Source organism: Kibdelosporangium banguiense (assembly GCF_017876405.1).
Taxonomy (GTDB): domain Bacteria; phylum Actinomycetota; class Actinomycetes; order Mycobacteriales; family Pseudonocardiaceae; genus Kibdelosporangium; species Kibdelosporangium banguiense.
This window is the reverse complement of sequence record NZ_JAGINW010000001.1, coordinates 6880739-6994275: the sequence shown is the minus strand read 5'-3', so window position 1 is coordinate 6994275 and position 113537 is coordinate 6880739. Positions and strand designations below refer to the sequence as shown.

General features: G+C 66.8%; 106 protein-coding genes, 1 tRNA gene and 4 pseudogenes (2 of these 111 running past the window's edge). 48 read left to right on the top strand and 63 right to left on the bottom strand.

Annotated features, from left to right (window positions below):
• The 5 genes in view from JOF56_RS32465 to JOF56_RS32445 are tightly spaced (at most 26 nt apart) and all read right to left on the bottom strand, a layout consistent with a single transcriptional unit that may run on beyond the window.
• A protein-coding gene (locus JOF56_RS32465; protein ID WP_209643259.1) for a lysylphosphatidylglycerol synthase transmembrane domain-containing protein crosses the window boundary here: on the bottom strand, positions 1–151 show its start. Its footprint begins 827 nt before the window's first position; the window shows 151 of its 978 coding nt (coding positions 1–151); its start codon is at positions 149–151; its stop codon lies beyond the left edge, outside the window.
• A gap of 8 nt (positions 152–159) precedes the next feature.
• The gene (locus JOF56_RS32460; protein WP_209643258.1) at positions 160–966 is read right to left on the bottom strand and encodes a class I SAM-dependent methyltransferase; all 807 of its coding nucleotides are present in this window, start codon (positions 964–966) and stop codon (positions 160–162) included.
• Positions 957–2021: a glycosyltransferase family 4 protein gene (locus JOF56_RS32455; protein ID WP_443667650.1), complete on the bottom strand. Its 1065-nt coding sequence runs from the start codon at positions 2019–2021 to the stop codon at positions 957–959. Before JOF56_RS32455 ends, JOF56_RS32460 begins: the two co-directional genes overlap by 10 nt.
• Positions 2012–2410 carry a 6-pyruvoyl trahydropterin synthase family protein gene (locus JOF56_RS32450; RefSeq protein ID WP_209643257.1) on the bottom strand — a complete coding sequence of 133 codons (399 nt, stop codon included), beginning with the start codon at positions 2408–2410 and terminating at the stop codon, positions 2012–2014. The genes JOF56_RS32455 and JOF56_RS32450 overlap by 10 nt, the downstream gene beginning before the upstream one ends.
• Positions 2411–2436: 26 nt before the next feature.
• Positions 2437–3411 carry a zinc-dependent alcohol dehydrogenase gene (locus JOF56_RS32445; protein WP_209643256.1) on the bottom strand — a complete coding sequence of 325 codons (975 nt, stop codon included), beginning with the start codon at positions 3409–3411 and terminating at the stop codon, positions 2437–2439.
• A gap of 105 nt (positions 3412–3516) precedes the next feature.
• On the opposite strand from JOF56_RS32445, the gene JOF56_RS32440 reads away from it, so the two are divergent.
• Complete coding sequence (locus JOF56_RS32440; RefSeq protein WP_209648619.1) at positions 3517–4161, top strand: CDP-alcohol phosphatidyltransferase family protein; 645 nt, start codon at positions 3517–3519, stop codon at positions 4159–4161.
• A gap of 133 nt (positions 4162–4294) precedes the next feature.
• Positions 4295–4501 (top strand): hypothetical protein, encoded by a 207-nt coding sequence (locus JOF56_RS32435; protein WP_209643255.1) that lies wholly within the window; start codon positions 4295–4297, stop codon positions 4499–4501.
• Between the two features lie 104 nt (positions 4502–4605).
• On the opposite strand, the gene JOF56_RS32430 is transcribed toward JOF56_RS32435, so the two are convergent.
• From JOF56_RS32430 to JOF56_RS32415, 4 genes and pseudogenes are all read right to left on the bottom strand, one after another.
• The gene (locus JOF56_RS32430; RefSeq protein ID WP_209643254.1) at positions 4606–4887 is read right to left on the bottom strand and encodes an acyl carrier protein; all 282 of its coding nucleotides are present in this window, start codon (positions 4885–4887) and stop codon (positions 4606–4608) included.
• A gap of 77 nt (positions 4888–4964) precedes the next feature.
• Positions 4965–5099 (bottom strand): annotated as a pseudogene (locus JOF56_RS32425) (winged helix-turn-helix domain-containing protein); the annotation flags it as partial.
• 148 nt (positions 5100–5247) lie between these two features.
• The gene (locus JOF56_RS32420) at positions 5248–5442 is read right to left on the bottom strand and encodes a hypothetical protein (protein ID WP_209643253.1); all 195 of its coding nucleotides are present in this window, start codon (positions 5440–5442) and stop codon (positions 5248–5250) included.
• Positions 5443–5466: 24 nt separating this feature from the next.
• Complete coding sequence (locus tag JOF56_RS32415; protein WP_209643252.1) at positions 5467–6000, bottom strand: dihydrofolate reductase family protein; 534 nt, start codon at positions 5998–6000, stop codon at positions 5467–5469.
• Positions 6001–6114: 114 nt separating this feature from the next.
• On the opposite strand from JOF56_RS32415, the gene JOF56_RS32410 reads away from it, so the two are divergent.
• The gene (locus tag JOF56_RS32410; RefSeq protein ID WP_209643251.1) at positions 6115–7185 is read left to right on the top strand and encodes a damage-control phosphatase ARMT1 family protein; all 1071 of its coding nucleotides are present in this window, start codon (positions 6115–6117) and stop codon (positions 7183–7185) included.
• Here JOF56_RS32410 and JOF56_RS32405 read toward each other — a convergent pair.
• From JOF56_RS32405 to JOF56_RS32395, 3 genes are read right to left on the bottom strand one after another with little or no spacing between them, the layout of a single operon-like run.
• The gene (locus JOF56_RS32405) at positions 7163–7915 is read right to left on the bottom strand and encodes an SIR2 family NAD-dependent protein deacylase (RefSeq protein ID WP_209643250.1); all 753 of its coding nucleotides are present in this window, start codon (positions 7913–7915) and stop codon (positions 7163–7165) included. The two genes, JOF56_RS32410 and JOF56_RS32405, sit on opposite strands and share 23 nt — an antisense overlap.
• Before the next feature lie 27 nt (positions 7916–7942).
• Positions 7943–8560, bottom strand: a complete 618-nt coding sequence (locus JOF56_RS32400) for a methyltransferase family protein (RefSeq protein WP_209643249.1) — start codon at positions 8558–8560, stop codon at positions 7943–7945.
• Positions 8560–8934, bottom strand: a complete 375-nt coding sequence (locus JOF56_RS32395) for a DUF427 domain-containing protein (RefSeq protein WP_307855356.1) — start codon at positions 8932–8934, stop codon at positions 8560–8562. The genes JOF56_RS32400 and JOF56_RS32395 overlap by 1 nt, the downstream gene beginning before the upstream one ends.
• A 128-nt stretch (positions 8935–9062) precedes the next feature.
• Between JOF56_RS32395 and JOF56_RS32390 the strand changes: the two genes are divergently transcribed.
• From JOF56_RS32390 to JOF56_RS32375, 4 genes are all read left to right on the top strand, one after another.
• Positions 9063–9911 (top strand): hypothetical protein, encoded by an 849-nt coding sequence (locus JOF56_RS32390; RefSeq protein WP_209643248.1) that lies wholly within the window; start codon positions 9063–9065, stop codon positions 9909–9911.
• A complete protein-coding gene (locus JOF56_RS32385; RefSeq protein WP_209643247.1) occupies positions 9908–10273 on the top strand; it encodes a GntR family transcriptional regulator in 366 nt (121 codons plus the stop codon). Before JOF56_RS32390 ends, JOF56_RS32385 begins: the two co-directional genes overlap by 4 nt.
• Before the next feature lie 81 nt (positions 10274–10354).
• On the top strand, positions 10355–12334 hold the full coding sequence (locus JOF56_RS32380) for an APC family permease (RefSeq protein WP_209643246.1): 1980 nt from the start codon (positions 10355–10357) through the stop codon (positions 12332–12334).
• 56 nt (positions 12335–12390) lie between these two features.
• Entirely contained in the window at positions 12391–13011 is a 621-nt protein-coding gene (locus JOF56_RS32375; RefSeq protein WP_209643245.1) for a hypothetical protein, read from the top strand.
• Between the two features lie 48 nt (positions 13012–13059).
• Here the strand turns inward: JOF56_RS32375 and JOF56_RS32370 are convergent, their stop codons facing one another.
• Positions 13060–13254, bottom strand: coding sequence for a hypothetical protein (locus tag JOF56_RS32370; RefSeq protein ID WP_209643244.1), 195 nt, complete (start codon positions 13252–13254; stop codon positions 13060–13062).
• A gap of 78 nt (positions 13255–13332) precedes the next feature.
• Between JOF56_RS32370 and JOF56_RS32365 the strand changes: the two genes are divergently transcribed.
• Positions 13333–13674, top strand: a complete 342-nt coding sequence (locus tag JOF56_RS32365) for a plasmid stabilization protein (RefSeq protein ID WP_209643243.1) — start codon at positions 13333–13335, stop codon at positions 13672–13674.
• A gap of 56 nt (positions 13675–13730) precedes the next feature.
• The gene (locus JOF56_RS32360; RefSeq protein WP_209643242.1) at positions 13731–15140 is read left to right on the top strand and encodes a DUF6298 domain-containing protein; all 1410 of its coding nucleotides are present in this window, start codon (positions 13731–13733) and stop codon (positions 15138–15140) included.
• A gap of 57 nt (positions 15141–15197) precedes the next feature.
• On the opposite strand, the gene JOF56_RS32355 is transcribed toward JOF56_RS32360, so the two are convergent.
• Entirely contained in the window at positions 15198–15749 is a 552-nt protein-coding gene (locus JOF56_RS32355; protein ID WP_209643241.1) for an LppU/SCO3897 family protein, read from the bottom strand.
• Positions 15750–15924: 175 nt separating this feature from the next.
• Positions 15925–16335 (bottom strand): hypothetical protein, encoded by a 411-nt coding sequence (locus tag JOF56_RS32350; protein ID WP_209643240.1) that lies wholly within the window; start codon positions 16333–16335, stop codon positions 15925–15927.
• A 117-nt stretch (positions 16336–16452) separates the two neighbouring features.
• Here JOF56_RS32350 and JOF56_RS32345 point away from each other — a divergent pair, with 117 nt between their 5' ends.
• The 3 genes from JOF56_RS32345 to JOF56_RS32335 are packed head-to-tail and all read left to right on the top strand — an operon-like array spanning position 16453 to position 18723.
• The gene (locus tag JOF56_RS32345; protein ID WP_209648617.1) at positions 16453–17538 is read left to right on the top strand and encodes a metallophosphoesterase; all 1086 of its coding nucleotides are present in this window, start codon (positions 16453–16455) and stop codon (positions 17536–17538) included.
• The gene (locus JOF56_RS32340) at positions 17535–18230 is read left to right on the top strand and encodes an aspartate/glutamate racemase family protein (protein WP_209643239.1); all 696 of its coding nucleotides are present in this window, start codon (positions 17535–17537) and stop codon (positions 18228–18230) included. Before JOF56_RS32345 ends, JOF56_RS32340 begins: the two co-directional genes overlap by 4 nt.
• A 52-nt stretch (positions 18231–18282) precedes the next feature.
• Positions 18283–18723, top strand: a complete 441-nt coding sequence (locus JOF56_RS32335) for a hypothetical protein (RefSeq protein WP_209643238.1) — start codon at positions 18283–18285, stop codon at positions 18721–18723.
• Here the strand turns inward: JOF56_RS32335 and JOF56_RS32330 are convergent.
• Positions 18720–21704 (bottom strand): AfsR/SARP family transcriptional regulator, encoded by a 2985-nt coding sequence (locus JOF56_RS32330; protein WP_209643237.1) that lies wholly within the window; start codon positions 21702–21704, stop codon positions 18720–18722. The two genes, JOF56_RS32335 and JOF56_RS32330, sit on opposite strands and share 4 nt — an antisense overlap.
• Positions 21705–21969: 265 nt before the next feature.
• Between JOF56_RS32330 and JOF56_RS32325 the strand changes: the two genes are divergently transcribed.
• The 6 genes from JOF56_RS32325 to JOF56_RS32300 are packed head-to-tail and all read left to right on the top strand — an operon-like array spanning position 21970 to position 31265.
• The gene (locus JOF56_RS32325) at positions 21970–23430 is read left to right on the top strand and encodes a sugar ABC transporter ATP-binding protein (protein WP_209643236.1); all 1461 of its coding nucleotides are present in this window, start codon (positions 21970–21972) and stop codon (positions 23428–23430) included.
• 8 nt (positions 23431–23438) lie between these two features.
• Positions 23439–24422 (top strand): ABC transporter permease, encoded by a 984-nt coding sequence (locus JOF56_RS32320; protein ID WP_209648616.1) that lies wholly within the window; start codon positions 23439–23441, stop codon positions 24420–24422.
• Complete coding sequence (locus JOF56_RS32315; RefSeq protein WP_209643235.1) at positions 24419–25399, top strand: ABC transporter permease; 981 nt, start codon at positions 24419–24421, stop codon at positions 25397–25399. The genes JOF56_RS32320 and JOF56_RS32315 overlap by 4 nt, the downstream gene beginning before the upstream one ends.
• A complete protein-coding gene (locus JOF56_RS32310; protein ID WP_209643234.1) occupies positions 25396–26559 on the top strand; it encodes a substrate-binding domain-containing protein in 1164 nt (387 codons plus the stop codon). The genes JOF56_RS32315 and JOF56_RS32310 overlap by 4 nt, the downstream gene beginning before the upstream one ends.
• A gap of 4 nt (positions 26560–26563) precedes the next feature.
• Positions 26564–27406, top strand: coding sequence for a sugar phosphate isomerase/epimerase family protein (locus JOF56_RS32305; protein ID WP_209643233.1), 843 nt, complete (start codon positions 26564–26566; stop codon positions 27404–27406).
• Between the two features lie 28 nt (positions 27407–27434).
• Positions 27435–31265, top strand: coding sequence for a ThuA domain-containing protein (locus JOF56_RS32300; RefSeq protein ID WP_209643232.1), 3831 nt, complete (start codon positions 27435–27437; stop codon positions 31263–31265).
• Between the two features lie 135 nt (positions 31266–31400).
• On the opposite strand, the gene JOF56_RS32295 is transcribed toward JOF56_RS32300, so the two are convergent.
• From JOF56_RS32295 to JOF56_RS32270, 6 genes are all read right to left on the bottom strand, one after another.
• Positions 31401–31757, bottom strand: a complete 357-nt coding sequence (locus tag JOF56_RS32295) for a hypothetical protein (protein ID WP_209643231.1) — start codon at positions 31755–31757, stop codon at positions 31401–31403.
• 65 nt (positions 31758–31822) lie between these two features.
• Positions 31823–32773, bottom strand: a complete 951-nt coding sequence (locus tag JOF56_RS32290) for an isopenicillin N synthase family dioxygenase (protein ID WP_209643230.1) — start codon at positions 32771–32773, stop codon at positions 31823–31825.
• Positions 32770–33558, bottom strand: a complete 789-nt coding sequence (locus JOF56_RS32285; RefSeq protein WP_209648615.1) for a TetR/AcrR family transcriptional regulator — start codon at positions 33556–33558, stop codon at positions 32770–32772. Before JOF56_RS32285 ends, JOF56_RS32290 begins: the two co-directional genes overlap by 4 nt.
• 46 nt (positions 33559–33604) lie before the next feature.
• The gene (locus tag JOF56_RS32280; protein WP_209643229.1) at positions 33605–34387 is read right to left on the bottom strand and encodes a class I SAM-dependent methyltransferase; all 783 of its coding nucleotides are present in this window, start codon (positions 34385–34387) and stop codon (positions 33605–33607) included.
• Positions 34384–35511: a carboxylate-amine ligase gene (locus tag JOF56_RS32275; protein ID WP_209643228.1), complete on the bottom strand. Its 1128-nt coding sequence runs from the start codon at positions 35509–35511 to the stop codon at positions 34384–34386. The genes JOF56_RS32280 and JOF56_RS32275 overlap by 4 nt, the downstream gene beginning before the upstream one ends.
• A gap of 8 nt (positions 35512–35519) precedes the next feature.
• Positions 35520–36089 carry a helix-turn-helix domain-containing protein gene (locus JOF56_RS32270; RefSeq protein WP_209643227.1) on the bottom strand — a complete coding sequence of 190 codons (570 nt, stop codon included), beginning with the start codon at positions 36087–36089 and terminating at the stop codon, positions 35520–35522.
• Between the two features lie 67 nt (positions 36090–36156).
• Between JOF56_RS32270 and JOF56_RS32265 the strand changes: the two genes are divergently transcribed.
• From JOF56_RS32265 to JOF56_RS32250, 4 genes are all read left to right on the top strand, one after another.
• On the top strand, positions 36157–36843 hold the full coding sequence (locus JOF56_RS32265) for an AzlC family ABC transporter permease (protein WP_209643226.1): 687 nt from the start codon (positions 36157–36159) through the stop codon (positions 36841–36843).
• Complete coding sequence (locus JOF56_RS32260; RefSeq protein WP_209643225.1) at positions 36840–37163, top strand: AzlD domain-containing protein; 324 nt, start codon at positions 36840–36842, stop codon at positions 37161–37163. The genes JOF56_RS32265 and JOF56_RS32260 overlap by 4 nt, the downstream gene beginning before the upstream one ends.
• Before the next feature lie 108 nt (positions 37164–37271).
• Complete coding sequence (locus tag JOF56_RS32255) at positions 37272–37859, top strand: winged helix-turn-helix domain-containing protein (protein ID WP_209643224.1); 588 nt, start codon at positions 37272–37274, stop codon at positions 37857–37859.
• A complete protein-coding gene (locus JOF56_RS32250) occupies positions 37856–39088 on the top strand; it encodes an MFS transporter (RefSeq protein WP_209643223.1) in 1233 nt (410 codons plus the stop codon). Before JOF56_RS32255 ends, JOF56_RS32250 begins: the two co-directional genes overlap by 4 nt.
• On the opposite strand, the gene JOF56_RS32245 is transcribed toward JOF56_RS32250, so the two are convergent.
• A complete protein-coding gene (locus JOF56_RS32245) occupies positions 38970–39770 on the bottom strand; it encodes an SDR family NAD(P)-dependent oxidoreductase (protein WP_209643222.1) in 801 nt (266 codons plus the stop codon). The two genes, JOF56_RS32250 and JOF56_RS32245, sit on opposite strands and share 119 nt — an antisense overlap.
• Before the next feature lie 68 nt (positions 39771–39838).
• Between JOF56_RS32245 and JOF56_RS32240 the strand changes: the two genes are divergently transcribed.
• The gene (locus JOF56_RS32240) at positions 39839–40225 is read left to right on the top strand and encodes a winged helix-turn-helix transcriptional regulator (RefSeq protein WP_209643221.1); all 387 of its coding nucleotides are present in this window, start codon (positions 39839–39841) and stop codon (positions 40223–40225) included.
• 4 nt (positions 40226–40229) lie between these two features.
• On the opposite strand, the gene selD is transcribed toward JOF56_RS32240, so the two are convergent.
• A complete protein-coding gene (gene selD / locus JOF56_RS32235; protein WP_209643220.1) occupies positions 40230–41210 on the bottom strand; it encodes a selenide, water dikinase SelD in 981 nt (326 codons plus the stop codon).
• Between the two features lie 53 nt (positions 41211–41263).
• On the opposite strand from selD, the gene JOF56_RS32230 reads away from it, so the two are divergent.
• The 6 genes from JOF56_RS32230 to nrfD all read left to right on the top strand — a co-directional run bounded on the left by JOF56_RS32230 (position 41264) and on the right by nrfD (position 49098).
• Positions 41264–41355: transfer RNA gene (locus JOF56_RS32230), tRNA-Sec, on the top strand.
• A 12-nt stretch (positions 41356–41367) separates the two neighbouring features.
• A complete protein-coding gene (gene selA, locus JOF56_RS32225) occupies positions 41368–42627 on the top strand; it encodes an L-seryl-tRNA(Sec) selenium transferase (protein ID WP_209643219.1) in 1260 nt (419 codons plus the stop codon).
• A complete protein-coding gene (gene selB, locus JOF56_RS32220) occupies positions 42618–44342 on the top strand; it encodes a selenocysteine-specific translation elongation factor (protein ID WP_209643218.1) in 1725 nt (574 codons plus the stop codon). Before selA ends, selB begins: the two co-directional genes overlap by 10 nt.
• A 6-nt stretch (positions 44343–44348) precedes the next feature.
• The gene (gene fdh / locus JOF56_RS32215; protein ID WP_209643217.1) at positions 44349–47549 is read left to right on the top strand and encodes a formate dehydrogenase; all 3201 of its coding nucleotides are present in this window, start codon (positions 44349–44351) and stop codon (positions 47547–47549) included.
• Entirely contained in the window at positions 47546–48304 is a 759-nt protein-coding gene (locus JOF56_RS32210) for a 4Fe-4S dicluster domain-containing protein (RefSeq protein ID WP_209643216.1), read from the top strand. Before fdh ends, JOF56_RS32210 begins: the two co-directional genes overlap by 4 nt.
• Positions 48301–49098 (top strand): NrfD/PsrC family molybdoenzyme membrane anchor subunit, encoded by a 798-nt coding sequence (gene nrfD / locus JOF56_RS32205; protein WP_209643215.1) that lies wholly within the window; start codon positions 48301–48303, stop codon positions 49096–49098. The genes JOF56_RS32210 and nrfD overlap by 4 nt, the downstream gene beginning before the upstream one ends.
• On the opposite strand, the pseudogene JOF56_RS32200 reads toward nrfD, so the two are convergent.
• Positions 49095–50285: pseudogene (locus JOF56_RS32200) on the bottom strand (thiamine pyrophosphate-dependent enzyme); the annotation flags it as partial. The gene nrfD and the pseudogene JOF56_RS32200 overlap by 4 nt on opposite strands.
• On the opposite strand from JOF56_RS32200, the pseudogene JOF56_RS58410 reads away from it, so the two are divergent.
• A pseudogene (locus tag JOF56_RS58410) lies at positions 50277–50495 on the top strand (LLM class F420-dependent oxidoreductase); the annotation flags it as partial. The pseudogenes JOF56_RS32200 and JOF56_RS58410 sit on opposite strands and share 9 nt — an antisense overlap.
• Here JOF56_RS58410 and JOF56_RS32195 read toward each other — a convergent pair.
• From JOF56_RS32195 to JOF56_RS32180, 5 genes are all read right to left on the bottom strand, one after another.
• Entirely contained in the window at positions 50492–51205 is a 714-nt protein-coding gene (locus JOF56_RS32195) for a metallophosphoesterase family protein (RefSeq protein ID WP_209643214.1), read from the bottom strand. The pseudogene JOF56_RS58410 and the gene JOF56_RS32195 overlap by 4 nt on opposite strands.
• Positions 51202–51369 carry a hypothetical protein gene (locus JOF56_RS58405; protein ID WP_245378481.1) on the bottom strand — a complete coding sequence of 56 codons (168 nt, stop codon included), beginning with the start codon at positions 51367–51369 and terminating at the stop codon, positions 51202–51204. Before JOF56_RS58405 ends, JOF56_RS32195 begins: the two co-directional genes overlap by 4 nt.
• Positions 51353–51982, bottom strand: coding sequence for a nucleotidyltransferase family protein (locus tag JOF56_RS32190; RefSeq protein WP_307855354.1), 630 nt, complete (start codon positions 51980–51982; stop codon positions 51353–51355). Before JOF56_RS32190 ends, JOF56_RS58405 begins: the two co-directional genes overlap by 17 nt.
• Positions 51983–52103: 121 nt before the next feature.
• Positions 52104–53042 (bottom strand): DNA polymerase domain-containing protein, encoded by a 939-nt coding sequence (locus JOF56_RS32185; RefSeq protein WP_209643213.1) that lies wholly within the window; start codon positions 53040–53042, stop codon positions 52104–52106.
• Positions 53043–53051: 9 nt separating this feature from the next.
• The gene (locus tag JOF56_RS32180; RefSeq protein WP_209643212.1) at positions 53052–53975 is read right to left on the bottom strand and encodes a phosphotransferase; all 924 of its coding nucleotides are present in this window, start codon (positions 53973–53975) and stop codon (positions 53052–53054) included.
• A gap of 74 nt (positions 53976–54049) precedes the next feature.
• Between JOF56_RS32180 and JOF56_RS32175 the strand changes: the two genes are divergently transcribed.
• Entirely contained in the window at positions 54050–54859 is an 810-nt protein-coding gene (locus tag JOF56_RS32175; protein ID WP_209643211.1) for an SAM-dependent methyltransferase, read from the top strand.
• On the opposite strand, the gene JOF56_RS32170 is transcribed toward JOF56_RS32175, so the two are convergent.
• On the bottom strand, positions 54823–55950 hold the full coding sequence (locus JOF56_RS32170; protein WP_209643210.1) for a trans-sulfuration enzyme family protein: 1128 nt from the start codon (positions 55948–55950) through the stop codon (positions 54823–54825). The genes JOF56_RS32175 and JOF56_RS32170 overlap by 37 nt on opposite strands.
• Positions 55951–56008: 58 nt before the next feature.
• Here JOF56_RS32170 and JOF56_RS32165 point away from each other — a divergent pair, with 58 nt between their 5' ends.
• Complete coding sequence (locus JOF56_RS32165) at positions 56009–56491, top strand: Lrp/AsnC family transcriptional regulator (RefSeq protein ID WP_209643209.1); 483 nt, start codon at positions 56009–56011, stop codon at positions 56489–56491.
• Here the strand turns inward: JOF56_RS32165 and JOF56_RS32160 are convergent.
• The 4 genes from JOF56_RS32160 to JOF56_RS32145 form a co-directional block, all read right to left on the bottom strand.
• Entirely contained in the window at positions 56476–58467 is a 1992-nt protein-coding gene (locus JOF56_RS32160; protein ID WP_245380323.1) for an ABC transporter ATP-binding protein, read from the bottom strand. The genes JOF56_RS32165 and JOF56_RS32160 overlap by 16 nt on opposite strands.
• A gap of 23 nt (positions 58468–58490) precedes the next feature.
• Positions 58491–59042: a TetR/AcrR family transcriptional regulator gene (locus JOF56_RS32155; protein WP_209643208.1), complete on the bottom strand. Its 552-nt coding sequence runs from the start codon at positions 59040–59042 to the stop codon at positions 58491–58493.
• Positions 59043–59240: 198 nt separating this feature from the next.
• Positions 59241–60551 carry an RNA polymerase sigma factor gene (locus tag JOF56_RS32150; protein ID WP_307855353.1) on the bottom strand — a complete coding sequence of 437 codons (1311 nt, stop codon included), beginning with the start codon at positions 60549–60551 and terminating at the stop codon, positions 59241–59243.
• A complete protein-coding gene (locus JOF56_RS32145) occupies positions 60524–60943 on the bottom strand; it encodes a YciI family protein (protein WP_209643207.1) in 420 nt (139 codons plus the stop codon). The genes JOF56_RS32150 and JOF56_RS32145 overlap by 28 nt, the downstream gene beginning before the upstream one ends.
• Positions 60944–61090: 147 nt before the next feature.
• Between JOF56_RS32145 and JOF56_RS32140 the strand changes: the two genes are divergently transcribed.
• Both JOF56_RS32140 and JOF56_RS32135 read left to right on the top strand, forming a co-directional pair.
• Positions 61091–61420 carry a hypothetical protein gene (locus JOF56_RS32140; RefSeq protein ID WP_209643206.1) on the top strand — a complete coding sequence of 110 codons (330 nt, stop codon included), beginning with the start codon at positions 61091–61093 and terminating at the stop codon, positions 61418–61420.
• A complete protein-coding gene (locus JOF56_RS32135) occupies positions 61398–62834 on the top strand; it encodes a CATRA conflict system CASPASE/TPR repeat-associated protein (protein WP_209643205.1) in 1437 nt (478 codons plus the stop codon). Before JOF56_RS32140 ends, JOF56_RS32135 begins: the two co-directional genes overlap by 23 nt.
• Here JOF56_RS32135 and JOF56_RS32130 read toward each other — a convergent pair.
• Positions 62820–65384, bottom strand: coding sequence for a tetratricopeptide repeat protein (locus tag JOF56_RS32130; RefSeq protein ID WP_209643204.1), 2565 nt, complete (start codon positions 65382–65384; stop codon positions 62820–62822). The genes JOF56_RS32135 and JOF56_RS32130 overlap by 15 nt on opposite strands.
• A 415-nt stretch (positions 65385–65799) precedes the next feature.
• On the opposite strand from JOF56_RS32130, the gene JOF56_RS32125 reads away from it, so the two are divergent.
• Together JOF56_RS32125 and JOF56_RS32120 are read left to right on the top strand one after the other, a co-directional pair.
• Positions 65800–66174, top strand: a complete 375-nt coding sequence (locus JOF56_RS32125) for a hypothetical protein (RefSeq protein ID WP_209643203.1) — start codon at positions 65800–65802, stop codon at positions 66172–66174.
• A gap of 86 nt (positions 66175–66260) precedes the next feature.
• Entirely contained in the window at positions 66261–66653 is a 393-nt protein-coding gene (locus tag JOF56_RS32120) for a roadblock/LC7 domain-containing protein (RefSeq protein WP_209643202.1), read from the top strand.
• Between the two features lie 68 nt (positions 66654–66721).
• Here JOF56_RS32120 and JOF56_RS32115 read toward each other — a convergent pair whose 3' ends face one another.
• Complete coding sequence (locus tag JOF56_RS32115; protein WP_209643201.1) at positions 66722–68032, bottom strand: FAD-binding oxidoreductase; 1311 nt, start codon at positions 68030–68032, stop codon at positions 66722–66724.
• A gap of 112 nt (positions 68033–68144) precedes the next feature.
• Here JOF56_RS32115 and JOF56_RS32110 point away from each other — a divergent pair, with 112 nt between their 5' ends.
• The gene (locus JOF56_RS32110) at positions 68145–71351 is read left to right on the top strand and encodes an ATP-binding protein (protein ID WP_209643200.1); all 3207 of its coding nucleotides are present in this window, start codon (positions 68145–68147) and stop codon (positions 71349–71351) included.
• On the opposite strand, the gene JOF56_RS32105 is transcribed toward JOF56_RS32110, so the two are convergent.
• Positions 71335–72441, bottom strand: coding sequence for a PucR family transcriptional regulator (locus JOF56_RS32105; RefSeq protein WP_209643199.1), 1107 nt, complete (start codon positions 72439–72441; stop codon positions 71335–71337). The two genes, JOF56_RS32110 and JOF56_RS32105, sit on opposite strands and share 17 nt — an antisense overlap.
• Before the next feature lie 135 nt (positions 72442–72576).
• Here JOF56_RS32105 and JOF56_RS32100 point away from each other — a divergent pair, with 135 nt between their 5' ends.
• Genes JOF56_RS32100 through JOF56_RS32090 form a run of 3 tightly spaced genes read left to right on the top strand, consistent with a single transcriptional unit; the run spans position 72577 to position 76375 of the window.
• Positions 72577–74019 carry an AMP-binding protein gene (locus tag JOF56_RS32100; protein ID WP_209643198.1) on the top strand — a complete coding sequence of 481 codons (1443 nt, stop codon included), beginning with the start codon at positions 72577–72579 and terminating at the stop codon, positions 74017–74019.
• A complete protein-coding gene (locus JOF56_RS32095) occupies positions 74019–75197 on the top strand; it encodes an alpha/beta hydrolase (protein ID WP_209643197.1) in 1179 nt (392 codons plus the stop codon). The genes JOF56_RS32100 and JOF56_RS32095 overlap by 1 nt, the downstream gene beginning before the upstream one ends.
• Positions 75194–76375, top strand: a complete 1182-nt coding sequence (locus JOF56_RS32090; protein WP_209643196.1) for an MFS transporter — start codon at positions 75194–75196, stop codon at positions 76373–76375. The genes JOF56_RS32095 and JOF56_RS32090 overlap by 4 nt, the downstream gene beginning before the upstream one ends.
• Here the strand turns inward: JOF56_RS32090 and JOF56_RS32085 are convergent.
• The 4 genes from JOF56_RS32085 to JOF56_RS32070 all read right to left on the bottom strand — a co-directional run bounded on the left by JOF56_RS32085 (position 76372) and on the right by JOF56_RS32070 (position 86863).
• The gene (locus tag JOF56_RS32085; RefSeq protein WP_209643195.1) at positions 76372–77754 is read right to left on the bottom strand and encodes an alpha/beta hydrolase domain-containing protein; all 1383 of its coding nucleotides are present in this window, start codon (positions 77752–77754) and stop codon (positions 76372–76374) included. The genes JOF56_RS32090 and JOF56_RS32085 overlap by 4 nt on opposite strands.
• 3 nt (positions 77755–77757) lie before the next feature.
• A complete protein-coding gene (locus tag JOF56_RS32080) occupies positions 77758–84099 on the bottom strand; it encodes a type I polyketide synthase (RefSeq protein WP_245378479.1) in 6342 nt (2113 codons plus the stop codon).
• Positions 84099–85814 (bottom strand): fatty acyl-AMP ligase, encoded by a 1716-nt coding sequence (locus JOF56_RS32075; protein WP_209643194.1) that lies wholly within the window; start codon positions 85812–85814, stop codon positions 84099–84101. Before JOF56_RS32075 ends, JOF56_RS32080 begins: the two co-directional genes overlap by 1 nt.
• 170 nt (positions 85815–85984) lie before the next feature.
• Positions 85985–86863, bottom strand: coding sequence for an alpha/beta hydrolase (locus tag JOF56_RS32070; RefSeq protein WP_209643193.1), 879 nt, complete (start codon positions 86861–86863; stop codon positions 85985–85987).
• Between the two features lie 52 nt (positions 86864–86915).
• Between JOF56_RS32070 and JOF56_RS32065 the strand changes: the two genes are divergently transcribed.
• Positions 86916–88229, top strand: coding sequence for an MFS transporter (locus tag JOF56_RS32065; protein ID WP_209643192.1), 1314 nt, complete (start codon positions 86916–86918; stop codon positions 88227–88229).
• On the opposite strand, the gene JOF56_RS32060 is transcribed toward JOF56_RS32065, so the two are convergent.
• Positions 88149–90218: an MMPL family transporter gene (locus tag JOF56_RS32060; protein WP_209643191.1), complete on the bottom strand. Its 2070-nt coding sequence runs from the start codon at positions 90216–90218 to the stop codon at positions 88149–88151. The genes JOF56_RS32065 and JOF56_RS32060 overlap by 81 nt on opposite strands.
• Before the next feature lie 273 nt (positions 90219–90491).
• Here JOF56_RS32060 and JOF56_RS32055 point away from each other — a divergent pair, with 273 nt between their 5' ends.
• The 3 genes from JOF56_RS32055 to JOF56_RS32045 all read left to right on the top strand — a co-directional run bounded on the left by JOF56_RS32055 (position 90492) and on the right by JOF56_RS32045 (position 93489).
• Positions 90492–91148 (top strand): cutinase family protein, encoded by a 657-nt coding sequence (locus tag JOF56_RS32055; protein WP_209643190.1) that lies wholly within the window; start codon positions 90492–90494, stop codon positions 91146–91148.
• Positions 91149–91331: 183 nt separating this feature from the next.
• Positions 91332–92534: a PucR family transcriptional regulator gene (locus tag JOF56_RS32050; protein ID WP_209643189.1), complete on the top strand. Its 1203-nt coding sequence runs from the start codon at positions 91332–91334 to the stop codon at positions 92532–92534.
• Positions 92535–92700: 166 nt separating this feature from the next.
• The gene (locus tag JOF56_RS32045) at positions 92701–93489 is read left to right on the top strand and encodes a heparin lyase I family protein (RefSeq protein ID WP_209643188.1); all 789 of its coding nucleotides are present in this window, start codon (positions 92701–92703) and stop codon (positions 93487–93489) included.
• 12 nt (positions 93490–93501) lie between these two features.
• Here the strand turns inward: JOF56_RS32045 and JOF56_RS32040 are convergent, their stop codons facing one another.
• The 8 genes and pseudogenes from JOF56_RS32040 to JOF56_RS32010 all read right to left on the bottom strand — a co-directional run bounded on the left by JOF56_RS32040 (position 93502) and on the right by JOF56_RS32010 (position 100203).
• Positions 93502–93906, bottom strand: coding sequence for an anti-sigma factor family protein (locus JOF56_RS32040; RefSeq protein ID WP_209643187.1), 405 nt, complete (start codon positions 93904–93906; stop codon positions 93502–93504).
• Positions 93903–94544 carry a sigma-70 family RNA polymerase sigma factor gene (locus tag JOF56_RS58400; protein ID WP_281065518.1) on the bottom strand — a complete coding sequence of 214 codons (642 nt, stop codon included), beginning with the start codon at positions 94542–94544 and terminating at the stop codon, positions 93903–93905. The genes JOF56_RS32040 and JOF56_RS58400 overlap by 4 nt, the downstream gene beginning before the upstream one ends.
• Positions 94492–95265, bottom strand: a pseudogene (locus JOF56_RS32035) (enoyl-CoA hydratase/isomerase family protein); the annotation flags it as partial. The gene JOF56_RS58400 and the pseudogene JOF56_RS32035, both read right to left, overlap by 53 nt.
• Positions 95204–96415 (bottom strand): FNR domain-containing protein, encoded by a 1212-nt coding sequence (locus JOF56_RS32030; protein ID WP_307855352.1) that lies wholly within the window; start codon positions 96413–96415, stop codon positions 95204–95206. The pseudogene JOF56_RS32035 and the gene JOF56_RS32030, both read right to left, overlap by 62 nt.
• The gene (locus JOF56_RS32025; protein WP_209643185.1) at positions 96412–97953 is read right to left on the bottom strand and encodes an amino acid adenylation domain-containing protein; all 1542 of its coding nucleotides are present in this window, start codon (positions 97951–97953) and stop codon (positions 96412–96414) included. The genes JOF56_RS32030 and JOF56_RS32025 overlap by 4 nt, the downstream gene beginning before the upstream one ends.
• A 149-nt stretch (positions 97954–98102) precedes the next feature.
• A complete protein-coding gene (mmuM, locus tag JOF56_RS32020) occupies positions 98103–98987 on the bottom strand; it encodes a homocysteine S-methyltransferase (RefSeq protein WP_209643184.1) in 885 nt (294 codons plus the stop codon).
• Positions 98988–99006: 19 nt separating this feature from the next.
• Complete coding sequence (locus JOF56_RS32015; protein WP_209643183.1) at positions 99007–99561, bottom strand: hypothetical protein; 555 nt, start codon at positions 99559–99561, stop codon at positions 99007–99009.
• A gap of 66 nt (positions 99562–99627) precedes the next feature.
• On the bottom strand, positions 99628–100203 hold the full coding sequence (locus tag JOF56_RS32010; RefSeq protein WP_209643182.1) for a TetR/AcrR family transcriptional regulator: 576 nt from the start codon (positions 100201–100203) through the stop codon (positions 99628–99630).
• A gap of 81 nt (positions 100204–100284) precedes the next feature.
• Here JOF56_RS32010 and JOF56_RS32005 point away from each other — a divergent pair, with 81 nt between their 5' ends.
• Both JOF56_RS32005 and JOF56_RS32000 read left to right on the top strand, forming a co-directional pair.
• Positions 100285–100716, top strand: coding sequence for a tautomerase family protein (locus JOF56_RS32005; protein ID WP_209643181.1), 432 nt, complete (start codon positions 100285–100287; stop codon positions 100714–100716).
• 194 nt (positions 100717–100910) lie between these two features.
• Entirely contained in the window at positions 100911–101642 is a 732-nt protein-coding gene (locus JOF56_RS32000) for a dienelactone hydrolase family protein (protein WP_209643180.1), read from the top strand.
• A 55-nt stretch (positions 101643–101697) separates the two neighbouring features.
• Here the strand turns inward: JOF56_RS32000 and JOF56_RS31995 are convergent, their stop codons facing one another.
• The gene (locus JOF56_RS31995) at positions 101698–102879 is read right to left on the bottom strand and encodes an ABC transporter substrate-binding protein (protein WP_209643179.1); all 1182 of its coding nucleotides are present in this window, start codon (positions 102877–102879) and stop codon (positions 101698–101700) included.
• Between the two features lie 96 nt (positions 102880–102975).
• Between JOF56_RS31995 and JOF56_RS31990 the strand changes: the two genes are divergently transcribed.
• Together JOF56_RS31990 and JOF56_RS31985 are read left to right on the top strand one after the other, a co-directional pair.
• Positions 102976–103713, top strand: coding sequence for an SDR family NAD(P)-dependent oxidoreductase (locus tag JOF56_RS31990; protein WP_209643178.1), 738 nt, complete (start codon positions 102976–102978; stop codon positions 103711–103713).
• Positions 103710–104444, top strand: coding sequence for an SDR family NAD(P)-dependent oxidoreductase (locus JOF56_RS31985; protein ID WP_209643177.1), 735 nt, complete (start codon positions 103710–103712; stop codon positions 104442–104444). Before JOF56_RS31990 ends, JOF56_RS31985 begins: the two co-directional genes overlap by 4 nt.
• A 74-nt stretch (positions 104445–104518) precedes the next feature.
• On the opposite strand, the gene JOF56_RS31980 is transcribed toward JOF56_RS31985, so the two are convergent.
• The 11 genes from JOF56_RS31980 to JOF56_RS31930 form a co-directional block, all read right to left on the bottom strand.
• Positions 104519–105526 carry an MBL fold metallo-hydrolase gene (locus JOF56_RS31980; protein ID WP_209643176.1) on the bottom strand — a complete coding sequence of 336 codons (1008 nt, stop codon included), beginning with the start codon at positions 105524–105526 and terminating at the stop codon, positions 104519–104521.
• The gene (locus tag JOF56_RS31975; RefSeq protein ID WP_209643175.1) at positions 105516–106979 is read right to left on the bottom strand and encodes a class I adenylate-forming enzyme family protein; all 1464 of its coding nucleotides are present in this window, start codon (positions 106977–106979) and stop codon (positions 105516–105518) included. The genes JOF56_RS31980 and JOF56_RS31975 overlap by 11 nt, the downstream gene beginning before the upstream one ends.
• Positions 106976–107296 (bottom strand): EthD family reductase, encoded by a 321-nt coding sequence (locus JOF56_RS31970; protein ID WP_209643174.1) that lies wholly within the window; start codon positions 107294–107296, stop codon positions 106976–106978. The genes JOF56_RS31975 and JOF56_RS31970 overlap by 4 nt, the downstream gene beginning before the upstream one ends.
• Positions 107296–107673: a nuclear transport factor 2 family protein gene (locus JOF56_RS31965; protein ID WP_209643173.1), complete on the bottom strand. Its 378-nt coding sequence runs from the start codon at positions 107671–107673 to the stop codon at positions 107296–107298. The genes JOF56_RS31970 and JOF56_RS31965 overlap by 1 nt, the downstream gene beginning before the upstream one ends.
• 14 nt (positions 107674–107687) lie before the next feature.
• Complete coding sequence (locus JOF56_RS31960) at positions 107688–108053, bottom strand: nuclear transport factor 2 family protein (RefSeq protein WP_245378478.1); 366 nt, start codon at positions 108051–108053, stop codon at positions 107688–107690.
• Positions 108054–108076: 23 nt separating this feature from the next.
• Positions 108077–109264: an ABC transporter substrate-binding protein gene (locus tag JOF56_RS31955; RefSeq protein ID WP_209643172.1), complete on the bottom strand. Its 1188-nt coding sequence runs from the start codon at positions 109262–109264 to the stop codon at positions 108077–108079.
• A gap of 123 nt (positions 109265–109387) precedes the next feature.
• Positions 109388–110014: a TetR/AcrR family transcriptional regulator gene (locus JOF56_RS31950; RefSeq protein WP_209643171.1), complete on the bottom strand. Its 627-nt coding sequence runs from the start codon at positions 110012–110014 to the stop codon at positions 109388–109390.
• Between the two features lie 70 nt (positions 110015–110084).
• Positions 110085–110834, bottom strand: a complete 750-nt coding sequence (locus JOF56_RS31945) for an SDR family oxidoreductase (RefSeq protein WP_209643170.1) — start codon at positions 110832–110834, stop codon at positions 110085–110087.
• Positions 110834–111601, bottom strand: coding sequence for an SDR family oxidoreductase (locus JOF56_RS31940; protein ID WP_209643169.1), 768 nt, complete (start codon positions 111599–111601; stop codon positions 110834–110836). The genes JOF56_RS31945 and JOF56_RS31940 overlap by 1 nt, the downstream gene beginning before the upstream one ends.
• Complete coding sequence (locus JOF56_RS31935; RefSeq protein WP_209643168.1) at positions 111598–112812, bottom strand: acyl-CoA dehydrogenase family protein; 1215 nt, start codon at positions 112810–112812, stop codon at positions 111598–111600. The genes JOF56_RS31940 and JOF56_RS31935 overlap by 4 nt, the downstream gene beginning before the upstream one ends.
• A gap of 11 nt (positions 112813–112823) precedes the next feature.
• On the bottom strand, positions 112824–113537 hold the 3' portion of the coding sequence (locus JOF56_RS31930) for a phosphotransferase family protein (RefSeq protein WP_209643167.1). 210 nt of this gene lie beyond the right edge of the window; 714 of the gene's 924 nt are visible here — the last part of the coding sequence; its start codon lies beyond the right edge, outside the window; it ends in the stop codon at positions 112824–112826.

The following is a 113537-nucleotide window of genomic DNA, read 5'->3' as shown; positions in this document are numbered from 1 at the left end:
CAAAGCTCTGGGTACCCAATTGCCAGAAAAGAGCAACGATGATCCCGGCACCGACTGCCAGTTTCAGCCAGGCCCACAGTTTCTTCTTCTTCGCCGGTGCCGTCGCGACGGGAGCCGGCACCGGCCGGTCCAGGACGGGAGCGTCGATCATTGTTGTCATCATGCACCTGCCGGCAACGCGAGTAGGTCTTCGTGCTGGACGAGAACCCGCAGGTCAGCGTCCGTTGTCCGGCGTTCGAGGTACGCGTCGGCGTGCTCGGCCAGGTCTGGCTGGTGCTCGACGGCCGCAGCCACCCAGCCGTGCAGCCATTCAGTGATCAGTGCGCTGTCGGACGGCGCGAGGCGCCATGGACTGGCGGCCCGGCGCACGACGGCACCATGTTGTTCGAACAGAGCCACGGCTGTGTCCACAGCGTCCGGCCCAAGCAGACGGCGGCCGTCGGTGGTCCGGCGCTGGTGTGCGTTGAAGGCTTTGCCCAGTTCCGCGTCGAGCGCGTCCTCCGGTTCGAACTCCACCACGCCCACCACCGACAGTGCGAACACCGCCGGGCACTTCGCCTCGGTCAGAGCCGTGATGAGGGCGCCGAGCTCGTCCGCGGTGAGCAGGTCGAGCAATGCGGACGCCGTCACGAGCGACGTGCCGCTGAGGTCCGCCGCACGCAGCCGCGTGATGTCCTGAAGTTCGCCCGTGACGGTGACGGTGCGAGGCATCCCGGCGACGGCCCGCGAGAGCAGGCCGGGGTCACGGTCGTGCAGGATCCAGTGCTGCGGTCCGGGCAGCTGACCCGACAGCCACCGGCCCATCGAGCCGATGCCGCAGCCGAGGTCACGGATGATCAGGCCGGGCCGGCCGGCGAGATGTCCGGCCAGCGACTCGATCAGCTCAGCCGAACGCGCGGCGCCGTCGGCGACTTCCCGCAGCGCCAGCCATTCGGCTGGGTACGTGGTCCGATTGCTCAGAGGCATGCCGGCTCCTGCTGGACTTGGGCCAGCACGCCGGCCAGTTGCTGGGCGGCCTGGTCCCATGTGGTCAGCGTCTCGCGGCGGGCCTGCGCCGCGGCCCGCAACTGCTCACGCAGATCGGGCTCGGTGAGAAACCGGCGCAGTGCCCCGGCAAGCTTCCACTGGGAGGTCAGGATCCCGGGCACGGTGCCGTCCGGCGCTTGCCCGACGGTCTCCGGGATCGCGCCGGAGTCTGTTGCCAGCACAGGGATTCCCCGGGCGAGCGCCTCGGTGAGCACCATGCCGTATGTCTCGGTGTGCGACGGCAGCACAAGCAGATCCGCTGCGGCGTACGTGGCTTCCAGATCCGCGCCGATCCGCGGTCCGGTCAAGGAGATCCGGCCGGACAGGCCACGGTGCTCGATCAGCCCTCGCAGGAGATGTACGTACGCGGGGTCACGACGCAGCGAACCGACACAGTCACACGTGAACGGCAGGTCCCGGATGTCTCCGAGCGCCTCGACCAGCAGGTCCAGGCCCTTACGCCGGGTCACCGCGGCCACGCACACCAGCCGTGAACGGCCATCGCTGCCAGGCGCAAGCGGCGCAGGGTCGGTTCCCGGCGGTACGGCGTGCACCCGGTGAGCGTCCAGCGAGTGGTGCTCGATCAGGCGGCGCGCGGCCCACGGACTGGTCGCGATGACCGCGCTCGCCGCGTGCAGCGTCTCCCGCTCACGGGCATCAAGGTCGGCCGCGACGTCCCGGGCAAGACCCGTCTCGTCGGCCAGCGGCAGATGCACGAGCACAACGACTCGCAACCGGTTCGCTTCTGGCACAACGACCTCAGGAACCCCACACGCCACAAGCCCGTCGAGCAGGACGACCGACCCGTCGGCCAGACCGGCCAGCGTGGTGGCCAGCTCTCTCCGGCTGGTCTCGTCCGGCTTCGGCCAGCTGCCCGCGATGGGGATCTCGCGCACGGTGAGCGTCTGGCACATCCGCCGGTCGTAGACGTTGCCGCCACTGGGGACGGTCATGTCGTCGATGTCGCCTGGCAGCACGAAAGTGATCACAGCGATCGCCTGTAACTGGCCCAGGCCACATGGGACTCATGCAGCGTGATGGTGAGTTCGTTGAGTCCGTGCGCGCCTTCGCCGAGCTTGCCCGCCGCTATCGCGCCGGCGATCCTGTCGGCGATGACCTTGGCCAGGAACTCGGTCGAGGTGTTGATACCGGCGAACTCCTCGACGTCGTCGAGGTTGCGGTAGTTGAGCGCACCGAGCACCGCTTTGAGCTGCTCGCTGGCGAGTCCAATGTCGACGACGATGTTGTCGTCGTCGAGCTCGGCTCGCTGAAATGTCGCGTCCACGATGAACGTCGCGCCATGAAGCTGCTGCGCGGGGCCGAAGACCTCCCCGCGGAAGCTGTGAGCGACCATGACGTGATCGCGGACGGTGAGGCTGAACACCCGGGGGCCCTCCCAATCGGTTCGACTTACCTGCCGTCGTAGCTAATACGGATACAAAGGCCAGGTAGTTCACCAGTTGCCAGACCAGTCATCACCGAGGGCAGCTCATCGAACGGGAATTCCCTGGTGATCAGGGCTTCAAACCCCGGGTCGGCCAGCAGCCGCAGGGCGATAGCCATCCGATCGGCGTAGCTGCGCCGGCCTCGCCTGGCCTGGGCCACCGCACCCACCTGACTGGCGCGGATCGACAGCCTGCGCGAGTGAAACCACTCCCCTAACGGCAGGGTCACACGCCGTTCGCCGTACCAGCTGAGCTCGATGACCTCGCCGTCGTCGGCGAGCAGCTCGAGCGATCTGACCAGTCCCGCCTCCGTCGCACTGGCGTGTATGACCAGGTCACAGCCGTCAACGGCCTCGTCGGGAGTGGCGAACGGCACGCCGAGCGCCTCGGCGATGGCGGCCTTCGCCGGGTCGCTGTCGACCAGTTGGACCTCGGTCGCGGGGAACCCGGCGAGCACTTTGGCCACCGAGGCACCGACCATTCCCGCCCCGACGACAGCGATCCGGTCACCGACCATGGGTGCCGCATCCCACACCGCGTTCAACGCCGTCTCGACCGTCCCCGCGAGAATCGCCCGGCCCGCGGGCACGTCGTCGGGCACGACCGTCACGGCTGTGGCCGGGACCACGTAACGAGTCTGATGTGGATAGAGGCAGAAAACCGTCCTGCCCTTAAGGGTGATAGGTCCTTCCTCAACGAGACCGACGTTGAGGTAGCCGTACTTCACCGGGGCGGGGAAGCTACCTTCTTGGTACGGCGCCTGCATGGCGTCGTACTGGCTCTCCGGGACCTCGCCGCGGAAAACCAGCGTTTCGGTGCCACGGCTGACCCCGGAGAAAAGTGTTCGAACCAATACCTCATCCGCCGCGTGTTGTGACACATGAACAGGCTCAACCTCGCCGTGACCAGCCGACCGCACCCAGAACGCCCGTTCCGTCAATTCGCACCTCCACCTAGGCTTCCGATCACCTTAGGTATCGGGAGGGGTTCGGTGGCGCTGGAACCCGCCGCGGGAGCCGTCGCGCAGTTACTCCTGGTCACCGGGATGGCCCTGATCACACCGCTGAGCCTGGGCGGCTGGCTCACCGCGGTGGCGTACACCCTTGTCCTCACGGGAGCGCTCACCGTCGCGTTGATCAAAGCCAAGGCGCTGCGCCCAGGTCCAGCCGATCGGGTGACACTTGCCCGGGCGACCCTCGTCGGGTGTGTGACGGTGCTCGTGGTCGAGTCGTTCGCCGGGCCGCCGACACCGCTGGGGCTGCTGATCCCGCTTGCCGCGGTCGCGCTCATCGGCGACGCGATCGACGGTCAGATCGCGCGCCGGACCGGGACGGAGTCGTCGCTGGGCGCCCGGTTCGACATGGAGGTCGACGCCTTCCTGATCCTGGTTCTCAGCGTCTTCGTGTCCTCGTACCTTGGTCCGTGGGTGCTGGCGATGGGCCTGATGCGGTACGTGTTCGTGGCCGCGAGCTGGGCGATGCCGTGGCTGAAGGCACCGCTGCCGCACAGCATGGCGCGCAAGACCGTCGCCGCAGCTCAGGGAATCGTCCTGGTGCTGGCCGCCTCGGGCCTGTTGCCACACCTGATCAGCCTGCTCGTCACCGCGATCGCGCTGGGCTCGCTGGTCTGGTCGTTCGGCCGGGACGTGCTGTGGCTGTATCACCGGAGCTTCGGGCGGCAGGCCGGTTAGCCCATCCAGCAGAGCCCGGACCAGCTCTTTGGCATGAATTCACCAACCCGGCGTTTAGCCCGGGCGGCCACGGGGAAACCGTGGTGTGGTCTTCGTGCGCGGAGGCAAGATCTGGTTCTGCTGGGAGAGTTGCATGAATGAAACCAACGACGAGAACGCCGCGGCGGTCCCCGTCACCGAGACGGGCAAGGAGCTGCACCACCTGCGGACCCGCATCGACCAGCAATCGCAACAGCTCAACAGACACGCCCGCGAGCTGACCGCACTGCACAACGATTTGGAGGACCTCGACCAGCGCATCGACGCGCATCAACACAGGGACGGCCAGGCGACCGGATGAGCGGTTGCGTCGGCGGTCATGACGATTTCCCGTCTCATTCGTACGTACGTTTTACGGGAATCAAAAAAATAGGGGTCATGCCGGGTTGAGACCAGGGCCGGAATTCACACCAGAACGACGAGCATCGAGGACAGCACGCCCCACAGCACACCCGGCGTCGAGAAGGTCGCCATGGTCAGCGCCTCGTCACGGAACCGCACGTCGTAGCCGCTTTCCAGCTCCGCGAGCAGTTCGACCATGCCCATCGAGTCCAGTCCCAGATCACGGAGACCGACCTCCGGGGTGAGTGCCACGTCAGCGTCCAGGAAAGGAAGGACGTTGCGGAGGGCGGATTCGAACCGGGAGTCGAAGGCGGGAGCGGCTAGGACGCTTGTGTAAGTTGTCATGAGAGAATCATGACCGCCTTGAACGAGCGTGTCAATCGCTTGTATAAATCCGTCGAGGAATAGGGGTGAATAGCGGCCTACCCCAGCCGATAGCCCATTCCGCGCACGGTCTCGATGTGCTCCGCGCCGATCTTGCGGCGCAGGGTCCGCACGTACACGTCCACCACGTTCGACCCGGGATCGAAGTCGTAACCCCACACGTGCGACAGCATCAGCAGCACGAGCCAGCCCATCGCCGCGACGCGCTTGATCCGGACCACGCGTTCCACCCTGCCGACCGGCCGTGACGGCCGGGTGAGATGAAGATGAGGACTTCTTCATCTTCACCTGGCGTCAGCGATCACGCAGCTGAAGGGGTGGTCAGTGCGCGTTGAGCGGGCCTTCGGGGCCGAGGTCGTACGGCCGGTGGATCTTGGGCAGGTCCCATTCGACCGTATCGACGGTCTCGATCATCTCGCTCGGGTGGACACGGGGCGGGAGCTCGCCGAACTGCGCGAACCGCAGAAACGCCAACTCTTCGTCGGTGAACCGCTCGGTACGCTCGTTCTCGTCCATGAACGCCAGTATCCGCCGAATTCCTCAGCGCTGGTAGCGAAGCAGCACGACCTTCTCGTCCAGCAACCGCGTCTCGGCGAGATCCAAGTCGATGCGCGCGGCCGGGTCCTTGAAGTTCGGTTTCCCGCCGCCCAGCACGACCGGATGCACGAAGACCAGGTACTCGTCGATCATGCGGCGCGCGGTGAGGCTCGCGGCCAGGCCCGACCCGCCGAACATGATCTTGTCGCCCGGGATCGCGGCCAGTTCGTCCACATCAGTGACCACCTGGGTGTTCCATTCGGCTTTCGCAACAGTCGTCGAGACGACGATTTTCGATTTCTCCCGCCACAGTTTGGCGAACCGCACGTCGTGGGGGTGCGTCGAGACCTCGTCGGCCGTCGGCCAGTAGCCCGACATCAGCTCCCAGACGCCACGGCCGTAGAGGAAGTGCGTGGCCTTCTCGCTGGCCTCGTTGGCGTACGCGGACATCTCGGCGCCGAAGACCGGCCAGTCGAACTCACCGTTCGGGCCGCAGATGAAGCCGTCGACGGACTGGTGCACCAGGTTGGTGATCATGGCGGTTCTCCTCGCTCAAAGGGTTGTGCTCGTTTCGACCAGGCATACGCGGGATACTCACCGGCAAACTGATGTGACCCCGGCCACACCAACGCCTTGTCTACGCTCGGTCCTGTGCGTGCATCCGTTGTGACTCTTGAAAGTGCCTTCGCCCACCAGGTGTTCCACGAGCGGCACCCGGAGATGATCCGGCGACTGTTCGACGCGCACCCGTACGGGCCTGCGGAACGTACGGCGCTGGAGGCGCTCGTCGCCGAGACGCATGACGGCGTGATCACGCTGGCCGACGATGCTTTCGACCGTGACCGCTGGCTCGCCTGGGACCGCGGGTACATCGGCACACCCTGGTCGAAGGCGCCTTTCCTGTGGGCCGAAAGCTACTTCTACCGGCGATTGCTCGGTGCCGTGGGCTACTTCGACACCGGGGTCGACCCGTTCGCGCCGTTCAAGACCGCCGAACTGCTCTCCCCCAGCCTCGCCGAGGACTACGGCTGGCTCCGCGAGGACTTGGACTTCGACACGGCTTTGCTGGCGTCGCTGTACGGAAACCGCGCCGACCTTGGATTCCAGCTGATAGCCGGGTCGACAGACGTCCACGATCAACTCGTCGCCGACGACAGCGCTCATGTCCGGGAGTTCTTCGACGCGCACGGTCCCGTGCCGGTGACGTTCGTCCTGGACAACGCGGGCCGGGAACTGTTGTCCGACTTGATTTTCGCCGACCACCTGCTGACATCCGGCCGGGCCAGCGAGATCCTGCTGCACACCAAGCCGTACCCGTACTTCGTCTCCGATGCCACGCACACGGACGTCGGCGAATGCCTACGCCGGCTGCGCGATCTCCCTGGCGGCGCGGGAGACCGGCTGCACAAGGCCGCCGCGGAAGGGCGGATGCGCTTGCGCACCCACCCCTTCCACTGTGCTCCACTGTCCTTCCGGGACATGCCGGAAGACCTGGATCTCGGCCATGGGCTGACGATCTTCAAGGGCGATCTCAACTACCGGCGGCTGGTCGGCGACTGCTACTGGGAGCCCGGAACTTCCTTCCAGGACGCCGTTTCCTATCTCGCGGGGCCAGTTGTGGCACTGCGGATACTCAAGTCCGAAGTGCTCGTCGGCGCCGAAGTCGACCCGGCCGAGCGCGTGACCGGCGCACACGCGCTCATCCAGATGAACCAGCCATGATCTCGGCGCAGACCTTGGGCACGGCCGTGCCGATCGGCTCCCGGATCACCTCGGTCGCGATTCGGTCATAAGGCGTCGGATCGCGATTGATGATCACCAGGCTGGCACCCGCGGCCACGGCGACCGCGCACATCGACGCCGCGGGTTCGACCTCGAGCGAACTGCCGATCGCCAGGAACAACTGGCTCGCCGCAGCGATCTTCTCGGCCTGGCCGAGCACGTCGCCGTCCAGGTACTCACCAAAGAGGACGATGCCGAGCTTCAGCACGCCACCGCACTGCGCGCACGGCGGGTCGGGTTCGCCGGCCCGCACCCTGGCTATGACATCGGCGCTCGTCACGGTCGCTTCGCACTTCGTGCAGGCCGCCTTGTGCATGGAACCGTGCAGCTCCAGCACTTTCCGGTCGGCAAGCCCGGCGCGCTGGTGCAGGCCGTCGATGTTCTGGGTCAGGACACGCAACGCCACACCCGACTGATCCAGCTCCGCGAGCGCCCGGTGCGCCGGGTTCGGCTCAGCGACCCAGGCCGTGTGCCCGCTGTAGGTCGACCAGAACCGCTTGCGGACTTCACCGTCGGTCATGAACCGGTCGTAGGTGAATGCCTCGGCCAGGCTGGGATCCTTGGTCCACAAGCCATCCGGGCCACGGAAGTCCGGGATGCCGGAGTCCGTCGAGATCCCGGCACCGGTCAGCACGGCAACCCTCTTGACCCCACGCGCCCACTCGTTCATACCGCCGAGTCTAGGGATCAGCCGGATCTACGACGACTGGTTAACCAACCGGCCGACGCCCGGCACAAACCGGCCGACCCGACTGCCGTAGCCCACATAGGCATCGCCGTGAACCCTGCGCAGGTAAGGCTCTTCGACGACCCGGACCTGCAACTCGACCGCGATCAGCTGCAGCGCGAAACCGGCGAGCGCGACAATGTTGGGCACCAGCAACGTCAATCCGGCGAAGCAGATGACCGTGGTACTGAAAACCGGGTTACGCATCAGCGCGAACAGCCCGCCGGTGACGAGCACCGTCGTCTCATCCGGGTTCACGCCGAGCCGCCACGAGCGGCCCATCACTTGCTGGGCAACGACTGTGCCCGCAAAGCCCAGTACGGCAAGGACACCACCGATGACCTGAATCGCCGGGGCCACCAGTGCACTGACCGGGTCGAGCCCAGCCAACTGCACGATCGGACCGGCGATGCAGGTCAACGTCGCCACCGCGAGCGTCACCCCGGCCCACCACTCGGGTGTTCCGGGCTCACCCCGCAGCACACTGTTGACCCCGGACGACCCGGTCGCCCGCCTGTGGACGATCACCCGGAGCGCGAACCCTCCGAACAGGAAGACCACCAGGAGGACCAGGGCCAGGACAGTCATTAGACGATCTCGATCGAGTCCACGCGGTTGGGGTAGAAGGCGACGTGGTCCTTGATCTCGGCGACCGCGTCGTGCGGCGACTCGTACGTCCACACCGAGTTCGCCGACCGCTCGCCGCCGCTCGGGATGCTGTAGTACGCCGCGTCGCCCTTGAACGGGCAGTACGTCTGCATGTCCGTGCGCTCCAGCAGGGTGAAGTCGACGTCCTTGCGCGGGATGTACTGCACCGCCGGATAAGTGGACTCCTGCAACGTCAACGCGTCACTCGAGTCGGCGATGACCTTGCCGTCGAGCTTGACCACCACACGCCCCTGTGTGGCAGTGACCGTGATCGGGTGGTCCGGACCGGGAATCTTGACTGGCTTGTCGCTCACTCTGGCCAGGGTAGTCGCCGTCCCATCCTCCGATCGGGGCCTTCTTCGGGTGTTTTCGTCACTGACAGGAACAACTGTTGACGTAGTATCGACCACAGTTTGTATCAAGCGTGTGGTACAAAGTTGGCATGGACTGGGTAACAGCAGGTTCGTACGCGTTCGTCGGCGCTGTGATGCTTGTGCTGCTGTGGCCGACAACGTCCACAGGGCGGCGTTTCCTCAAACACTGGGGAGTTCGTGACGCGAGCGAAGAGCAGGTGGCACTGGCCGTGCGTTATCTACGCAACCGGCGGGTGCTCTACCCACCGCTGTTCCTGCTCGCGCCCCTGGTCCTGCCGACTGGATGGCGGCCGCACGTCTTCGTCGCGGCGATCGCCGCATTGCTTGTGGCAGAAGCGATCGGCTCGTTCCGGCCGACGCGTGGCCTGCGGGTCGCCGGGCTGACACCGCGCAAGTGGAGTGATCTGGTCCAGCGGTGGGCGGTCGTCGCACTGGTCCTGCTCGGTCTGCTGGCCATCGGGCTCGCGGTGGCCGGACTGGTGGCGCAGCCGTGGGCCGACCGGGTCAGCACGTCCGCCGCCTTGTCCGACCAGGCCCGTGCCGAGTTCGGCCACCCGGTCGGGTGGACCGTGATCGTGATGGTCGTGCTGGGACTGGTCGAGGTCCTGGGCATCATCGGGTTCGCGGTCAGCCGTACGTCGGTCCAGGATCCGCAGGTCGACGCCGTGCTGAGGACCCGCAGTGCGCGGGTCGGGGCCGGTATCGGCATCGCCTGGATGGCTTCCGCGGCGGCCTTGGCCCACGACCGGCTCACATTCCTGAACGAAACACACGCGCCGGAACCACCGCCGTCCTGGCTCGCGTCGGCGCCCTTCGGCAGCGGCTTCGGGGTACTCCTGGGGGTCATCGGGCTGGCCGGTTGGTACTGGGTGGCCAATCCTGGCAGCAAAATGCGGTACGCACAGTCCGCGACGTGAACCGGATCGTCGTCGATCCGGACAGCGGAATCCCGCCATGGCGGCAGATCAAGGACCAGTTCGTCCGGCTGATTCAGCTCGGCGCCCTGCCCGTCGGCGCCCAGTTGCCGTCGATCCGGCAGCTCGCCCGCGACCTCGGCCTCTCCACCGGGACAGTCGCCCGCGTCTACCGCGAGCTTGAAGCCGCGGGCGTCCTGCAGACCGCGCGGCGAGCAGGCACGGTTGTCGCCGCGATCCCCACTCAGGAAACCGATTCGGCCGCTGTGCTCGACCGCGCCGCAGCCGAATTCGTCCTGTCGGCCAAGGCACTTGGCATGACCGTCACGGACGCGCTGCACGCCGTCGAACGTGCCTGGGACTGACTCTCCACCCGGTGGCCGCACCAGGGCGGACACCAGGCATTCTTACGCTCGCCGGGCTGGGCGAGACCAGGGGAGAAACCGATGAGCAGCGAACCCGAGCTGGCCGTTCCAGCCAGTGTGCAGAGCCCACAGGCCCAGAAACCGCCTGGTAACGGGCTTGGCCGCTGGCTGCTGCAGCATCGGGTCGCCCCGGTCGGCCCGGAGAGCGCCGACGAGCACGCCACACCGCAGGCGTGGTGGAAAGTCATGTGCCTGACCGGTGTGGACTATTTCTCCACACTGTCCTATTTGCCCGCTATCGCGGCACTCGCCGCGGGCGCGCTCTCCCCCTTGGCCACATTGCTGATCGTGGCGCTCACCCTGCTGGGCATGCTGCCGATGTACCGCCGTGTGGCCAGGGAAAGCCCGCACGGACAGGGCTCGGTGGCGATGCTGGAGGATCTGCTGCCGTTCTGGCGGGGCAAGATCTTCGTGCTCGCCCTGCTCGGTTTCGTGGCCACGTCATGGATCGTGACGATCACACTGTCCTCCGCGGACGCCACCGTGCACCTGCTGGAGAACCCGATCGCGCCGGATTTCCTGCACGGCAAGGCGGTCATCGTCACCGCGGTGCTGCTGCTCATCCTGGGCGGGGTGTTCCTGCTCGGCTTCAGTGAGGCCGTCGGCGTGGCGATCCCGTTGGTCGCGATCTTCCTGGCGCTCAACGCGGTGATCGTCGGAGTGGGCCTGGCCGACGTGTTCGGCCACCCCGAACTGATGTCGCGCTGGGTGGACCGGCTGACCGAGGGTGGCAGCGGGTTCGGCGACATCGTCGGGCCGGCCGTGCTGGCGTTCCCGATGCTCGTGCTCGGCCTGTCCGGCTTCGAGACCGGTGTGAGCATGATGCCCCTGGTGGCGGCGAAGGGTTCCACGCCCGAAGAGCAGATGCGGTCGCGGGTCCGCAACACCCGCAAGCTGCTGACCGTGGCCGCGTTGATCATGTCGGTGTACCTGATCGCGACGAGCTTCATCACCACTGTGCTGATCCCGGCCGAGAAGTTCCAGCCGGGCGGCGAGGCCAACGGCCGTGCGCTGGCCTATCTGGCCCACGAACAGCTGGGCGAGGTCTTCGGAACCGCGTACGACATCAGCAGCATCCTGATCCTGTGGTTCGCCGGTGCGTCGGCGATGGCCGGGCTGATCAACATCGTGCCGCGGTATCTGCCGTCCTACGGAATGGCGCCCGAATGGGGCCGGGCCGTGCGGCCGGTGGTGATCGTCTACACCGTGATCAGCATCTTCATCACAGTGCTGTTCGGGGCGGACGTGAACGCGCAGGCCGGGGCGTATGCCACCGGGATCCTGGCGATGATGGTGTCCGGCTCGTTCGCGGTGACCGTCTCGGCGATCCGCGCCCGGCAGCGCTGGGCGATCGCCGGCTTCACCCTGCTGACCCTGGTGCTGCTGTACGCGCTGGTGGAGAACGTGATCGAGAAGCCGGACGGGATCGCCATCTCGGCGGCGTTCATCGCCGGGATCGTGATCGTCTCGCTGATCTCCCGGGTGACGCGCACGACCGAGCTGCGCGCCGACAGCATCGAGTTCGACGAGCCGGCCCGCCGGTTCATCACCGACTCCCTGGCCCACAACGGCCAGCTCGACATCATCGCCAACAAGAAACAGGCCGGCGACGACGCGGAGTACCTGGCCAAGGAACGTGAACAGCGCGGCATGAACCCGGTGCCGGGCGCCGCCGACATCCTGTTCCTCGAGATCGAGGTCACCGACCCCTCGGAGTTCAGCGGCGTCCTGCAAGTACGCGGCGTCGACATCGACGGCCACCGAGTCCTGCGCGTGCAGAGCACCGCGGTGCCCAACGCCATCGCCGCAATCCTGCTGGCCCTGCGCGACGCCACCGGCGTCCTGCCGCACTGCTACTTCGAATGGTCCGAGGGCAGCCCGCTCGGCCACCTGTTCCGCTACCTCATCCTCGGCCAGGGCGACACACCCCCGGTGGTCCGCGAGATCCTCCGTGCCAGCGAACCCGACCTCCTCCGCCGTCCCCGCGTCCACGTCGGCTGAGACGCGACAACCCAGCCACAACAAACCCACAACACAGGCGGCGTACGAAATCCGGTATGCCGAACTTCTTACGCCGGGCCGCCCTGCTGCTGGCCGCCCTGCTGACATTGACCGTGGTGGGCAGCGGCCAGGCGTCCGCCTCGCCCTACCACGGCAAGCTGTGCTGGCCGATCTGGAGCAACGGCCAGCTGAAGATCTACTGCATCGACATCCAGGTCAAGTGGCCCTGGGAGAAGTACTTCGAGTGCTGGATGTGCGGGCCGGCGTTCGACTGGTCGCACGATCCGGTGATCCGTGAGGACATCAGGGGCCGCGTCGGGGAGGAGATCGTCAGCGGGCTCAGCCTGCTCGGCCAGGCCGAGTTCACCCGGGATCCGGCCCAGCGCGCCAAACTCGAAGCCGAGGCGATGGGCGCGTTCACCACGGCCGCCCGTCTCAGCGACAAGTCGGTCATGAAGCTCGGCGCCGCGGGCGTCGCGGACCCGCAGAAGAACACCCTGCAACGACTCGACTTGGACTGGCTCAACGCCGCGGGCACGGACGTGGGCAACGGAATCTGGATGCTGCAGCGTTCGTTCGCCGACCCGGCCGCCGCGCCCCGGCTGCGTGCGATGGCCGCCGCCGAGTTCGCCGAAGCCTACGACGAACTTTCCCAGCAGGAGGTGCTCGGCGGCTGACCTCCCGGCAACCCCGCGAGTGGCAAGCCCCGCCACTCGCGGGCCTTGCTAGCTTGGTTTGACCTGCTCCTGGTCCTGCCCCTGCTCCTGGGCGGCCGGGGTCTGCTGCTCCTCGCAGGCCTCCGCGGCCTCCTGCTCAGTCATTCCCTGCGCGACCAGACGCTCGCGGCAGAGGCGCGCGAAGCTCCTGGCGTGCGCGGTCACGACGAACCTCGTTCCATGGCCGTCTCCTTCGACAATCAATAATTACCCCATCGGGCCGGAAAATCACACGAGTTATGGCCTCTCCCGCGGGGGTATCCCCTCCTCAGGAGGTGCGTGATGCCCCAGAGTTGGAGCAACAAGCGAGAACGGCAGTACGAGCACATCAAGGACTCGGCCCGCGACCGCGGCGCCGGCACCAAACGGGCCAAGGAGATCGCCGCGCGGACGGTCAACAAGAACCGCGCGCAGTCCGGTGAGTCCCGGGAGGCCAGCCGGACGTCCACTCAGGACATGTCACCCCAGCGCCGGGGCGGCCAGCGGTCCGGGACCAAGGGCCCGAAGGGTCCCACGCGCGACCAGCTGTACAACGAGGCCAAGAAGCGCAACATCAAGGGCCGCTCCAAGATGACCAAGAGCCAGCTGGCCAGCGCGCTGGGCCGCCAGACATCCCACGATTGATCATGAGGTCTGTCCTCACCCGGACATGACCTCATGATCACTAGGTTCTGCAGATCATGGTCCGGTTCGTCCCGCTGCTGCTGTGCCTGATCCTGATCGAGGTGACCATCGTGGGCGAGGCCCCGACCGTTCAGCCGACTCCTGCCACGACTTCCGTCGCCACCGGACCGTTGCGGGTCAGTAGCGCGAACAGCCGGTACTTCGCGACTCCGGACGGCAGGCCTGTGCTGCTGACCGGGTCGCACACCTGGCAGAACTTCCAGGACACCGGCTACGGCGACCCGCCGCCGGTGTTCGACTACCCGGCGTACCTGGACTTCCTGCAGCGCCACAACCACAACTTCTTCCGGCTGTGGGTGTGGGAGCAGTCCCGCTGGTCCAACGAGATCACCAGGGACGACTACTACAGCCTGCCCAGCCCGTACCTGCGGGCCGGTTCGCGGCTCGCGCTGGACGGCAAGCCGAGGTTCGACCTCGACCGGTTCGACCAGTCCTATTTCGACCGGATGCGGGAGCGGATCATGGCCGCGGGCGACCGCGGGATGTACGTCTCGGTGATGCTGTTCGACGGCTGGAGCATCGAGGCGTGCAAAGGTGAACTCTGCGACAACAATCCGTGGCAGGGTCACCCGTTCAACCGCGCCAACAACATCAACGGTGTGGACGGTGACCTGAACGGCAACGCCAGCGGCGAGGAGACGCAGACGCTGGCGTCCCCGGAGATCACCGCGCGCCAGGAGGCCTACGTCCGCAAGGTGATCGACACCGTCGGCGACCTGGACAACATCCTCTACGAGATCAGCAACGAGGGCCCGGCCGACTCGGCGCCGTGGCAGTACCACATGATCGAGTTCATCAAGGCCTACGAGGCGTCCCGCGGCAAGGTCCATCCGGTCGGGATGACCTCGAACTACCCGGGCGAGAACGCCGACCTGTACAACTCCCCCGCCGACTGGATCTCGCCCAACGGCGACGTGAACAATCCGCCACTGGCCACCGGCGCCAAAGTGATCCTGTCGGACACAGATCACCTGTGCGGACTGTGCGGTGACAGTTCGTGGCCGTGGAAATCTTTCACCCAGGGCGAGAATCCGATTTACATGGACGCCTACGACGGCGCGTACGGCATCGGCGGAAGCATGAACGATCCGAACGCAATGTCAATTCGCGACAACCTTGGATACGTCCGCCGGTACGCGTCCCTGATGGATCTGGCGACCGCCAGGCCTCGGCCGGATTTGTGCTCGACCGGTTATTGCCTGGCCAATTCCGAGGAGTACCTGGTTTTCAGCCCCGGCAAGGATTTCACCATTGGACTGAACGGAGCAACGTATTACGGGCAATGGCTGAACCCGGGCACCGGCCGGATCGTCACGGTCACCGGCGTGCGCGCCGACTCCTCGACCGATTTCCAGGCCCCGTTCAGCGGGCCCGCGGTGCTGTACCTGAAAAAACAGCCCTCGTGAGCGGCCGATGTCGGGGTCCGGCCGCGCACGAGGGCTGCGGGTTGTTCAGCGCCGGGATCAGGCTCCGGGCGCCAGGCAGTACGTGGTCGCCGGCTCCGGGATCGGCAGGCCCTTGGTGCCTTCGCCACACTGGGCCTCGTCGGCCTTGCCCGTGATCACCTTGGTGATCTTGATGTTGTCGGCGCCGCAGGCCTGCTTGGTGATGGCCACCGAGTCGCCGGCGTCCATCTTGTAGCACTGACCTTCCTCGAACTTGGGAACCAGGCACAGCTTCGTGTCCGGGCCCCGCCGAGCCGTCTGCGTGAACTCGAGGTAGGTCTCGGAGCCGCAGCTCTCCGTGGTGCTCGACAGTGCCTTGCCGACGATGACATTCGCGTCAGCGGAGTTGCACGCGACCGACGCGTACTCGGGCTTGCTCTGCGTGCCGGTCACCTTCGCGCAGTCCCCCGCCTTGGCCTGCGCGACATCGCTGGAGAAGTAGTTGAACGCGTAGACGCCACCACCGACGACGATCACCGCGATGATGCCGACCAGCCACTTGGGCAGGCCCTTCTTCTTTGCCGGCTGTGGCTCGGAAGCCTGGGGCGGAGCAGGTAGATCAGTGGACATTTTCCGGAAGTTCCCCTCTATCGGTGCCACGACCGTCTTCCTGGGTCACAATGGCGAGGGAACACTAGACCAGTCGCATTCGGCGTGCGCACGGGGGTCACTCTAGGCAAACCGCACAGACCGGGCAGGCTGAATGTCCACCTCTGCCCGGACTCGACTGTGCAACAAATCGGTGTCAGCGCACATACCAATCGCGTACGTCGTCACGCGACATATTCGCGATGATCGCCGCCGCGAGGAAGATGCCGGTCGCTGCGGCGATCGCGCCGCTGCTGAGCAGGGCGATCACCCCGCTGACGATGTTCACGACCTGGACCGTGATCACGGCAGGCCGCACCCACGACATCCGCCGGAAGGTCAGCACGACGCAGACCACCAGCAGCACGGCCACCGCGACCGACAGGTAGCCGGCGAAGTACGCCAGGCCGGCACCGCTCACACTCTGGCCGTGGCTCGCGCGGTCACTGAGGTCCTCCAGAACGAGGAATCCGACAAAGGCGTTGGCCAGGATCTGGAAGATCAGGATGCCCAGCACCAGCTTGAGCCGGCCCGGCATCCGGACTCGCTGGTTGGTCTCGTCTGTCATCCCGGCAGCGTGCCTGCCGCGCGGCCGCGCCGGGACGGCCGAAATGCCGTGTCGGATATCCTTTGTGTGGTGAGAATCCTTGTCAGGTCGCTGATACTGACCGCGATCCTGCTGGTCATGTTCGGGGTGCCGTGGTGGACCCTGCTGGGGTCCGGCGCGGACTGGCCGGCGGCCGTGTTCGTGACCGGCACGGTCGTGTTCGCGGCAGCGCTCGTGGGCTTCCCGCTGTCGATGTACCTGGGGCACCGGCGCGACGGGCGGGACTGGGCCGCGAAGATCGGCGACACCACCCTGGGCGTGATCTGGGTGCTGCTGGTCTGGTCGGTGATCGGCCAGGTGCTCGGCCTCGCCTTGTCCGGGGTGGACGATCCGCTGCGGGCCCGGCTCACCGCCGGCTTCGTCCTGCTCGCCGCCGTGGGCCTGCTGACCTGGGGTTACACCGAGGCCATGCGGACACCCCGGGTCAAGCGTGTGGACGTCACCATCGCCCGGCTGGGCAAGGATCTGGACGGCACCCGCCTGGTCGTCGTCTCCGACACGCACTACGGCCCGCTCGACCGGGCCCGGTGGTCCGCACGGCTGGCCGACGCGGTCAACTCGCTGTCGGCGGACATCGTCTGCCACGCGGGCGACATCGCCGACGGTACGGCCGAACGCCGCAAGGACCAGGCCGCTCCACTGGGGACAGTCCAAGCCGGACTGGCCAAGGTGTACGTGACCGGCAACCACGAGTACTTCAGCCAAGCCCAGGGGTGGCTCGACCACATGGCCGGCCTCGGCTGGGAACCGTTGCACAACAGGCACATCGTCGTCCAGCGCGGCGGCGCCAGGCTCGTGCTCGCGGGCGTGGACGACGCGATCGCCGAGGCCTCGGGCATCGAAGGCCACGGCGCCGACCTGGGCCAGGCACTGTCCGGCGTGGACACCGATCTGCCGGTCGTGCTGCTGGCCCACCAGCCCAAGCAGATCCGGCAGGCCATCGGCCAGGTCGACCTGCAGATCTCCGGGCACACCCACGGCGGGCAGATCTGGCCGTTCCACTACCTGGTCCGCCTCGACCAGCCTTCCGTGCACGGCCTGACCAGCCACGGCGACCGCACACAGCTCTACACCACGCGTGGCAGCGGCTTCTGGGGCCCGCCGTTCCGGATCTTCGCCCCGAGCGAGATCACCCTGATCACACTGCGCTCGGAGATGTCGTGAAGACGATCGGATTGCTCGGCGGCATGAGCTGGGTCAGCAGCGCGGAGTACTACCGGCTGCTGAACGAGGGGGTACGCGACCGGCTGGGTGAGTACCGGTCCGCGCGGATCGTGCTGTACTCGATCGACTTCGCCGACATCGAGGTCATGCAGATCGAGGACAGGTGGGCCGACGCGGCGAAGGTGCTCGGCGACGCCGGTCGCAGTGTCCAGGCCGCGGGCGCGGATCTGCTGCTGATCTGTTCGAACACCATGCACAAGGTCGCCGACGAGGTTCAGGCCGCGGTCGGCATCCCGTTGCTGCACCTGGCCGACACGACCGCGGAGGCGATTGTCCAGGCAGGCCTGACGAAGGTCGGGCTGCTGGGCACGGCGTACACCATGGAGCAGGACTATTACCGTGATCGCCTTGCGCAGCACGGGTTCGAGGTGATCGTCCCGGAGCGGGACGACCGTGCGGAAGTGCACCGTGTGATCTTCGAGGAACTGGTCCAGGGCACCATCAGCGCCCAGTCACGGCAGGTCTACCAGGGTGTGATCAAGCGGCTGGCCACGGCCGGCGCGCAGGGCGTCATCCTGGGGTGCACCGAGATCGAGCTGCTGATCAGCGCCGGGGACAGCTCGCTGCCGGTCTTCCCGACCACCCGGTTGCACGTGGACGCCGCTATCCGAGCCGCGTTGGAAGAAAACTGAAAGACCCCCGTGCCATGCTCCGGGCGTTGTCCGGAAAGTTCGGGGATGGGTAGTGAAGCGAATCATCTTCTCCAGCGTCGCGATGGTGTTCGGTGTCCTGATGATCGCCGGCGCGGTCATCAAGTTCACCAGTGATCAGGTCGAGTGCGGCGGCGAGACGATGCGGCAGGGCGACGTCTGCGTCTCCAAGACCCGGTACGGCAAGGTCATCGAGAGCACGCTGGAGGAGAGCAGGACCTCCGCCAAGGTCGGGACGATCATGGGGATGGCGATCGGTGCGGTGATCATCGTGATCGGTGCGCAGAACCTGCGCATCGGTATCCGCAACCGCAAGGCATCCCGGCAATCGCAGGACGTGTGGCCGCCCGCGCAGGCCCCGATGCAACCGTTCTTCTCCCCGCCCCAACAACAGCAGTATCCGCCGCAGCAGCAGTACTACCAGCCGCAGCAGTACTACCGACAGCCGCCGGGCCCTGGGGATGTCCGGCGTTAGGGCTGCAGCAGCGTACGAACCTGCCGGGCCTGGTGGGCACCGAGCTCGGCGAAGATCTGTAACGCCTCCGACCAGGCGGCCTCCGCGGCTGCCTGGTCGCCGGTGGCCCGCAGCAGCCGCCCATGGCTGACCAGGCTTTTCGCGTGCCACCGTGGGTCCCCCGACGACACCAGCGCGGCCATTGCCTTGTCCAGGCACACGCGAGCAGCAGGCAGGTCGCCCGATTCGAGCAGAATGTCGGCCAGGCACACGTCGGTACAGGCCGCGCCATGCGCGTCGAGGGTCTGTGCCAACAGGTCACGGCTGCGTTCGGCGCAGTACCGGGCTTCGTCGAGTGACCCCTTCTCACTATGTGTGTCAGCGAGACATCGCCAGGCCGCACCTTCCCGGCGCAGGTCACCGGCTGTGCGCAGGGCGTCCCGGCTGCGGGTCAGCAATTCCAGCGAACCGTCGAGATCGCCGACCTCGCGCCGGATGATGCCCAGCTCCCGCAGGGATGCCCCGATCCAGCGGGAATCTCCCAGGTTCTCGAACGTGCTCACCGCTGTGCGCAGGCTTTTCTCCGCACGTTCCCATTGCCCGCGATACCGGTCGAGCACACCGGACTCACGCAGGGTGTACGCACGCCACCGCGGTGCGTCCAACGCCTCCAGCACCGACAGGCACCCGGTGAAGTACCCGTCGGCCTCGACCCATCGGCCCTGAAGCCGTTTGCCCACACCGACTGACAGCAGTGTGACGACCTCGAGCAGTGGATCTCCCGCTTCCGGCAGGATCTTCAGCCCGGCCCGGAACGAGTTCTCCGCCTGCTCGAAGTCCCGGATCTCCCGTGCCGCCAGGCCGATCGCGAACAACGCGTACGCCGTCCAATAAGGACTGGACATCCGACCGGCCGCGGCCAGGCTCAAGGAGGCGATCCGGGTGAGATCCGCCCATTGCCCGCGCAGCTCCAGGAATGCGGCCAGGGTGGCCGACAGGTGGCAGGTCAGTTCGTCCTGCCCGGAGGTCGCGGCGCGCTCGATCGCTTCCAGGATTCCCGGATACTCCTCATCCAGCCAGCCGGCCGGATCGCTTTCCACATAGGACAGCACGGCCGGGGCGTCGAGCGGGAACGCCGGCGTGTCGAACTGGTGCAGGCCACCGAATTCGAGCCGGGCGTCGGCGATTTTGCCCAGGTACAGGTACGCGTTTACCATCCGTGTCCGGGCGGTATCGCGCTCGGGGTCGGGCTCGAGTTTTTCCTGTGCGTACAACCGGATCAGGTCGTGGAAGCGGTAACGTCCCGGCACGCCTTCAAGCAGGTTGGCGTCGACGAGGTTTTCCACCAGCCGTTCGGCGGTTCGCAGGTCGACGCCGAGCACGGCCGCGGCGCCCCACATCGGCAGCCCGTTGTCCGGCATCAGCGCCAGCAGCCGGAACGCGCGCTGGTGTTCAGCGTCGAGGGTGTCGTAGCTGAGCAGGAAACTCGCCCGGATCTCCCGGTCCCCGCCGACGAGTTCGTCCAGCCGGGTCCGTTCGTCCTCCAGGCGTTCGGCCAGTGCGGCGACGGTCTGGTGCGGCCGTGACCTGAGTTTGGTGCCGACAATGCGTAACGCGAGCGGCAGACCGCCACAGAGTTCGACTATCCGCTGGGCACTCGCCTCCGCCTCTGCCAGCCGGTCGTCGCCGACGAGGTCGCCCAGCAGGACAAGCGCCTCGTGCGCGGCCAGGACGTCCAGGTCGACGAGCTTGCGCATGTCCAGCCCGGCCAGCCGGCGCCGGCTGGTGATCAGCACCGCACATCCCGAATCGCCCGGGATCAGCGAGCGGACCTGTTGCTCGGTTGCGGCGTTGTCCAGCACCAGCAGGATCTTGCGACCGGCGGTGCGGTCCCGCAGCAGGCCGATCCGTTCTTCCATTGTGGACGGAACGTCGGCGCCCGCGACACCGAGATCACGCAGGAACCGGGCCAGGACCTCGCTGGGGTCACGCGGCCGCGATCCGTTACCGTGCAGGTCGATGAACAGCTGCCCGTCCGGGAACCGCGCGGCGAGCCGGCGACCGGCACGGACCGCGAGCGCCGTCTTGCCCAGGCCAGGTTTGCCCGTGATCGCCACGACCGGCAGCACGTCGTCGGACTGCTGGCGGGTCAGCAACGAGCAGATCTCGTCGATGTCGTTCTGCCTGCCCGTGTAGTGATCGACGTCCGGCGGCAGCTGGCGTGGGCCGGGTTTGGCCGGCCGGACATCCAGGGTCAGCACGGGGTCGTCCCGCAGGACCTGGATCTGCAACTGCCGCAACGCGGGCGACGGCTCGATGCCCAGTTCGTCGTCCAGCCGCTGGTAGAGCTTCTGGTACACGGCCAGCGCCTCGGGCCCACGGTCGCTGCGGTGCAGTGCGAGCATCAGCTGGGCAGCCAGTTGCTGGCGGTACGGGTGTTCCGCCTCGAGTTCGGTCAGCTCGTGGATGATCTCGGCGTGCCGTCCGAGCCTCAGATGGGCGTCGAACCGCTCCTCCAACGCCAGCAGCCGCGCCTCGTCGAGATGACGGCTCAGCCGGGCACGGGTCTCCTCCGGAGCGACGGACGCGAGCGCCGGGCCGTTCCACAACGCCAGGGCCTCGTCGAGCACCCTGATCCGGGCCTCGTCGTCGCTCATCCCCCGGGCCTCGACGCACAGTTCGAGGAACCGGTTGACGTCGATCCGCTTCGGATCGCAGCGCAGCAGGTAACCCGGCCCGTTGCTGATCAGGGCCACCCCGTGGTGCTCGGCCTCGGCCGCCCCGAGCACCGAGCGCAACCGGCTGATGTGGGTGTGGATCACTCCGCGGGCGCTGCGTGGCGCCCCTTCCGGCCAGGTCAGGTCGACCAGCCGCTCGGCGGGCACAAGCTTGTTGGCGTCCAGCAGCATCATCGCGAAGACAAACCGCTGCTTGCGCACACCCAGATCGATGGGGTGGCCGTCGTTCCATGCCCGTACCGGGCCCAGCAACTGAAACTCCACGCGCCGCCCCCTGCCGGCCAACACTGTTATCCGGGGCAACGTTACCTGCCAAATCGATTTTGCAGTAACCAGGGGGCCTCGATTGGCCTAGTCGCGTGCGACGTTCGAGGGACTTTGCCAAGTTTTGCCGAAGTCGGCATTACTTTTGTTTGACGGTTACGTAAGTCCTCCGTAAAGTCCCCGATCATGACTGTGGGCGAGCGCACGGTCACCGGATTCACCTGGGCTTCAGAGAACGCAGTCGTCGGGGACTGGGGTGTGACTCATGACGCCAGCGGCACGGTTGAGCGGGATCAGCAAGCAGTTTCTCGGCGTCACGGTGCTGGGGAACGTCGACATCGACATGTACGCCGGCGAAGTCCACGCCCTTGTCGGGGAGAACGGCGCGGGCAAGTCGACCTTGATGAAGGTCCTGGCCGGGGTGCACCGGCCGGACACCGGCGAGATCGTCCTGAATGGACAAACGGTCTCGTTCGCCTCGCCCCGCGACGCGCAGAAGGCCGGAATCGCCATCGTGCACCAGGAGCTGAACCTGCTCGCCGACCGCACCGTGGCCGAGAACGTGTACCTCGGCCGGGAGCCGGTTCGCCGGGGCCAGGTGGATCGCCGCCGGATGGAGGCCGACACCGCGGACCTGCTGGACCGATTGGGGGAACACGGGATCACGCCGCGCACCCCGGTCCGGCGGTTACCCGTGGCACAACGCCAGGTGGTGGAAATCGTCAAGGCGTTGTCCATGGACGCACGGGTGATCGCGATGGACGAGCCCACCGCCGCACTCGCCGACCACGAAGTCGAACTGCTCTACGACCTGGTCGACCGCCTGCGCACAAGCGGAATCGCGGTGCTGTACGTCTCGCACCGGCTGCGCGAGGTGTTCGACCTCAGCCAGCGCATCACCGTACTGAAGGACGGAATTCGGGTCACCACCACGAAAACCGACGAGATCACGGCCGACCAGTTGGTCCGTGCGATGGTCGGCCGTCCGCTGGACGCGATGTTCCCGGACCGATCCCGGACGCGGGGCACGGTCCGGCTGGCGATCCGCGACGGCGGCAACAATCGCCTGCGGGGGATCAATCTGGAGCTGCACGCCGGTGAGATTGTCGGCCTGGCAGGCCTGCAGGGGTCCGGGCGTTCCGCGGTGGCGCGAGCCATTTGCGGAGTCGATCCGTTGACCGCCGGCGAGTTCGAAGTAGACGGTCGCTTGGTGCACATCCGGTCGCCGCGGGCCGCGATCCGGCAGGGCATCGCGCATGTCACCGAGGACCGCAAAGGCCAAGGCCTGGCGTTGCGCCAGACCGTGCGGGACAACACGATGCTGGTCCGCAACGCGGCATTCGGCCGTAGGCGGATCGATGTCGAGCAGTTGCTGCGTTCGGTCCAGCTGAAGTCGATGGGCACCGAGCAGGAGGTGCGGTATCTCTCCGGCGGCAACCAGCAAAAGGTCGTGCTCGCGAAATGGCTTGCGGTGCAACCGAAGATCCTCGTGGCCGACGAGCCGACCCGCGGTATCGACGTCGGTGCCAAGAAATCGGTCTATGACCTGTTACGTGAGCTGGCTGGCCGGGGTGTGGCCGTCCTGATGATCTCCAGTGAGCTGCCGGAACTGATCGGGATGAGCGACCGGGTGCTGGTCATGCACGACGGCCGGCTGGCCGGTGAACTGCCCGCCGAACCCTCCGAGGAAGCCGTGATGGCCCTGGCGACAGGAGGCACGGCGTGACCGCGACGATGGCGAAACGACAAGTGCGACAACGCGTTCAGCGAACCATCAGCCCCACAGTCTCCGTTTACGTCGCACTCGTCGTGTTGCTCGTCGCCGGGAGCATCCTGGTCGGCGTTCAGGGCGGGGTACTGCTCGATCACGGCGGCATCCTCAACATCCTGACCCGCGGCACCGTGCTCGGCCTGGTCGCCATCGGCCAGACCATGGTCATCCTCACCGGCTCCCTCGACCTGTCCGTGGCCTACCTGATCGGACTGTGCTCACTGATCGCGGCCGAGACCATGGCCGGCGACCCAGCGATGATCATCCCCGGCATCCTGCTCACCCTCGGCTTCGCCGCAATGGTCGGCCTGGTCAACGGCCTGGTCATCACCCAGCTGAACGTCAACGCCTTCATCGCCACCCTCGGCATCGCCCTGATCATCCGCGGCTATCTGGAAAACACCTACACCGGCCCAGCAGGATCGGTACCACGCGGCTTCCAGCACCTGGGCTACGACCGGATCGGCCCGATCCCGGTCTCCACGCTGGTCATGCTCGCCCTGGCCGGTCTCGCCTGGTGGTACCTCACCCGCACCCGCGGCGGCTACCACATCTACGCCGTCGGCGGCGACCAAGACGTCGCCCGGCTATCCGGCATCCGCACCAGCCGCACCACCGTCAAAGTACACGTGCTGTGCTCGATCATGGCCGGGCTCGCGGCCCTGTTGCTGGCCAGCCGCCTAGGCTCCGGCTCACCCTACGTCGGCACCGACGGCGGCTACGACCTCGAATCCATCGCCGCCGTGGTCCTGGGCGGAACCCTGCTGTCCGGCGGCCGCGGCGGGGTGGCCGGAACCATCGGCGGAGTCCTCATCCTGGCCACCCTGGACACCATCTTCGACGACCTCGGCGTCACCCCCTTCCTCAAAGACGTCGTCCGCGGCGCCGTCCTCATCACCGCCGTGGCCCTCTACGCACGCAGCCAGCTGTCCCGGAGGGCCCGATGACCACCGAGACAACCACCACGGCCACCCGCCCGAGATTCGCGTCCGGCACAGCACCCGTGCTGGCCGTGCTCGCCCTGCTGCTCATCGCGCTGGCCTTCGCCGGGCCGTCCTATCAGGAGCCGGCGGGGTATCTGGCGTTGCTGAAACGGGCCGCGCCCTTGATGATCCTGGCGATCGGGCAGTACTTCGTGATCGTCAGCGGCGGATTCGACCTCTCCGTCGGCTCGCTGGTCACCGCCGAAGTCGTCATCGCCGCCCGGCTGATCGACGGCAACGACACCGCGACACTCTGGGTCATCGGGTTGATGCTGGGCATCGGCGCTCTCATCGGCCTGCTCAACGGCACCATCACCACCCGGCTGCTCGTCCCCTCCTTCATCGTCACCCTCGGCATGCTGCTCGTGCTGGACGGCGCGGTCTTCCTCTGGACCGGCGGCGCACCCCGCGGCGCCCTGTCCGACTCCTTCCGCACCATCGGCCGCCAAGGCATCGACGGCATCCCCCTCATCGGCCAACTACCCTGGTCGGTGGTCGTCCTCGCGGTGATCATCGCGCTGGCCGTGCTGTTCATGCGCAGCCCCACCGGCCGCACCCTCATCGCGGTCGGCGACAACGACACCGCGGTCTGGCTCGGCGGCGGCCGGGTCGAACGACTACGCACCCTCGCGTTCGTCCTGTCCGGCCTGTCCGCCGCACTCGCCGCGATCCTGCTCGGCGGGTTCGCCGGAGTCTCCGCCCAAGTCGGCGACGGACTGGAATTCCGGGTGATCACCGCGGTCGTCCTCGGCGGGGTCGTGCTCGGCGGCGGGCGTGGGTCCGTCGTCGCGGCCATGGCCGGCGCCCTGACCCTCGAATCGCTTTTCTCGCTGCTCAACCTGCTCGGCGTGGCCGGCGGGCTGGAATCCACTGTGCAGGGCGTGATCATCATCGCGGCCGTCGCGTACGCGTCGGTCAACTGGAGGAGGAAGAAAGCATGAAGCTGGGGTGCACGGCCATCAGCGTTGCCGGCTTACTGATCCTCACCGGATGTTCGAGCGACTTACCCGCGAGCACGCCACCCGGCAGCTCGGCTCCGGCGACAGCCAAGTCGGAGTTCTTCGACCAGGCCGAATACGACCGCCAACTCGCCCTGCGCGACGAGAAACCCCAAGGTCCGGCCGACAAACCCTGGGAACAAGCACTCAAACCCACCATGGCCGACACCAAGAAGTTCGCCAAACCCGGACCCTACGAAGTCTGCTTCTCCAACGCCTCCGTCGACAACCCCTGGCGCCAGGTCGGCTGGAAGACCATGCAAGTCGAAGCCACCCTCCACCCGGAGATCACGAAGTTCACCGTGCTGGACGCGGAAGCCAAAGACGACAAACAAATCAGCGACATCCAGCAACTGACCTCCAGCGGCTGCAACGCCCTCATCGTCTCCCCCAACACCACCGCAACCCTCACACCAGCCGTCGAAGCCGCCTGCGCCAAGGGAATCCCGGTGATCGTGTTCGACCGCGGCGTGAACACCAAATGCCCGGTCACCTTCATCCACCCCATCGGCGGCTACGCATTCGGCGCGACCGCCGCCGAATTCCTGTCCGGGAAAGTCGGCCAAGGCGGCAAAGTACTCGCCCTGCGCGTCCTGCCCGGCGTGGACGTGCTCGAACACCGCTGGGCCGCGGCCGAACGCATCTTCAAAAACAAGGGTGTGCAGGTCGTCGGGACCGAGTTCACCGGCAACGACGGCGCCAAAGCCAAAAGCATCGTCTCGGACTACCTGCAACGCGGCGACATCAACGGCATCTGGATGGACGACGGCACCGCCGCCGTCCCCGTCCTGGAAGCCTTCGAAGACGCCGGCAAGAAAGCACCCGCCATCTCCGGCGAAGACCAGCAACAATTCCTCGACAAATGGAAAAAGGAAAGCCTGACCGCACAGGCACCGACCTACCCCACCTACCAGTGGCGCACACCCGTCATCGCCGCGGTCAAAATCCTCAAAGGCGAACAGGTACCCCAGGAATGGATCCTGCCCCAACCAGTGATCAACGACGCCTCCCTGGACACCTACCGCACCCAGGGCATGCCACCCCTGCACTACGCCCTGTGCGGCTGCCAGCAGATGCCCGGCTACCCCGACAAGTGGAAGTAAGCCGGTGTCCTTCAAGATCGGTGTGAACACCTGGGTGTGGACCTCTCCCCTGGACGACGAGGCGCTGCGGGCACTCGCGCCGAAGATCGCCGGGTGGGGCTTCGACACCATCGAGCTGCCGGTGGAGAACCTCGGCGACTGGGCACCCGGCGCGGCCAAGGCACTGCTGGACGACCTCGGCCTGACCGCGACCGTCGTGCTTGTCATGCCGCCAGGGCGTGAGCTCGTGCGAGCTGCCCCCGGCACGGTGGCGTCCACACAGGACTACCTGCGGTCCTGTGTGGACGTCGCCTTCCAGGTCGGTTCGCAGGTGATCGCCGGACCGGCGTACACGTCGGTCGGCCGGACGTGGCGGGCCCGTGACGAAGAACGCGAGTTCGACATCCGCGAACTGCGCGACAACCTGTTGCTAGTGCTGGAACACGCGCGACAGGCCGGTGTCACGGTCGCCGTCGAGCCACTCAACCGATACGAGACAAGCCTGCTCAACACAATCGGCCAGACACTGGAGGCACTGGCCGGACTACCGTCCTGCGGTGTCGCACTGGACTTCTACCACCAGAACATCGAAGAGACCGACATCCCAGCCGCGATCCGGGCGGCCAACGGCCGGATCGCACACGTGCAGGTGTGCGGCAACGACCGCGGCACACCAGGGCGTGATCACCTCGACTGGCGGGCGTTGCTGGACGCCTTGGGTGACGCCCGCTATGACGGTCCACTGTGTATCGAATCGTTCACCTCGCACAACGCGAGCATCGCCACCGCGGCGTCGATCTGGCGACCGCTGGCCGCGAGCCAGGACGACCTGGCAGCCGACGGGCTGGCCTTCCTGAAGTCACTCTGACAACTGAACACCCTGCTGTGAGGTTCCCATGCGAACACGCCTTGCCGCGGCGCTCGCCGCGGTGCTGATAACGATCGGCCTGATACCAGTGACGGCATCGGCGCAGGCTGAGCCGGCGTTCCGGGCACTGCTGTTCACCAAGACCGCCGGCTACCGGCACGACTCCATCCCCGCCGGGGTGGCGATGTTCAAGAAGCTCGCCACCGACAACAACTTCGAGGTCGTGCACACCGAGGACGCCGCGGTGTTCAACGACGCCAACCTGGCCACGTTCGACGTCGTGATCATGTTCCAGACGTCCGGCATGGTCTGGGACACCGACGCACAACGCCAGGCCGTGCAGACCTACGTCCGCAACGGCGGTGGCATCGCGGCCATCCACAACGCCACCGACATGGGCATCGAATCGTCCTTTCCCTGGTGGGACGATCTGGTCAACGCCGGTGCGCACATGCCGAGCCACTCCCCCGGCGTGCTGCAGGGCCTGGCCAAGGTCGCCGAGCACGACCACGCTTCGACCGAGGGCCTGCCGGCCCGCTGGCAGCGCGCGGAGGAGTGGTACAACTTCGACCAGAACATGCGCGGCAAAGTGCACGTCCTGGTGACCGCGGACGAACGCACCTACAACCCGGGCCCGGACGCGATGGGCGCCGACCACCCGATCTCCTGGTGCCGTGACGTCGGCCTGGCCAAGGTCTGGTCCACCGCGATGGGCCACCCGCAGGGCGCGTACAGCGAACCGCTGTTCATCGAGCACATCCTCGGTGGCGTCAAGACGGCGGCCAAGGCCGTGCCGTCGGACTGCTCGGCCACTGTGGACAGTGCGTTCGAGAAGGTTCCGCTTGACACCAACACCAAGGCCCCGACCGCACTGACCGTCGCGCCGGACGGGCGGGTCTACTACACCGAGATCCTGGGCCAGGTCAAGGTCGTCGACCCGGCCACCAACACCACGTCCACCGCGCTGGACCTGCCGGTGTACTCCGGCGGCGAGGACGGCGTCATCGGCATCACCGTCGACCCGGACTTCGCCACGAACCACTGGATCTACGTCAACTACTCGCCGCCGGGCACCGCCGAGATCAACCGGATCTCCCGGTTCACCGCGCACGGCAACACCATCGACAAGGCCTCCGAGCAGGTGATCCTGGAGGTCCCCGCATCCAGGCTGGAGGAGCCCGGCCACACCGGCGGCTACCTGACGTTCGGGCCGGGCGGAAACCTCTACATCGGTGTCGGCGACGACACGAACCCGTTCCAGTCCAGCGGATACGCCCCGATCGACGAGCGGCCGGGCCGGGACCTGTTCGATGCGCAGAAGACGGCGGCCAACACCAACGACCTGCGTGGCAAGATCCTGCGCGTCCACCCGGAACCCGGTGGCGGCTACACCATTCCGGCGGGCAACATGTTCGCGCCGGGCACGGCCAAGACCCGGCCGGAGATCTACGCGATGGGTTTCCGCAACCCGTTCCGGTTCACTGTGGACACCGACGGCACGATCTACATGGCCGACTACGGCCCGGACGCGCGTGACGCCAATCCGAACCGCGGCCCGGACGGCAAGGTCGAGTGGAACATCATCCGGTCCCCTGGCTACTACGGCTGGCCGTACTGCGTGGCCAACAACATCCCGTACAACGACTTCGACTTCGCCACCAACACCTCGGGTGCGAAGTTCGACTGCGCCAACCTCGTCAACGACTCGCCGAACAACACAGGCTTGACCAACCTGCCTGCGGCCAGAACCGCTGAGGTCTTCTACGGTTACGGCGCTTCGGCGGAGTTCCCCGACTTGGGCACGGGTGGTGCCGCCCCGATGGCCGGTCCGGTCTACCGGTTCGACCCGAACCTGGCGTCCGACCGGAAGTTCCCCGCCTACTACGACGGCAGGCCGTTGTTCTACGAGTGGGCACGCAACCGGCTCTTCACGTTCAACCTCGACAGCCAGGGCTCGATCCTCAAGGTCGACCCGTGGCTGACCAGCCAGAAGACGCTGGCCCCGATGGACATGCGCTTCGGCCCGGACGGCGCGCTGTACCTGCTGGAGTGGGGCGGTGGCTACGGCCGGGACAACCCCGACTCGGGCCTCTACCGGATCGACTACAGCCAAGGCAACCGGCGGCCCGTCGCACAGGTCGCGGCGACGCCGACGTCCGGTGGTGTGCCGTTGGAGGTCCGTTTCTCCAGCGCTGGTTCGGCCGATCCCGAAGGCACGCCGGTGACCTACAAGTGGACGTTCGGCGACGGCGCGACGTCCACCGAAGCCAATCCCACGCACACCTACACGACTCGTGGTGCCTACAACGTGCATCTCGAAGTCACCGACGGGACCGGTAAGACCGGCTCGGCGAACGTGTCGGTCTCGGTGGGCAACACCGCTCCGGCCGTGTCGATCGCCCGCCCGGTGAACGGCGGATTCTTCGACTTCGGCCAGCAGGTTCCGTTCGACATCAAGGTGACCGACCCGGAGGACGGCCAGATCGACTGCACCAAGGTGGTCGTCTCCCCCGCGCTCGGCCATGACGCGCACGCGCACCCGACCGATCCGATCAACGCGTGCCGCGGCAAGTTCCCGACCGTGCTCGACACCGGGCACGCGGACGCGAACATCTTCTACTCGGTGGACGCCTCGTACACCGACAAGGGCAGCCAGGGCGTGCCGCCGTTGACCGGCCGTGCGACCCATGTGCTGCAGCCCAAGCACAAGCAGGCCGAGTACTTCACCGATTCCTCCGGTATCCGGATCGTCTCGCAGGCCGGTGCCGAGTCCGGCAGGCGGATCGGGGACATCTCCAACGGCGACTGGATCTCGTTCAAACCGATGAACTTCACCGGGATCAACCAGGTCCAACTGCGGGTGTCGTCGCCGACCGGCGGCGGTTCGGTCCAGTTGCGGGCCGGTTCGCCCACCGGTCAGCTCATGGCCGACATACCGGTCCCGAACACCGGTGGCTGGGACAACTACGTGCTGCTGCCCGCGGTGAACATCACGCGGCCGGTGGGGACGACCGAGCTGTTCATGGTGTTCCGCGGCAGTCAGCCGAGCCCGTTCGACCTGGACTCGATGACCTTCGTGGGCAACGGCGTGGTCGACGTCCAGGCGCCCAGGACAACCCTTTCCGCCCCTGCACCGGACGGCAAGGACGGGTGGTACGTCACCCCGCCGAAGATCACGTTGTCAGCTGCGGACGACGAGGACGGTTCGGGTGTCGAGTCCACTGAGTACAGTGTGGACGGTGGCGCCTGGACTCCTTACACCGCACCGTTCCCGATCACAGGGGAAGGTTCCCATGTGGTCCGGTACCGGTCGGTGGACGTGGCCGGGAACGTGGAGGCCGAAGGCTCCCGTGAGGTGAAACTCGACACGTCGGCACCTGTCCTGGCATTGACAGGCGTCGATCCCGGCGGCGAGTACGGCGACTCCAAGGATCTTGCATTGTCCTGGCAGGCGACGGATTCCGGGTCGGGTGTCGCCTCCCACGAGGCGAAACTGGACGGGAAGCCGCTCTCCCCAGGCACCTTGCCGCTGCACACACTGGCTCTCGGCAGCCATTCCCTGGAGATCGCCGCGGTCGACAAGGCAGGTCGCACGTCCCTGCATCGGATCGCTTTCACTGTCCGGACATCCGCGGACGACCTGCGGGCCTTGGTGGATCGGCTGGCGGCAGGGCAGGCACCGGCGCTCAAGCCACCGATCGACTTGGCGGAGCGCTTCGCCGCCGCCAAGCAGCCGCAGGCAGCAGCGTTGGCCATGTGGACGTTCAACTACGTGGTCAGGCTGACCGTGCCGGACAAGCAGGCAGCAGCTGTGCTTCTGCGTGATTCCAAGGCACTTGTGGAGCAATGGCGTAGCTGAGCAGGCAGGTCTGCCGCATGTTTCCTCCCCGACGCATGCGGCAGACCAAGCAATCGGGCGGCGCCAAGATGACCCGCACCAGGCTGCTCATGAGCAAACAATGCACCGCACGCCCTACAGTTCGCCTACAACGGCCTAGGCGGCTCGCCGGACAGCCTGTGACAGGCTCGCGTTGCAGGCCCTGACCAGGCTGTTCGTCGCGGCGCTGTGGCCGTCGCCGCACCGCGGGCAGGTGATCCGCACAGTCAGTGTCAGTTCGTCGACCGCGACACTGAGCTCGGTCTTACAGTCGCGGCACCAGCGGTGCCGGGTGACCGGGTTGACGTGCACCGAGGACGACACGCACTGGTGGATCCACCGGCCGCGCACGTGGCAGGTCAGCCGGTCGTCGGCGGCCAGCCGGCCGACGTCCTCGGCGCGGTCCTCCTGGGCCAGGCGCAGGTCCAGGGTCCGGCTGTGCAGGTCGATCACGCTTGCGGTGGTGGCGCTCATCTCGGTTCCCCTTTCCGGTCTCTACTTGCACGTCGAAGCAGGACCGGCGGGATCGACACAAGGCCTCAGGTTTTCTCCAGCCCGGCCGGGCCGAGCAGCCGCGGGAACACCTTCGAGACCTTCGCCACCAGGTACTCGCCGTAGGTTCCTTCGTATTCGTGCACGTCAGCGCCGTCCCAGCGGGGTTCGCCGGACAGCACCCGCTGCCCGACGGCACGCACGTCGGCGTCGAAACCAGGGTCGAAGAAGAACGGCCACGACAGCCGGTCGGTGGCGCGGGTCCCGATCACGCGATGCGGCGTCGAGCGGTAGCGGCCGCCGGTGAGCCGGTCGAGCATGTCGCCGATGTTGCACACGAACGAGCCCGGGATCGGCGGCGCGTCGATCCAGTTGGCATTCGACTTCACTTGCAGGCCGCCGTTGCCATCCTGTTTGAGGATCGTCAGCAGGCCGTAGTCGGTGTGCTCGCCGACGCCCCACGCCTCGTCGCCGCCCGGCGGGTAGTTGAAGATCCGGAACAGGATCAGCGGGTCGGCCGTGTACCTCTCGGCGAAGTAGGACTCGTCCAGATCGAGGCTGAGCGCGATGCCTCTCATCAACGCGTGCCCGACCTGTGTCTGCGCGGCCATGTAGCCGAGCACGGTCCGCCGGAACTCGTCGGACGGGAAGAGGTTGGGGCCGTGCAGCGGCCGGTCGTCCGGTGGCAGTTCGGCGCCGAAGTACAGGCCTTCCTTGCGGTCCGGCTCGCCGGAGGTCAGCTCGTCGCCGACCGGGAAGTACCCGCGCCAGGCCCGGCCGCCGAGCGCCATCCGGATCTTCATCTTGGTCCCGGTGTCCTGCGCGAAGAACTCCCGGCTCTGCTGCTCGAGCCTGGCCTGCAGGTCCTCGTCGACGCCATGGCCGGTGACGTAGAAGAAGCCGTTCGCCCGGCAGGCCTCGCCGATCGCGGCGGCCACCCCGGCACGGCCAGTGCCACCGGTCACCAGCGGCCCGATGTCGATCACAGGAATGCTCATGCGGTCTTCCTGATCGTCGTCTCGATGCCGTCCAGCAGGAATCCCAGTCCGGCGGTGAACGTCTCCAGCGCCTCGCGTTCCATGTAGAGCATGGAGTTGTCATGCGGCGTCTGGCTTTCCGCCTCCATCCGGACCGCCGCCGGGTAGCGCTCGGCGAAGTCCGGCACGGCTTCGGTCAGCGCGGCCGACCGGGCGTACCACCAGTCGTCCTCGGACATTCCGGTCGCGGCCGGGGCCAGTCTGGACTCGGCCACGGTCCGGGCGGTGCCACCGACGAAACTTGTCAGCGTGCCCACGATGTGCTTGAGCACCGGCGCGGGCACGTCGATCCCGTCGAACAGCCGGACCAGGGTCTCCAGCGTGGCGAACTCGTTGGGGCCCAGGACCGGCCGCGCGGAGGAGACCTGCAGTACCCAGGGATGCCGGAGCAGGAATTCCCAATAGGTCCGGGCCCATTCGGTCACGGCCACGCGCCAGCCCGCCGACAGGTCGTATCCGGTCGGCAGTTCGGCCAGCACCCGGTCGTACATCAGGTCGACGAGCTCGCTCTTGCTGGGAACGTATGTGTACAGCGCCATTCCCGTGCGGCCGAGCTGCTTGCCGACGGTCCGCATCGAGACCGCTGCCATGCCTTCGGCGTCGGCCAGGGCGATCGCCGCGTCGACGATCACGTCCGCACTCAGGCCCGGCTTGGGCCCCGGACTGACTCGCTCCGGCGCGCCCGCTGTCCGCCACAGCAGTGCCATCGTCCGGCGCACGTCGCCCTGACCAGCGAAGACAACCAAGAGGGCTCCCATCTCATTACAGCGTAAGATGTTAGCACCGCGTTGTTCAACGGCTCGCGGTGATCACCACATAGCGGGACGTCACCTTGAAGGCGTCCGGCGACTCGTTGCCCTCCACGAGGATCGCACGGGCGGACGCCTGCGCCCCGGCCAGCAGGCCGTGCGCCTCCAGCAGCGGCGTCGTGGCGACCATCAGCGGGTGCTGGACGAAACTGGCCTGCCAGTAGGACTCCACATCCGGCGCCTGGAAAGCCAGCGATCGCTCGTGTACCGCGACGTCGAAACCGTGCGGCTCGAACAGGCCGGCAGCCTGGGCGGGCTCGTACCATTCGAAGGACGGTCCGACTGAGCTACCGCTGGCCTCGCCAATGGCTTGCACGAGCACCTTCATGGCTTCCATCACCGCGCCTTCCGGAATCCACGCAGCGACAACGATCTTCCCGTCCGGCGCAGTGATCCGGGCGAGTTCCGCGGCCGCGACGGCCGGGTCCGGTGCGAAGATGACAGCGAAAACGGACAGCACGACGTCCGCGCTGCCGTCGGGCAACGGCACATTGGCCGCATCGCCGGAAACGAAATCGGCGTCGAGACCGCGAGCCGCAGCGGCGGCACGCGCGACCTCCAAGAGACGCGGCGCCGGGTCGACACCCGTGACACGGACGCCAGGATGTTGCGCGGCAAGCAAGGCCGCGTTGCCTGTACCGCAGCCGACGTCGACAACGTGCTGGCCGGACGAGAGCCCGGCCAGCTCGATGGCGGTCTGGGCCGCCGGCAGTAGTTGGGGCGCGACGCCTTCGAACTCGCCAAGGCTCCAATCCAGTGTGCTCATAGGTGACGTTCTACACCCATGGCGGGCGCGGGTACCACGATCTCGTCGAGTGCGTCGTCCAGCCGCCTGTGCTGTTCGAACGCGCGCAGCTGCCGCTCGGCCCCACCGCCGCGCTGCCGTAGCCAGTCCATAGTGGACGTGACCAGCTCGAGTTCCTCGGTGCGTTTCAGCTCGGGCGTGCACCGGTTGATTTCCTCGTCCAGGATCGCCTGCACCGCACGGAGTTCACCGGTCCTCGGGTCCGGGCAGAAACCGGCGAGGCCGTCCTTGGCCGCGCGCCACATCCCGGCCCGCAGCAGCTCGCCGGGGACATTCGGCGCGGCCACACCATCCGCGATGAGGTCCATCGCGTGTGCCACCAGGCATCGCACGACGATCGCGAACAGCGTCGCCTCCTGTGCCGTGGCAGCGACATCGCCGACGCGGATCTCGATGGTCGGCTGGTGTTCCGAAGGCCGCACGTCCCAGTAGACCATCTTGCGGTCCAGCGCGGCCTCGGCCTCCAGGTATCCGGCCACAATGGACTCGTACTGGTCGAGGGATTCCAGGTACGGCGGCGGCCCGCCGGACGGCCACCGACTGTAGAGCAGGTGGCGGCTGCTGGCGTAGCCGGTCGGCTTGCCGTCCACGAACGGGGAATTCGCCGACAGCGCAAGCAAAACCGGCAGCCACGGCCGCAAATGGTTGGAGACCTTCAGGGCAACCGCGCGGTCGTCCACACCGACATGGACGTGACAGCCGCAGACCAGGCCACCGACAACAAGCTGGCCGAAGTGCTCGGCGATCTGGTGATAGCGGCTGCCAGGCCCGATCAGCGCGTCGCCATTCTGGGCGTGCACGACAGTTCCGGACGCGGCCAGCCTGGCGTCCTGCCGCGCGGCGCCAAGCGCTAGCTGGTTGCGCAGATCAGTCAGTTCCCGGTGCAGATCGTGCGCGTCACGGCACACGCCCGTGGCTGATTCCACCTGGTAGCGCAACAGTTCGGGCTTCAGGTCCGCGTCCGGGTCCTCGGTCTCACCCAGCGCCTCGGGCGCGCGCGGCACCAACCGCCCCGTGCCGTCGACGAGGAAGAACTCCTCTTCAACTCCTAATGTCCACTCGCCAGGAATGCCCGATCGGCCCAATCGGCAAACTAGACGTGCTCGGAGACCAGGACCGCCGCGGTGTCGGGTTCCAGGGCCTTGAAGATGTGCGGGACGTCGGCCGGATAGCCGATGTAGTCACCGGGGTGGACCTCCACCGGCTCTTCGGTCAGGCCGATGAGCGCACGACCGCGGCTGAGCACGACATGCTCGACCGTCCCCGGGCGGTGCGGCTCCGATGCGCGTGGCGCACCTGGCTGCGCGGTGATCAGGTAGAGGTCCCGGCGCGCGTTCGGCGGACAGGCCGACAGCACTTTCGCGATGTAGTCGGAGTGCTCGGCGGCGAACACCGGTCCTTCGTCGGCCCGGATCACCTGCACTCTCGGCTTCGGCGGCTCGACCAGTTGGGCGAACGGCACATCCAGGGTCACGCACAGCGCCCAGAGGGTCTCCACGCTCGGATTGCCGGTGCCGGATTCCAGCTGGGACAGCGTGGACTTGGCGATTCCGGCCCGGCGCGCGACCTCGGCCAGCGAGAGTCCGGCGCGGCGGCGTTCACGCTGCAGGGACGCGGCGATCACGGAGATCACCGAGAGCTGGGCGGGGTTACTGGCGGGCATCGTTCGCTCCATCGGTCGGTGCGTTCGTCTTGACAAACGGTTTGCCTTGCGTTCAGCATAGCGGTTGATGCGTTCGATATGGAGAACCCTGGACCCCGAACTGGCGCGGGACATCGCGCTGGTGGTGGCGGCCTGCGCGTTCGTCGGGATGTCCTTCGGGGCCATCACCGTCAGCTCAGGCCTGCCGGTGTGGTTGCCGATGCTGATGTCCGTGGTGGTGTTCGCAGGCGCCGCCCAGTTCATGTTCGTCGCGATCGTCGTCTCCGGCGGCAGCCTGATCGCGGCCGTGGTGGCAGGCCTGCTGGTCAACACCCGGATGCTCCCCCTGGGCTTCGCCATCGGCGACGTCCATGCCACCGGCTGGCGACGGATCGGCAGCCACGTGATCACCGACGAGAGCGCGGCGTTCACGCTGTCGCAGCGCGATCCCACACAGCGTCGCGCGGCCTACTGGGCATGCTCGATCGGCCTGTTCGTATGCTGGAACATCGGCACGCTGATAGGCGCCTTCGGCGGCACGATCATCAGCGACACCAACGCTTTCGGACTGGATGCGGCCTTCCCCGCCGTATTGCTCGCACTCCTCTTGCCTTCGTTGGACAACGGCCCCACCCGTCGTGCCGCGGCCACAGGCGTCGTCGTCGCACTGGCGACATCACCCTTCCTGACCGCCGGTATGCCTGTGTTGCTTGCGTTGGTCGGCGTGCTGGCCAGCCTCGGCGGTGACCGATTCGCCGGGAAAGTGGCCGCATGATTTCCCCATTGGCCCTGATCGGCGCCGTGCTGATCCTCGCCGTGGGCACGTTCGCGTTCCGTATCGCAGGGCCCGTGCTGCGTTCCCGTGTGGAGCTCTCACCACGAGTCGAGAAGCTCATGATGGTCGGCGTGGCCGTGCTCTTCTCGGCTCTGGTCGCCACCTCGGCGTTGATCGACAACCAGGAGTTCGCCGGATTCGCCCGGCCCGCCGGTGTGCTGGTCGGCGGCGTCCTCGCCTGGCGCAAGGCACCTTTTGTCGTCGTCGTGATCGCCGCCGCGGCCACCGCCGCCGGCCTGCGCCTTCTAGGCGTTCCCTGACCGCCGTCGGTGAGGTGCAGCCTGAGCACGGTCTCTGAACCCCAGCACCTTGACAGCCCGCAGATTTGAAAGCATCCTTTCGAAAGAACTCTTTCAGATGGGATGCCGATGGCTGAGCTGCCTGCACGGATGCGAGTGCGCGATGTCGAGCTGATGCGTGCGCTGGCTCATCCCCTGCGCTCTGAGCTGCTGACGTACCTCATGTCGGTCGGGCCTCGTACGGCCAGCGAGTGCGCGACGGCCGTCGGCTCGACTGCCTCGAACTGCAGCTGGCATCTGCGGCAGCTTGGCTCGTGGGGTCTGGTCGAACGCGTGGATGGCGCCAATAGCCGTGACAAACCGTGGCGCGCCACTCAGGTTGGGCTCGACTTCGGCGACTTCACCGGCGATCCCGCCACGAAAGCCGCCCATCTCGCCACGATGGGCACCAGCGTTGCCAACGACCAGCTGCTGACCCAGCGTTTTGTGGACAGCATCGAGGTGCTCGAACCGGAATGGCAGCACGTCTCCGGCATGAACACCTACGCCTTGAAGGTCACTGCGGCCGAACTGGAAGAACTCTCCGCCGCGATCGACGCCCTGATCAGGCCGTTTGTCGCGACGATCCGGGAAGACGCCCCAGCCGACGCGCGGCCGGTGCACGCGAGCTGGCGCGGATTCCCACGAATCGAGGCCGACGGGACGCCAAGCGCATGAACCGGGCATTCGCGCGGTTGTGGACGGCGAGCCTGTTCTCCGAGATCGCCGAGTGGATGCTGCAGGTCGCGTTGCCGGTGTTCATCTATCAGGCGACCGGCTCGGCGGGATCGACCGCGTTGACGATGGCCGTGGGCATCCTGCCGATGGTGCTGCTCAGTCCGGTCGCGGGCATCGTGGCCGACCGCTGGGACCGGCGCCGGACCCTCTGGATCGTGTGCCTCGCGCAGGCCGCCGTCGCGGTGCCGCTGCTGGTGATCGGCGACGCGCTCGCGCTGATTTACGTGGTGATGGCCGCGCAGTCGACTGTGGCGTCGTTGTTCGAACCGGCTCGCAGCGCGTTGGTGCCTGAGGTGGTGCGACCGGACCGGCTTGTCGCGGCCAACGGGCTGATGGGCTTCAACTCCAGCATCGCCCGGCTGCTGGGCAGCGCGCTGGGCGGGCTGGTGCTCGGCTTCGGCGGGCTGACCTCGGTGATCCTGGTCTACCTCGGCGCGCTGGTGATCGCCGCGTTGTTGCTGCTTCCCAGGTTCGAGACATCGCCCAGAGTTGTGTCGCGGCAACCCATGTCGTGGCTGGACGGGTTGCGGGAGTTCGGCGGTGGCCTCCGGTTCACCGGCATGTCCTTGGTGTCGTCTTCCTTGTCCCAAGGGATGTTCATGGTCCTGTTCGTCGTCTTCGTGACCGGCCCGCTGGGCGGCGGCGAAGCCGAAGTGGGACTGCTGCGCGGGATCCAGGCCATCGGCGGGCTCGCGGCGGGCGCCGTGATCGCCTCCGTCGCACGACGTGTGGCGCCGGGGGCCATGCTGGGCTTCGGCGCGATCTCGCTGGGCGTGCTGTCGTTCATCACCTGGTACATGCCGAACGTGACCATGGCCGACACTGTCTACATTGTCCTCTTCGCCGCCACCGGCGCGCCCGCGGTGTTCTACAGCTCCGGCCTGCTGACCGTGCTGCAGACCGCGGGCGGGCCGGCCCGCTCCGGCCAGATCGTGGCAGCCGCCATGGCCGGGATGTCGGCATTCCAGGTCGTGGGCATGCTGGCGGCGGGTGCACTTGTCGATGTATGGGGCCTGACCGTGCTGCTCTACATCCAGGCCGCACTGAGAATCACCGCGGGCGTGGCAACACTGCTAGACCCGTTGTATAGGCGTCCAGTCGCGCCGCGTCCGCCGGATCGAGAGTCTTCAGCGTCAACGCGACCGGTTTCCCCCGGTCGATCGCGGTGAGCGGCTCGCCTGGCGGATTGCCGATCCAGTCCACGATAGGTCTCACGGAGTCGGCGACGGGCCGCGCGAAGAACGTGGCCAAGGTCTTGAGCACGCCGCGGACCAGCGGACTCTCGTGGCCGTCAAGTCCGCTGCGCGTGAAGCCCGGGTGGTAGAGGACGTACCGGGCACGATGTCCCTGCGCCGCGAACGACACCCCCAGCAGGTCGTTCGCCCGGCCTGCCTGAAGCTGGGCACGCACCAGGCTGTACTTCTCCCGCGACTGCGGGTCGTCCCAGTTGAGCCGCCCCGCGGTGGTGCCCACACCGGCGATGTTGACGATCACCGGGTCCGGTGCGGCGTCGAGCCGGGGTTTGAGCAGGTGGCCAAGCAGATACCGGCTCAGGTAGTACAAGGCGAACGTGAACTCCAGGCCGTCGGCGGTCTCCCGGCGTTTCGAGCTCGGCCGGTTGGCGAACAGCGCCAAGGCGTCCACCGGTTCGGTGATCTCGGCGGCCACCCGGTGCACCTCGGCGACCGACGACAGATCCGCTTGCAGGAATCGCACACCGGCAGGCAATGTCCGGCCTTTGGCTTCGTTGCTGCCGATCACTGTGACGCGGTCACCGCGCGCATGCCGCGCCAAAGCAGTAGCCCGGCCCATCCCCGATGTTCCGCCACTGATCACGACGGACTTGCCCACTGTTCCTCCTAAGCTTGGTGTGGACCCATCGTGGGTGGCCTGGCCCCCAAGCGAAAGAAGGCAGTTTCATGTCCGGTACGAACACCAGTGTTCCTTCGGTGCTCGCGCACGAACTGCCGCGGCCGGTGCCGCTCGACGAGCTCGCGGCCTGCCCGGTCACCGAGGTCTTCCGGCGAGTCGGCGACAAATGGAGCATGCTCCTGGTGATCGTCCTCGGCGGCCGCCCGCACCGGTACAACGAACTGCACCGCGCGATCGAGGGCATCAGCCAGCGCATGCTCACGCGCACGTTGCGCAACCTGGAAACCGACGGCCTCGTCAAGCGCGAGGTCTTGCCGACCGTGCCGCCCAGCGTCGAATACAGCCTGACTCCGTTGGGCTTCAGCCTGCTCGAGCCGATCTCCGGGCTCGCCGACTGGGCAGTGCTTCACGCCGGGCATTTCCGCCCTGCGTGACGGATCAGCGCACGATCACGGTGTGCTCGCCGCGCGCAACGAGTTCGCCGATGACCGGGGCGCCGGGGATCGTTCCGGCGAGCAGGAGGCCGCCTGATGTCTGGGCGTCGGCCAGCAGTAGTGCCTCGGACTCGGTTATGGCCGACAAGTCTGTGTGGGGACGGATCCAGTCGAGGTTTCGTCGTGTGCCGCCGCTGACGAAACCTTCGGCGAGGGCGGAACGCGCGCCATCGAGGTAGGGCACGGCGCGCGAGTCGATGACGGCGGTGACGCCGCTGGCGCGGGCCATTTTGTAGGCGTGGCCGAGCAGTCCGAAGCCTGTCACGTCTGTGGCGGCGGTGATTCCGGCCGCCAGCGCGGCCGTGGATGCATCGAGGTTCAAGGTGGTCATGGCGTCGACCGCTTGTGGGAAGGTTTCGCCGGTGGCTTTGTGGCGGGAGTTCAGCACACCGATGCCAAGGGGTTTCGTCAGCGAGAGTGGTGTGCCGGATTCGGCGGAGTCGTTACGCAGCAACCGGTCTGGGTCCGCTGTGCCGGTGACGGCCATGCCGTATTTGGGTTCGGGATCGTCGACACTGTGGCCGCCGGCGACGTGACAGCCTGCTTTGGTGGCTACATCGAGGCCGCCGCGCAGGACTTCGCCGGCCAGTTCCATCGGAAGTGTGTCGCGAGGCCAGCACAAGAGGTTGAGCGCGACGACTGGGATGCCGCCCATGGCGTAGACGTCCGAAAGGGCGTTGGCCGCCGCGATCCGGCCCCAGTCGTAGGCGGAGTCGATAACTGGAGTGAAGAAATCCGTGGTCGCGATCAGGGCCACTCCCCCGGCTACCCGCACGGCCGCGGCGTCGTCGCCGGTGTCGAGGCCGACGAGGAGCTCGCTGTGATTGCCTGAGCCGTGCAGGCCGGAGACGATCTGCTCGAGCTCGCCGGGCGGGATCTTGCAGGCACAGCCGCCGCCGTGCGCGTACTGGGTCAGCCTGGTCATGCGTTCATCCTGCCGAGACGGCCGCACGTTGGCAGGATGACAGCATGGTCCAGGGAGGCGTATCCGGTCTGGTGACCGGCGCGGTCTTCAAAACCGTTGAACGGCAGGAACTGTCGTTGGCGGGTTCGATTCCCGTCCGTCTCCGCCGGTCAGTGCCGTGACCGACCGGCGGCGGGACATTCCGGGCACGGACACCGTGCTCGCCGACCCGCGGCTGGTGAAAGCGGCGGGCGTTTTCGGGCGTCCTGCGGTCAAACGTTCCGTGCTGACAGCGCAGCAGAAGGCCCGCGACGGTCACATCGAGCCGGAGCAGGTCATCGACGAAGCTGTGGCGAATCTGCCGGCAACGCTGAAACCCGTGATCAACGCGACCGGCGTGATCGTGCATACGAACCTGGGCCGGGCGCCGTTGTCCGCGGCGGCGCGGGAGGCGTTGCTGGCCGCGGCGGGCACCACCGATGTGGAGTTCGACCTCAAGACTGGTCAGCGAGCCAAACGCGGACGCGGTGCGCTGCAGGCATTGCAGGACGCGGTGCCGGACGCCGGCGGCGTGCACGTGGTCAACAACAACGCGGCCGCGCTGCTGCTCACGGCGATGGTTTTGGCCCCCGGCAAGGAGATTGTGGTCAGCCGGGGTGAACTGGTCGAGATCGGCGACGGGTTCCGTATCCCCGATCTGCTCGCGTCCACCGGCGCGCGGCTGCGGGAAGTCGGCACGACAAACCGGACACACCGCCGCGACTACGAGCAGGCGATCAACGAGAACACCGGGTTCATCCTCAAGGTCCATCCCTCGAACTTCCTGGTCAGCGGGTTCACTGCCGAGGTGGCCGTCCACGAGCTCGATGTCGGCGTCCCGGTCGTCGCCGACATCGGCTCCGGCCTGCTGCAACCCCATCCGCTGCTACCGGACGAACCTGACGCGGCCTCGATGCTGCGGGCGGGGGCGAGCCTGGTGACCGCGAGCGGCGACAAGCTGCTGGGCGGGCCGCAAGCAGGGCTGATGCTCGGGCACGCGGAGCTGATCGAGCGGTTGCGGCGGCATCCGGCCGCGCGGGCCCTGCGTGTGGACAAGTTGACCTTGGCCGCACTGGAGGCCACGCTCCGCGGTCCTTCGCCGCCTGTGCACAGCACACTGAATTCAGAACTCAGCATGCAACGTGCGGAATACATTGTCAGCCGGCTCCCCGAGGGCGAGATCGTGCCGTCAAAGGCCGTCATCGGCGGTGGCGGAGCCCCGGGCGTCGAACTGCCCAGCCTGGCGATCAGCCTGCCCGAGAGCTACGCGGCCAGACTCCGCACGTGCGCGACCCCGGTAGTGGGGCGCGTCGAGCACGGCCGGTGCCTGCTCGACCTGCGCACAGTCCAGCCAGAGCAAGACGAAACCCTGATCGCGGCGGTCCTCGCATGCACGTGATCGCCACGGCCGGGCACGTCGACCACGGCAAGTCCACGCTGGTGAAAGCACTCACCGGAATGCAGCCGGACCGCTGGGAGGAGGAACGACGGCGTGGCCTGACCATCGGCCTCGGCTTCGCGTGGACCACCATCGGCGGCACCGACTTCGCGTTCGTGGACGTACCAGGTCATGAACGGTTCGTCGGGACCATGATGTCGGGCGTCGGCCCAGTGCCCGCGGTGATGTTCGTGGTCGCCGCGGACGGCGGCTGGATGCCCCAATCCGCCGAGCATCTCGCGGTTCTCGACGCGCTACAGGTCAGACACGGTCTGCTGGTGATCACGCGTGCCGACCTCGCCGACCCGGGACCCGCTCGGCGCCATGCCCGCGAGCACCTCCGCCGGACAACCCTGGGCGAAATCCCATCGGTCGTGGTCAGCCCCGAAATCGGAGTCGGTGAGCTCAAGGCTCAGCTGGCCAGGCTGTCGCTCCCCCAGCCCGATGTGACGGCTGATGTCAGGCTCTGGATCGACCGAGTGTTCACGATCGAGGGCGCCGGGACCGTGATCACCGGAACTCTCGCCGCCGGGACCATCAGCGCAGGTGACGAGCTTGTCCTCGGCGACAGGACAGTACATGTCAAAGGCCTGCACTCGCTCGGCCGGAAGGTGAGCTCAGCCGGCGCTGTCGCCAGGGTCGCGGTCAACCTGCGCGGCACAGAACGCTCGTCAGTACGGCGCGGGGACGCCTTGCTGACACCGAACGCCTGGGCCACAACAACTTCGGTCGATGTCCGGGTGGACACCGAGGCGTTGCGGGAGAATCTCGTGCTGCACATCGGCTCCGCGGCGATACCGGCCCATGTCAGGCCGCTCGGTGCCAGAACTGCCCGGCTGAAGCTGAAATCCGCCCTGCCGTTGCGAATCGGCGACCGCCTGGTGCTGCGAGACCCTGGACGGCACGAGATCGCGGCCGGTGCCGACGTGCTCGACATCGCTCCCCCACCGTTCCGCCGGCGCGGCGACGCCAAACGGCGGGGCACCGAGCTCGGCTCGATCACCGATCTGACGTCGTTCCACTTACAGCAGAAGGGATTCCTCAAACCTCAGGACATCCGGGTGCTCGGCCTGACCGAGCCGGACATCCCGCTGACAAACGGCTGGTACGTCGCCGCCGACCTGAGCGATGCCGTACAGTCGGAAGTAGCCGGATGGCAACGGGAAAACCCGCTCCAGCCGGGAATAGCACTGGACACCCTCCGGCAAAGACTCGCTCTGCCCGACTCGGCCCTTGCCGAAACTTTTGCCAGAAAAGCAGGCCTGAACGTCCACAATGGGCGGATCAGCACCACGATCGACCTACCAGGGCCTGTGGCGGAGGCAATCGGGAAACTGACCGCAGAACTACAGGACAAGCCGTTCCGTGCCCCCGACGCGGATCGCTTGAAAGAACTCGGCCTTGGCCCGAAAGAGCTCACCGCGGCAGTCCGGACGGGAGCATTGGCGAAGGTCGCGGACGGAATCGTGTTGTTGCCCAACGCCTTCGACCAGGCAGCAGACCGGCTTGCGGCAATCGCCGGTCCTTTCACCCCGGCGACCGCCAGACAGGCGTTGGACAGCACCAGAAGAGTGGTCGTTCCACTGCTGGAAAGGCTCGACGAGCTGGGCGTGACCCGCCGCCACCCGGACGGCACACGCACGATCTGCGGGCGCGCTGACCAGCGAGTACCGTGAACCGCAATGGGTGTACGGCAGTGGTTCCTGGGCTGGCCGGTGATCCGTCAGATCACCGGCGACGACCCGCTGGGCCGAGGGAGCGCCGTCCGGTCGGCACGCACCGAGCGGACGGTGCCTCGGACTGCCCAGGCCGACTCGGTGACCCGATCGATCTGTCCGTATTGCGCGGTCGGGTGCGGCCAGCAGGTGTTCGTCAAGGACGGTGCGGTCACCCAGATCGAAGGCGATCCCGACTCGCCGATCTCGCGCGGCCGGCTGTGCCCGAAAGGCTCCGCCAGCAAGCAGTTGGTGACCAGCCCGTCGCGGGTGACCAAGGTGCTCTACCGGCGTCCGCACGGCACCGACTGGGATGAACTCCCGCTGGATCAGGCGATGGAGATGATCGCCGACCGGGTACTGGCCACGCGCGAGCAGACCTGGCAGCAACGCGACGACGAGGGCCGCACGCTGCGCCGGACCATGGGTATCGCCAGCCTGGGCGGCGCGACGCTGGACAACGAAGAGAACTACCTGATGAAGAAGCTCTACACCGCGATGGGCGCGGTGCAGATCGAGAACCAGGCCAGGATTTGACACTCCGCCACGGTTCCCGGTCTGGGAGCCTCCTTCGGCCGTGGCGGTGCCACGACGTTCCAGCAGGACCTCGCGAACGCCGACTGTGTCGTGATCCAGGGTTCCAACATGGCCGAGTGCCACCCGGTCGGCTTCCAGTGGGTGATGGAGGCCAAGGCCCGCGGCGCCAAGATCATCCATGTCGATCCCCGGTTCACCCGCACGAGTGCGGTGGCGGACTTGTTCGTGCCACTGCGTGCGGGCAGTGACATCGCGTTCCTCGGCGGGCTGGTCAACTACGTGCTGGAGCACGGCAAGGACTTCCGGGAGTACGTGGTCGCGTACACCAACGCGGCCGCGATCATCAACGAGGACTTCCGGGACACCGAGGACCTGGACGGCCTGTTCTCCGGCTACGACCCGGACCAACGCATCTACGATCACTCAAGCTGGGCCTACCAGGGTGCCGAAGCCCGGTCCGGCGCTGGTGACCGGTCCGACCGGACGGGCGGTGAGCAGCACCAGGAGGCCGCGCAGGCCGACGTCTACGGCAGCGGCGGCGCACCGGCCAACGCGAAGCCGGACGAGGATCCGACCCTGGAGCATCCACGCTGCGTCTACCAGATCCTCAAACGCCACTACGCGCGGTACACGCCGGAGATGGTCGAAGAGGTCTGCGGGGTCCCGGTGACCCAGTTCCTTGAGGTGGCCGAGGCGATCACGGAGAACTCCGGCCGGGACCGCACGACAGCGCTGTGTTACGCGGTCGGCTGGACCCAGCACACCGTTGGCGTGCAGTACATCAGGACCGCGTCGATCCTCCAGGCGTTGCTGGGCAACATCGGCCGTCCTGGCGGCGGCATCCTCGCGTTGCGCGGGCACGCGGGCATCCAGGGATCCACCGACATCCCGACGCTGTTCAACCTGCTGCCCGGCTACATCCCGATGCCGCACGCCAGCGAGCACCTGGACCTGGAGTCCTTTGTGGCCGCCGACGCGGGCCGGACCGGCTTCTGGGGCAACATGGACGCGTACACCGTCAGCCTGCTGAAGGCCTGGTGGGGCGAGAAGGCCACGGCCGACAACGATTTCTGCTTCGACTATCTGCCGAGGCTGACGGGCGATCACGGGACGTACAACACCGTGCTCGCGCAGATCGCCGGTGAGTGCAAGGGCTACTTCCTGGTCGGCGAGAACCCCGCGGTCGGCTCGGCCAACGGCAAGCTGCAACGCCTCGGCCTGGCCAATCTCGACTGGCTTGTGGTGCGTGACCTGCAGATGATCGAGAGCGCCACGTTCTGGCAGAACGGCCCGGAGATCGAGACCGGCGAGCTGCGGACCGGGGAGATCGGCACGGAGGTCTTCTTCATGCCCGCGGCCGCACACACCGAGAAGGACGGCAGTTTCACCAACACCCAGCGGCTCCTGCAATGGCATCACAAGGCCCTCGAGCCACCCGGCGACGCGCGCAGTGATCTCTGGTTCTACTACCACCTCGGCAAATTGCTGCGGCAGAAGCTGCAGGGCAGCCGTAAGCACCGGGACCGTCCGTTGCAGGACCTGACTTGGAGCTATATCGAGGAAGGGCCGCTGGCCGAGCCGTCGGCCGAGTCCGTGCTCGCCGAGATCAACGGCACCGGGCCGAACGGGCCGCTTTCGGCCTATACCGAGCTTCGCAAGGACGGTTCGACGGCCTGTGGTTGCTGGATCTACTGCGGTGTGCGGGCCGATGGCGTGAACCAGGCTGCCCGGCGAAAGCCAGGGCAGGAACAGAACTGGGTGGCCTCGGAATGGGGCTGGGCGTGGCCTGCCAACCGCCGGATGTTGTACAACCGGGCGTCCGCCGATCCCGCCGGGAAACCGTGGAGTGAAAGCAAACGGTATGTCTGGTGGGACGGCGAGCGGTGGACCGGCGAGGACGTGCCTGATTTCGAGGTGACCAAACACCCCGGCTATCCGCCGCCTTCGGGTGCGCAGGCGGAGGCGGCCTTGGCCGGAGACGACCCGTTCATCATGCAAACCGACGGCAAGGCTTGGCTTTTCGCTCCCGCAGGGCTCGCCGACGGCCCGCTGCCCACGCATTATGAACCAGTCGAGTCACCCTATTCGAATCCGTTGTACAGCCAGGAACACAACCCGATCGCCCAGCTTTACCGGCACCCGGCCAACCAGTACAACCCAAGCCGAAGCCCGGTTTTCCCTTATGTCGTGACGACCTATCGGCTCACCGAGCATCACACCGCCGGTGGAATGAGCAGAACCCTGCCGTACCTCTCGGAACTGCAGCCTGAATTCTTCTGCGAGGTCTCCCCCGAGCTGGCCGCCGAACGCGGGCTTGAGCATCTCGGCTGGGCCACGATTGTCACTGCCCGGACTGCGATCGAGGCCCGTGTGATGGTCACTCGTCGAATTCCGTCTTTGCGCGTGCGCGGAAGGATCGTGCACCAGGTCGGCCTGCCGTACCACTGGGGGCCGAACGGATTGTCCATAGGGGACGCTGCCAACGACATCCTGTCGGTGGCGGTGGACCCCAACACCCACATCCAGGAAGCCAAGGCGGCCACGTGCGACATCGTCCCCGGCCGCCGTCCCCGCGGAGAAGCCCTGCTCGACCTGGTCGAGGACTACCGTAGGCGAGGAGGAATCACATGACCGACCGCGTCGGGTTCTTCACCGACACCTCGGTGTGCATCGGCTGCAAAGCCTGTGAAGTGGCCTGCAAGACCTGGAACGACGTCCCGGCCGACGGCGTCGACCTGCTGGGAATGTCCTACGACAACACAGGCCGGCTGGACGCGAACACCTGGCGTCACGTCGCCTTCATCGAGCAGCAGGTCGAGGACGACACCCGGTGGCTGATGTCCAGCGACGTCTGCAAACACTGCACCCATGCGGCCTGCCTCGACGTCTGCCCGACAGGTTCCCTCTTCCGGACGGAATTCGACACAGTGGTGGTCCAGGCCGACATCTGCAACGGTTGCGGCTACTGCATCCCGGCTTGCCCGTTCGGCGTGATCGACCGAAGGCAGGACGACGGCCGCGCCTGGAAATGCACCCTCTGCTACGACCGGATCGGCGACGGCCTCATGCCCGCCTGCGCCACAGCCTGCCCCACCGAATCAATCCAATACGGCCCTCTCGACGAACTCCGCGAACGAGCGGACGAACGGCTCGCCACCTTGCATTCCCAAGGCGTTTCCGATGCCCGGCTTTATGGCCGGGACCCGGACGACGGCGTCGGCGGAGCGGGTGCTTTCTTCCTGCTACTCGACGAACCCGAGGTCTACGGCCTGCCCAAGGACCCTGTGGTGACCACACGTGACCTGCCCGCAATGTGGCGCCGCGCGGGAATCGCGGCGCTTGGAGTCGCGGCCGGAGTCGCGCTGTCTTTCCTGGGCCGCCGATGAGCTACTACGGCAAGCCGGTACTCAAGGAACCCGTCTGGAAAATGCCCGACGTTCCCGGCTATCTCTTCCTTGGCGGAATGGCCGGAGCGAGTGCCTCCATGGCCGCCGTCGCCCAGATGACCGGCCACAACGAGATTGTCCGGGCTGGGCGGATCGCCGCGACTGCCGGTGCGATGGCCAGTGTCGGGGCGTTGGTTCATGATCTCGGCCGGCCCGAGCGGTTTCTGAACATGTTGCGAGTCTTCAAAGTGACCTCGCCGTTGTCGGTCGGGTCCTGGATTCTGGCGCCGTTCTCCGGGTTGGCCGCGTTGAGCGCGGTTTCCGATCTCAGTGGGCGGTTCACACGGATCGGGAGTCTGGCGGGGGCCGCGGCCGGTGTCCTCGGCCCCGGAATGTGCACCTATACCTCGGTTCTGCTTGCCGACACGGCCATTCCCGGCTGGCATGACGCCTATCCCGAGCTGCCGTTCGTGTTCGCGGGCAGTGCGATGACCAGCGGGGCCGGAGCGCTGCTGGCCGGCGCCCCACAGAGCCGGCCGGCCGTTCGGCTCGGCCTGATGGGCAGCGCGCTCGAACTGACCGCGGCAGCCGTCATGGAACGCCGGATCGAGGCCTACAGCCAGGGCCGAGCCGGGAAGTTCCTCAAGGTTGCCAAAGCCCTGACCGTCGCGGGCGCCGGCCTTTCGCTTGTCCGCAGCAGGACTGCGGCAGCCTTGGCCGGCGCCAGCTATCTCGCGGCTGGGGCCTGCACCCGGTTCGGGGTTTACTACGCAGGCCTTGCGTCGCGTGTTTAGGGCAGGAGTTCCGCGAGTTTGGTGCGGATTGCGTCCCAGATGATCCTGGCCGCTTCGGCGTCCCCTTTCAGGATCGCCTCGGTCATGGATCTGACCTGGTCGGCGGTGGCGTGCGGCGGGATCGGGGGAATCTCGGCGTCGCAACGGATGTCGAGCACCGCGGGCATGTCGGCTTTCAGAGCCTGGTCCCACGCGGAGCCGAGTTCGTCGGGGTCCGTCACCGTGATGGCCGGCAAGCCCAGTGAGGCCGCGAACGCCGCGTAGTTCACGTCCGGCAGCACCTGGGATTCCTCGAACTTCGGCGCGCCGCCCATCGCTCGCAGTTCCCAGGTGACCTGGTTGAGGTCGTTGTTGTGGAAGACGCAGACAACGCACCGGGGATCGGCCCACAGACCCTGGTAACGGGCGATGGTGATCAATTCGGCCATGCCGTTCATCTGCATCGCGCCGTCGCCGACCAGGGCGACCACCGGCCGTCCCGGGTGGGCGAACTTCGCGCCGATCGCGTACGGCACACCGGCACCCATGGTCGCCAACGTCCCAGAGAGCGAGCCGCGCATCTGGCCGCGCATCCGGAGGTTGCGTGCGTACCAGTTGGTCGACGAACCGGAGTCCGCGGTGACGATCAGGTCGTCGGGCGCACGCTCGGACAGTTCGTGCACGATCCGCATCGGGTTGACCGGATCGGCCGAGACCATGGCCTGATGCTGCATCGAATGCCACCAGTCGGCCACGTTCTTCTCGATCTTCTCCCGCCAGCGCCGGTTGTCCTTACGGCGCAGGAGAGGCAGCAGGGCGCGAAGGGTGGAGTGCGCGTCACCGACGAGATTCACCTCGGTGGGATAACGCATCCCTATCCGCGTACCGTCCACATCGATCTGAACCGCACGTGCTTTGCCGTACTCAGGCAAGAACTGGCTGTACGGGAAGTTCGATCCCACGATCAGCAACGTGTCGCAGTCACGCATCAGCTCGTAACTCGGCCGCGTGCCGAGCAGACCGATCGAGCCGGTCACGTATGGCAGGTCGTCAGACATAACGTCCTTGCCCAGCAACGCTTTGGCCACACCGGCGCCAGTCAGGTCGGCGACCTGACGCACTTGGGCGACAGCGTCCCGCGCGCCCTGCCCGATCAGGATCGCGACCTTGTCGCCTGAGTTCAGCACTTCCGCGGCCCGCCGGAGTTCACGAGCTTCGCCGCGGCGACATCCTTCGTACGCCCGGAGGACGTCGCCGCCTCGATCCCTTGTGGACCAGATGTCGAGCCGATTGTCGAGCAGGCCCAGCAGTACGCCGACGCGGGCTTCACGGATCTGGCGTTCGTCCAGATCGGCGGCGACCACCAGGAAGGCTTCCTCGACTTCGCGAAATCCAAGCTGCTGCCCGCTTTGGCCTAGCAGTCAAGGCAGTACACGGCGAAGGCGGCACCGATCACCGGCTGGGCGACGTTGCGGACGCGCACGCCGCCCGCGGTGACGCCTTGCTCGGTCCCGAAGTGCGCGTGCCCATGGATGGCCAGGTCGACACCAGTGGCATCGATGGCCTCGGCCAATTGGTAGCAGCCCAGGAACGGGAAGATCTCCGGCGGTTCGCCGCGCAGGGTGTCCACGACCGGCGAGTAGTGCGTCAACGCGATCTTCAGATCCGTGTCCAACTCCTGCAACGCGGCCCGCAGCCGATCGGAGATTTCCACGGTGTGCTGGATGAACGCCTTCATCTCCGGCTCGCCGAACACACTGCCGGACTTGCCCGCGAAGCCGCCACCGAATCCTTTCGCGCCCGCTATGCCCACTGTGGACTGTCCTATCCGGAGCACAGTATTGGCGCCTTCCAGGACGGTGATGCCGTGGTCCTCCAGCAGTGCCGTGATCTGCTTTTCCTGATCGCTGTGGTAGTCGTGATTGCCGAGGACGGCAACGACCGGGACAGGCAGATTCTCGAACTCGGTGGCGACGACCTGCGCCTCGGACACTGTGCCGTGCCGGGTCAGGTCTCCGGCCAGCAACAGCACGTCCGCGTGGTCGCCCAGGTTCTCCAAAGCGGGCCGCAGCCGGCCGCGGGCGTCCTCACCAAGGTGTACGTCGCCCACCGCGGCGATCCTGATCACCTCAGCTCCTCTCGCCTGGTCGGTTCATCCGCGCACACCACGTGGATATCGTTGTGGATGACCATGTCCGGCGCGATCTCGCTGATCACAGTGGACACCTCGGCGCGCCTCTCCTCGGTGGCCACGTCGCCGCTGACCACCACCTGGTCACCGCGTACGGTCACTCGTACGCCCTGCTCGGCCGTTCTGGGATCCTCCGCCAGAGTGGTTCGCAGGCGCGCCACCAGATATTGCGGCGGGGTCATCGCTCCGCCTCCCTTCGCCTATCTCGTCGTCGGTGATCCCCAAGCGGTCGCACAGCAGCAGGAAAGCCTCCGCGTAGGGCGAGGCCGCTGTCTGCGTACGCACCGTGGGCCAGTCGATCTGCTCCCGCAGCGCACGCGCGATCGGCAGCAACGCGGCCAGGTCGCAGCGGTGCACCTCGAGTGCGAGCAGCTTGCCGACCATCACCTCGGTGCCGCGCTGGACGTGCATGATCGTGGCGCCGACCCGGATCTCCTCGGCGTCGTCGAGGGTCTCGGGCGTCACCTGGCGGTCGTTGGCCCGGAAGATCAGGTCCACCAGGCGGTCGCCGTCGTAGACCTTGGTCAGCCACTCCTCCGGCGGGTCCGCGGCCCGGAATCCGGCCGCCACCAACGCCTGGACGGCCGTGGGGACGTCCTGCTCCTGGATGAGGATGTCGACGTCGTGCTCGGTCTCGGGCCCACCGCGGGCGTACACGGCGCATCCGCCGGTCAGTGCGAACCGCACTCCGGTCGGGCGTAAGGCACTCGCCACCTTGGTCACTGTAGGCGGCGCCACCTTGGTCACAGTGCTCACCAGGGGCGCAACAGAGCGTCTTGGACGTCCGAACCCATGACCATCTGGTACCCCGGCCCGGCGTTCGTGAACCCCGCGCCTAGTGCGCTCGTTTGGCCCGGGCTCGCCGCTTTCCTTCGTGCATCGCCTGCACCCGTGCGATCGGAATGGTGTGGCCTTGCTCGATCAGGTCCGCCGGCAACTGTTGCGGCTCAGGCATGTTCTCAGTCCACGGATCACGGCCGGCCAGCAGCCCGGCCGCATTGTGCACAGTGAAATCCCTGGGCTTGACCGATTCCAGCTCGTCCCAGCCGACCGGGAACGACACCGGCAGGCCAGGCCGCAGCCGAGGGCTGTACGCGGCGACGACGGTGGCCCCACCGGCCCGGGTCGAATCGAGGAAAACCTTGCCACCACGGTCATCACGGATGAACGCGGTGGTCGCCAGATCCGGGTCGATCCGCTCGGCGCGGGCCGCGACGGCACGCGTGGCCGCCGCGACATCCTCGATCCCGTGCTCGGCCAGCGGCACGAAAATGTGCACACCTTTGGCGCCGCTGGTCTTCACCGCGCCCCGCAGCCCGCAGTCGGCCAGCGCCTGGCGAACCAGGTGCGCGGCCCGCACCACGATCCGGAAATCCTCCCCTTCCGGCGGATCGAGGTCCAGCACCAGATGGGTCGGATGATTCCACCCGGCCGGAATCAACGCCGGGTGGTATTCGACCGCACGCTGGTTGCCGAACCACAGCAAAGTCCTGCGGTCGTCGCACAACGCGTACGACACCTCACGTTTTGACGATTCGGCCCAGAGTTTCACCGTCCGCACAAAGGACGGCGTGTACTTGGGGACGTTCTTCTGCATGAACGGGTCCTGGCCGCGCAGGATCCGGATCACCGACAACGGCCGGCCGGTGAGTACCGGGAGGATCTGCGCGCTGACCGCGTCGAGGTAGTCGACCAGGTCGCGTTTGGTCGCGCCCTCGAACACCTGCTGGTCGAGATTGCTCAGCGACACACCTTCGCGCTCGTCACCGCTCATCGCCCTACCCTATGACCATTTGTCGCGCAATACCGCCTGCAAAGTCTCAAAGGGCTGCGTGTCGAACTTGCCCGGCCCGTCAGCGGCGGCGAGAACGCGTTCCCAGACCAGTGCCCGCGCGATCATGCCGACCTGGCACGCCAGCTCCATCTGCGCCACCAGCTCCTTGTGCGGCGCCAGATCGCTGAACGCCTCGAGGTAGGCGTCCCGCAACCGGGTCCTGATCGGGTCGTCGGCGGCGAAGCCATGTATCCACGTCATGCCGTTCAGGCCGATGATCATGCTGGCGAACGGATGGGCCACGACGCTGTCGCCCCAGTCGTAGAACCTCGCCCTGTCACCGTGCAGGAATACGTTCTTGGTGTGCAGGTCGTTGTGATCAAGGCTGGCCGGGATCGGCGAGGCAGCGAGTTGCTCGCACCATTCGGCGACGACATCACGCCGCGCAGCGATCTTCTGCAGGTTTTCGGTTCCTTCTCGTCGGCCGACTGCCGCCACGGCCTCGTCGAAACGCTGCAGCATGATCGGCGGACGCATGTCGACGACGCCTGCGTCCAGCAGGTTTTCCACGTGCGGCATGAGGTGGCGCTGCAGCTGCGCGTACTGCGGCAGGACGCGCAGCATGCCTTCGACCGGGTCGTTCCCGCTGGCCCACAGCGTGGACCCGCCGTCGGGCAGCAGCACCCATCCTCGTTCGACGTTCGTGGCGATCGGCCGCAGGATCCACTCCGGCGCGAGCTTCTCCAGCAGTTCGTACAGCGCGACTTCGAAGACCGTCTGCGGGCCGGGCACTTTCATCCACACCGTGCCGGCCGAAGTCTCGGCGCTCAGGACTGTTCCCCACGGCCGCACACGCGCATGCGTTACGTCACCAGTGCGTTTGATGCCCGCACGGCCTAGTTGTTCGTCCAGCCAGCCGAGTTCCGCGCTCACCCCGCGAAGTCTTCCAGTTGATCTTCATTCCGGCCGCCTGATTACAGATTGGTCTGAACCGTTACGCTACGGACATGGCCCTGAACCTGCCGGAGATCGACCCGACCGTGCCGAGCATCGCTCGCGTGTACGACGCATTCCTTGGCGGCAAAGACCATTACGAGGTCGACCGGCAGGTCTACCAGCAGGTTATGCAGATCGCACCGGATTCGGTGCGCACCGGCCGGGAGTGCCGGGCGTGGCTGATCCGGGTGGCCCGGTTCCTGGCCGCCGGCGCGCATGTCGACCAGTTCCTCGACCTCGGGTCCGGTCTGCCGACCGCCGAGAACACCCACCAGGCCGTGCAGCGCATCAACCCCGAGGCCCAGGTCGTGTACGTGGACAACGACCCGATGGTCGCCGCGCACGGCCGCGCTCTGCTCGAGGAGAACGACCGCACCCACTTCGCCGTCGGTGACCTGCGTAAACCCGAAGAGCTGCTGCAGGATCCGACGGTTGGCAAATACCTGGACTTCAGTCGCCCGATCGGCCTGATCCAGAGCAACACGCTGCACCACGTCGCCGACGAGTTCGACCCGGCGGGCACGATGACGCAGTACATCGACGCGCTGGCACCAGGTTCCTACGTGGCCATCTCGCACCTGCACATGCCGACCGAGGGCCCGCTCCAGCAGAAGGCCGAGGAACTCCAGGCCACGTTCATGGCGATGATGGGTACTTGCAAGTTCCGCACGCGCGACGAGATCACCTCCTTCTTCCCTGGTCTGGAGATGGTCGAGCCCGGGCTGACGTACCTGTTCGACTGGTGGCCTGACGGCCCTCGGGTCACGCCACCAGCCGACGGCGACTACCTGTTGCTCGGCGGGGTCGGCCGCAAGGACTGATCCAGGTCCGCCCACAGGTCGTCGACATCCTCCAGGCCCACCGACACCCGCAACACGTCGTCATTGATGCCTGCCTCATGACGGTCGTTGTCAGCCATGACGCGGTGTGTGAGCGACGCAGGGTGCTGAATGAGCGTGTCGACGGTGCCTAGGCTGACCGCAGGCGTGATGAGCCGTACGGCGTTGATTACGTCCGTCGCGTTGCTTGTCTCGAACGACACAAGCGCGCCGTCGCCCGGGTAGTGCACCTTGTTGACGCGCGGGTGCTCCGCGAGCCGCCTGGCGAGTTCAGCGGCGGTCGCCGAGGCGGCCTTGATCCGGACTGGGAGCGTGGACAGGCCGCGTAGCAACAGATAGCCCGCGAGGGGATGCATGATGCCTCCGGTCGCTATCCGGACCTGCCGCAGCTTTCGGGCCATCTGCTCGTCACATGCGACGACACCGCCCATGACGTCGCCGTGACCGCCGAGGAACTTCGTGGCACTGTGCAGTACCAGCTGCGCGCCCTGTTCGGCCGGGCGTCTGAGCACAGGGGTCGCGAACGTGTTGTCGACCAGCAGCGGGACATCGCCGCAGGCCACTGCCAGCTCTTTCAGGTCGATCTCGGTCAGCATCGGGTTGGTGAAGGTCTCCACCATCACCAGGCCGGTGTCCGCGGTGATCGCCACGGCGACGTCGTCCACTGTGGACGCCCAGGTCACCGAGGTGCCCAGCAGCCCGGCGTCCAGCATGTGATCGCTGGTGCCGTACATCGGCCGGACACCGACGACGTGCGGCTTGCCGTCCGTCACCGCGGCCAGCAGACAGGCGGACATCGCGGCCATGCCGGTCGCGAAGGCGACCGCGGCCTCACATCCCTCGAGCGCGGCCAGCGCGGTCTCGAACCGCTGGACCGTCGGATTGCCGATCCGGCCGTAGACCGGCATGCCTTCCGGCTGCTCACCGGTGGCGAACGCGTCGAGGCGGGTGGCCTCCAGCCGGCTGTCCCGCGCCGGGTAGGTGGTGGACAGATCGAGCGGAACCGCGTGGATGCCCAGGTCAGTGAGGTCTTCCCGGCCCGCGTGCACGGCACGTGTGCTGAATGCTGTCATGCCGTGAGAGTGGGTGAATACCGGGCAGTTCGCGAAATTTCCGTGATACGTTCGACAAATGGCCGATTCTGTGGACGTTGATCCGGTTGATCTTGAGATTCTGCGGCTTCTGCAGAACGATTCCCGGATCACCAACCGGGCGCTGGCCGCCGCGGCGGGCGTGGCCCCGTCGACCTGCCTCGACCGCGTTGCCCGGCTGCGGCAGGCAGGCGTGATCGTCGGGTACACCGTCCAGCTCGACCCGGTCGCGCTAGGCCACCCGCTGTCGGCCTTCCTCGCGATCCGGATCGGCCGGCACAACCGTGAGCTCGTCGACCGGTTCGTCGCGAGCGTGCTGGCGCGTCCCCAGGTCCGGGCGCTGTACCACGTCGCCGGACCTGAGGACTACCTCGTGCACGTCGTCGCCTCGGACGTCGCCGACCTGCAGTCGCTCGTGCTGGACGGGTTCACCACCCGGGCCGAGGTGACGTCGGTCCGGACCATGCTGGTGTTCCAGAGCTGGGACGGCGGGCCGCTGTTGCCTGCTCAGGCGTCCAGGTAGGCCGCGGCCTGGAGGGTGAAGAGCTCCGCGTAGCCCGCGTCCAGCGTCATCAGTTCGTCGTGCGTACCGGCTTCCACCAGTTTCCCGTGTTCCAGCAACAAAATCCGGTCGGCCTGCCGGACCGTGGAGAACCGGTGCGAGATGTACAGCGTGGTCTTGCCTTCCGCGAGCTGCCGCAGCCGGACGAACAGGTCGTGTTCGGCCTGGGCGTCGAGGGCCGAGGTCGGCTCGTCGAGGATGAGGATCGGCACGTCCCGCATGAAAGCCCTGGCCAGCGCGATCTTCTGCCACTCGCCGCCGGACAGGCTGACGCCCTCGTCGAACCACCGGCCCAGCGGGCTGTCGTATCCCCTTGGCAGCCTTGCGACCCGCTCGTCGATACCAGCCTTGGCCGCGGCGCCCTCGATCTTCGGCCGGTCGGTCAGGCTGCCGAGGTCGCCCAGCCCGATGTTCTCCGACGCGGTGGCCTGGTAGCTGACGTGATCCTGGAACATCGCGCTGATCCGGGTCTGCAGCTCGTCCGGGTCCAGTGTGCGGATGTCCACGCCGTCAAGCAGAATCCTTCCCGCACTGGGGTCGTAAAGGCGGCACAGCAGTTTGAACAACGTGGACTTTCCAGCGCCGTTCCTGCCGACGACCGCGACCGTTTCCCCCGGCCGGATCTCGAAGCTCACATCATGCAGCGCGGGTTCGTCCGCACCGGGATAGGCGAAGGAGACATGGTCGAACTCGATGTGGCCCCGCATCGGCGACGGAAGCGGCTGGGGTTTCTCCGGTTTCGCGATCTCCGGCTTGGTTTCCAGGAAACGGTAGAGCGTGTCCAGATACAGGTTGTTCTCGTACATTCCGGCGAACCCGCCGAAGAGGCCACCGACCGAGGACTGCACCGAGGCCGCGGCGGCCGTGTAGAGCGCGAGATCACCCAGCGTCAATTCGCCCTGCACTGCTTTGAGAGCGATGTACAGGTAGATCGCCGAGCCCGCGATCGTGCTCAGCATTCCCCATGCCGTACCGGCGATGTTGCGTTTGCGGATGAGTTTGCGCTGCCGGTCGTAGTAGACCTGGCCGAGCTTCCCGAACCGGTCGACCATGTACGGGCCGAGGCCGAAAAGCTTGACCTCCTTGGCGTACGTGTCCGTCGTGACCAACGTGGACAGGTAGTCCATCCGGCGCCGGATGGGCGAGACGATGTAGTTGAGCATGAACGACCGGGCGCCGTACTTCGACTGCGAGATGAACGCGGGCACCGGCGCGAGCAGCGCGACCACGGCCAGCAACGGGCTGACCGTGATCAGGAGCGCGATCATGCTGGTGAACGTGATCGCCATCCGGACCAGGCCGAGCGCGGAGCTCATCATCGACATCGGCCGCATCGGCGCTTCCCGATCGGCCTGCCGCAGCAGGTCGTAGGACGCGGAATCCTCGAAGAACCCCAGATGAAGCTCGCTCGCGTGCGACATCACCTTGTGCCGGATGGTCAACACCATGCGCTCTTGTAACAGCTGCTGGCTCAGGGTGGTCAGCATCGTGGTGATCGCGGTGAGAACAAACACCACCAGCTGAATCCCGGCAATACCAACGATCTTCGTCATGGACCCGACCGTGAAATCACCGATCACCGGAACGTGTAACACAGTAAGGTCGGGACGCGCGCTAGCGTGAATCTGAATGGCCTCGACAACAGCGTCCATCAGAATCTTCGCCACATAAGCGGTCGCGGTCGGCAGAAGTCCACTCACGACAGTCGCCGCAATGATCAGGACGGTCAACGGCCTGCTGGCCGCCCACGTCAACTGGAAAACTCGGGGAAGCGCCCGAACCGTGCCACTGAGCGATTCCATGAACCGGTTCCACCGGGACCGCAGATCCTTCGGCCGGTCCTCCGGCGCCGGATCCGGAATCTCCACTGGACCCGTCAGCCCACTGTCGGCCACCGAACTGGGCGCCCGGCGATTGCGCCGCCTGCGCAACATCATCTGCTCGAAACCGCCGCCAGGCATCATTTGACGGCCCCATGCAGCAGAACATCGATGACATCCTCGGTCCTGGGCTTGTCATCGCCCATCCGGCCCCGCATCAACAGCAGCCCGGAGAACATCCCCGCCAGCTGCTCAGGCGGCACCCGCAGAGAATCCCGCTCCGGCTCAAAAAGATCGGCAATGGCCTCCCGCACCGGATCCATCGACCGGCTCCGCTGCCTGCGGCCGCCCTCTCCCCTGGATCGCTTGAACCCAGAAGCATGCAACGCCCCGAACAACGCCCCCATCCTCTCCAGGTGTGCCGAAAGCGCCTCCGCCGCCTCCCCCAGCCGCTCAGCCAACGGAAGATCCAACGGAATCGCCGCGATCGCATCCATCGCATGATCAGGCCGCACAGCCTCGGCGACACAGGCCTCCAGCAGCTCATCCTTGTCAGCGAACGCCCGGAAGACCGTCGCCTCCCCAATACCGGCAGCCCGCGCGATCTGACTCGTCGTCACAGCCGCCCCATGCTCAACCACCAACGGAAGCACCGCATGCACGATCATCTCCCGCCGCTTCTCCGGACTCATCCCCGGAGCCCTCCGCCTGCTCTCAGTACTCACCCCACCAGTCTGCGGAGTGAGCGCTCACTCCGTCAACCCGACAAGGAAGCCCCATGCCCCCGCTGGAACAAAACCTGAAGGACTGAAAAAATTCTCTTCTCTTCCGTTCCCACGACGCTAACGCGCTGGAACGTAACCAACAGCGCTAACGCAGGCTTGGGTGCTTCACGTCTCTGGCGCCTTGGGTTGGGAGTGGTTCAGGGCTGCTAGTTTTTGTTCCAGGACTGTTCGTTCTCGGTCGTTGGCGCAGAGGGTTATTGCTTTTTTTAGTTCGGTCTGGGCTTCGGGTTTTCGGTTGAGGCGGGTCAGGAGTTCGCCGCGGACGCTGGGTAGCAGGTGGGAGTTTTTCAGGGATTCGGATTTTTCCAGGTGGTCTACTATTTTCAGGGCTTCGGCTGGGCCTTGGGCCATGGAGACCGCTACCGCCCGGTTCAGGTCTATTATCGGGGAGGGGGCCAGTTTGCCGAGGGCTTCGTAGAGGGTTACCACGCGGTCCCAGTTTGTTTCGTTTACTGAGGGGGCGAGGGCGTGGCATTCGGCTATCGCTGCCTGGAGGCCGTAATAGGCTAGGCCTCGGCCTATTTTTGTTGCGCGGGTGAGGGCTGCGCGGCCGCGGACGATTGCTGAGCGGTCCCAGCGGCGGCGGTCCTGGTCTTCCAGGAGGATCGGTTCGCCGTCTGGGCCTGTGCGGGCCGGGAAGCGTGCCGCTGTCAGCTCCAGCAGTGCCAGCAGGCCGTGGACCTCGGGTTCGTCGGGCATCAGGCGGGCCAGTACCCGGGCGAGGCGCTGCGCCTCTCCGGCCAGGTCGAGGCGGATCAGGTTGTCGCCGGAGCTGGCTGAGGAACCTTCGGTGAAGATCACGTAGACCACGCTGAGCACTGAGCCCAGGCGTTGGGCCCTTTGCCCGGGAGGCGGCACCTCGAAGGGTATGTCGGCTGCTCCGAGGCTCTTCTTCGCGCGGGTGATCCTGGCCTGGACGGTCGCGGTCGGCACCAGGAATGCCTTGGCGATCTCGTCGCTTGTCAGACCGCCGACGACTCGCAGAGTCAGGGCGACCCGGGCCTCCGGTGAGAGCACCGGATGGCAGGAGATGAACATCAACGCCAGAACGTCGTCGTCGATCTGGTCCGGGTCCCACTCCACGTCCTCGGCCGGTGGGGTGCCCAGCAGGACGCCGCCTTCACCCAGGTCGTGGGCGAGGGCGGCGTACTTCTCGTCGCGGGCGGCGCGCCGACGGAACGCGTCGATCGCGCGGCGTTTGCCGACGGTGAGCAACCAGCCTGAGGGGTTACGGGGCACGCCGTCGCGCGGCCATGTCACGAGCGCCTCGGCGAGTGCCTCCTGCGCGAGGTCCTCGGCCAGTGCGAAGTCGTTGGTGTACCGCGCGAGCGCACCGACGACTCGCGCGGATTCGATCCGCCAGACGGCGGCGACAGCCTCACGTCCGGTCAGAGCTGACCGGTCGCCTCCCGCCACTCCCGCTCCTTCTTGATCCACTCGTTGTCCTGAGGGAACTCGTCGATCGTGGTGACCCGGCGGATCTCGGTCTTGAAGCCAGGCCCGGTCATCGGCGAACGCTTGGCCCACTCGACCGCCTCCTGCATGGACGCCACATTCAGAATGTAGAACCCGCCGAACAGCTCCTTCGTCTCACCGTACGGCCCGTCGGTGACCACCGGCGGCTCAGCCGAGTAGTCGACGACAACGCCCTCGGTGGCGGCGTCGAGTCCTTCGGCGGCGATCAGCACGCCGGCGTCGATCATCTCCTGGTTGTACTTGCCGATCGTCTCGATCATCTCGTTGAAGTCGATCTCCCCCATGCTCGCGAAGCCCTCGTCGGTCGCGCGCATGATCAGCATGTACTTCATCGTCTTGTCTCCTGGACATCTCCGGGTCCCTCTCGGACCCGCTCGCCCACAGGTCGAACGGGCAACGCCCCGGATCGACACCGAGGGCGAAACTTTTCCGAGAGAATTTTCCGGCAGCGTACGACACCGGCACTACGCTGTGTCGTCGTGGTGACCGAACCCCCGCTGACCGGTGATGACGCGGAACATCTCGTGACCCTGCCGGCACGACTGCGCCGCAGCCGGCTGGCCACACAGGAATGGGCCGTGGTGGCAGCCGCACTGGCCCGGCTACACGGGAAACTCGTCTCGGGCGCCTCGAACCGGGATGTGCTCCGCGCCCTCTACGCGCTCGACGACATGCTCGAGGTGCGGGTCCGGACCGAGCCTGGTGGTCTGGCATCGGCCGAGCCGCCCGACGACGTCGCTCATCTGGTGCATGAGGTCGAGATGGCAGCGCGGGAACGGACTCAGGGTGTCCCGGCCACAGATCAGTAGTCCGGCGCTGGTGATCTACTCCTTTGTGGCCCTCGACGACGAAGCCCGGCAAGGCTGGGCCTATCTGGACCGGTTGTGGACGGCCTGCCGGGCAGTGGGTCCGGCGACTGAGCCGATGTTGGGGATCACGGCACCCGAGAACCTGCCGGACGTGCCCAGCGGTTCGGGTCCATTCCGGATCGTGGCCTCGGCTCGCCGCGCCACCGCGGGGCCGGTGCGGTCGATGTTCGTGTTCACCGAACACGGCACCGCCGGCCTGATCGCCGCGATGTCATCGGACGAAAGCTGGGACACCGTCGTGGACGAGTGGACGGCGGCGGCGCCGGAAACCGGCCGGAGCGTCCTCGGCGAATACACGATATTGCTGGGACACAGCCCTGATCCGCAGGCCTTGGGTCCTGCGGGCGCCGGCCTCGCACGCCGTCTGGGCGCGACCGCGGTACTCCCGGCTGCCAGCAAAGGACCAAGTGGCTCGTTACTGTGGGACTTGCCGTCCGACAACGAGAACCGGCACACATTCATCGTGGCCGCCCCCACGACCACAGAGACACAGATAGACGAGTGGGTGTGGGCGACCGAAGGGCACCAGGGGCTGGGGAAGCTGGCCCGGTACTGCCTCAACATCGCCCGTGCCCGTCACCAACGCCGGGTTCACGAAGCCCTCAAGCCGGTCAGCGAACTCGTCGCCGAGACGGACAAAGTCACCTCGGCACTGGTGACTCACCTCAGTACAGACACGGCACAATTGCTCGCCGCCGACAATCAGGTGCAACAGCTCCAAATCGCGGAATCCGGGTTGTTGTGGCGGCTGACGCGAACCCAGGAAATGACAGCGACCGTACGAGCTCTCCTCGCGAACACCCGGCGGAACCGTCCTACCGAGGACGGGATGTTCGCCCGCGACGACGCCGAACTCACGTGGTTCGCAGACCAACTCGACCGCGAAGCCGAATACCTTGACGCGCTGGCACGCCGAGCCAACGCCGCCCAAACAGCGTCCGCGAACGCGGTCACCAGGCTGCTGACCCGCCGACGAGAACGCCTCACCTTGGTGCAGACGTCCATACTGGGCGCTCTGCTGATGGCGTTGGCGGCGATCCAGGCGTTTCAGTACACAGTGCCGATGGACCCGGTACTCAAAGGCCCATTGACCACAACGCTTGCCTGCGCGGCGTTCGGCCTGCCGTTCCTGGTCGCACGGTGGAGCGGAGTGATCCCGCGATCGGAGTCCTACCGGTGGCCTGACCTGCTGGCCGCGCTGGCGTTCGGCGGCTCGCTTGGCTGGCTGCTCAACACCATCGGCTGGCTGGCACACTATCCGGCTCCACTGTGGGCGACGCTCATCGCGGTCGTGCTCGGCGCGAGCCTGCTCGCCGTCCCGACCTGGCGGCGAATCCGGTCAGCTGCCCAGTGAAGTGGTGATCAACCCGGCCCAGGCCAGCGGGCTGACGTCACTCAGCATGTGATGACCGGCCCGCTGCGCCCGGTTGATGAGCAGCGACAGTGCTGTTTGACCGTCCGACTCGCGGTAGACCCGTGACAACAGCAGTCCTGTCCGTTCGTCGGGCAACGCCCAAGATCCTGTAGCCACGGTGTGTGCCCCGGACGACAGGAACAACGCTAGAGCGCCCGTCGCGTCAGTCCCCGCGTCGATGCCGGAGTAACACGCTGCCGCTACGACATTCGGCGGAATACGGCTACGCATGAGCGACACCACGCTCAAGTCGTTGCGCGGCAGGTGGAACCGGTAGTCCAACCCGGCTCCGGACCCGTGCGTGGACAGCACGAGCAGGTCGAACTCCTGCCGTTGCAGCATTGCCAGCAGCTCGGCCGGATCGTCCACCTCGGTCAGCTGAACCTCGCCGCTCGCGTGCAACTCACGCAGTGTTTCCCGCTCACGGACGCTCCCGGCCAGCTTTTCCTCGAAACATCCCAGCACACGGGCCGGTTTTCGTAGTCCATGCACAGGCTTCTCATCCACCAGGCGGAGCAACGGAAGCCGGTTGACCACGACGTGATCCGCGACGACCGTGTCCTCGCCCACCGGCAACGCCGCGACGGGCAGATTCCGCAGTACCCCATCGGTGCACGCGATCAGTTCCGAGGCGTCGCCGGCAAGCCACTCCCGCAGCCGGGCGGGCAACAGCACGTCCGACAGTTCGTCCCGCACCGCCTCCCACGCCTGCGCGAACGCCGTCCGGCGGGCGAGATCCGCTGTCACCTGGCCCGTCGCGAGGTCCCGCACCATGCCTGACGCCTCAGCCGAGAGCTGGAAGCCCCGCACGGCAGGGGATTCACCCGGGATCATCCACACGACAACGCCCGACAACATCGTCGAGTCCTCAGTGGTGGTGATGGACAGCAGGCCGCGGTCGCCGCACGCCCGAACGATCCGTTCCCCGTCGACAGGCGTGGGCACGTAGCTGCGGGCGAAACCCTCACCGACTGCCCGCGCCAGCTTGGCGCGCAGTTCGGTCAGACGGGCGTCGGCTTGCTCCTCTCGCCGCGCACGCCCAGGAAACGCGTCCGGCATGGACACCACAGGCGGCGGCTCCGCGAGCGCGTCCCGCAGGGCATCGATCTGGCTGACCAGGTCCTGCAGATCATCAGGCAGGGAAACATGGTTGGCGCGCAACATCCCGGCGAGCGTGTCCTCGCGCCAGGTCTCCATGACCTCCAACGCGACGAGCCCTGCGTCCGGCACGTTGCAACGGGCCGCATTGGTCACGACCGCAAGGCATGTGGCTTTCTGGTCAACGTCACCGGTCAGAAACTGAGTACGAGTTGTACTGGTGCCCACCCCGGCGCTGATGGCGCCGTAACCACGTATCGCGCGTCGGATGTGTTGCAGCGCACCGGCCGCGTCGTCGAGCTTGTGGCTCACAGAGGCCGCAAGCAGCGTTGTGTGGAACGCGGTGATGGGCTGGTTGAGTTCTTCCAACTGTGGCAGGAGATCCGTCAGGCAGGCCATCGCTTCGGGCAGCTTGCCGTTGGCGGCGAGAGCCTGCGCGTAGGTGTGCATGCCGCTGAACGTCATCGCTGAGGTCCTGGCGTGCACGGATCTCAGCTCAGTCGCCAACTCCAGCGCCTGCTCGTTGCGGCCGAGGAACAACGCGACAGCCGTGTGGGCACTCACGACCTCGACGAGCAGATCGGGCATTTCCGCCTGCGTCACGGCTTCACGTGCCTGGCCGAAGCCTTCGTCGATATCGTTGTCGTTGCCCGCGAGAACCTGCAACTGGGCCGACTCGATGCCCAGCCGGACCAGAGACGTGATCACAGCGCTGCGGTGCGTGTCGCCGAAGTCGACCGCGTCAACCGATTCCAGCGCGACCTCAAGGCTGCGTGCAGCCTCGTCTTTGTCGTTGACCATACGCATCAGCCACGACCGCAACTGCAGGCCGCACAGCAGGACCTGTCCGTCCTTGTCCCGCCAGGCGGAGTTGACGAGCTCGTCGCACTGCTTGGTGGCCTCGGCGATGTGGCCGCTACGGCCCATGATGTCGGCGATCCCGAGCATCGACTGCCGTCGGTAGTGGGCCAGCTTGCCCATCGCACCGAACAACTGGATCCCGGGAATCCGGGACGCCTGGTCGACCGCGGCGATGGCCCGGCCGTAGGCGGCGATCGCGTCATCGGTCCGCATCTGCAGGTCGTGCAGCATCGCCTGCTGCTGCTCCAACTGCCACCAGATGATGGCGTTCGCCTCGGAACGATCACGCTCAGCAGCCGGCCGGGCAGCCGTCCGCAGAACCCGCCCGGCCTCATCGAGATCACCCAGAGCGGTATAAGCCCTGCTCTGAACTATCGCGGCATAGGCCTCATCCATGTACCGCCGATTCTCCTGCGCAAGAACCGCCGCGTCACGCGCCAACTCCACCGCACGCGCATAGTCACCAGCGTCGAATGTGGCCGACGCGGCCTCGACACCACGCCTGACCTTCCTGCCGGAGAACAACTTCATAGCGACGCTGTCGCAGCACGCCGGTTCGCCGTTACGACAGTGCCGCCTTGACCGCAGCGGTGTCAGCGGTGTCATCCGATGTCTCGACCAATGTCCGGCCCGTGCATAGGCTCAACCCATCATTCCGGCAATCGGCGATGGCGAGGTGTTCGGCAGACCCTTTCCGGCTGCCAATGGACAACCCCGCCGGGCCGCCATGTCCGAAATGAGCCCCGTACATTTCACACATTACAATTAGCCCGTTAATAGCACACCCGTACATTACGCCGAACGGCCTACCCATGTTACTCCGACAGGACGTGTACACGCACGTCACAGCCACATAGGGTCGGTGACCTCCGTGCTTGAAGTACGGACCTGATCGACCCATCCGCGACTGCCACTATCGAAAAGCAAGAAGGAAAAAACAGGCGTAATGAATATCGATACGGCACTAAAAGAAGCGATGTCCATTGCCGGCGCACTCGGCGTCGCGTTAGTCGACTACGACAGCGGAATGTCACTCGGCCGGATCGGCGGTGGCGACTGGCTGGACCTGGAGGTCGCCGCGGCGGGCAACACCGAGGTGGTCCGGTCGAAACTGCGTGTCATGTCGGCACTGGGGCTCGACGACGACATCGAGGACATCCTGATCACGCTGCACCAGCAGTACCACCTGATCAGGCTGCTGAGCGGGACCAAGCAGAAGAAGTCCACGCTCTTCCTCTACCTGGTGCTCGACCGGGAACGCGCGAACCTGGCACTGGCCCGGCACTACCTCAAGCGCATCGAAGCCGACCTGCTCGTATGAGTGAGACGGAAACGCCGTTTCAAGGCAACCTGAGACTCCCGACGCGCAGGCACACAGCCACGAAACGGATCCCGCCACCTGCACCCATGACGCCGAAACCGATCACGGGCGTGACAGTCACGCGTGAGAAGCTGCAGTACATCCACGGCCGCGTCAACCACGTCAACGGACTGCTGGTGGCAACCCGCGACGGTCTGCTGCTGTCGAGCTACACCCGCGACCTGGACGCGGAAAGTGTCTCAGCGATGGCCTCCGCGGCCATGGGCCTGGCTATCCAGTTCACCGGCCAGGCCAAGGTGGGGCACCCTCGCGCCACCATGTTCGAAGGCGCCGACGGGCACGTGTGCGTCTTCCCCATCGACGCCACAACCCTGCTGGTCGTTCTGGGTGCGAGGGACACGACCATGGGCCTCTTCAACGTCGCTGCCAAGCAGGCGCTGTCCCTGCTCAAGCAGTCGGACTTCGACGGCGAGCAATAAACCACGTCTGCCGCCGCGTCCTGCGACCAGCCATCCGGCCGGGCGAAGCGACGGCAGACGTGCTGTCCTCAACTGAGGACGGGAAAGTTGCTGCGGAGAACACCCGCGGGGTCGCGGTCACGCTTGAGTTCACGCAGCCGTGCTATGGCCGCACCGCTGAAAGCGTTCGCGGCACGTTCGCCTGGGACAAGGAACGTGAACGGCTTGCGGCCACTGGTGTACGGGCTGACAGCCGTCGCGATGTCGTGCTGCCGTCCGCGGACGGCAGCACCACCATCGGTGTTGCCTGGGATACCGAACATGTAGAGGGCGAACGGCTCGGACAGTCCGCCCGCCGCACTGTCCGACGGCTGGGCGAGAGCACCGCCGAGGTGCCGGAGCTGGACACTGAGCAGCGGCGCGATCGGTTCGGCCAGCAAGGTTTCGCACACGTCGTCCGGCAGGCCGGTCAGGAGTTCGGCACGGGACTGCCCTGGCCCCGGATCAGTGGGCTCGGCCGTGATGGAACCCAGTTCCGCCACGGGCAACATGCCCCGCGAGTCGGAGATCCGGCCGTCCACCTTGTCCAGAGCGCGAAGCAACGTCTCCGCTTCACCGCCGTCACCGAGGAAAGTGCAGTCGACGGCCACAAGCGGCGCGGCGCCAGGAAAGTGGAGCAGCTCGTACCAGGCGGTCAGCTCAGGCGGCGCCGAGTCGGTGATCTCGCGATACGCCGCCAGCGCCGCACGAGCCTTGTCAGCCGTCCACATGACACGCCCGCCATAGAGCTTCGGAGCCGGGTGCAGGTCGAACTCGATGGCAGTGACGATCGCGAAATCGCCGCCACCGCCTCGCAGGGCCCAGAACAGATCGGGATCCGATGCCGCGGTCACCCGGGACCGGACGCCGTCGGTGTCCACAATGTCGAAAGCCCGGACGCTGTCGGAGGCGAACCCGTGCTTGCGGCCGAACCAGCTCAGGCCGCCGCCGAGGGTGTAGCCGGTGACCGTGACCGCCGGGCTGCTTCCGGCGAGCCCAGTCAGGCCATAGGCGCTCGCGGCTGTCATGACCTGTCCCCATTTCACGCCGGCGCCAACACAGGCAAGCCGTTCCTGCGGCCGCACGTCGAGTTCGTCCAGGCGCGTGGTCCGCAGCAGAACCACGTCGTCGACATTGCCGGTGGCTCCGTGGCCGCTCGGCTGCGTCGCGATCGTCAGCCCCGCAAGCCGCGCATGCCGGACCAGAGCAGCGACGTCGTCGGCATCGGCCGCGTCCACCACGGCCCGCACCTGCTGGTCCACCGCGAGGTTCCACGGCCGGCGCGCGTTGTCGAAACCGTCATCGCCCGCTGTGAGCACTGTGCCCCGGACAACCTTGCGAAGTTCGTTCCCGATGTTCATGGCTTCACCCTGCCGACGGTCGGCTGGGATCGAGCTGGGGTCGAGCTGAGCGGGCCACCGCCTACACTGTGACCTCGGGGAATCTCGGGGAATACGGCCGCTGGGGGAGCAGTTGCAGGTCCGGTTGTTCGGTTCGCTCGAGGTCGTCGACGGCTCGGGCCAGGTGCTCGACCTCGGGACCCGCAAGCAGCGTGCGCTCGTGGCGATGCTGGCGTCACAGCCCGGACAGATCGTCTCGCTGGACAGGCTGATCAACGAACTGTGGGCCGACGAGGCCCCTGCGGGCGCGACCAGGACGCTCCAGGCGTACATCGCGCACCTGCGCAAGATCCTGGAGCCAGGCCGTCGGCCGCGTACGCCTCCTGAAGTCCTGCTCACCCGCGAGCCCGGCTACCAGCTGGCGATCGCGCCCGACGATGTGGATCTCTGTCAGTTCAGTGCGTGGGCCGACGAGGGCCGTCAGGCGCTGGCCCGTGGCGAGCACCGCGAGGCCGTCGGCTTGTTGGACCGGGCGATGACGCTGTGGCGCGGCGATCCGCTCGGCGAGTTCGCCGACGAGGAGTTCGCTCAACCGGTCCTCACCAGACTCGTCGAGCAACGCGCCGCGGCGCTGGAAAACCGGTTCGAGGCACGGCTGGCACTCGGCGAGGACGCGTCCCTCGTGCCAGGCCTGGAGTCCCTCGTGGCCGAATGGCCATACCGGGAACGTGCCTGGTCATTGCTCGTGCTCGCGTTGTACCGCGCCAGCAGGCAGGCGGAAGCTCTCACCGCGCTGCGCCGCGTCCGCACACTGCTGGCGGATGATCTCGGCCTGCAACCAGGACCCGATTTGAGAGACCTCGAACAGGCGGTATTCGACCAGTCCCCGCAGCTCCAGCTTCCTCAGCGGCCCGCCGAACCACCGGTCCCCGTGCAGGTCGCCGACGGCCTCATCGCGAGGGCGGCCGAACTGGCATTGATCGAACATCGGCTGGCCGGGGCAGGGCGCGGTGACGGTGGCGCCGTGCTGATCACCGGTGAGGCGGGCATCGGCAAGTCCCGTCTCGTCCAAGCGGCCACGGATCTGGCTCTCGCACGCGGATTCAGTGTCGCCGTAGGACGATGTGTGGACGGTACGGCTCCCGCTTTCTGGCCGTGGGCACAAGTCCTGCGGTCGGACTTGCTGACCAGGCACTCAGCGACCACTGAAGCCCTCTACGAACTGTACGACCAGGTCATGGCCGCTCTGACCGAGACGCCGCTTGTCCTCGTGCTCGACGACTTGCACTGGGCGGACGCCTCGTCGTTGCGACTGCTGGCCTTCGTCGCGCAAGAGGCTGCCCGGCACCGGCTGCTCGTGCTCGCCACATGCCGCCCCGAGCCAGGTGATCACCCACAGGAACTGCGCGACACACTCGCAGCCCTTTCCCGGCAACAATGCACCGACCGGATCGAGCTGACGCCGTTCACCGCTGACGAGATCGCGCTCTACCTGCGTGCCAAGGGCGAGGAGCCGGAACTGGCCGAGGCGCTGTGGGAAAGAACCGGCGGGAACCCGTTCTACATCGGCGAAGTGCTACGCCTGCGAGCCGGTGAGCGTGAACTGCCAGGAGTGGTGCCGCAGGGCGCCCGCACAGTGCTCGATCGGCGTGTGGCAAGGCTTCCCGAGGAGACAAGGACTCTGCTGCGCGCCGCCGCTGTCGCCGGGCGTGAGGTCGACATCGACCTGCTTGAAGCCGTCACCGACGCCTCGACGGAGGAGGTGATGACCGGAATGGAGCCCGCTGTCGCGAGCGGACTCATTGTCGAGCCGTCTGCCGGTGCTGACTACCGGTTTTCGCACGCTCTTGTCCGGGACGCCCTCTACGCGGGGTTGAGCCGGTTGGAGCGGTCCCGGCTGCACTTGCGTGCCGGCGAAGCGCTGGAACCTGTTCTACCGGAAGCCGAGTCCGCACGGCTCGCTCATCATTTCGTTCAGGCCGCCCGGCTCGGCGGCGCCGACAAGGCGGTCAAGTACGCCTCCCGTGCCGCCCGGCATGCAACCGGTCAGCTGGCGCACACCGAGGCTGTCGAGTTCTGGGAACTGGCGCTGAACACTCTCGCGGCAGGCCGGGACGCCGAGCGCGCACGGGTACTGACCGAGCTGGGGCAGGCGTTCCGGTCCGTCGGGCAGCCGGAGAAAGCACTGCACGCCTGGGCTGAGGCGGTTCAGCTCGCCCGGCGGACCGACGACAAAGAGGCACTCATTCCCGCCGTCACCGCCATGGGTGGCCCTTCCCTGTGGAACTGGCGGCCCTACGGTGTGGTCGATTCCGAGATGGTGACTGTCCTCGAAGGACTATTGCGGGGGCCGCTGACCGATGCCGATCGGGCGACGCTCCTCGGAACTCTCGCCGTGGAACTCTGCTACGGCCCACGCTGGGCAGAAGGCGAGCAGTACGCGGCCGAGGCGGTCGAGCTCGCACGCACGACTGGGAAAGTCCCGTTGCTGGCCAGGACTTTGAGCAACTATTTGCTCGCGGCTTTCCGGCCCGGCCGCAACACGGCCAGGCGCGCGGCGGCGGAAGAACTCGCCAGCTTGCCGGGCCTGCCGGTGAGTGCCGAGGTGCTGGCACGCGTGTTCCTCATGTCCTGCATGCTGCGCGACAGCGACCTCGCAGGCTGGGACCGGGAGCTCGCCCGTTGCGAGCAGTTGCTCGACACCGCCCGCCGTCCCGAGATCGAATCGATAGTCCGGGTCGCTCAGCCGGCCCGCAGCACCCTGGAAGGCCGCTGGGACGAGGCACAAGCCCTGCTCGCCGGGTACAGCGAACCTCAGTTCGGGTCGACGTTGTGGGGTAGCCGGTTCCGGCGGTGGGTCATCACGTTCACGTGTCTGCGCGCCCAAGGCCGTATGGCCGGAATGCTGGACGAACTCGTGGCCGCCGCCAAGGCACCTGACCTCGTGCCCTTGCGGCCGGTCGCGGTACTCGCGGCTGCCGAGGCGGGTCGTGAGGCACTGGCCCGGGAGCTCATCGCGCTATGGGGAACCGACATCCCGGAGGACTGGGTCGCCGACTTCCTGATCCCGGTCTGGGGACTGGTCGCCGCCCGGCTGGGAACTCCTGACCCCCAACAGCTCTACGACAGGCTCCTGCCCTACGCCGGCCAGTTCGTCGTGGCCGGAATGGGCACCGCTTGCTGGGGCTCCGCACACTTGGTCCTCGCTGAGCTGGCCCAACGGCTCGGGAAGCACGCGCAAGCCCGTGACCACGCACAAGCTGCCTTGGACATCCATGAACGCCTTGGCCTGACGTACTGGGCGGGCCAGAGCAGGCGCTTGCTCACCGCGAAACCATGAGCCACCAGATCTCGGAGAGATCAGCCGGGTCACGCAGGGTCACGCCGGTGAGTTCGGTGAAATGCGCCAGCCGGTGGCGGACCGTGTTGGGGTGCACGTGCAACGCGGCCGCGGCTTCGCCCACCCGGAGCCCGTTCTCCACATAGGACAGTACTGAGCGCCAGATGTCCTTGCCGTAGGCGCCTTTCGCCTCAAGCGGAGCGAGGATCCGGCTGTGCAGGATACGTGTCATGTCCAGGTCGGTGGCCACGACACAGGCGACACGCAGCGAGTCCAACCGGTGTGAGCCTGCCAGGCCCAGCCGCAGAGCGGCGGTGAGCACCCGGCCTGCGGTCAGATACGAGGCGGGCAGGTCGACTGCCGGGCCCAACGGTCCGATCCCGAACGTGCCGAACCGCGGGTCCAATGCCTCGACGGAAGCCACCAGTCCGAGCACTTCCCGGTTGGCGGCGGCCACCACCAGTCCGTTGGCAGGCATGTTCTCGCGCAGTGTGGACACCGCGGTCCCCAACGCCAGCCGGCCACGCAGCGCGGCGAACCGGCCTGCCGGGTCAAGTCCGAGTTGCCACAGGTGACGGCGGGTGTCCGCGCCGGGCTGTGTCAACAGAGCTCGTACCGCGTCTCCGATCCGTTGCTCATCCTCACGTGCACCACGGACTTCGACGTCACGATGCGCCGCCGCGGCCGCCACTGTCACGAAATCGAGCCACTGCCAGACCAGTTCGACTGCGCTCAGCAGGGACCCGTCGGACGCACCACGATCACGTGCCGCGGTCGACAGCACCTTCCAGAACTCCTCACCGGACACCCGGTAGGCCGCGAGCACGGCCTCCAGGCTGATGCCCTGGCGGGCCCGGTCCGCACCGACCTTGGTGATCTCCCGCAGTTCGGCCGCGTCCGGCAGGCGGTTGTCCCGCAGGTGCCCTACGGCGGCCCCGAGGATCCAGCGGTTTCCCTGCCACAGCACGTCTTCTGGGATCGTGGCGTATTCGGGTACCGCGCCGCGGATCTTGGCGACCAGCCGGTCGACCAGCGCGTCCAGCCTGGCCGGCTCTCGCGCGAGGTCGTCGAGGACAGCGCGCACCGTCATTGTGGAAACCTCCAACCCGATCGGCGCCAGGATGGCCAGGACACCAGTGTTCGCCCGCTCTTATTGTCGCAAGCTCCGATCCCGATGACGATGACCTGATCGAAATCACTGCCGAAATCCAAGCAGGGGGTCCCGATGCCGCCGACCGCGCTCGCCGACCGTCTCACCCAGCTCGCCGGCAAGGACCCTGACCGGCCTGCGGTGACGTGCGGTTCCGACACGATGACCCGCCTGCAGTTCGACCGGTACACCAACGCACTCGCCCGCGCGTACGCCGAACACGGTGTGAATGCGGGCGATCTGGTCACAATCGGCCTGCCCAACAGCATCGAGTTCGTGTGCGCTGCCGTGGCCACGTGGAAGCTCGGCGCCACCCCGCAGCCGGTGTCGCACCGCCTGCCGCCGGCCGAACTGACCGCGGTGGTCGAGGTCGCCAAGCCCGCGCTGGTGATCGGCCTCGACATTCCGGGGCTCCCGGCCATTGCACCCGGTTACTGTCCGGAGCAGGCACACGAACCATTACCGCCCGCGATCGGCCCGTGCTGGAAAGCGCCTGCCTCCGGCGGCAGTACCGGACGGCCCAAGGTGATCATGTCGACACAGCCCGCGTGCGCCGAGGTCATGGACGAGTACGCACTTGCGTTCGCCATGCCACAGGACGGCGTCCACCTGGTCGCGGGGCCGTTGTCGCACAACGGGCCGTTCATGATGTCCGCCGCGGCCCTGTTCACCGGCAGCCACGTGGTGATCATGCCCCGGTTCGAACCGGCCGGCCTGCTTCGTCTGGTCGAGGCTTATCGCGTGCAATGGACCTTCCTGGTGCCGACGATGATGCACCGGATCTGGCGACTGCCCGAAGAGGTCCGGGCGGCAGCGGACATGTCGAGCCTGCGGATCGTGCTGCACGGCGCCGCCCCTTGCGCACCATGGCTCAAGCTCGCGTGGCTGGATTGGCTTGGCCCGCACAAGGTCTTCGAGCTGTACGCGGCCACCGAGGCACAGGCGGCCTGCTTGATCTCCGGCCCGGAGTGGCTGGATCATCCCGGCAGCGTCGGGCGAGTGGCGCGCGGGGAGATCCGTGTGCTCGACAGCGACCATCGCGATGTGCCGCCCGGTGAGCTGGGCGAGATCTGGATGCGGCACGCTCCCGGCTCCCCGGAGACCTACCGGTATCTCGGTGCCGAGGCGACCATTATGGACGATGGCTGGGAGTCCACCGGTGACATGGGCCGGGTGGACGCCGACGGATACGTGTACCTCACCGACCGCAAACCGGACATGATCCTGGTCGGCGGCGCGAACGTGTTCCCCGCCGAGATCGAGAACGCACTGGACGAGCACCCCTCTGTCCTGGCCAGTTGCGTGATCGGCCTTCCGGACGACGAATACGGCAACATCGTGCACGCGGTGGTGCAGACCAACGGCCCGCTGGACGAACCCGCACTGCTCGCCCACCTCCAAAGCAGGCTGTCGGCGTACAAACTGCCGCGCAGCTTCGAGCGCGTGGACTATCCGCTCCGCGACGACGCCGGCAAAGTCCGGCGCGCACAGGTGCGCGAGCAACGGCTCACCCGCTGATGGCCCCCGAAGTCGTTTCACGCGTCACGCTCGGTCCACGGCTGGTGGAATACGAGCTGTACTCCCCCACTTTGCGTGAGCCGACAGCTCTGCGAATCCTGTTCCCAGCCGCATATGGCGAGAACACAGCGCGGTTTCCCGTGCTGTATCTGTTGCACGGCGGTGACGACGACTACCGGGCCTGGACGGACAAAGGCGGCGCGGCCGAGGCGACCCAGTCCTTACCTGTCATCGTGGTGATGCCGAACGCTCGCAACGGTTTCTACTCCGACTGGGTCAAGCCGGGCCGATACGGCCGCACTGCGTGGGAGACCTTCCACATCGGCGAACTGGTGCCGTGGGTGGACAGCACGTTCAGAACCGAAGCACGCCGGGAAAGCCGGGCGCTGGCCGGTCTCTCGATGGGCGGATTCGGTGCGATGTCCTACGCCGCAAGGCATCCCGACCTGTTCTCGGCCGCGGCAAGTTTCTCCGGGGCGCTCGACACGAACGTCTACACGTTCATCCCGGGCATCGCCGCCCGGCGGGACGGCGGCGCCCGCGGCTCGATCTGGGGCGATCGCGCCACGAACGCGACCCGGTGGCGTGCACACAACCCGTGGGACCTGGCAGCGAACCTCCGCGGCATGACCCTGGCCGTACGCACCCGGACCGGTCTTCCCGGCCCACTGGACCGCGACCGCAGACCGGACCCGGTGGAGGCGATCGTGTTCCACGAGTCGCTGCGATTCCACCGCAGACTGGCGGCACTGGGCATCGGGCACACCTGGCACTACGGCCCCGGAACACACGATTGGCCTTACTGGGCCGTCGACCTGCGCGAGACCCTGCCCATTCTGCACAAGGCATTCCTGCGACCACCGCCGATACCTTCGCCGGTGACTCACGTCTCAGCCGAGCCCAGCTACCGGGCCTACGGCTGGGAGGTGCGCGTCTCCCCAGCACACATGGAGTTCTCCCAGCTGTCCGACGCGGACAAGAACGGATTCTCCCTCACCGGCCGGGGTATCGCCCACGTCCGCACCCCGGCCTTGTTCGAACCGGACAGGACCTGCACCGTGACCATCGATCAGCTGCACACCGAGTTGACCGCGGATTCCGCGGGACGCCTGGATTTCCGCCTTCAACTCGGCCGGCGCAAGCCTGGCACAGTGCGAGTACGGATCGGTGTGGCATGACTGTCCCTGTCACCAGGCGCTGGATCGGGGCGCTGTCGCTGGCCACGTTCGGCATGTCGATCGCCGTGCTGACGCCGATCCAGGTCCTGCTCCCCTTACAGATCGAAGCAATCGATCCGGACGGCAAGGTGCTCGCGCTCGGCTGGATCACCGCGGCCGCGGCGATCGTGTCCATTGTGGTCTGCCCGATCGCCGGGGCGCTCTCCGACCGGACGACTTCCCGGTTCGGACGGCGCCGGCCATGGGTGCTTGGCAGTGGTCTGGCCTGCTGTGCCGCGTTGATCGCACTCGGTACGCAGCACACGATTCTTGGCGTTGCCGTGCTGTGGATAACCGTGCAGGCTGCGACCAACGCTCTGTACGCGGCGTTGAGCGCGGCTGTTCCCGATCAGGTTCCGGTGCAGCAACGCGGTGTGGTGTCCGCGTTCGTGGGCCTGCCGTTGCCGTTGTCCTTGATAGCCGGGACATTCGTTGTCTCGGCTGTCGTGACCGACCAGTTCGGTGCCTACCTGACGCTGGGGCTGGCTGAGCTCGCGTTCGTGTTGCCGTTCGTGCTGGACCCGACCGACCGGCCGCACCTGGTGGACACCGATCGGCCCCGGTTGCGGCTGCGCTGGACCTCGGATCTGGGGTGGGCTTTCGGCTGCCGGTTCGCCATCCAGCTCGCGAACGCCGTCGGCACGCTCTACCTGCTGTACTACCTGCGGGACGTCGTGCACCGGGCGGACCCGGCGATGTCGGTGTTCCTGCTCATCCTGATCTACACAGCCGGTGTGGTGCCTGCCAGTATCGTCGCCGGACGCTGGTCGGACCGATCCGGCAGGCGCAAACCGTTTGTCATCGTCTCCTCGGTCGTCGTGGCATCCGCGATGCTTGTGCTGGGACTGGGCAATTCCTGGCCGAGCGCCTTGCTCGCCGCTGTCCTGATGGGCATCGGTTACGGCGTCTATCTCGCTGTCGACAACGCACTCATCACCCAGGTGCTGCCGTCCGACGCCGACCGCGCCCGCGATCTCGGCATCGTCAACATCGCCAACACCGCACCCCAGGCCATCGCCCCCGCGCTGGCCGGCGTCGTGATCACCAGCCTCGGCGGTTACACACCGCTCTATCTGCTCGCGGGGGCGTGTGGCCTGATCGGTGCGGCGCTCATCCAACCAGTTCGCTCAGTGACCTAGGGCTTGCTGACGCGGGCAATGGCCTCGTCATAGTCGGGCTTCAACAGGTAGCCGCCCTGCAGGGCGCGGTTCGCGGCCGCGGTGAACTTGGCGACGTAGGTGGCGTGATCCGGGTACAGCTGACGGATCCGGTCCGGGGTGAACGGGGTTGTGGTGCCCAGGAGGCCACAGGCGCCTGCGACGTTGCCGCCGCTGTTGTTCGGGGCATACGCAGCGACAGGCGCGTCGAGGTCAGGCAGGCGGACGCCGCCCAGGGCGTTCTGGTCACCGTCACGCACGATGATCAGGCCGAACAGCATCGTGATCGGCGCCGCGGTGGGTGGCGCCGCGCCGCCCCTGGCCCAGCGGTCGAGGTGGGCGAAAGCAGCGTTCTCCGCGTACCGGAAGGTCATGTTGTTGACGGGTTTGTCGCAGTAGGTCGCGGCACCGTTGTTGATTCCCTTGTCACGGGCGTTGGCCGCGTTGTACAGGTTGAGGCCGAACTGGTCGGCATGCGCCGTGCCGGCGACCTCCCAGGTCCGGACCAGCGGGGTGTCCTGGCGGACGGACGACGAGAACACGACGTCGGTCTCCGCCTGCAGGATGAACGCGGGCACACCCAGATCGGTCCGGATCTTGGCGGAAAGCGCGCCGACGACGCCGTCACCGATCGGCGCGGCGAGCGCCGCCCTGCCGTGAATCATGAAACCGTTGTAGACCTTGTGCACGGGCTGGACGGCGTTGGCGTACGTGGTCATGCGCAGCGCCGACTGGGAGTGCCCGGAACCGAGTACGACGGCCGGAGTCCGGCCGCCCAGCAGCTGTGGGTTCGCGCGGATCGCCCGGGCAGCGTCGGAGAAGATGTCGTACGACAGGGCGTCCGAGCTGATGTTCACCGAGCTGTAGCGGCCGGGGTCGAGGCTCTTGAGTTTGTCGGCGCCGTTCTTCTGGCTGGTCACGCCGACGTAGATGTCTCCTGACCGCATGAAGTGCTCGTAGGACTGGGAGAAGTCGACCGGGATGTCCACACCGAAGCTGACGTTGAGCCACTCGGCCACGACCGTGCCGCTGAACCTGCTCGGGTTGCTCGGCCGTACCACCACGAGCCTTGTGGTGTAAGGATTGTCGGCGGTGGCGATCTTCATGTTCCACCTGCCGTCGTCGGTCCAGTTGCCCACCTGCTCATAGGTGTTGGCGCGCCCGGACAACAGATACTCTTCTTCGACATAGCCTCGTGCGGCCAGGTCAAGAACACCTTTCGCGCCACTGACCGGCCAGCCTTTCCCCGCGTTCGCGGGCACGGGCGTCACGGCCGGGTCGGCCGCGGCCTGAGCCACACCGGTCACGAGTGTTCCGGACATGAGAGCCACAGCCAGCACGAGCGGCAGAGCTCTGCGCATGAGTCAACGACCTCCTAGGTTTCGCCGGCGCAACACGCCGGTCAGATGTTCGGCGATCACATTCACGTTGGGCGGGTCGAGCAGGGACAGGTGATGTCCCGGCACAGTCACGATTTCGAGGTTGTCGCAGACGGAGTCCCAGCCACGAGCAGGATCGCAACGGTCGAAACGCTGGTCACGCAACCCGCCGGGGACAGCGGACTCCGCGCTGTAGAAGATGACTGGACCCGCGTACGGCTCCGGCTGATAGCGTTCCAGCAGCCGGGCGTCCAGGAAGGACGATCGCTGGTGAGCCAGGATCGCGGCGCTGACCTGCTCGTTGATCAGGCCGGCCGAGACGATCGTGGCGATCAGCAGATCCGCCTGTTCTTCTTCGCTCAGTGCGGCCAGATCCGCGTAGGGCAGACCGACTCGCTTGCCGTAGCTGGTCTCCAGGAACTCGCCGAACCTGCGGAACCGCCGCTCCAGCCGGTCGGTCTCGGCCAGTCCGGGTTCCTCCGGCAGCGGCAGGATCGGGTCGATCAAGGCGAGCAGGTCCACGGTCTCACCCGCGGCCGACAGCCGTTGGGCCATCTCGAAAGCCAGGAATCCACCGAAGGACCACCCGGCGAGCCGGTACGGGCCGGTCGGCTGGATCGCCCGAAGCGAAGGCAGGAACCGCTCGGCACGCTCTTCGACCGTGGTGGTGTCGTCGATCCGGTCGAACCCGTACGCCGGTGCGTCCAGCAGGTCGACGAGCTGGCGGAAGACCGCCGTGTCGCCGCCGCCCGGGTGGAAGAAGAACAGCGGTTCACTGCCGTCCCTCAGCACTCGGACGGGCCCGGTCGCACGATCCGCAGCACGCACGTGGTTGGCCATCAGCTCGATGGTCGGCCTGGCGAACAACTCGGCCGTATCGAACTCATGAGCCGCCCGCTCACTCAGCAAAGCCGCGATCTGGGCGGCCTGGTCTTCGTCGCCCGGGAACTCCTGGGTGACGCCGACCGGAGTGCCGAGCACGTCCTGCCACGCGGACGTGACCAGCCGCTCGGCCGCGTCTCGAGGCGGTACGAGAACAGGCGACTCCGAGTTGTCCTCGGTGTGCAGGATGCCGACCTCGGTGAACACGCGAGCGCACAGCTGCGTCAGAGTCGCGCCGGCGAGCAGGAGCGACACCGGCAGGTTGATCTCAAGATCGTGCTGCAGCGCGTTACGGATTCGCATGGCCAGCAACGAATCGACACCGAGACTCGGCAACGGCAGGTCGTCGGCGAGAGCTTCGGTGTCCAACCCCATGACCGATGCCACGCGGAACCGGACCTGATCGGCGACGAGCCGCCGTGCCTCCGGCGACTTGCGGACAGCGGCAATGCCTGGCCATTCGTCGGACTCGACGACCTTGTGCTGGGCAAGTACCTCGGAGAAGAACGGAATATCGGCCAGATCTGGAAACTCCTGGACCAGCCTGGAAGTGTTCAACCGCACGGCCGCGACCTGCGCACCACGCGCGGCGATCACGTCCTCGATCACCTCAAGTCCCTCAGCGGGCTGAATCGGGTGAATCCACGGGACGTCGATGTCCGCGGCGGCACCCACCTCCGCCCACGTGCCCCAGTTGACAACCGCTCCCGGCAAACCATTCGCCTGGCGCAACGCCACGAGCGCGTCGAGATATGCGTTCGCGGAGGCGTAAGCAGGTTGTCCTGGCAGGCCATGCAGTGCCGTGGCCGAGGAGAAACCCAGCCACCAGTCCAAATCATGGTCGAGACTGGCGGTATGCAGTCGCCAGGCGCCGTCCGCCTTGGGCCACCATGTCCGTCGCAATGTCTCGTCGTCCAGGAGTGCCACCGGCCGGTCGTCGAACACGGCTGCGGCGTGCGCGATGCCGCGAGGCGTGCCCGCCGCGGCGAGCAAGCGCTCGGCCACGCCAGGTTCCGCCACATCGCCCAGCACGACCTCCACCGAGGTTCCGGCTGACCGAAGTTCCTCTATCACCGCCACCGCGGCGGGCCCGGGTTGCTTTCGTCCATTGAGGACCAACCGGGCCGCGCCACGGCCGGCCAGCCACCCGGCGAGCATCAACCCGAGTCCGCCCAGGCCACCTGTGATCACATAGCCGCCGTCCGGACGGACTACGGGCACAGCGGGCGCGGGAACCGTCGCGGCCGACAGACGCGCGACATATCGCTGTCCTTCTCGCCAGGCGACTTCGTCGTCAGCGGCCCCGGCCGTCAGCTCGGCTGCCAGGTCCGCTGCGGACGAGACGTCAAGCCAGCCGACCCTGAGGCTGGGATGTTCATAGGACAGGACACGAACAAGGCCACGGACCGACGCAGGGCCAGGTTGCCCCTGATCACCCGGCGCGACCGTCGCGGCATACGTCGTGACCAGCCACAGACGCGGCGGCTTGCCGGGCAGTTCGGTCAACGCGCGGACCCACTCCGCACAGTCCAGCACTGCCCATTTGCCGGTTTCCAGCCCATCGGAGCGGTCCGGCGGAACGAGCAAGGCCACAGTTGACGGCCGCTCACGCTCCAGCGCTTCGAAATCCACAGTGGACACGAGTCGGCACTGGGGCCCGATGGCGGACACGGCGGCCGCAGCCAACGGATGGTCCGGCTCGGCCACGAGCAGCACCGGGCCGGACTCGGCAGAGCCGGGCACGTCGACCGGCTGCCACCTGCGCGCCAGCAGGCTTTCCCGCAGCGGCGCGGCAAAGGGTGAGTGCGTGACCTTCCGCAGGAAAACTCCGGTGATCTCGACCAGGACCTGGCCGTCGGCATCGACCAGGCGAACCTCGCTGGTCAGGCCGCTGTCCTCTGGTGCGAGCGAAACGTACGCCCGCTCCCCGGACCTGGGATCCCCGAGCAGTCTCACCTGCCCGAACTCCATTGGCACATAACGAACATCAGTCTCAGCTGGAGGGGCGGCCGCAACAATGCCTTGGAGACACGCGTCCAGCAACGCCGGATGTATGACGTAACCCGCTTGTGGCGCGGCTTCAGGCACCGACACGGTCACCACAGCCGTGGATTCACCCTGAGAAGCCTCGGTGACGCTCTTGAACGCGGGTCCGTAGTCGATTCCGTACGACCGCAGCCGGTCGTACAGGTCGGTCACCGGCTCGCCGCACTGATCCGAGGGATGCCATTCAGTGCCGTCCGCATCGGTGATCAACGCGCTGCAGTGCAGTATCCACCGGCCGTCCGGCCCTTTGGTGTGGAAGAGGACCTCGTCACGTGAGCACGTCGTCGTCACCCAGGTGTGCTCGGTCAGCGGCAGCGGTTGGTGCAGGGTGACCGAACGCAGCCCGAGCTTCTCGGCGGGCCGGTCGAGAACCGTTGCCGCAGCGGCAAAGGCCATCTCGACGTAACAGGCTCCGCTCAGCACCGCGATGCCGTCGATCCGGTGGTCGGCCAGCCACGGATGCCGTAGCGTCCCCAGGTCGCCACGCCAGAGGTGGACGTCCTGTTGCGGAATCTCGCAGTGCGTCCCGAGCAACGGGTGATCCCCGGCCGGTGCCACCGAGATCGGCGGCACCCAGTGCTGGGTGTGGTCCCATGCGGTGGCCGGCAGGTCGATCAGACGCCCCGAAGTCCTCGGCGGCTGGTCACTGTCAGCGATCAAGGCCCCGAGGTTCGCCTGGAAGCTACCTGGCTCGTCACGTCGCAGTGTGCCCAGCACAGTCGCGCCCCGGACAGTCTCGCTGATGGCGTGCCGCAGCAGAGGATGCGCCGAGATCTCCACGAACGTCCGGTACCCGTCCTGGTAGGCGGCGTCGACCGCCTGGGCGAACCGGACCGGCCTGCGGACGTTGGAAACCCAGTAGTCCGCGTCGAACCGGCCGTCGGCAGCCGCCGTGGGATAGATCGGAATGACCGGATCCATGACCTCTATCGAGGACAGCTCGGCCCGCAACGCCTCGGTGATCGGCTCCACCAGCCGGGAGTGCCCGGCCACGGTCGACTTGATCAGCCCGGTCGCGACTCCACGTTTCGTGGCCTCGGCGACCACCTCGAGAACCTCGCTGACCGGGCCTGCGACCACGGTCTGTCTCGGCGCGTTGAACACGGCCAGGTCCACGGCCGGATAGCCGGCCAGCAGTGCGGACACGTCCTGTGCGGACATCTCCAGCATCGCCATCGCACCTGTGCCGGCCGTGGTCGCCAGCAATCGCGAGCGCGTCTTCACGATCCGCACGCCGTCAGCCAGGGACACGGCTCCAGCGACGACCGCGGCGGCGACTTCGCCAAGCGAGTGCCCGATCACCGCAGCGGGCTGCGCACCATAGTGCTGCCACAACCGTGCGAGGGCCACCTGCAGGCCGAACAGCACAGGCTGCAACTCCGCGAAGGCTTCCGGCACATATCCCTCGGCGAGGACGTCGTACAGCCTGATGCCCGCCTCGTCGATCTCGGCCACGGCCTCGGCGAACGCGGGTTCGTCGATCAGCAGCCGTTGGCCCATGCCCGCCCATTGCGCGCCCTGGCCGGAGAAAACCCACACGGTGCCGTTGCCCGCTCTCCCCCGCTGCCCCAGCGCCACGCCGGGTGCCGTCGTTCCGGCGGCCAGCGATCGGAGTCCGGACACCAGCTGCTGCCTGTCTTTGGCCGTGACCACGGCACGGGCGCGACCACTGGCCCGCCGCGCCAATGTGTGCTCCACATCGGCGAGGTCGGCCTGGTCTCCATGCCCGGTCAGCCAGTCCGCGAGCCGGTCGGCAGCCTGGCGAACACGTGCCTGGGTGTTGCCGGCGAGCAGGAACTGGCCACGGTTGTTCATCCGGCCGCGGCGCTCGATGTCCGGCGGCTGTTCGACGACGACGTGAGCGTTGGTGCCGCCGAACCCGAACCCGGACACGCCTGCGACCGCCGGGCGGCCGTGGCCCGGCCACAATCGTTGCCCGGACGCGACCGCCAGCCGCAGCCGCTCGAACGGGATGTGCGGGTTGGCCTCCCGGAAGTGCAGGCTCGCCGGAAGCCGTTGGTGGGCAAGCGACAGGACGACCTTGATCAGCCCGGCGATACCGGCGGCGGCCTCGAGGTGACCCAGATTGGTCTTGACCGACCCGATCAGCAGTGGCTGCTCGCGGCCGGGCGCCTGCCCCAGAACGGCCCCGAGCGCACCGGCCTCGATCGGATCTCCGAGCAACGTGCCCGTGCCGTGCGCCTCCACATAGTCCACGTCCGCCGGGTCCACTTCCGCGGAGGCGTATGCCGAGCGCAGCAAAGCCTCCTGCGCCTCGGGATTGGGCGCGGTCAACCCGTTCGACCGGCCGTCGGAGTTCACGGCGGAACCCCGCAACACAGCCAGAACCCGGTCCTGGTCACGCAGTGCGGCCGCCAACGGCTTGAGCACCACCACAGCGGCGCCTTCAGCCCGGCCGATGCCGTCCGCGGCGGCGTCGAAAGCCTTGCACAGCCCGTCGGCCGCCAGGACACCCATCTGATCGAAGGTCGCCGTCACGCCAGGTCCCAGCAACAGGTTGGCGCCGCCGACCAGTGCGAGATTGCTCTCCCCGCTGCGCAGGCTCTGCATCGCCAGATGAACAGCCACCAGCGAGGACGAACACGCCGTGTCGACAGCGATGCTGGGGCCGCGCAAGTCGAAGACGTACGACAGCCTGTTGGCCGCCACACTCAACGACGCGCCGGTCGCGGTCCAGGGATCGACACGGCTGACGTCGCCCAGTGTCAGCCTGCTGTACTCGTTGCCGCTGATACCCACGAACACACCAGTTCTGGTGCCCCGCAGACGATCCGCCGCGATCCCGGCATGATCCAGGGCCTCCTGCGTGACCTCGAGCAGCAGCCGCTGCTGCGGGTCGGCCACCGCCGCCTCACGCGGAGTGATCCCGAAGAAGTCCGCGTCGAACCCGGTGACGTCGCTGAGAAATCCACCCCAGCGCGTGGTCCGGGCCAGCTTCTCGGCCTGCTCGGGCGACTCGTGGCCGAACTGCTCCCATCGCCCCTCCGGCACCGAGGTGACGGCGTTTCCACCGTCCAGCAACAACTCCCACAGGTCCGCGGGGCTGCCGACATCGCCAGGCAACCGGCAACCGATGCCGACGACCGCGATCGGTTCACCGGTGATGGCGAGTACCGCCTCCGCGGCGCCTGCGGGCTCGTCCAGCAAGGCTGTGACGAGCGCGGAGATGCTCGAGTGCTGCCAGACCAGGGTCGCCGGCAGGTCCCTGTCCAGCACGTCCGCCAGCTCACCGGCGAGCTGGACTGCTTCCCGGGAGGTCAGGCCGTATTCGATCAGCGGGCGATCGACGTCCACTTCGGACGGATCGAGACGGCAGACCCGGGCGATCGCGGCGGCCAGCCGCTGCCGCAGCTCGGCTGTACCGATCTGCTCGGTCATCACAGGCCCCCGTCGAGGTAACGGCGGCGCGTGGCCGAACGCGCGATCTTCCCGCTGGATGTGCGCGACACAGTGCCAGGCGCCACCAGCACGATGTCCAGCAGCCGCAGGTCGTGCCGCCTTGAGACAGCGGCGCGAACCACGCGCTTGACCTCGTTGACCAGATCGTCGTGGATCGTGACGTTCGACGAGTGCTCCGCGACGACGACCGGCCCTTCCTGGCCGTCACGCTCGATGCCGAACACCGCGAGCCGGTCCCGGCGGATCGCCGGATGTGCTTGCTGCACAGTCGCTTCGATGTCCTGCGGATAGTGGTTCGTACCGTCGACGATGATCAGGTCCTTGAGCCGACCGGTGATGTGCAGACCGTCGGCGTACATCACCCCAAGGTCTCCTGTGCGCAGCCAGCCCGCGTCCGGTGTGCCGTCGATCAGCTTGCCGTCAAACGTTTCCGCGGTACGCTCCGGCTGCCGCCAGTATCCTTCGGCCACGTTGGGGCCGTGTACCCAGATCTCGCCGACAACACCCTCGGGCACTTCCCGTCCGTCGACCACGATCCGCAGGTCCTGGCCGACCGGACGGCCAACGGACACCAGCTTCGCCGCGTGGTCGGAGTCGTCGGCGACCGTGACGGCTGTTTCCCCTGGCCCGAGCCGGGTCCGGTCGAATGTGGTGGCCTTGAGCGTCGTGCCCGCAGGCGTCGTACTGACGAACACCGTTGCCTCAGCCAGCCCGTACGACGGTCTGTGCGCGGATGGCCGGAAGCCCAGGGGCCCGGTCACGGCCATGAAGTTCGCCACCGTCTCGGCCCTGATCGGCTCGCTGCCGTTGATGATCACCTTGACCCGGCTCAGGTCCAGGCCGGAACTGTCCTTTCCGAACAGGCTCGCCACGGCGTAGTCGAAGGCGAAGTTCGGCGCGGCGGTGATCACGTCCGGATACTGCGAGAGCATCCGCAGCCAGCGCACGGGCCGGCGGACGAACGCGAACGGCGTGGTGAACACCGAACGGCAACCGGCCGCAGCGGGCAGGGCCAGCAGGTTGACCAGACCCATGTCGTGGAACAACGGCAGCCAGCCCACACAGGTGGAGTTCACGTCCGCACCGAACGCGGCCTGCGCCTGGCGCACGTTGGCGGTCAGCGCGCCATGGGTGATCACCGCCCCGGCCGGGCTCCTGGTCGATCCGGAGGTGTACTGCAGATAGGCGGCCTGGTCGGACCGCGCCTTGACCGGCTCGAAACCCGCCTCCGGCAAGGTATCCACGCTCAGCAGCTGCTTCGGCCGGGGCACGGCGTGCCGGTCGAGCAGCTCACGGATGCCCGGCACGGCCGCCTGCGAGGTCAGCCACACCTCGGGATCGCAGTCGGCGAGCGCTCCGACCAGCCGGTTGGCGTGCGAGCTCACCTCCGGGGCGAACAGCGGGACCGCGATCATGCCCGCGTACAATGCTCCGAAGAATCCCACGACGTAGTCGAGGTTCTGCGGGCAGAGCAAGGCGACCCGCTCACCCGGCGCACTGACCTCGGTGAGATGGGCCGCCACCGTCCGGGCCCGTCTGTCCAGTTCGGACCAGGTGATGGTGCGTGGGACACCGTCCGCGTCGTCGAGGTAGTCGATGAACGTGAACGCCGGGCCGTTGTCCCCGGCCCGCCAGGTGAGCATCTCGCTCACCGGCTCGAAACCGATGGAGAACACATTACGCCGTGCAGACATGGTGACCCCAACCAAAGCGACAGGGAGCGTCGGGCACAAGAACAGTCAAAGGCTGTCCGGCAGGTTAACTACCCGGGAAATAAGGTGACAACAATCCGCGAGTGTGACCCAGGTCACTTATATTTTGGTTTGTCACACCGCTACACAACAACGGCACCCGGATTGAACGATCACGCGCATTTATCACCCTGTGTCAGTGCAGTGGTCAGAAAACCCCACGACCGGTCCAACTCGCGTTGCCAGCTTGGCCAGTCATGCGTACCGGGCCCGAAGCTCGTGCACACAGGGTGACCGATGGCGGCCATCCGCTCGGCGAAGTCGTGACTCGTCGGCGCGATCAGCCGCTCCAGCAACCGGTCCCCCGGCGCAGGCGGATCACCTGGCACCCGGACGCCGTCACCCGCCGAGACGTACAGCGGAGTCCCGGTCAACCGTTCGGCCAGCCGGTAGGGATTGTTGGCCGCCCACACGGCGTGCTGCGACCATCGCGCCCCCCACATCGCGCCGATCCGCTCACCGACGCTGCGCAGGAAGTAGCGCATCAGCAGCGGAACACCCCGGCGAGTGGTGTGCAGAAGCCCGCTGTACGAGGCCGCAGCCTGGAACATTCCCGGATTGCGGGCCGCGTACATGACGGCCCCGTAGCCGCCCATCGACACTCCGGCTACCGCCCGCGAAGGCCCCGCGCCATAGCCAGCCTCGAGCAACGACCGTAGCTCCACGGTGTGAAAGCGATGCCACGCAGGCGACTGCGGACCCCGCCAATCCGTGTAGAACCCTGCCCGGCCACCCTCGGGAAGCACCACAAGCAGGCCGCCTGGATACGCCTGCGCCCGGCTGACGATGTCGGTCTTCTCAAGCCAGCAGGACGGCCCGTCGTCACCGCCGTGCAGGAGATAGAGCGTCGGCCAGTCACGCTGAGTACCTGACGACCAATCAGACGGAGTAACCAGCAGGACGGTGACTGTCGTATTCAACACCGGCGAACGGACGTCCAATTCGACCACATTCGGCTGGGCAAAACGCTCCGCGACCACTTCGGTGCCCATCGCAGCTCCCCTATTGATATCTCGCCGCCGACGCTATTACCGTCAGTTCATCATGAACAGAATCCAGCCACGAGGCCACCCTGCCGGCACCCTGGTGACGGTATCGCTCGGCGGAATGATCGTCGGTCTCGACGGTACCGCGCTGACCATTGCCGGCCCGGATATCGCGCGTGCGGCCGGTGCTTCCCTGACCGAGCTGCAATGGATTGCCAACGCGTATCTGGTGGCGCTGGCCATCGCGTTGTTCCCGGCAGGCCGGCTGGCCGACCGGGCAGGCCGGCGGGCGACGTTCATCGCCGGCGTCGCCGGGTTCGGAGTCGCCTCACTGCTGATCGCGGCGAGCTCGACCGCCTGGTTGCTGATCGTTCTGCGTGCGGTTCAAGGCATCTGCGGCGCACTGCTGCAACCGGCGGCGCTTGCGTTGGTACGCGCGACTTTCTCCGGCAAACGGCTCGACCTCGCACTCGGGATCTGGGGCGGGGCAGGTGCGCTGTCCATCGCCGCGGGGCCGGTGGTCGCCGGGTTGATCGTGCAGAACTTCGGCTGGCCGGTGGTGTTCCTGATCAACGTGCCGATCGCCGCGATCACAGTCGTGCTGGCATTGTGCACGGTCAGCGAGTCTCGTGCACGAGATTCGCTCGACAGGCCAAGAGATCTGCTTCGCTTCCCCGGTGTCGCGCTCGGCGCCGTCCTGACTGGACTGAGCTATTTCTCCTTGTACGGCTTGCTGTTCTTCCTCACGTTGTACCTGCAGAACGTGCGGGGGCTCGATCCGGTCGGCGCGGCCGGATGGCTCCTGCCGCTCACCGCGGTCGTCGTGGTGAGCGCTCCGATCGGCGGCGCTCTCACCGCCCGGTTCGGGCCGCGGTGGCCGACGGTGGGCGGCCTGGTCCTGATTTTCGCCGGCATGCTGGGGTTTCTCGCTCTCGACCAGGCCAGTACGCAGGCCGAGATGCTGCCCGCAGCGCTCATTGTGGGGGCCGGCACCGGGTTCGCGTTGATCGCCGCGACGCAGGTGATCGTCGCGAACGCCCCGGAGTCGATGTCCGGTCTGGCTTCCGCATTGCAGCAGGTGGCCACGCAGCTCGGCGGTGTGGCCGGGATTCTGGTGCTCGGCCTGGTGATGGCATGGCGGGTCGGCGATCTGGCCGAGCCCGGCACCGATGTGGACCAGGCGGCGCAAGGACTTGGGCCAGGGTCGGCGGTGTTCATGTCCGGTTTCCACGCGGCCGTCGTCACCGCAGCGATCGTGATCGCGGTCGGGGCTGTTCTGGCGATGCGCACCTCAGATCGCACCTCGCCGCAACCGGCCCGGCCACCAGATGTCACGTCCGATGTGGATGGTCAGCGCCGGCACCAGCAGTGACCGCACGAGCAGGGTGTCCAGCAGCACGCCGAACGCCACCAGGAAGGCGATCTGGGCCATGAACAGGATCGGCAGCACGGCCAGCGCGGCGAAGGTCGCGGCCAGCACCACCCCGGCAGACGTGATCACGCCACCGGTGACCGTCAGCCCGCGCAGCGTGCCGGCCCTCGTCCCCAGCCGCTGTGATTCCTCGCGGACCCGGGTCATCAGGAAGATGTTGTAGTCGACGCCCAGCGCGACAAGGAACACGAAGGCGTAGAGCGGCACCGACGGGTCCGAACCTGGGAACTCCAGTACCTCGTTGAACACGAGCGCGCCGACGCCGAGTGTGGCGGTGAACGACAGCACGACTGTCCCGATGAGCACCAAGGGCGCCAACAGGGATCGCAACAACAGCACCAGCACTAGAAAAACGACCAGTAGTACAGCCGGAATGATGACCTGCCGGTCTCGTTCGGCCGCTTGCTCGATCTCCTGCCAGATCGCCGTCTGCCCACCGACACGCACGAACGCACCCGGCACCTCGCGCACCGCTGTCCTCAGATCCGCCAAAGCCTGCCGTGCGGCACCGGAGTCGGCGGCCGAGGTGAGCGTCGCCTCGATCGGTACGAAGCCTTCGGACGGTTCCCCGACCTTCACCGCGGCGACGCCATCGACCTTCGCCGCTTCAGCGACCTTGGCCACGGACCGGGTGTCGGTGATGATCACGATCGGTTCCCCGGCACCGGCCGGGAAGTGGCCCGCCAGCACCTGCTGACCGGCCACCGCGTCCGGCCGGTCGAGGAAGATCTCGGTCTGTTCTACGCCGCTCGACCGCAGTGCCCCTAGGAAAATTGTCAGCAGGACAAGCAGTTCGACGCTCATCACCCAGACCGGGATGAACCGGCGGCCGACCAGGTCCGAGATCCGCCCCCACAGCCGGGGCCGTGCCGACGGGCGAGGCGCCAACGGCCAGAAGGCCGCACGCCCCAACAGCACCAGCGCGGCCGGCAGGAATGTCAGCGACACCAGCAAAGACGCGGCGATCCCGATGGCCGCGACCGGGCCAAGGCCCTTGTTGGACGACAACTGGCTCAGCAGCAGGCACGTCAGGCCGAGGATCACCGTTCCTGCCGATGCCACGATGGACTCGAACGACGCGCGCAAGGCAGCCGCGACCGACTGACGTGGGCTGACGGCCCGTGCTGTCTCCTCACGATGGCGGGCGATCAGCAGCAACGCGTAGTCGGTCGACGCGCCGAACACCAGGATGAACAGGATTCCCTGACTTTGGCCGTTGAGGGTGAGCACGCCGCCCGACGCCAGCGGATACACCGCCAGCGACGCCAGGACAAGCGCCAGGCCAGCGGAAACCAACACTACGATCGGCAGCAATGGACTGCGGTAGACCAGAACCAGGACCAGCGCGACGACAAGTGCCGTCACCACCAGCAGTCGCCCGTCGATTCCCGCCAGAGCTTCGCCGAAGTCGGCTGTGTACCCGGCCGGCCCGGTGACGTGCACCGACAGCCCATCCGGGAGAAACGACCCGGCGACCACACGCATCCGCTGCACGATCCGCCCGGTCTCGAATCCGTCCACACCGGACACCGGCACGCTGACCAGCACTGCTTTCCCGTCCTGGGCGGGCACAGGGTCTGATGGCGGGCCGCTCAATCCGGCCAGGTGAGAGATTTCGGTCCGCCGCGCGACGACCGCCGCGGCGTCGGCCTCGGTCAGCCCGGCCGGCCTGGCGAACACCACCAGGGCAGGCTGAATCTTGCCACCTGCGATTTTTTCCTGCAGGCGCACGACTTCGGTGGCCTCGGCGTCAGCGGGCAGGAACGATTCGCCGTCGTTGCGCTGCACTTGGCTCAGCGCGCCGGGCATCGAGCTGCCCGCCGCACCGAGGGCAAGCCACAGGAGAAGCACCACAGCAGGAAGCCACCGCCTGGTGGAGCGGGTCTGCTGGGAAACCGGGGGCACCCGGGTGGGAGCGTCGACGTGCATCGGCAATCCGTCTCTCCTCATGGCGAGTATGGACAGCTAACTTCAGCCCGGACCCGGACGGCAACAGCCCGGCCGAAATATCCCGGGAGCACTCAGGGTCGTGACAAAGCAGGGGACCTGCTTGCTCGCCTCCATGACTTCCGCGACCGAGAATGATCTCGTTATCGTGGCGTCCCCGGGCCGCTCGTGTTTCGAGCGTGGTCACGCCGAATTGCGGCGTCCCCGGTTTCCCTGTGATTCTCCCTTCGGTATCGATACGCGGAGGTATCGAGCATGTTCAGATCCATCCGCAGATCCCCGGTCCGCTCGTTCGCCGTGGTCGCCGCGCTGCTCGCCGGCGGGGTCGTCGCGGCCGCGGCGCCTGCCTCGGCGGCCCCGTGCACCGACATCGACCTGGTTTCGGCACGCGGGACGGGCGAGCCCGGCACGCTGGGCGTCATCGTCGGCGATCCGGTCAACTCGGCGGTCAAAGGCAAGCTCAACGGCAAGTCGATCAGTGCCTATCCGGTGAACTACCCGGCCAATCTCGATCTCACCTCGGCCACGAAAGGCAACATCGACCTGGTCAACCACGTCACCAGCCAGGCGGCGTCCTGCCCGAACCAGCGCTTCGTGCTGGTCGGCTACTCGCAGGGCGCCAACGTGGTCAGCAACTCGATCGGCGTCAGCAGCGCCGGTGCCGCCGTCGGCGCGCCGATCGCGGCGACCATCCCCGCGTCGATCGAGCCGAGAGTGGCCGCGGTCGTGGTGTTCGGGCCGCCGATCGGTGCGCTCGGCAAGCACATCACCGGCGTCTACCAGGGCCGGACCAAGGAGTTCTGCGCCAGCCAGGACCCCGTGTGCGTCAACGGCGCGTCCAATGTCCTGGCGCATCTGCTCTACTTCCTGGACGCCGACAACGCGGCCACGTTCATCGCCGGAAAGGTCTGATCAGAGCCGTGACTCGATAAAGATGTCACGGCGGTGACAATTCGGACCGGCCGCTTGGGCAGTGGGCCACAAATATTACCGGCGCACTGCGATATCGGCCGCATGGCGGCCGAACCAAGCCAGATTGTGTGCTATTCATGAAGTCCACGGCGCTCGGGAGGCTACCCCAGAAAGGCGCGACCGATGCCGGACATGTCCCAGGATGACAGTTTTCCATGGCAGGCACTACCGGCGTCGGTCGCGTCCTGGCTGCAGCCGGAGATCCCCAAGGTCGCCGAGGAGATGATCGCCACCATCCGCCAGGAGGTGGCGGCCTACAACCGGCCGCTGGAAGGCGCTTTCGGCGTGGGCCTGCGGATGGGCGTGGAGCAGGGGCTCCGGCAGTTCGTGGAGCTGATCGTGGCCCCGGACTCGCCCCAGGAGCACAACGCCAAGATCTACCGGCGGCTGGGCCGCGGCGAATGGCATGAGGGCCGCAGCCTCGACGCGCTGCAAGCCGCGTACCGGGTCGGCGCCCGAGTGGCCTGGCGTCAGTACGCCAACGTGGCCAGACGCGCGGGATTCTCCGCCGAGATCACCGGCATCCTCGCCGAAGCCGTCTTCACCCACATCAACGACATGGCAGCCGAATCAGTGAAGGGCTACGCCGACGCACAGGCAGCCGCCGCGACCAGCCGTCAGCGCAGCCGTGAACGTCTTCTCGCGCAACTGATGTCGGCCGCGCCGGTCTCCTGGACCACGGTCGAGGACGTCGCCCGGCAGGCCCGCTGGCCGTTGCCCGGCACGGCCACCTGCATCGCGATCGAAGCCAACGACGACGCCCCACTGGAGTTGCCCGCACTCCCCCAGGCGATCCTCGCGTCGACCGACGACGCCGAGCCATATCTGCTGATCCCCGACCCCGACGCCCGGCAAGGATCGCTGCTGTACCGCGTTCTGCGCGGCAGGCTCGCCGTCATCGGCCTCACAGTCCCGATCGCCGACATCCGGCTCTCGCTGCAGTGGGCACGTCAGACACTTCAACTGGTCCAGCGTGGCGCGATCCCCCGCAGGCCCGTCATCCACAGCGCCGACCACCTCTGCGATCTGCTGCTGCTCAACGACGAGCACCTCGCCCAGCAGGTCAGTGACCGGGCGACCCAGGTCTTCCAGGACATGACCCCGATGCAGCGCGAGCGGCTGGAGTCGACACTGCTGGCCTGGCTGACCTCGACCGGCCGCAGCGCCCCGGAAGTGGCCACACTCCTGGGAATCCACCCGCAGACCGTGCGCTACCGGATGCACCAGCTGACCGAGTTGTTCGGCGACCGGCTCAACGATCCGGACTTCCGCTTCGAAGCCGAAGCCGCCCTGCGGGCCCGCGCCCTGCTCAAGGGCGTGCGCTAGCCCTCGTTTTTGTGTCCCCAATGCCACATTGGGGACATCTGATGCCACCAATGTGGCATTGGGGGCAAAGCCCGGCTGGGGCTTGGTGCACTTGACACATCGGCGGGTTCTCACCGATGGTAGAGATCCGCCGCCTCGATCCGCCGCCTGGCTTTCGAGGAGTGTCATGGCCAACCTGTTCAACCGCCGAACCACGTTGCGCGCGGGCGTGTTCGCCGCGGCGGCCGCACCTATGCTGACCGGCATGGCTTCCGCCGATGTCGGCATCACGGCGTTCCGCCTGCGGTGGAACCCCGATCCCGGCAAGGACGGGCTGCGGGCTTTCGTAGGTGTCGAGGACGATCGCGCCGACTCGCATCCAGGAGTCACCCACATCTTCGCCGAACCCGGCCAGTACCGGTTCGTCATGCACAAGTCCGACCGGGACGGTTCCGACCGCCAGCGCCAGGAGGTCCGGGCGATGTCGGCCAACGGCAGCCGCGTGGACATGAAGAAGAACGAGACCTGGCGCTACAACTACCAGATGTTCATCCCGCCCTCCCTGAAGGCCACGACCAGTTTCACGCACATCTTCCAGGTCAAGCACACCAGCGTGGACTCCCCCGTGGTCACCATGTCGCTCAACCGTTCGGGCAGCTCCGAACGCGTCGAGATGCGGATGTTCGGTGAGGGCCAGGCGAAACTCGGCGTCACCGACCTGGTCCCGCTGCGCAACAAGTGGATCGACGTGGAGATCGAGATCAAGGTCGCCGACGGCTCCGGCGGCCGCCTGCGTTACTCCCTGAAGGACGGCGGCACCACAGTCGTCAACGCGTCCCGCACCGGCATCGACACCTGGCTCGGCGGCGACCAGGCCCACCCCAAGTGGGGAATCTACCGCTCGCTCAGCGACTCCGGCCAACTCCAGGACACATACCTGTTGCTGCGCAACATGCGGGCCTACCGGGACGAGTAGAAATACCAGCTGTCAGTCGCGTTCGGCCCGGCAGACTGTTGTGCGAGTCGCTTTTTCGGCTGGTGAGGCGATTGTGCCGGATTGGAGGGCCAGGGTCAGGGCGGCGCCGGCTGCCGCGGCGGCGAGGAATCCCACGGCGAACCGGACGCGGCCTCGGCGGCGAGACGAGTGGGCCGGCCGGGGCGGCCGGGGCGGCACGGTTTCCGGTGCCGGGCCGGCCGGGTCCAGCAGTTCGATGGCCTGGCCGGGGTTCACCGCCGACAGGATGCCGGGCATGCCCGCGAGTGTGCCGACTTCCGCGGCGCAGGACGGGCACTGGCTGAGATGGTCTTCGAACTCTCGTCGCTCGGCAGGGGAGAGCGATCCCAGTACATAGGCGACATCCCAGTCACGGTACGGGTCCGCCTGGGTGCTCAAGGCCCAGTCACTCCCCTTTCCTGTAACGCGAGCCGCAGCGCGCGCAGGCCGTAGTGCAGCCGGGACCGTACGGTGCCCGGCGGTATGTCCAGCTCCTCGGCCAGTTCGGCGACCGACTGGCCGAGGTAGTAGGCACGGATGATCACTGTCCGGTGGTCCGGTGTGAGTTGCATGAGCGCGTCGGACACCAGCCAGGTGTCCAGAGCCGACTCGGTCGGGTCCGACCGGCGGCCTTCCGGGACGTTGCGGGCGCCGACCTCACGCCGGGCCCGGGCACTGCGGCGTTCGTCGATGACGACGTTGCGGGCGACCGTGTAGAGCCACGCCCGCGCGGCGACCAGGCCTTGTTCCAGGATGCCGGGGTTCTTCCAGGCACGCAGCAGCGCCTCCTGGACGACATCGTGGGCGAACTGGTCGTCGCCGGTGAGGTGCAGGACATAACGCCAAAGCGGTGCCGCGTGTTGGTCATGCAGGGCGCACAGCAGCGCGGTATGGCTTTCGTTGATGTCACACCGCCTAGGCTCGATGGAACGCCGGCTGACGCTTGGCCAGGAATGCCGCTGTACCCTCCCGCATGTCCGGCGTGGTGAAGGCCTGCCGGAACGCCGCGAGCTCGATCTGCAGGCCGCTCTGGACATCCTGACAGCGTGCGGCGTTGATCGCCGCCTTGCACAATGACACCGCCGCCGGTGAGTTCTGCCTGATCGTGGCCAGCGTGCCGCGTGCGGCGGCGAGCATTGCGTCGCGGCTGTCGAAGATCGCGTTCACCAGCCCGATCCGGTGTGCCTCGGCAGCGTCGGCCTGGCGGCCGGAATAGATCATCTCACGGGCACGGGCCGGGCCGACCAGTTGTTGCAGCCGCACGCACCCGCCGAATCCGGGAATCAGCCCGAGCAGCACCTCGGGCTGCCCGAACACGGACTTCTCGGTCGCGTAGACGAAATCGCACGCCATCGCGATCTCACAGCCACCGCCGAGCGCGTAGCCGTCCACACAGGCGATCACGGGCACCGGAACCGATTCCAGGAGGCTGGTCACGGCCTGCCCGAGCCGGCCGAACTCCTCGCCTTCCTCGGGAGTCATGGCGGCCATCTCACGGATGTCCGCGCCCGCGACGAACGCGGGACCGGCCGAGCCGGTAAGGATCATCGGCGTGGTCAGGCCGCTGAGCAGATGGTGCAGTTCGGTCAACGTGAGCCTGGAGAGGGCATTTCGTGCCGCCGGGCGTGTCACGGTCACGGTGATGATGCCGTCCCGCTCGTCACAGTCGAGTGTCTGATAGTCCACAGTGGTCACCTCATGAGTCCCAGATCGCGCCGAACGCCGGAATCCCGCGGGCTTCCAGCTCCTGCACGACATGCCAAGTGGTCTTCCGGTTGGAGATGCAGATCACCGCCTCGGCGCCGGATTCCCGGCACACCTGATAGGCCAGTGCGACAAGATCGGGCTTGCCGTCGCTGTCGGTGTCCCAGACGACCGCGTCCGGCTGCACTTCGAGGATCTCGTCGACCAGCGCATCGCCGTACGTACGCCGGGGATGGCGCGTCGACCACACCAGACGCGCGGGCGTGGAGCCGGAAAGCAGGTGCGGCAGGCACGGCCCGATACCGCTGCCCGTGGCCACCCACACGACCGACGTGAACAGCTTGTCGATGTTGCCCACACCGGCGGTCGGAATCCCTTTGACCCAGACATGACTGGGCATGTCGTCGATGAGCGACCCGGTCCAGTCCCCCGCCCGGGAGATCGTCAGCCGGAATCCCGACCGCCCCGGCGCGGGAACATTCGCAAAGGAATGCCATTCCAGCAAAGGATTCCGGCTCACGGCAGTGGACGAACCGGCGAACGGCGTCACCCCGTAGTCAAAGTGAACGAGAGCCACATGCCGTGATGGCCGCACAATCCGCACCGGCACGCGCCGCAACCGGAGCCACGGCAACGCAACACTGGCCACCACGACCGCCAGCACCCAACCGGCTGCCTCATCGCCGAACAGCACCGCGTGGACTGCAAACAGCACAAGCACAGTCCAGCCACCGAACCGATGTGCCCGTTCGAACCGGTCGTGACAACGCGCGCGTACCGAAGGCCATGCGAACACCACCATCGCAACCAGCAGGGCCGCTATCGTCCAGGTCAGGACGTGCGGCGGCGTGGTCACTGCCATGACGAGGAACCAGACCGTGGCACAGGTCGCAGCGCCGACGTGCAGGCCGCCGAAGTGATAGACCTTGCCCAATGTCCAGCGCACACGCAGCGGCCACCGCGTGGGCGCGCTGGTGGCCAGCCAGAACAGCAGGTTGATCACGTACTGCTGGCGGATCAGCACGGCGAGCGTGAAGTTGGCGAGCACCATGGTCGAAGGGGCGACGGCAACGCACGCGAGGTTGGCGCACACCACAGCGGCGACAAGCCGGTTGTGATGCGTGAAAGGGCGACGTCTGAGCCTGGCCGCCAGCGACCGTTCGGCCGGCGGCAGCGCGGTCCGCGGTATCGAGGTCTCGGTCACGCCACCGTCTCCAGCTGGGCAGGTTCGTCCATACAGGACAGAAGCGCGCACCGGTCCACCTTGCCACGATCGGTCATCGGCATCCGGTCCATGGGAACGATCAGCGTCGGCACGCAGTAGTACGGAAGCCGCTGCTCGACAGCTAGCCTGGCCAGTTCCGGTGAGGCAGTGCGCGGACTGACAAAACCGACCAGGCGGCCTTCGTGCAACACAGTGAAAGCCCGGACGCACCCAGCACTTTTCTCCAGCGCCGAGGTGACCGCGTCCAGCTCGACCCGGAAACCGCGCACCTTCACCTGGTCGTCCGTCCGGCCGTGGTACTCCAGCTGCCCGTCCGGCGTCCAGCGGGCAAGATCCCTGGTACGGAACATCTTGTGGTCACCGCCAAGGAACGGATCGGGCCGGTACCGCTCGGCGGTCAACGCGTCGTTGCCCACATAGCCCGCGGTCACACACGCGCCACCGGCCCACATTTCCCCGATCTGGCCGATCGGGCACGGCCGCAGGGCCTCGTCCAGCACGTACACAGTGGTGTTCGGGACCGGCCGGCCGATGGTCAGCATTCCGGTGGCGTGCTCGTATCGCTGGACGGTGTTGACGATGGTGACTTCGGTCGGGCCACAGGAGTTGTGAAAGGCCGCCCGTCTGGACCATTTCTCGGCCAGCGAGCGCGGGCAGCGCTCCCCCGCCACCGCGACCGTGCGGACATTGGCGCAGGCGTCCGGGTTCAGTCCGGAAAGGACACTCGGGGTCGCGATGATCACGTCGGCCAGCCTGGCCGCCTGCTCGATGTCACGGCCGCGGATGACCAGCGTGCCGCCGTTGGCCAGCGTGCCGAGGATCTCCCACGCGGCCATGTCGAACGCGATGTTCAGCAGCTGAGCGACTCGCGTTCCGGGCGCGATGCCGAGCGAGCCGGGGGCCGTGAGCAGGACGTTGCACAGGTTGGCGTGGGTGACCTGAACACCGTTCGGCTGTCCGGTCGTACCGGACGTGAAGATCACCATCGCGGTGTCGCCGTTGCCGGAATCGACAGGTTCGACTCGCGTCCCGCCCGCCATTCTGTCGATTTCCACGATCTTCGCGATGCCGGCAGGCAGGGCGGCCGCGTGTTCGCTTGTGGTCAGCACGACTTCGATGCCGGCGACACGCACGATGTGCTGGAGATGACCGGCAGGCGTGATCCTGACGTCCTGCGGCACGTACGCCGCGCCGGCTTTGAGGATGGCGAGGATGCCCACGACCATCGGCATCGACCGGGTGAGGAACAACCCGACCCGGTCACCGGCGCGCACGCCGACCTCACCCAGCATGCCGGCCAGCTGATCGGCCCGGCGGTCCAGTTCACCGTACGTCATGCACGCGCCGAGGTGCTCCATGGCTGTCGCATGTGGACGTTCGGCGGCGTGCGCCTGGATGGCGTGGTGGATTCGGCCGAACGGGGGCTCAAGGGCCGGACCGCAGCCGAACCGCTGGAAGGCGACCCGGTCGGCCGGGCCCAGCTCCTGCAACGCGGATAGCTGAAACGGTGCTGTCACGATGAATGCGCCTTTCACCGGGCTGGGTTACGTCACCAGTTCTGAACGAGACATGCCCGTCCGGTGTTCAACGCGTTCCACGTTTTCTTGCGGCCTTTACAAGCCCGCGACGAGTCGCTAACGTGCTCTGGGAGCGCTCCCGGACCGCCTCAGCCGATCATGGCCGCGAGCGCGCCGATCTGATCCGGCCCGACCTGACAGCAACCGCCGACAAGCCTTGCGCCGTCAGCAATCCAGTCGTTCGTCCGGCCGGGATCGAAGGTCGGCTCCCCGGTCCACTTCCGCGCGGCCGCGTCCCAGGCCTGACCGTTGTTCGGGTAGACGACAACAGGCTTGCCGGTCACACTGGCCGCCACGCGTACGGCGGGCCCGGCGTCATCCACCGCACAGCAGTTGACTCCGGCCGCGATCACCGCGTCCGATTCGGCCGCCAGGGCGAAGGCAAGATCAAGAGGCTGGCCGGACCGGGTCGCCGGACCGCTGACGGAATAGGACAGCCACGCCGGGACACCGATCTCGTCGAGCACCCGGACCACGGCCTCGGCCTCGTCGACGTCCGGAATCGTCTCCACGGCAAGCACATCCGCGCCCGCCTCGGCCAGCACCTCGATCCGGGGCCGATGGAAGCGGACCAACTGCTCGACGCTGAGCCCGTAGCGGCCGCGGTACTCCGATCCGTCGGCGAGCATCGCGCCATACGGCCCCACCGAACCCGCGATCCACAGTGGATGATCAACTTCGGCCTGCTCGGCCGCCTGCCTGGCCAGTTCGATCGAGCGGCGCAGGGCCAAGGTGGTCTGATCGCTGTCCACACCGTGCGCCGCGAAACCCTCATAGGTGACCTGATAACTCGCCGTGATCGCGACTCGCGCACCCGCACGGAAATACGCGAGGTGCGCGGCCGCGATCGCTTCCGGCTCATCGAGCAGCAATCCGGCCGACCACAGCCGGCCGGAGAGGTCGTGCCCGGCATCGGTGAGCACATTGGACAGTCCGCCGTCCAGGACAAGCGGGTGGTCCAGGTTCAACTTCACAGAAACAGGTTACGCCGGATCAGTTCGCGCGACACGTCGTGTCCGACTGGTCGGTCAGGTCGCCCGCCAGCGCGAAACCGACATGACCGTTCGCGTGGTTGTGCACGAGGTTCATCGACTTCTTCGTATCCCCCCAATAGCACACCGTCGTGATATCGTCCGCGGCGTACGCGATGCCACGATTGCACGACGTCGCCGGGCACTGATACAGGAATGCCTCCGACCCCTTCACCCGGACCCCGCGCCCATAGGACGCGCAACTCACGGGCGCCTGCTTTGTCAGATCGCTGCTCCTGGCATATCCGGTATGACCGTTCGACTGGTTGAGGACCCAGTTCCACTGGCTGTCGGCCGGCCAGTAACAGATCGCACTCAAGGGCTGGCCCGGCACAGCCGACCCCTTGTTGCAGTTCCAGTTCGGACATTGATAAAGCGAAGTCGCCTTGTTGGCCTCGCTCAGCACACCGACGAACTGGACGCCCACCGGCGCCTGAGCCGTGGCCGAGGCCGGCACCGCGAAAAACCCGGGCACCACGAAGGCCATCAGCGCGACAAGAACCATCCGTAACCGCATATGATCCCTCCTTCTGCGAGGAATCCTCACAGGAGGCGGTTTCAGATCAGTTTCAGCACAGGCTGATCACGCCTTCTGATCGGCCACGGCAGCGGTGAGCAGACGTTCCAGCTGCGCTGTCACATGGTCGAGCGGTATCGCACTTCGTTCGGCCCGGCACATGGCGACCGCGCCCTCCACCGAGGCGACGATCAATGTGGCGAGCTCACGCGCTTCGGAAACGCCGTGCCGCGTCAAAGAGTCCTCGAGCAGAGACTTCCACTCGGTGAAGACCTCGCCCGCGATTGCCCGCTCCGGCCCCGCCGAGTCCTCAATGGAGACCGCGAGGACCGGGCAGCCGGCCTGGAAGTCGCTGTCCTGCACGATGGTGCGCCAGAGTCCGAGGAAGGCCCGCAGCCCGGCGACCGGACCGGCGGCGAGTCTCTCGCGCAGCATCCCGCTGACCCGGTCACCGGCCCACCGGACGGCTTCGCCTGCCAGCTGCTGCTTGCCGCCCGGAAAGTAGTGATAGGTCGATCCGAGCGGGGCTTGGGCGTGTTTGGCGACTTCACGGATGCTGGTGGAATGCAGGCCCCGCCTGCGGATCATGTCCGCGGCGCCCGCGACGAGCCGCTCGCGCGACTCGAGATTCGGCTCACTCATCACAGCATCCTTCTGGCTATAACGGTCGTCATAGTCTACCTTGGGCCTGGTTATAACACTCGTTATAGAGGTGGTGGCGACATGCCGATGATCCAGTTGACCGTGCCCGAGGGGTCCCTGACGGCCGAAGGGCGCGCAGGCATCCAGCGTGAACTCGCAAGCCTGCTGCTGCGCTGGGAGGGCGCACCGGACAACTCGTTCTTCCGGGCCCAGGCCTGGAGCTATCTCCACGAGTTGCCAGCAGGCGTGCAGGCCACAGCCGAGGACGACCTGCCCCGGCTCCGTATCGACGTCACGGTCCCCGCAGGCGCACTGTCCGATCGCCGGAAAGCCGGTCTGATCAAGGACGCGACCGATGCCGTACTGCGGGCCGCCGGTCTCACCGAAAGTGACGCACTTCGGGTGTGGGTGCTTATCCATGAGCAGGTCGAGGGCACATGGGGCGCCGGCGGGCACGTCGTCCGCTTCTCCGAACTCGCCGCCATGGCCAAGGAGCAGAAAGCCGATGCGTGAGCCGGCCTGCCTGAGCGCCTTGCAAAAACCCGTTGGCGGATCACGGCGGCCACTGCTAGCTTTCCAGCGGCCGTGCGAGAGATCGAGGAGGTGGTACCCGTGAACATATCGACATGGGTGCTCCCCTCTGGGGTCACGGTCGGGCGATAGGTCGTCCGGGAGCGCCGTTCAGAGCACTCCCGAAAGGCACGACCGTGCGATTCACTTCTGAGCAGCGCCTCGACGACGACGTCCTCGAACGCGAGTTCACCCTCGGCGAGATCCCCGGCATCCTGTGGACGGCCGGATCCACGGCCGCACCGGCCCCGCTGATCCTGGTCGGACACCCCGGCGGGCTGCGCCGGATGTACCCCCGGCTGGTGGCCCGGGCCCGGCACACCGTGGCGGAGGGCTACGCCGCGGCCACCATCGAGCTCCCCTGGAGCGGTGACCGGCCCCGGTCGGCCGCCGCCGAAGAGGCCCGCGCCGACCTGCAACGGGCGCTGAAGGCCGGCGAGCCGGTCGGCGACGAGATCGTCGACCGGCTCATCCTCCCGCTGGTCGAGCAGGCCGTCCCGGAATGGCAGGCCGCACTGGACGCCCTGCTCGCACTGCCCGAGATCGACGGCCCGGTCGGGTACGCGGGAGGGGTGATCGCCATCGGCACGCGGCTGGCGGTGGTCGAGCCACGCATCTCGGCCGCCCTGCTGTTCGCCGGGAGTTACGTGCCCCGCAGCATGTTCGAGGAGGCCCGGCAGGTCTCCATTCCGCTGCTGGTGCTGTTGCAGTGGGACGACGAAGGAAACGACCGGCAACTGGCCCTGGACCTGTTCGACGCCTTCGGCTCCAAGGAGAAGACGCTGCACGCCAACATGGGCGGGCACACCGGCGTCCCGCAGTTCGAGGCAGACTCCGGGAACCGGTTCTTCGCCCGGCACCTGATGTAGGGCCGGGCCGCCGCCATCGAGGACAGGCCCCGGCCGTCCTCGATGGCGTTCGACCTCATCCCCGGGGTGGCGGTGTGAAGAAGCCGCCGACCGAGGTCCACTGACCGTTGCGGACCGTGACCCGTTGGACCTGGGTGGCACCGAGGTGCTGCTGGTCGCTGAAGGTCAGCTGCGGCATGATTCCCGTCTCGACGCCCTTGGTGTTGCGGTAGGCCTGCACAATGGACTCGGACGTGATCGGGCCGTCGATCGTCTTGACGATCTCGGCGAAGGCCTTGGCGAACGCGAAACCGATCAGGGTCGAGAAGTCCACCGGCTGATCGGGTGCGTACTTCTTCATGGCGTCACGGTATTCCTGCATCTCAGGAGTGGGATCAGTCGGCACCTTGAACCAGGACACCGCGTTGTAGCCTTCGGCGGCGTCGCCCGCGAGAGTCAGCGTCGCGGCCTGGGCATCCGGGGCGTAGCCGTATGCCGGGACAGCGAGACCCTGCAGTTTGGCCTCCTTGAGGTAGGCAGCGGCTTCCGGAGCGGTGAGGATGGTGATCACCGCGTCAGGCTTGCGTTCCCGCACCTGGCTGACGATCGGGCTGTAGTCGGTCGACTGGAACTTCACCGCCAGCAGATCGGCGGTCGCAGCCGGATCGGTCTTCGACGCGGCCGGCCCGACCTGCTTGGCGACATTCACGAAAGCCGCGGGATCACTGTGGACGACGAGTAACTTCTTCGCGCCGTTCTGCACCGCCCACGCGGCGAGCGCGGTCGCCTGGTCCTCATAAAGGGTCTGAACGCCGTAGAGCAACGGGCGCGGCGGCGTGTACCAGTTGACGGCTCCGCCATAGGTATTGAGGATCGGGATCTTCGACTGGTTGAGCACAAACGGGAAGCTCGCCTCGGTCTGCGCGGTGCCGTTGGCGTTGACGATGGCCACGACCTTGTCCTGCCCGATGAGTTCACGGGCGGCCTGGATGGTCTGCTGCGTGTCGTAGGCGTTGTCCTTGGCGATCCACTCGACTTTGTGGCCGTTGATGCCGCCCTTGTCGTTCAGCATCTTGAAGTAGACCTCGCCGCCGACCTTCTGCGGCACCCCCGCCGCCGCGCCCGGCCCGCTCAGCGGAATCCAGGCGCCGAGCTTGATCGTGTCCCTCGGCCCGCTCGCACCGGGATCGGCACACGCCGCCGGTGTCAGCACGAGCACACCCAACAGAGAAAGAACCCGCAGGACCTTGAGCCGCATCATGGTCTCCCTTGACCAGAACTGAAGTCGGTTCAACATAGACAACAGCAGTTCGAGACGCAAGAATCAACTTCAGTTCGACGCAAGGAGGCGGCCGTGCGGCTGCGAGACAAGATCGCCCTGGTCACCGGAGGGCTCGGCGGCCTCGGTTCGGCGACCGCGCGGCTGTTCGCCGCCGAGGGCGCAACCGTGATCGTGACAGACCTGCATCCACAAAGTACTGACGCCCGGTATGCGACGCTGGACGTTACCGATGAGGCCGCTTGGTATGCACTCATCGACACTGTGCGCAACGACTACGGCCGGCTGGACGTGTTGGTGCACACCGCTGGGATGGCGGTTTCGCAGCCGTTGCTTGAGACAACACTTGACGAGTTCGAACGCGTGCAGCGGGTCAATACGGTCGGTACTTTTCTTGCGATCCGGTCTGTGGTGCCGTTGATGCGGCTTTCCGGCGGCGGTTCGATCGTTACTCTGTCGTCGGTCAACGGGATGCTGGGGGCAACCGGGTTGGCCTCTTACGGTGCGAGCAAGTTCGCGGTGCGTGGGTTGACCAAGGTCGCTGCTTTGGAACTCGCGGAGGACGGCATCAGGGTGAACGCGATCTGCCCCGGCAGCATCGCGACGGCGATCACAGATTCGGCAGGCTTTGCTGATACGGACTGGGTTGCGTATACATCGACTATCCCGCTTGGACGGCGTGGCGAACCGGATGATGTTGCCGAGCTGGCTCTGTATTTGGCTTCGGATGCCAGTAAGTATGTGACGGGGACGGAGGTTGTCGTGGACGGCGGTGTGACCGCAGGCCGGCGCTTCCCCAGGAAGGGAGCATGACCATGCAGGGCAAAGTGGCGATCGTGACCGGCGGCGGCTCCGGCATCGGCGCGGAATGCGCACGCACGTTGGCTCGTCGCGGCGCGAAGGTTGCTGTCGCTGATCTGGATGGGAATGCGGCCGGAGTGGTCGCCGGCGAGATCGGCGGGTTGGCGCTCGCGGTGGATGTCTCGGATCCCGCGCAGTGCCAGGCAATGGTGGATCGCGTGATCGGCGAGCTGGGCGACCTGCACATGGCCGTCAACAACGCCGGAATCGGGGGAAGCCACCTGCCCGTCGAAGAGTACGATGTGGACGATTGGCGGCGGGTCCTTTCGATCAACCTCGACGGCGTCTTCTATTGCATGAAGGCCGAGCTCAAACACATGGTGGGTCAGGGGCGCGGTGCGATCGTCAACATGGCTTCGATCTTTGCCGTCGCGGGGCAGCGGGCTCTTCCGGCATATGTCGCTTCCAAACATGGCGTTCTCGGCCTGACCAGGGCTGCCGCGCTCGACTCAGCCCCCAAAGGTGTCCGCGTCAACGCCGTCGGCCCAGGCGTCATCCTGACTCCCCTGGTCGAGTCCCATCAGGACACCGCCGGAAAGGCCGCTCTCGCCGCAGGCAATCCCAGCAAGCGGCTCGGACTGCCTGCGGAGGTTGCCGAGTTGGTCGTGTGGTTGTGTTCGGATGCCGCCTCTTTCTGCAATGGTGGGTTCTATCCTGTTGATGGTGGCTTCACAGCGGCTTAAGCTTGTGTTTTTGCTGTGTGATCAGGCTCCGCCCAGGCCGACCGTCCCTCAGCTTGCCGACCGGCCCCACTTCCTTAGGCCAAGGAGTATTTGACTACACCATTCTTTTTTGATGTGGTGGCTCGGCCGCGGGCTACCAGGACGTCTAGGTGGGCCATGGTTTCGTTGATGGCGAGCATTTGGTTGAAGTCGTTGAGGTTCTCGAATTTTACTGCGCGTCTTGTCCAGGGGAGGTGGGTGGCGACTGTGTGGGCGTCGACTGGGTTTGGGCTTAGGGTTGCCTCGGCTTCGGCGAGGCGGGTGTCGTGGTGGGCCAGTAGTTCGGTCACGCGGGTGTGGGCGCTGGGGGTTGTCTGGCCGTGGGCGGGCAGCAGGCGGGTGTCGGGGAATGTTGTGATCAGGTGCAGTGATTCGAGGTAGTCGCCCAGGGGCAGGCCTGGTTCTCCCAGTTCGAAGCCTATGGACGGCGTTATGTGTGGGAGGACGTGGTCGCCGGAGAACAGCAGACCTCTTGTCCTGTCGAGGAATACCACGTGTCCTTTTGTGTGGCCGGGGGTGGGGATCACCTCCAGGCCGAAGGGGGTTGGGCCTGCCTGCAGCCATTGGTCTGGGAGTTCCCAGCCTGTGGGGTCGAATTCTCCGTATGAATTCTCTATACGGTCGGCCAGGTCGCTTGCGCCGCCGCGGCGGAGGATCTCCAGGGAGCTTACTGGGATGTCTGTGCGTAGTGTGTCCAGCAGCTTCAGGCCGGGCTGCTCCCCTGCGCCCAGGTGCACTTTTGCGCCGGCCAGTCTGCGGAGTTCGGCTGCTTGGGTGTAGTGATCCCGGTGGATGTGGGTGACCAGGATGTCGGTTATGTCCGCCGCTGAATGACCGAGGTCGTTCAGGGCGTTGTTCAGTACCGCCAACGATTCCGGGATTGCCCAGCCTGCGTCCACCAGCACGAGGCCGGTGTCTCTCTCCAGGACGTAGACGTTGACTGCGCGGAGTCCGTCGTTGGGCAGTGGCAACGGAATCCGGTGTACGCCTGGGGCGACGGTTTCCGGACCTCCGGTGGCCCATTTGCCTCGGTCAAGACTCATCGGAGTGCAGCTTTCCGGCGAGTTCGCGGGCCGCCTTGCGATCCAGCTTCCCGACCGTCGTCTGTGGCAGCCTGTCCACTGTGTACACGAATTCGGGCCATTTTGTCTTGGCCAGGCCGAGGCTTGCCAGGTAGGAGGTGATCTCCTCGAGTGCGAGCCGGCGACTGTCGCGTGCAACCGCGAGCAACGCGATCCGTTCGCCGAGTACATCGTCGCGGATCGGGACTACGCAGGCGTGGTTCAGGCGTTCGTAGCCGGCGACCGCTCGTTCGATCTCGGTGATGTCGATGTTGCGGCCGCCCCGGATGATCACGTCTTTCTCGCGGCCCATGATGGTTATTGTGCCGTCGTCGTCGGCGAGCAGGAGATCTCCGGTGGAAAAGAAGCCGTCCGGGGTGAGATCTGGCGACTGCACCCGGCCGTTTCGCGCGTAGCCGCGGAACAGCGATGGCCCACGCACTTGGGCGCGTCCGGTCTCCCCCGGGCCGAGCACCACGCCGTCAGAAGATACTGCTCGGACTTCTGTTCCCGGGAATGGGCGGCCGTCTCGGCCCAGTCTGATGTCCTCGGGTTCCGCAGGCCGTGGTGAAGTGTGGCCGAGGCATTCCGACATCCCGAACACGCGCAAGATCTTGGTGCCGAGCGCTTGTTCGGCGCGGGCGAGTGCGGTCCGGTCCATAGGGCCGCCGCCGACCGTGATCGACCGGATCCCGTTGGGCACAGGCGGTTCTACCGCTGCCATCTGCAATGCCATGGTGGGCACGCACATTGTCCACCGGGTGTTGGTCTCGGCCAGACGTGCCAGCACGGTGGCGGGGTCCCATTTCGCGGTCAGTACGAGCGGGCCGCCGAGCACCAGAGAGCAGTAGACTCCGAAGCAGAATGCCGCGGTTGAGGACAGCGGCACGATCGCGGCTATGGTGTCCCCTGGCGAGAGGCCGTTGATCTCGATTGTGCAGGAACAGGCGTAGTGCAGTGCTTCCTCGGACTGGACAACACCTTTGGCGCGACCGGTGGAGCCGGACGTGAGGCCGATGAACACACCACCGTCCCACCTGTCCAGGTCGGCAGCGTCCTGAATGGACACCGAGGACCAACCTTCGAGGACCGGTGTCCCAGGACCGGAAACCGACCATTCGTCTACAAGAGACGGTTCGGCTACCACAACGTCCGGCCTGATGTCGTCGAGGGCGTCATCGAACTCGCCTTTGGTGGCGTGCTTGTTGATCACCGCGAGGACGCTGCCGGTCCGGCCGGCCGCGAGGGCGATGACGAACGTGCGCCAGGAATTGGCCGCCTGCGCCAGGACAGTCCGGCCATCGCCCAGCAGCACAGCGAGTTCGGCTGCACGCGCGAGCAGGTCCCGGGCGGTGTGTTCGCCCGAATCGTCGATGACGGCGACGAAGTCGGCCTGTTCGGCGCGCTTCTGGAAGTCCAGTACGGCTTGCCTCATCCGCTGAACATCTCCCGTTCGGAGCCCATGACGGCGATCCGGCGGCCACGCATGTCGCCGACCTGTGCCACCGCGTCTGCCCATTGCGGACTGGCCAGGGCTTTGCGGAGGTCTTCCTCGCTGTCGAAACTCAGCACCGACACGCCGTCCCAGCCTTCCGAGCGGGGCTCCAGCGCCGACTGGACCTCGGTGTGCCGCCAGGCCCGCAGACCGGGCAAGCGGTAGGTCATCTCGGCGTGATCGCCTCGCCACCAGGCGATGAACTGGTCGTGTGTCCAGTCCGGTGGCTTGGCGGCCAGCAGTACCAGATTGTACATCAGGCACCTCCGGGCGGCGCGAAGCTGACAGCGGGTGAACGCCCGATCAGCAGGCGATCGAGCTGTCCGGCCGCGTTGATCTGACCGGCGGCCACGAAGCTCGCGACCGGGGTTCCGGCGCGGCGCACCTCGCCGAGGTACAGCTCCTCACGGCCGGACGAACTGGCTGTGATCAGGTGATGGGTGAGTGTCCCTTTTTCGCGCTGGGCCAGGTAGCCCTCCATGGCCGGGCGGCCGCCGGCGAAGTCGGTCGCCTGGCCGTCGGTGGAGAACAGGATCGAGAACGAGAAGTCCGCACTGATCAGGTCCAGGATTCTGTCCGGAGTCGCGCTGTCGAGGATCTCGAACCAGGCGGTCAGGAACGGCGCCTCTGACATGTCCTTTCCTCCCATCATGATTTCTCCGGCCAGTCGATCAAGGCGAAGGAGGTACTGAAGAAGGACTGGTATCGGGCGATCAACCCGCGCGGTGACACCACCGCCGCGGAAAGGAACGCACCGACCGCCTCGCCTGACTCGGTCACCACGCCGTAGACCATCTCGGTGTCACCGTCGGCCGAGTATCTGATGACTTCGTGCACCCGTTCCACGGCGTTGCGACCGGCTATGTACGCCTCGAAGTCCGCTTTGGACGTTCCGGCGACCTCGCCGGACGGCAGGGCGATCAGGAACCGCAGATCCGGCTCCATCAGCTCGAGCGCCCGGGTCGGGTCCTGACCGTCCATCCGCTTCAGGTACTCCTGCAACGCCACAGTCATATTCTCCTTCGAGTAGCGGTCACTCAGCGGGCGGGCGGGGTGTAGAAGTCCCCTTCCGACACCCACTTGCCGTCCTTGACGACCACCTTCTGCACGTCACGCGTGCCCATGTGCTTGTCCGGGCCGAAGCTCATCACCGGGCCGACGCCGGGATCGACGTTCTTGGCCTGCTCGTACGCCTTGGTCAGCGACTCGGCGGTGACCGGGCCCTGGATGGTCTGCGCGATCTGGGTGAAGACCTTCGCGCCGGTCCAGCCCCAGAGCGCGATGAAGTCGGCGGGCTGGCCTGGTTCGTACTTGGCCATCGCGTCCCGGAATTCCTGCACGGCGGGATCGTTGTCGTTGGGGGACTTGACGAACTGCACCGCGCGGGCGCCTTCCGCGGCCGGACCGGCAAGAGTGAGTGTCGACGCGGCCGCGACCGGGGCGTAGCCGTACGTCGGGGCTCCCAGGCCCTGGAGCTTGGCTTCCTTCATGAACGCCGCGGCCTCGGGGGACGCGAGGATCAGCACGATCGCATCCGGTGACTTCGCCTTCACCTGGCTGACGACCGGGCTGTAGTCGGTGGACTGGAACTTCACCGGCATCAGGCCGACGTTCATCGACGGGTCGGTTTTCGTGGCCACACTCTGCGCGGCCTTGGCGACCGTCACGAACGCTGCCGGGTCGCTGTGCACGACGACGACGTTCTTCTTGCCGTCCTGGGCCACCCAGGCACCGAGCGCGGCGGCCTGGTCCTCATACAGGGTCTGAGTGCCGAACAGGCCCGGTCGCGGCGGGTTGTACCAGGAGTCGAGGCCGCCGAGCTCGTTGAGGATCGGCACCTTGGACTGCTGGAGCACGAACGGGAACGCCGCCTCGGCCTGGGAGGTCCCGTTGGCCGCGACGATCGCGACGACCTTCTCCTGGCCGATCAGCTCACGGGCGATCTGGACGGTCTGCTGAGGGTCGAACGCGTTGTCCTTGACCACCCAGTTGACCTTGCGGCCGTTGATCCCACCCTTGTCGTTGATCATCTTGAAGTAGGCGTCGGCACCGGCTCGCTGCGGCACCCCCGAGGCGCTCACCGCGCCGCTGAGCGGGTACCACGCCCCGATCTTGATCTCGGTGCTGTCGCCGCCACCCGCGGAACTGGCGTTCCCGCAGGCAGTGGCGACGAGGACCAGGGCGGCGGCACACGCGGCTTTGAGAGGCGTCATTCGGAGGCGCATCATTGGCTCCTAGCAACCTGAGTTCAGTTCAGTTTGACTGTAGATGCCGCTCCCCGCCCCGGCAAGGGCCGCTGGAAAACTATCCAAACGCGACCGCGGCGCGAAAACCGCTGGCAGAAAACCCTATTCGGCCACCATGCGCACGCAGCAGCCCTCGATCAGTTCACAGACCTCGGCGAGCGGGATCGTGCCGGTCGGCCGGTACCACCGCCACACGCTGACGATCAGGCCCAGTAACGCCAGGGCCATGGTGTGCGCGTCGCGGACCGGGAACGCCCCCTGGGACATGCCCTGGGTGAGCAGCCTGGTCCAGTCGCGTTCGATCAGCTGCACGAGTTCCCGCGCGGCCTGGCGTTCGGTCTCCTCGCGTTTGGACGTACGGGTCCCGGCCAGCAGCGCCAGGTTGTTCTGCAGGATGCGCATCTGCAGGATCTCGTGGTCGGACACGGCGAAGGCCGCCCGGACCGCAGCCCGCAGCGCCTCTGTCGGATCCGAGGTGTCCTTGGTCGCCTCGATGAACAGGTCCCGCGAACGCTGCAGCTCCAGGCGCATGATCGTGAGCAGGCAGTGCGCCTTCGACTCGAAGTAGTGATACAGGGCGGTCTGCCCGATACCGACCCGGCCGGCGATCGCGGACCACTTGGTAGCCTCGTAGCCCGCCTCCCCGAAGTACTCGATGGCGGCGGTGAGGATCGCCGCGCGTTTGGACCGCGGCCCGTCGTCGGGCTCCTCTAGCCTGGCCCTGGTCATCGCCACCCCTCCTGCCGTGCCGGTCTGTCCGACGAGCTTAGTACCAACCTGAACTCAATACAGGTTGACCTCAGCGCGCGGTCCAGCCACCGTCCACCACCATCACCTGGCCCGTGTAGTACGAGGACGCGTCCGAGGCCAGAAACAGCAACGCGCCGTCGAGTTCACCGTTCTGGCCGCCCCTGGCCAGCATGGTGTTGCGGTCCACCCAGCGGCTGGACCGCTCGTCGGCGAACAGGTCCCCGGTCATTTCCGACTGGAACCAGCCAGGAGCCAGCGCGTTGACCCGCACACCCGAAGCACCCCACTGCCCCGCCAGTTCCCTGGTCAGGCCGATCAGACCTGCCTTGGAGGCGGCGTAGCCGGCGCCGCCTATCGGCGCGGTCGACACCAGGCCGAGGATCGAGGCCACATTGATGATGCTGACGTTCGCCCCTGCGGGGTCACGTCCCTCGACCATCAGCCGGGCGAGATGGAACGGCGCGATCAGGTTCACCGCGAGCACTTGGGCGAAATCCGCCGCGGACTCCTTCTCGGCCAGTGCCGCCCCGGGAATCCCGGCGTTGTTGACCAGCACGTCGAACCGCCCGGTCTCGGCGAAAACAGTCTCGGCCAGGCGAATCCGGTCGCGCTCCACACTGACGTCGCACCCGATCGGCTGAATCCCGGGCCCCAGGGCACGCAGGCGATCGACCCGGCGTGCGGCGGCGTACACCGTGGCGCCCGCCTCCGCGAGCACGGTAGCGAACCTTGCTCCTAGCCCCGACGACGCGCCAGTGACGACCGCGGTTTTGCCTGCCAAAGAGAAGAGGTCTCTCATCAGTCCACCGCGATCGGCAGGGCGGTCGCGCCGCCGTCCAGGACGAGCGCCTGGCCCGTCATCCACGACGACGCATCGCTCGCCAGAAACAGCGCCGCGTTCGCGACATCTTCGACTGTGCCGAGCCTGCGCAGCGGCAATTTGGCGGTGAGGACCGCTTCACGCGCCTCCCACACCGCTCTGGCGAGCTCCGTCTTGATCACTCCGGGCGCGATCGCGTTGACCCGTACCTTCGGCCCGAGTTCGTACGCGAGTTGCCGTGTCATCAGCAGCATCGCGGCCTTGGTGGCGTTGTAGTAGCCGATCTGCGGATCGACGATCAAGCCGCCGACCGAGGCGATGTTGATGATCGTCCCGCCGTGTTCGGACATCCACGCGCGCCACGCGCTCCGGCTCCACGCGATCATCCCGTACTGGTTGACACGAACGGTTTTCTCGGCCCGTGGCAGGTCCAGATCGAGCAGGTCCCCCATGTACGGGTTGGTCGCCGCATTGTTGACCAGGACATCGACACGTCCGAAGTGGACCATGGTGTCGGCGATACAGCGTTGGGCCTGCTCCGGTTCGCCCGCGTTGGCCACGACGTCGAGCACGTCCCCATCGCCCTGCGCACGCAGGAGTTCGGCACGTGCCTCGGTCAGCCCATCGGGTTTACGGGCCGCGATCACGATGTGCGCACCGGCGGCACGGAAGGCCTTGGCAATCCCGAAGCCGATCCCGCGGGAACCCCCGGTGATCACTGCCACCTGGCCATCGAGAGTTGTCACCGGCTTTTCTCCTTGTACTTGGCCAGTTCCTGACGAGCGACGGTGCGCAGATGCACCTCGTCGGGCCCGTCCGCGATGCGCAAAGCTCTGGTGATCGAGAACAACCGGGCCAGAACGGTGTCATCGCTGACGCCAGCCGCGCCATGGGCCTGCACCGCACGGTCGACCACGCGGTGTGCGACGTCGAGCGCGGCGACCTTGATCGCGGCGACCTCCATGCGGGCGGCGGCGTTGCCGACGGTGTCCATCAGCCAGGCGGACTTGAGCACCAGCAACCGCAACTGCTCGATCTCGATCCGGCTGCGGGCGATCCATTCCCGCACAACGCCCTGGTCGGCCAGCGGGCCGCCGAACGCGACCCGGGACAGCGTGCGTTCACACATCAACTGCAGCGCGCGTTCGGCGAAACCGACCGCGCGCATCGCGTAGTGCATCCGGCCAGGTCCCAGGCGTCCTTGCGCGAGTGCGAAACCCTCCCCCTCGCTGCCCAGCAGATTGGCCGCTGGCACCCGGACGTTCTCGAACAGCACGTCACCATGCCCGAGCCGGTCGGTGTAGCCGAACATCGGCAGGTCCCGCAGCACGGTGACACCCGGCGTGTGCCTGGGGATGAGGATCATGCTCTGCTGCCGGTACGGCGGCGCGTCCGGGTCGCTGACGCCCATCAGGATGATGAGTTCACAGTCCGGGTCGAGGATTCCGGACGTGTACCACTTGCGGCCGTTGACGACATAACTGTCGCCGTCGCGGGTGATCCGGGTGCGGATGTTGCGGGCGTCCGAGCTCGCGACGTCCGGTTCAGTCATCGCGAAACAGGACCGGATCCGTGCGTCGAGCAGCGGCCGGAGCCACTGTTCACGCTGCTCGTCGGTGCCGAACAAGGCCAGCAGCTCCATGTTGCCGGTGTCCGGTGCCGAGCAGTTGAAGATCTCGTTGCCGATGATCGACCGGCCCATCAACTCGGCCAGCGGCGCGTACTCGAGGTTCGTCAGCCCCGCACCCCAGTCGCCGTGCGACAGGAACAGGTTCCACAGCCCGTCCGCGCGGGCCTTCTCCTTCAGCTCGACCATCACCGGCGGCAGCGCGTGCGGATCGGACGACTCGGCGATCTGCCTGTCGTACACCGGTTCGGCGGGCAGCACGTGCTCGTCCATGAAGGACCTGATCCGGTCCTGCAGCTCGACCGCCCTGGCGGAGAATGCGAAATCCACGAAGTGCCTCCTCAGGACAGGATCTCGATGGCGGAACGGATCATCGCGGCGATGGTCGGCGGCAGCCGTTCCTGATCCGGGTCGTGGTGCTTGCCCTCACGGTGCCGCCGCAGGTTGTGGCCCATGATCGCGGCCATCTTCATCCGGCTGAGCGCTCGGAACCAGCGCATCTCCGGCAACTGCACTGGTCTCTCGCCGAGATACGCGTCCAACAGTTCGGATTCGGTCGGCAGCCCGGGGACCTCGGTACCCAGCTGCGGGAAGTTGCGGTGGTCGGCGAACAGCAGGAACCAGCCGAGATCCACGCGCGCATCACCCACGCTCCAGATCTCCCAGTCCACCACCGCACTTGCCCGCTCACCGGCGAACAACACGTTGCCCAGCCGGAAATCCCCGTGCACGAGCACCGGCGGAAGATCGGCCGGGACGTCTTCGAGGCGCTTGAGCAGATCCTCGGCACCGGGCCGCAACTCGGCTGGGACCGCGTGCATCGTGCGGCTCCACCGCTCCAACTCGGAGGCGGCGCCGGTGGGCGCTTGCGGAAGTGACCTGACTTCGTGCAGCTCGCGCAGAACCCTTGCGGCTTCGAGCATTCTGGACCGGGCCAGCTCCGGCGCAAGCGTGTGCGCGTCCAGCACGGGCTCGATCGCCTCGCCGTCGGCGAACTCCATCGCGAACCACGCGGGCGGGCGCTCGTCCACAGCAACGACCCCCGGCACAGGCAC

Excerpts from the sequence above, each read along its gene's own strand:
- JOF56_RS32460 (WP_209643258.1), bottom strand. The coding sequence starts at position 966 with ATGCCTCTGAGCAATCGGACCACGTACCCAGCCGAATGGCTGGCGCTG.
- JOF56_RS32440 (WP_209648619.1), top strand. The coding sequence starts at position 3,517 with ATGGCCCTGATCACACCGCTGAGCCTGGGCGGCTGGCTCACCGCGGTG.
- JOF56_RS32435 (WP_209643255.1), top strand. The coding sequence starts at position 4,295 with ATGAATGAAACCAACGACGAGAACGCCGCGGCGGTCCCCGTCACCGAG.
- JOF56_RS32430 (WP_209643254.1), bottom strand. The coding sequence starts at position 4,887 with ATGACAACTTACACAAGCGTCCTAGCCGCTCCCGCCTTCGACTCCCGG.
- JOF56_RS32420 (WP_209643253.1), bottom strand. The coding sequence starts at position 5,442 with ATGGACGAGAACGAGCGTACCGAGCGGTTCACCGACGAAGAGTTGGCG.
- JOF56_RS32415 (WP_209643252.1), bottom strand. The coding sequence starts at position 6,000 with ATGATCACCAACCTGGTGCACCAGTCCGTCGACGGCTTCATCTGCGGC.
- JOF56_RS32405 (WP_209643250.1), bottom strand. The coding sequence starts at position 7,915 with ATGAACGAGTGGGCGCGTGGGGTCAAGAGGGTTGCCGTGCTGACCGGT.
- JOF56_RS32400 (WP_209643249.1), bottom strand. The coding sequence starts at position 8,560 with ATGACTGTCCTGGCCCTGGTCCTCCTGGTGGTCTTCCTGTTCGGAGGG.
- JOF56_RS32390 (WP_209643248.1), top strand. The coding sequence starts at position 9,063 with ATGGACTGGGTAACAGCAGGTTCGTACGCGTTCGTCGGCGCTGTGATG.
- JOF56_RS32380 (WP_209643246.1), top strand. The coding sequence starts at position 10,355 with ATGAGCAGCGAACCCGAGCTGGCCGTTCCAGCCAGTGTGCAGAGCCCA.
- JOF56_RS32375 (WP_209643245.1), top strand. The coding sequence starts at position 12,391 with ATGCCGAACTTCTTACGCCGGGCCGCCCTGCTGCTGGCCGCCCTGCTG.
- JOF56_RS32365 (WP_209643243.1), top strand. The coding sequence starts at position 13,333 with ATGCCCCAGAGTTGGAGCAACAAGCGAGAACGGCAGTACGAGCACATC.
- JOF56_RS32360 (WP_209643242.1), top strand. The coding sequence starts at position 13,731 with ATGGTCCGGTTCGTCCCGCTGCTGCTGTGCCTGATCCTGATCGAGGTG.
- JOF56_RS32355 (WP_209643241.1), bottom strand. The coding sequence starts at position 15,749 with ATGTCCACTGATCTACCTGCTCCGCCCCAGGCTTCCGAGCCACAGCCG.
- JOF56_RS32350 (WP_209643240.1), bottom strand. The coding sequence starts at position 16,335 with ATGACAGACGAGACCAACCAGCGAGTCCGGATGCCGGGCCGGCTCAAG.
- JOF56_RS32345 (WP_209648617.1), top strand. The coding sequence starts at position 16,453 with ATGTTCGGGGTGCCGTGGTGGACCCTGCTGGGGTCCGGCGCGGACTGG.
- JOF56_RS32325 (WP_209643236.1), top strand. The coding sequence starts at position 21,970 with ATGACGCCAGCGGCACGGTTGAGCGGGATCAGCAAGCAGTTTCTCGGC.
- JOF56_RS32320 (WP_209648616.1), top strand. The coding sequence starts at position 23,439 with ATGGCGAAACGACAAGTGCGACAACGCGTTCAGCGAACCATCAGCCCC.
- JOF56_RS32315 (WP_209643235.1), top strand. The coding sequence starts at position 24,419 with ATGACCACCGAGACAACCACCACGGCCACCCGCCCGAGATTCGCGTCC.
- JOF56_RS32310 (WP_209643234.1), top strand. The coding sequence starts at position 25,396 with ATGAAGCTGGGGTGCACGGCCATCAGCGTTGCCGGCTTACTGATCCTC.
- JOF56_RS32300 (WP_209643232.1), top strand. The coding sequence starts at position 27,435 with ATGCGAACACGCCTTGCCGCGGCGCTCGCCGCGGTGCTGATAACGATC.
- JOF56_RS32295 (WP_209643231.1), bottom strand. The coding sequence starts at position 31,757 with ATGAGCGCCACCACCGCAAGCGTGATCGACCTGCACAGCCGGACCCTG.
- JOF56_RS32290 (WP_209643230.1), bottom strand. The coding sequence starts at position 32,773 with ATGAGCATTCCTGTGATCGACATCGGGCCGCTGGTGACCGGTGGCACT.
- JOF56_RS32280 (WP_209643229.1), bottom strand. The coding sequence starts at position 34,387 with ATGAGCACACTGGATTGGAGCCTTGGCGAGTTCGAAGGCGTCGCGCCC.
- JOF56_RS32270 (WP_209643227.1), bottom strand. The coding sequence starts at position 36,089 with ATGCCCGCCAGTAACCCCGCCCAGCTCTCGGTGATCTCCGTGATCGCC.
- JOF56_RS32265 (WP_209643226.1), top strand. The coding sequence starts at position 36,157 with ATGCGTTCGATATGGAGAACCCTGGACCCCGAACTGGCGCGGGACATC.
- JOF56_RS32260 (WP_209643225.1), top strand. The coding sequence starts at position 36,840 with ATGATTTCCCCATTGGCCCTGATCGGCGCCGTGCTGATCCTCGCCGTG.
- JOF56_RS32255 (WP_209643224.1), top strand. The coding sequence starts at position 37,272 with ATGGCTGAGCTGCCTGCACGGATGCGAGTGCGCGATGTCGAGCTGATG.
- JOF56_RS32250 (WP_209643223.1), top strand. The coding sequence starts at position 37,856 with ATGAACCGGGCATTCGCGCGGTTGTGGACGGCGAGCCTGTTCTCCGAG.
- JOF56_RS32240 (WP_209643221.1), top strand. The coding sequence starts at position 39,839 with ATGTCCGGTACGAACACCAGTGTTCCTTCGGTGCTCGCGCACGAACTG.
- selD (WP_209643220.1), bottom strand. The coding sequence starts at position 41,210 with ATGACCAGGCTGACCCAGTACGCGCACGGCGGCGGCTGTGCCTGCAAG.
- selB (WP_209643218.1), top strand. The coding sequence starts at position 42,618 with ATGCACGTGATCGCCACGGCCGGGCACGTCGACCACGGCAAGTCCACG.
- JOF56_RS32210 (WP_209643216.1), top strand. The coding sequence starts at position 47,546 with ATGACCGACCGCGTCGGGTTCTTCACCGACACCTCGGTGTGCATCGGC.
- nrfD (WP_209643215.1), top strand. The coding sequence starts at position 48,301 with ATGAGCTACTACGGCAAGCCGGTACTCAAGGAACCCGTCTGGAAAATG.
- JOF56_RS32185 (WP_209643213.1), bottom strand. The coding sequence starts at position 53,042 with ATGAGCGGTGACGAGCGCGAAGGTGTGTCGCTGAGCAATCTCGACCAG.
- JOF56_RS32175 (WP_209643211.1), top strand. The coding sequence starts at position 54,050 with ATGGCCCTGAACCTGCCGGAGATCGACCCGACCGTGCCGAGCATCGCT.
- JOF56_RS32170 (WP_209643210.1), bottom strand. The coding sequence starts at position 55,950 with ATGACAGCATTCAGCACACGTGCCGTGCACGCGGGCCGGGAAGACCTC.
- JOF56_RS32165 (WP_209643209.1), top strand. The coding sequence starts at position 56,009 with ATGGCCGATTCTGTGGACGTTGATCCGGTTGATCTTGAGATTCTGCGG.
- JOF56_RS32160 (WP_245380323.1), bottom strand. The coding sequence starts at position 58,467 with ATGATGTTGCGCAGGCGGCGCAATCGCCGGGCGCCCAGTTCGGTGGCC.
- JOF56_RS32155 (WP_209643208.1), bottom strand. The coding sequence starts at position 59,042 with ATGAGTCCGGAGAAGCGGCGGGAGATGATCGTGCATGCGGTGCTTCCG.
- JOF56_RS32145 (WP_209643207.1), bottom strand. The coding sequence starts at position 60,943 with ATGAAGTACATGCTGATCATGCGCGCGACCGACGAGGGCTTCGCGAGC.
- JOF56_RS32130 (WP_209643204.1), bottom strand. The coding sequence starts at position 65,384 with ATGAAGTTGTTCTCCGGCAGGAAGGTCAGGCGTGGTGTCGAGGCCGCG.
- JOF56_RS32125 (WP_209643203.1), top strand. The coding sequence starts at position 65,800 with ATGAATATCGATACGGCACTAAAAGAAGCGATGTCCATTGCCGGCGCA.
- JOF56_RS32120 (WP_209643202.1), top strand. The coding sequence starts at position 66,261 with ATGACGCCGAAACCGATCACGGGCGTGACAGTCACGCGTGAGAAGCTG.
- JOF56_RS32115 (WP_209643201.1), bottom strand. The coding sequence starts at position 68,032 with ATGAACATCGGGAACGAACTTCGCAAGGTTGTCCGGGGCACAGTGCTC.
- JOF56_RS32105 (WP_209643199.1), bottom strand. The coding sequence starts at position 72,441 with ATGACGGTGCGCGCTGTCCTCGACGACCTCGCGCGAGAGCCGGCCAGG.
- JOF56_RS32100 (WP_209643198.1), top strand. The coding sequence starts at position 72,577 with ATGCCGCCGACCGCGCTCGCCGACCGTCTCACCCAGCTCGCCGGCAAG.
- JOF56_RS32095 (WP_209643197.1), top strand. The coding sequence starts at position 74,019 with ATGGCCCCCGAAGTCGTTTCACGCGTCACGCTCGGTCCACGGCTGGTG.
- JOF56_RS32090 (WP_209643196.1), top strand. The coding sequence starts at position 75,194 with ATGACTGTCCCTGTCACCAGGCGCTGGATCGGGGCGCTGTCGCTGGCC.
- JOF56_RS32085 (WP_209643195.1), bottom strand. The coding sequence starts at position 77,754 with ATGCGCAGAGCTCTGCCGCTCGTGCTGGCTGTGGCTCTCATGTCCGGA.
- JOF56_RS32080 (WP_245378479.1), bottom strand. The coding sequence starts at position 84,099 with ATGACCGAGCAGATCGGTACAGCCGAGCTGCGGCAGCGGCTGGCCGCC.
- JOF56_RS32075 (WP_209643194.1), bottom strand. The coding sequence starts at position 85,814 with ATGTCTGCACGGCGTAATGTGTTCTCCATCGGTTTCGAGCCGGTGAGC.
- JOF56_RS32070 (WP_209643193.1), bottom strand. The coding sequence starts at position 86,863 with ATGGGCACCGAAGTGGTCGCGGAGCGTTTTGCCCAGCCGAATGTGGTC.
- JOF56_RS32065 (WP_209643192.1), top strand. The coding sequence starts at position 86,916 with ATGAACAGAATCCAGCCACGAGGCCACCCTGCCGGCACCCTGGTGACG.
- JOF56_RS32060 (WP_209643191.1), bottom strand. The coding sequence starts at position 90,218 with ATGCACGTCGACGCTCCCACCCGGGTGCCCCCGGTTTCCCAGCAGACC.
- JOF56_RS32055 (WP_209643190.1), top strand. The coding sequence starts at position 90,492 with ATGTTCAGATCCATCCGCAGATCCCCGGTCCGCTCGTTCGCCGTGGTC.
- JOF56_RS32050 (WP_209643189.1), top strand. The coding sequence starts at position 91,332 with ATGCCGGACATGTCCCAGGATGACAGTTTTCCATGGCAGGCACTACCG.
- JOF56_RS32045 (WP_209643188.1), top strand. The coding sequence starts at position 92,701 with ATGGCCAACCTGTTCAACCGCCGAACCACGTTGCGCGCGGGCGTGTTC.
- JOF56_RS58400 (WP_281065518.1), bottom strand. The coding sequence starts at position 94,544 with ATGTCCAGAGCGGCCTGCAGATCGAGCTCGCGGCGTTCCGGCAGGCCT.
- JOF56_RS32015 (WP_209643183.1), bottom strand. The coding sequence starts at position 99,561 with ATGCGGTTACGGATGGTTCTTGTCGCGCTGATGGCCTTCGTGGTGCCC.
- JOF56_RS32010 (WP_209643182.1), bottom strand. The coding sequence starts at position 100,203 with ATGAGTGAGCCGAATCTCGAGTCGCGCGAGCGGCTCGTCGCGGGCGCC.
- JOF56_RS32005 (WP_209643181.1), top strand. The coding sequence starts at position 100,285 with ATGCCGATGATCCAGTTGACCGTGCCCGAGGGGTCCCTGACGGCCGAA.
- JOF56_RS31995 (WP_209643179.1), bottom strand. The coding sequence starts at position 102,879 with ATGCGGCTCAAGGTCCTGCGGGTTCTTTCTCTGTTGGGTGTGCTCGTG.
- JOF56_RS31985 (WP_209643177.1), top strand. The coding sequence starts at position 103,710 with ATGACCATGCAGGGCAAAGTGGCGATCGTGACCGGCGGCGGCTCCGGC.
- JOF56_RS31980 (WP_209643176.1), bottom strand. The coding sequence starts at position 105,526 with ATGAGTCTTGACCGAGGCAAATGGGCCACCGGAGGTCCGGAAACCGTC.
- JOF56_RS31975 (WP_209643175.1), bottom strand. The coding sequence starts at position 106,979 with ATGAGGCAAGCCGTACTGGACTTCCAGAAGCGCGCCGAACAGGCCGAC.
- JOF56_RS31970 (WP_209643174.1), bottom strand. The coding sequence starts at position 107,296 with ATGTACAATCTGGTACTGCTGGCCGCCAAGCCACCGGACTGGACACAC.
- JOF56_RS31965 (WP_209643173.1), bottom strand. The coding sequence starts at position 107,673 with ATGTCAGAGGCGCCGTTCCTGACCGCCTGGTTCGAGATCCTCGACAGC.
- JOF56_RS31960 (WP_245378478.1), bottom strand. The coding sequence starts at position 108,053 with ATGACTGTGGCGTTGCAGGAGTACCTGAAGCGGATGGACGGTCAGGAC.
- JOF56_RS31955 (WP_209643172.1), bottom strand. The coding sequence starts at position 109,264 with ATGCGCCTCCGAATGACGCCTCTCAAAGCCGCGTGTGCCGCCGCCCTG.
- JOF56_RS31950 (WP_209643171.1), bottom strand. The coding sequence starts at position 110,014 with ATGACCAGGGCCAGGCTAGAGGAGCCCGACGACGGGCCGCGGTCCAAA.
- JOF56_RS31945 (WP_209643170.1), bottom strand. The coding sequence starts at position 110,834 with ATGAGAGACCTCTTCTCTTTGGCAGGCAAAACCGCGGTCGTCACTGGC.